Origin of the sequence: Aminobacter carboxidus, assembly GCF_014863355.1 — a bacterium.
GTDB classification, from domain to species: domain Bacteria; phylum Pseudomonadota; class Alphaproteobacteria; order Rhizobiales; family Rhizobiaceae; genus Aminobacter; species Aminobacter carboxidus.
Genome location: NZ_JACZEP010000001.1, coordinates 1313157 through 1423872 on the forward strand (window position 1 = coordinate 1313157; position 110716 = coordinate 1423872).

117 protein-coding genes, 5 tRNA genes and 1 pseudogene (2 of these 123 only partly in view) are annotated in these 110716 nt (G+C 61.6%); 90 read left to right on the forward strand and 33 right to left on the reverse strand.

Annotation, left to right across the window (positions count from 1 at the left end):
- Positions 1-657, reverse strand: partial view of an SDR family NAD(P)-dependent oxidoreductase gene (locus tag IHE39_RS06200; RefSeq protein ID WP_192565837.1) — the 5' portion only. It extends 165 nt beyond the left edge of the window; only the first 657 of its 822 coding nucleotides appear in the window; it begins with the start codon at positions 655-657; the stop codon falls past the left edge of the window.
- Positions 658-851: 194 nt separating this feature from the next.
- Here IHE39_RS06200 and IHE39_RS06205 point away from each other — a divergent pair, with 194 nt between their 5' ends.
- The 7 genes from IHE39_RS06205 (at position 852) to IHE39_RS06235 (ending at position 6235) form a co-directional block, all read left to right on the forward strand.
- A complete protein-coding gene (locus IHE39_RS06205; protein ID WP_192565838.1) occupies positions 852-1883 on the forward strand; it encodes a cysteine synthase A in 1032 nt (343 codons plus the stop codon).
- A complete protein-coding gene (locus tag IHE39_RS06210) occupies positions 1883-2626 on the forward strand; it encodes an alanyl-tRNA editing protein (protein ID WP_192566065.1) in 744 nt (247 codons plus the stop codon). Before IHE39_RS06205 ends, IHE39_RS06210 begins: the two co-directional genes overlap by 1 nt.
- 16 nt (positions 2627-2642) lie before the next feature.
- A complete protein-coding gene (gene sseA, locus IHE39_RS06215) occupies positions 2643-3494 on the forward strand; it encodes a 3-mercaptopyruvate sulfurtransferase (RefSeq protein ID WP_192565839.1) in 852 nt (283 codons plus the stop codon).
- A gap of 2 nt (positions 3495-3496) precedes the next feature.
- Positions 3497-4060, forward strand: a complete 564-nt coding sequence (locus IHE39_RS06220; protein ID WP_192565840.1) for a GNAT family N-acetyltransferase — start codon at positions 3497-3499, stop codon at positions 4058-4060.
- A gap of 110 nt (positions 4061-4170) precedes the next feature.
- Positions 4171-4728, forward strand: coding sequence for an OmpA family protein (locus tag IHE39_RS06225; RefSeq protein ID WP_184774267.1), 558 nt, complete (start codon positions 4171-4173; stop codon positions 4726-4728).
- A 101-nt stretch (positions 4729-4829) separates the two neighbouring features.
- Positions 4830-5651 (forward strand): 4-hydroxy-tetrahydrodipicolinate reductase, encoded by an 822-nt coding sequence (dapB, locus tag IHE39_RS06230; protein WP_184774270.1) that lies wholly within the window; start codon positions 4830-4832, stop codon positions 5649-5651.
- 83 nt (positions 5652-5734) lie between these two features.
- Positions 5735-6235 (forward strand): DUF1203 domain-containing protein, encoded by a 501-nt coding sequence (locus IHE39_RS06235; protein ID WP_192565841.1) that lies wholly within the window; start codon positions 5735-5737, stop codon positions 6233-6235.
- A gap of 65 nt (positions 6236-6300) precedes the next feature.
- On the opposite strand, the gene IHE39_RS06240 is transcribed toward IHE39_RS06235, so the two are convergent.
- Positions 6301-7602 carry an outer membrane protein gene (locus tag IHE39_RS06240; RefSeq protein WP_192565842.1) on the reverse strand — a complete coding sequence of 434 codons (1302 nt, stop codon included), beginning with the start codon at positions 7600-7602 and terminating at the stop codon, positions 6301-6303.
- A gap of 122 nt (positions 7603-7724) precedes the next feature.
- Between IHE39_RS06240 and IHE39_RS06245 the strand changes: the two genes are divergently transcribed.
- Positions 7725-8027 carry a hypothetical protein gene (locus IHE39_RS06245; protein WP_192565843.1) on the forward strand — a complete coding sequence of 101 codons (303 nt, stop codon included), beginning with the start codon at positions 7725-7727 and terminating at the stop codon, positions 8025-8027.
- A 17-nt stretch (positions 8028-8044) separates the two neighbouring features.
- On the opposite strand, the gene ald is transcribed toward IHE39_RS06245, so the two are convergent.
- Positions 8045-9160, reverse strand: coding sequence for an alanine dehydrogenase (gene ald, locus IHE39_RS06250; protein ID WP_192565844.1), 1116 nt, complete (start codon positions 9158-9160; stop codon positions 8045-8047).
- 153 nt (positions 9161-9313) lie between these two features.
- On the opposite strand from ald, the gene IHE39_RS06255 reads away from it, so the two are divergent.
- Positions 9314-9787: an Lrp/AsnC family transcriptional regulator gene (locus tag IHE39_RS06255; protein WP_184774278.1), complete on the forward strand. Its 474-nt coding sequence runs from the start codon at positions 9314-9316 to the stop codon at positions 9785-9787.
- A gap of 171 nt (positions 9788-9958) precedes the next feature.
- The gene (locus IHE39_RS06260; protein WP_192565845.1) at positions 9959-11935 is read left to right on the forward strand and encodes a bifunctional 2',3'-cyclic-nucleotide 2'-phosphodiesterase/3'-nucleotidase; all 1977 of its coding nucleotides are present in this window, start codon (positions 9959-9961) and stop codon (positions 11933-11935) included.
- A 66-nt stretch (positions 11936-12001) separates the two neighbouring features.
- Here IHE39_RS06260 and IHE39_RS06265 read toward each other — a convergent pair whose 3' ends face one another.
- On the reverse strand, positions 12002-12982 hold the full coding sequence (locus IHE39_RS06265) for a glycerophosphodiester phosphodiesterase family protein (protein ID WP_192565846.1): 981 nt from the start codon (positions 12980-12982) through the stop codon (positions 12002-12004).
- A gap of 139 nt (positions 12983-13121) precedes the next feature.
- The gene (locus tag IHE39_RS06270; RefSeq protein ID WP_184774283.1) at positions 13122-14378 is read right to left on the reverse strand and encodes an SAM-dependent methyltransferase; all 1257 of its coding nucleotides are present in this window, start codon (positions 14376-14378) and stop codon (positions 13122-13124) included.
- A gap of 602 nt (positions 14379-14980) precedes the next feature.
- On the opposite strand from IHE39_RS06270, the gene IHE39_RS06275 reads away from it, so the two are divergent.
- The gene (locus IHE39_RS06275; protein ID WP_184774285.1) at positions 14981-15268 is read left to right on the forward strand and encodes a Dabb family protein; all 288 of its coding nucleotides are present in this window, start codon (positions 14981-14983) and stop codon (positions 15266-15268) included.
- A gap of 55 nt (positions 15269-15323) precedes the next feature.
- On the opposite strand, the gene IHE39_RS06280 is transcribed toward IHE39_RS06275, so the two are convergent.
- Positions 15324-15785 (reverse strand): Ros/MucR family transcriptional regulator, encoded by a 462-nt coding sequence (locus tag IHE39_RS06280; RefSeq protein ID WP_184774287.1) that lies wholly within the window; start codon positions 15783-15785, stop codon positions 15324-15326.
- A gap of 165 nt (positions 15786-15950) precedes the next feature.
- Positions 15951-18824 carry an Rne/Rng family ribonuclease gene (locus IHE39_RS06285; RefSeq protein ID WP_192565847.1) on the reverse strand — a complete coding sequence of 958 codons (2874 nt, stop codon included), beginning with the start codon at positions 18822-18824 and terminating at the stop codon, positions 15951-15953.
- Between the two features lie 726 nt (positions 18825-19550).
- Between IHE39_RS06285 and IHE39_RS06290 the strand changes: the two genes are divergently transcribed.
- The 7 genes and pseudogenes from IHE39_RS06290 to IHE39_RS06320 all read left to right on the forward strand — a co-directional run bounded on the left by IHE39_RS06290 (position 19551) and on the right by IHE39_RS06320 (position 27155).
- Positions 19551-20741: an N-acetylmuramoyl-L-alanine amidase gene (locus IHE39_RS06290; protein ID WP_246485385.1), complete on the forward strand. Its 1191-nt coding sequence runs from the start codon at positions 19551-19553 to the stop codon at positions 20739-20741.
- 218 nt (positions 20742-20959) lie between these two features.
- The gene (locus IHE39_RS06295) at positions 20960-23410 is read left to right on the forward strand and encodes a penicillin-binding protein 1A (protein WP_192565848.1); all 2451 of its coding nucleotides are present in this window, start codon (positions 20960-20962) and stop codon (positions 23408-23410) included.
- Positions 23411-23668: 258 nt separating this feature from the next.
- Positions 23669-24139, forward strand: coding sequence for a VOC family protein (locus tag IHE39_RS06300; protein WP_192565849.1), 471 nt, complete (start codon positions 23669-23671; stop codon positions 24137-24139).
- 143 nt (positions 24140-24282) lie between these two features.
- Positions 24283-25414, forward strand: a protein-coding gene (gene prfB / locus IHE39_RS06305; protein ID WP_184774295.1) for a peptide chain release factor 2 whose coding sequence is annotated in 2 segments (ribosomal slippage) — positions 24283-24348 and positions 24350-25414 — 1131 coding nt in all. Because the reading frame shifts where the segments join, the coding sequence is not laid out codon by codon here.
- A 136-nt stretch (positions 25415-25550) separates the two neighbouring features.
- Positions 25551-25886: a cupin domain-containing protein gene (locus tag IHE39_RS06310; protein WP_246471479.1), complete on the forward strand. Its 336-nt coding sequence runs from the start codon at positions 25551-25553 to the stop codon at positions 25884-25886.
- A 102-nt stretch (positions 25887-25988) separates the two neighbouring features.
- Positions 25989-26358 (forward strand): annotated as a pseudogene (locus IHE39_RS06315) (GFA family protein).
- Positions 26359-26507: 149 nt separating this feature from the next.
- Positions 26508-27155, forward strand: coding sequence for a YiaD family glycine zipper/OmpA-like lipoprotein (locus IHE39_RS06320; RefSeq protein WP_184774299.1), 648 nt, complete (start codon positions 26508-26510; stop codon positions 27153-27155).
- Positions 27156-27349: 194 nt separating this feature from the next.
- Here IHE39_RS06320 and IHE39_RS06325 read toward each other — a convergent pair whose 3' ends face one another.
- The 3 genes from IHE39_RS06325 to IHE39_RS06335 all read right to left on the reverse strand — a co-directional run bounded on the left by IHE39_RS06325 (position 27350) and on the right by IHE39_RS06335 (position 30368).
- Positions 27350-28894, reverse strand: a complete 1545-nt coding sequence (locus IHE39_RS06325; protein WP_192565851.1) for a DEAD/DEAH box helicase — start codon at positions 28892-28894, stop codon at positions 27350-27352.
- A gap of 167 nt (positions 28895-29061) precedes the next feature.
- The gene (locus IHE39_RS06330) at positions 29062-29835 is read right to left on the reverse strand and encodes an NAD kinase (protein WP_192565852.1); all 774 of its coding nucleotides are present in this window, start codon (positions 29833-29835) and stop codon (positions 29062-29064) included.
- Between the two features lie 116 nt (positions 29836-29951).
- A complete protein-coding gene (locus tag IHE39_RS06335; RefSeq protein WP_192565853.1) occupies positions 29952-30368 on the reverse strand; it encodes a hypothetical protein in 417 nt (138 codons plus the stop codon).
- Between the two features lie 228 nt (positions 30369-30596).
- On the opposite strand from IHE39_RS06335, the gene IHE39_RS06340 reads away from it, so the two are divergent.
- Entirely contained in the window at positions 30597-31334 is a 738-nt protein-coding gene (locus IHE39_RS06340) for a diguanylate cyclase (protein WP_192565854.1), read from the forward strand.
- Between the two features lie 18 nt (positions 31335-31352).
- Here the strand turns inward: IHE39_RS06340 and IHE39_RS06345 are convergent, their stop codons facing one another.
- A complete protein-coding gene (locus tag IHE39_RS06345; protein WP_192565855.1) occupies positions 31353-31520 on the reverse strand; it encodes a hypothetical protein in 168 nt (55 codons plus the stop codon).
- A 162-nt stretch (positions 31521-31682) separates the two neighbouring features.
- On the opposite strand from IHE39_RS06345, the gene IHE39_RS06350 reads away from it, so the two are divergent.
- Positions 31683-31758, forward strand: a tRNA-Thr gene (locus IHE39_RS06350).
- Between the two features lie 161 nt (positions 31759-31919).
- Entirely contained in the window at positions 31920-32159 is a 240-nt protein-coding gene (locus IHE39_RS06355; RefSeq protein WP_246485387.1) for a hypothetical protein, read from the forward strand.
- A 175-nt stretch (positions 32160-32334) separates the two neighbouring features.
- Here IHE39_RS06355 and IHE39_RS06360 read toward each other — a convergent pair whose 3' ends face one another.
- Positions 32335-32829 carry a YbaK/EbsC family protein gene (locus IHE39_RS06360; protein WP_184774312.1) on the reverse strand — a complete coding sequence of 165 codons (495 nt, stop codon included), beginning with the start codon at positions 32827-32829 and terminating at the stop codon, positions 32335-32337.
- A gap of 207 nt (positions 32830-33036) precedes the next feature.
- Between IHE39_RS06360 and IHE39_RS06365 the strand changes: the two genes are divergently transcribed.
- The gene (locus IHE39_RS06365; RefSeq protein ID WP_184774314.1) at positions 33037-33360 is read left to right on the forward strand and encodes a BA14K family protein; all 324 of its coding nucleotides are present in this window, start codon (positions 33037-33039) and stop codon (positions 33358-33360) included.
- Between the two features lie 54 nt (positions 33361-33414).
- Here the strand turns inward: IHE39_RS06365 and bhcR are convergent, their stop codons facing one another.
- Positions 33415-34251 (reverse strand): HTH-type transcriptional regulator BhcR, encoded by an 837-nt coding sequence (bhcR, locus tag IHE39_RS06370; protein WP_184774316.1) that lies wholly within the window; start codon positions 34249-34251, stop codon positions 33415-33417.
- A gap of 195 nt (positions 34252-34446) precedes the next feature.
- Here bhcR and gcl point away from each other — a divergent pair, with 195 nt between their 5' ends.
- From gcl to IHE39_RS06385, 3 genes are read left to right on the forward strand one after another with little or no spacing between them, the layout of a single operon-like run.
- Entirely contained in the window at positions 34447-36228 is a 1782-nt protein-coding gene (gcl, locus tag IHE39_RS06375) for a glyoxylate carboligase (protein WP_184774318.1), read from the forward strand.
- Between the two features lie 18 nt (positions 36229-36246).
- Positions 36247-37044, forward strand: coding sequence for a 2-oxo-tetronate isomerase (gene otnI, locus IHE39_RS06380; protein WP_192565856.1), 798 nt, complete (start codon positions 36247-36249; stop codon positions 37042-37044).
- 36 nt (positions 37045-37080) lie between these two features.
- The gene (locus IHE39_RS06385; protein ID WP_192565857.1) at positions 37081-37998 is read left to right on the forward strand and encodes a 2-hydroxy-3-oxopropionate reductase; all 918 of its coding nucleotides are present in this window, start codon (positions 37081-37083) and stop codon (positions 37996-37998) included.
- A gap of 128 nt (positions 37999-38126) precedes the next feature.
- Here the strand turns inward: IHE39_RS06385 and IHE39_RS06390 are convergent, their stop codons facing one another.
- Both IHE39_RS06390 and rlmB read right to left on the reverse strand, forming a co-directional pair.
- Complete coding sequence (locus tag IHE39_RS06390; protein WP_192565858.1) at positions 38127-39002, reverse strand: WD40/YVTN/BNR-like repeat-containing protein; 876 nt, start codon at positions 39000-39002, stop codon at positions 38127-38129.
- A gap of 116 nt (positions 39003-39118) precedes the next feature.
- Entirely contained in the window at positions 39119-39967 is an 849-nt protein-coding gene (rlmB, locus tag IHE39_RS06395; RefSeq protein WP_184774326.1) for a 23S rRNA (guanosine(2251)-2'-O)-methyltransferase RlmB, read from the reverse strand.
- Positions 39968-40165: 198 nt separating this feature from the next.
- Between rlmB and IHE39_RS06400 the strand changes: the two genes are divergently transcribed.
- The 7 genes from IHE39_RS06400 to IHE39_RS06430 all read left to right on the forward strand — a co-directional run bounded on the left by IHE39_RS06400 (position 40166) and on the right by IHE39_RS06430 (position 44971).
- Positions 40166-40250, forward strand: a tRNA-Tyr gene (locus IHE39_RS06400).
- A 120-nt stretch (positions 40251-40370) separates the two neighbouring features.
- Positions 40371-40444, forward strand: a tRNA-Gly gene (locus tag IHE39_RS06405).
- A 196-nt stretch (positions 40445-40640) separates the two neighbouring features.
- The gene (gene tuf, locus IHE39_RS06410) at positions 40641-41816 is read left to right on the forward strand and encodes an elongation factor Tu (RefSeq protein ID WP_115732107.1); all 1176 of its coding nucleotides are present in this window, start codon (positions 40641-40643) and stop codon (positions 41814-41816) included.
- Positions 41817-41946: 130 nt separating this feature from the next.
- The gene (locus IHE39_RS06415) at positions 41947-43566 is read left to right on the forward strand and encodes a hypothetical protein (protein ID WP_192565859.1); all 1620 of its coding nucleotides are present in this window, start codon (positions 41947-41949) and stop codon (positions 43564-43566) included.
- 119 nt (positions 43567-43685) lie between these two features.
- Positions 43686-44126: a group II truncated hemoglobin gene (locus IHE39_RS06420; protein WP_192565860.1), complete on the forward strand. Its 441-nt coding sequence runs from the start codon at positions 43686-43688 to the stop codon at positions 44124-44126.
- A gap of 80 nt (positions 44127-44206) precedes the next feature.
- On the forward strand, positions 44207-44713 hold the full coding sequence (locus tag IHE39_RS06425; protein WP_192565861.1) for a metal-dependent hydrolase: 507 nt from the start codon (positions 44207-44209) through the stop codon (positions 44711-44713).
- A gap of 182 nt (positions 44714-44895) precedes the next feature.
- Positions 44896-44971: transfer RNA gene (locus IHE39_RS06430), tRNA-Trp, on the forward strand.
- Positions 44972-44992: 21 nt separating this feature from the next.
- On the opposite strand, the gene IHE39_RS06435 is transcribed toward IHE39_RS06430, so the two are convergent.
- Complete coding sequence (locus IHE39_RS06435; RefSeq protein ID WP_184774694.1) at positions 44993-45205, reverse strand: hypothetical protein; 213 nt, start codon at positions 45203-45205, stop codon at positions 44993-44995.
- A 69-nt stretch (positions 45206-45274) separates the two neighbouring features.
- Here IHE39_RS06435 and secE point away from each other — a divergent pair, with 69 nt between their 5' ends.
- The 10 genes from secE (at position 45275) to IHE39_RS06485 (ending at position 60237) form a co-directional block, all read left to right on the forward strand.
- On the forward strand, positions 45275-45475 hold the full coding sequence (gene secE, locus IHE39_RS06440; RefSeq protein ID WP_184774692.1) for a preprotein translocase subunit SecE: 201 nt from the start codon (positions 45275-45277) through the stop codon (positions 45473-45475).
- 26 nt (positions 45476-45501) lie between these two features.
- The gene (gene nusG, locus IHE39_RS06445) at positions 45502-46029 is read left to right on the forward strand and encodes a transcription termination/antitermination protein NusG (protein ID WP_115732114.1); all 528 of its coding nucleotides are present in this window, start codon (positions 45502-45504) and stop codon (positions 46027-46029) included.
- A 155-nt stretch (positions 46030-46184) separates the two neighbouring features.
- The gene (gene rplK, locus IHE39_RS06450; protein WP_055973823.1) at positions 46185-46613 is read left to right on the forward strand and encodes a 50S ribosomal protein L11; all 429 of its coding nucleotides are present in this window, start codon (positions 46185-46187) and stop codon (positions 46611-46613) included.
- A 4-nt stretch (positions 46614-46617) separates the two neighbouring features.
- Complete coding sequence (rplA, locus tag IHE39_RS06455; RefSeq protein ID WP_184774690.1) at positions 46618-47316, forward strand: 50S ribosomal protein L1; 699 nt, start codon at positions 46618-46620, stop codon at positions 47314-47316.
- A gap of 388 nt (positions 47317-47704) precedes the next feature.
- Positions 47705-48223 (forward strand): 50S ribosomal protein L10, encoded by a 519-nt coding sequence (rplJ, locus tag IHE39_RS06460; RefSeq protein WP_184774688.1) that lies wholly within the window; start codon positions 47705-47707, stop codon positions 48221-48223.
- A gap of 54 nt (positions 48224-48277) precedes the next feature.
- Positions 48278-48652, forward strand: a complete 375-nt coding sequence (rplL, locus tag IHE39_RS06465) for a 50S ribosomal protein L7/L12 (RefSeq protein WP_184774686.1) — start codon at positions 48278-48280, stop codon at positions 48650-48652.
- A gap of 203 nt (positions 48653-48855) precedes the next feature.
- Positions 48856-52989 (forward strand): DNA-directed RNA polymerase subunit beta, encoded by a 4134-nt coding sequence (gene rpoB, locus IHE39_RS06470; RefSeq protein WP_184774684.1) that lies wholly within the window; start codon positions 48856-48858, stop codon positions 52987-52989.
- Positions 52990-53169: 180 nt separating this feature from the next.
- Positions 53170-57366: a DNA-directed RNA polymerase subunit beta' gene (gene rpoC, locus IHE39_RS06475; RefSeq protein WP_192565862.1), complete on the forward strand. Its 4197-nt coding sequence runs from the start codon at positions 53170-53172 to the stop codon at positions 57364-57366.
- Between the two features lie 133 nt (positions 57367-57499).
- Positions 57500-58594 (forward strand): esterase-like activity of phytase family protein, encoded by a 1095-nt coding sequence (locus tag IHE39_RS06480; protein WP_192565863.1) that lies wholly within the window; start codon positions 57500-57502, stop codon positions 58592-58594.
- Between the two features lie 221 nt (positions 58595-58815).
- Positions 58816-60237 (forward strand): APC family permease, encoded by a 1422-nt coding sequence (locus tag IHE39_RS06485; RefSeq protein ID WP_192565864.1) that lies wholly within the window; start codon positions 58816-58818, stop codon positions 60235-60237.
- A 28-nt stretch (positions 60238-60265) separates the two neighbouring features.
- On the opposite strand, the gene IHE39_RS06490 is transcribed toward IHE39_RS06485, so the two are convergent.
- Entirely contained in the window at positions 60266-60547 is a 282-nt protein-coding gene (locus IHE39_RS06490; protein ID WP_184774675.1) for a transcriptional regulator, read from the reverse strand.
- 475 nt (positions 60548-61022) lie between these two features.
- On the opposite strand from IHE39_RS06490, the gene rpsL reads away from it, so the two are divergent.
- The 36 genes from rpsL to IHE39_RS06670 all read left to right on the forward strand — a co-directional run bounded on the left by rpsL (position 61023) and on the right by IHE39_RS06670 (position 84289).
- Positions 61023-61394: a 30S ribosomal protein S12 gene (rpsL, locus tag IHE39_RS06495; protein ID WP_008837709.1), complete on the forward strand. Its 372-nt coding sequence runs from the start codon at positions 61023-61025 to the stop codon at positions 61392-61394.
- A gap of 77 nt (positions 61395-61471) precedes the next feature.
- Positions 61472-61942, forward strand: a complete 471-nt coding sequence (gene rpsG / locus IHE39_RS06500) for a 30S ribosomal protein S7 (protein ID WP_067961877.1) — start codon at positions 61472-61474, stop codon at positions 61940-61942.
- A gap of 32 nt (positions 61943-61974) precedes the next feature.
- A complete protein-coding gene (gene fusA, locus IHE39_RS06505; RefSeq protein ID WP_184774674.1) occupies positions 61975-64065 on the forward strand; it encodes an elongation factor G in 2091 nt (696 codons plus the stop codon).
- A gap of 67 nt (positions 64066-64132) precedes the next feature.
- On the forward strand, positions 64133-65308 hold the full coding sequence (tuf, locus tag IHE39_RS06510) for an elongation factor Tu (protein ID WP_115732107.1): 1176 nt from the start codon (positions 64133-64135) through the stop codon (positions 65306-65308).
- 64 nt (positions 65309-65372) lie between these two features.
- Positions 65373-65681: a 30S ribosomal protein S10 gene (rpsJ, locus tag IHE39_RS06515; RefSeq protein WP_006205468.1), complete on the forward strand. Its 309-nt coding sequence runs from the start codon at positions 65373-65375 to the stop codon at positions 65679-65681.
- Between the two features lie 58 nt (positions 65682-65739).
- Positions 65740-66450: a 50S ribosomal protein L3 gene (gene rplC, locus IHE39_RS06520; RefSeq protein ID WP_184774737.1), complete on the forward strand. Its 711-nt coding sequence runs from the start codon at positions 65740-65742 to the stop codon at positions 66448-66450.
- Complete coding sequence (gene rplD / locus IHE39_RS06525; RefSeq protein ID WP_115732105.1) at positions 66450-67070, forward strand: 50S ribosomal protein L4; 621 nt, start codon at positions 66450-66452, stop codon at positions 67068-67070. The genes rplC and rplD overlap by 1 nt, the downstream gene beginning before the upstream one ends.
- On the forward strand, positions 67067-67360 hold the full coding sequence (locus IHE39_RS06530; RefSeq protein WP_184774736.1) for a 50S ribosomal protein L23: 294 nt from the start codon (positions 67067-67069) through the stop codon (positions 67358-67360). The genes rplD and IHE39_RS06530 overlap by 4 nt, the downstream gene beginning before the upstream one ends.
- A gap of 22 nt (positions 67361-67382) precedes the next feature.
- Complete coding sequence (rplB, locus tag IHE39_RS06535) at positions 67383-68216, forward strand: 50S ribosomal protein L2 (RefSeq protein WP_184774735.1); 834 nt, start codon at positions 67383-67385, stop codon at positions 68214-68216.
- Positions 68217-68231: 15 nt separating this feature from the next.
- Positions 68232-68510: a 30S ribosomal protein S19 gene (gene rpsS / locus IHE39_RS06540; protein WP_055976414.1), complete on the forward strand. Its 279-nt coding sequence runs from the start codon at positions 68232-68234 to the stop codon at positions 68508-68510.
- Between the two features lies 1 nt (position 68511).
- Positions 68512-68901 (forward strand): 50S ribosomal protein L22, encoded by a 390-nt coding sequence (rplV, locus tag IHE39_RS06545; RefSeq protein ID WP_055976417.1) that lies wholly within the window; start codon positions 68512-68514, stop codon positions 68899-68901.
- Entirely contained in the window at positions 68901-69620 is a 720-nt protein-coding gene (rpsC, locus tag IHE39_RS06550; RefSeq protein ID WP_067961888.1) for a 30S ribosomal protein S3, read from the forward strand. The genes rplV and rpsC overlap by 1 nt, the downstream gene beginning before the upstream one ends.
- 27 nt (positions 69621-69647) lie before the next feature.
- The gene (gene rplP / locus IHE39_RS06555; protein ID WP_055976423.1) at positions 69648-70061 is read left to right on the forward strand and encodes a 50S ribosomal protein L16; all 414 of its coding nucleotides are present in this window, start codon (positions 69648-69650) and stop codon (positions 70059-70061) included.
- Between the two features lie 13 nt (positions 70062-70074).
- Positions 70075-70275, forward strand: coding sequence for a 50S ribosomal protein L29 (gene rpmC, locus IHE39_RS06560; protein WP_018427849.1), 201 nt, complete (start codon positions 70075-70077; stop codon positions 70273-70275).
- 11 nt (positions 70276-70286) lie between these two features.
- Positions 70287-70526 (forward strand): 30S ribosomal protein S17, encoded by a 240-nt coding sequence (gene rpsQ, locus IHE39_RS06565; protein ID WP_115732103.1) that lies wholly within the window; start codon positions 70287-70289, stop codon positions 70524-70526.
- A 68-nt stretch (positions 70527-70594) separates the two neighbouring features.
- On the forward strand, positions 70595-70963 hold the full coding sequence (rplN, locus tag IHE39_RS06570; RefSeq protein ID WP_006205457.1) for a 50S ribosomal protein L14: 369 nt from the start codon (positions 70595-70597) through the stop codon (positions 70961-70963).
- 12 nt (positions 70964-70975) lie between these two features.
- Positions 70976-71290: a 50S ribosomal protein L24 gene (rplX, locus tag IHE39_RS06575; RefSeq protein ID WP_184774731.1), complete on the forward strand. Its 315-nt coding sequence runs from the start codon at positions 70976-70978 to the stop codon at positions 71288-71290.
- Positions 71283-71840 carry a 50S ribosomal protein L5 gene (gene rplE, locus IHE39_RS06580; RefSeq protein ID WP_184774729.1) on the forward strand — a complete coding sequence of 186 codons (558 nt, stop codon included), beginning with the start codon at positions 71283-71285 and terminating at the stop codon, positions 71838-71840. Before rplX ends, rplE begins: the two co-directional genes overlap by 8 nt.
- 27 nt (positions 71841-71867) lie before the next feature.
- Complete coding sequence (gene rpsN / locus IHE39_RS06585) at positions 71868-72173, forward strand: 30S ribosomal protein S14 (protein ID WP_184774727.1); 306 nt, start codon at positions 71868-71870, stop codon at positions 72171-72173.
- Between the two features lie 12 nt (positions 72174-72185).
- On the forward strand, positions 72186-72584 hold the full coding sequence (gene rpsH / locus IHE39_RS06590; protein ID WP_067961896.1) for a 30S ribosomal protein S8: 399 nt from the start codon (positions 72186-72188) through the stop codon (positions 72582-72584).
- Between the two features lie 35 nt (positions 72585-72619).
- Positions 72620-73153 (forward strand): 50S ribosomal protein L6, encoded by a 534-nt coding sequence (gene rplF, locus IHE39_RS06595; protein ID WP_184774725.1) that lies wholly within the window; start codon positions 72620-72622, stop codon positions 73151-73153.
- 87 nt (positions 73154-73240) lie between these two features.
- Complete coding sequence (gene rplR, locus IHE39_RS06600) at positions 73241-73600, forward strand: 50S ribosomal protein L18 (protein ID WP_055976445.1); 360 nt, start codon at positions 73241-73243, stop codon at positions 73598-73600.
- A gap of 128 nt (positions 73601-73728) precedes the next feature.
- Positions 73729-74298, forward strand: a complete 570-nt coding sequence (gene rpsE / locus IHE39_RS06605; protein WP_067961902.1) for a 30S ribosomal protein S5 — start codon at positions 73729-73731, stop codon at positions 74296-74298.
- 28 nt (positions 74299-74326) lie between these two features.
- Complete coding sequence (rpmD, locus tag IHE39_RS06610) at positions 74327-74524, forward strand: 50S ribosomal protein L30 (RefSeq protein WP_109577106.1); 198 nt, start codon at positions 74327-74329, stop codon at positions 74522-74524.
- Between the two features lie 21 nt (positions 74525-74545).
- A complete protein-coding gene (gene rplO / locus IHE39_RS06615) occupies positions 74546-75019 on the forward strand; it encodes a 50S ribosomal protein L15 (RefSeq protein ID WP_184774723.1) in 474 nt (157 codons plus the stop codon).
- A 133-nt stretch (positions 75020-75152) separates the two neighbouring features.
- Complete coding sequence (gene secY, locus IHE39_RS06620) at positions 75153-76493, forward strand: preprotein translocase subunit SecY (RefSeq protein WP_184774722.1); 1341 nt, start codon at positions 75153-75155, stop codon at positions 76491-76493.
- Positions 76490-77080, forward strand: coding sequence for an adenylate kinase (locus tag IHE39_RS06625; RefSeq protein ID WP_184774720.1), 591 nt, complete (start codon positions 76490-76492; stop codon positions 77078-77080). The genes secY and IHE39_RS06625 overlap by 4 nt, the downstream gene beginning before the upstream one ends.
- Before the next feature lie 188 nt (positions 77081-77268).
- On the forward strand, positions 77269-77637 hold the full coding sequence (gene rpsM / locus IHE39_RS06630; RefSeq protein ID WP_115732096.1) for a 30S ribosomal protein S13: 369 nt from the start codon (positions 77269-77271) through the stop codon (positions 77635-77637).
- Positions 77638-77767: 130 nt separating this feature from the next.
- A complete protein-coding gene (rpsK, locus tag IHE39_RS06635; protein WP_184774718.1) occupies positions 77768-78157 on the forward strand; it encodes a 30S ribosomal protein S11 in 390 nt (129 codons plus the stop codon).
- 95 nt (positions 78158-78252) lie between these two features.
- The gene (locus IHE39_RS06640; protein ID WP_055976463.1) at positions 78253-79263 is read left to right on the forward strand and encodes a DNA-directed RNA polymerase subunit alpha; all 1011 of its coding nucleotides are present in this window, start codon (positions 78253-78255) and stop codon (positions 79261-79263) included.
- Positions 79264-79372: 109 nt separating this feature from the next.
- Complete coding sequence (gene rplQ / locus IHE39_RS06645) at positions 79373-79801, forward strand: 50S ribosomal protein L17 (protein WP_115732095.1); 429 nt, start codon at positions 79373-79375, stop codon at positions 79799-79801.
- A gap of 195 nt (positions 79802-79996) precedes the next feature.
- Positions 79997-81478: a DegQ family serine endoprotease gene (locus tag IHE39_RS06650; protein WP_192565865.1), complete on the forward strand. Its 1482-nt coding sequence runs from the start codon at positions 79997-79999 to the stop codon at positions 81476-81478.
- Positions 81479-81536: 58 nt separating this feature from the next.
- Positions 81537-82847, forward strand: coding sequence for a replication-associated recombination protein A (locus IHE39_RS06655; protein ID WP_192565866.1), 1311 nt, complete (start codon positions 81537-81539; stop codon positions 82845-82847).
- A 236-nt stretch (positions 82848-83083) separates the two neighbouring features.
- A complete protein-coding gene (locus IHE39_RS06660) occupies positions 83084-83437 on the forward strand; it encodes an ArsR/SmtB family transcription factor (RefSeq protein ID WP_343070062.1) in 354 nt (117 codons plus the stop codon).
- Positions 83430-83858: a YeeE/YedE family protein gene (locus IHE39_RS06665; RefSeq protein ID WP_192566068.1), complete on the forward strand. Its 429-nt coding sequence runs from the start codon at positions 83430-83432 to the stop codon at positions 83856-83858. Before IHE39_RS06660 ends, IHE39_RS06665 begins: the two co-directional genes overlap by 8 nt.
- A gap of 2 nt (positions 83859-83860) precedes the next feature.
- Positions 83861-84289: a DUF6691 family protein gene (locus tag IHE39_RS06670; RefSeq protein ID WP_192565867.1), complete on the forward strand. Its 429-nt coding sequence runs from the start codon at positions 83861-83863 to the stop codon at positions 84287-84289.
- A gap of 51 nt (positions 84290-84340) precedes the next feature.
- Here the strand turns inward: IHE39_RS06670 and IHE39_RS06675 are convergent, their stop codons facing one another.
- The 8 genes from IHE39_RS06675 to IHE39_RS06710 form a co-directional block, all read right to left on the reverse strand.
- On the reverse strand, positions 84341-84961 hold the full coding sequence (locus IHE39_RS06675) for a class I SAM-dependent methyltransferase (RefSeq protein ID WP_192565868.1): 621 nt from the start codon (positions 84959-84961) through the stop codon (positions 84341-84343).
- A 328-nt stretch (positions 84962-85289) separates the two neighbouring features.
- The gene (locus IHE39_RS06680; protein ID WP_192565869.1) at positions 85290-86105 is read right to left on the reverse strand and encodes an MBL fold metallo-hydrolase; all 816 of its coding nucleotides are present in this window, start codon (positions 86103-86105) and stop codon (positions 85290-85292) included.
- Between the two features lie 4 nt (positions 86106-86109).
- Complete coding sequence (locus IHE39_RS06685; protein ID WP_192565870.1) at positions 86110-86892, reverse strand: TatD family hydrolase; 783 nt, start codon at positions 86890-86892, stop codon at positions 86110-86112.
- 11 nt (positions 86893-86903) lie between these two features.
- Entirely contained in the window at positions 86904-88445 is a 1542-nt protein-coding gene (gene metG, locus IHE39_RS06690; protein ID WP_192565871.1) for a methionine--tRNA ligase, read from the reverse strand.
- An 86-nt stretch (positions 88446-88531) separates the two neighbouring features.
- Complete coding sequence (locus IHE39_RS06695; RefSeq protein WP_192566069.1) at positions 88532-89587, reverse strand: DNA polymerase III subunit delta'; 1056 nt, start codon at positions 89585-89587, stop codon at positions 88532-88534.
- A complete protein-coding gene (gene tmk / locus IHE39_RS06700; RefSeq protein ID WP_192566070.1) occupies positions 89584-90255 on the reverse strand; it encodes a dTMP kinase in 672 nt (223 codons plus the stop codon). The genes IHE39_RS06695 and tmk overlap by 4 nt, the downstream gene beginning before the upstream one ends.
- Positions 90256-90368: 113 nt before the next feature.
- Positions 90369-91535, reverse strand: a complete 1167-nt coding sequence (locus IHE39_RS06705) for a D-alanyl-D-alanine carboxypeptidase family protein (protein WP_192565872.1) — start codon at positions 91533-91535, stop codon at positions 90369-90371.
- A gap of 121 nt (positions 91536-91656) precedes the next feature.
- Entirely contained in the window at positions 91657-92952 is a 1296-nt protein-coding gene (locus IHE39_RS06710; protein ID WP_192565873.1) for a septal ring lytic transglycosylase RlpA family protein, read from the reverse strand.
- A 422-nt stretch (positions 92953-93374) separates the two neighbouring features.
- Here IHE39_RS06710 and IHE39_RS06715 point away from each other — a divergent pair.
- The 4 genes from IHE39_RS06715 to IHE39_RS06725 all read left to right on the forward strand — a co-directional run bounded on the left by IHE39_RS06715 (position 93375) and on the right by IHE39_RS06725 (position 94853).
- Positions 93375-93462: transfer RNA gene (locus tag IHE39_RS06715), tRNA-Ser, on the forward strand.
- A 279-nt stretch (positions 93463-93741) separates the two neighbouring features.
- A complete protein-coding gene (locus tag IHE39_RS30400; RefSeq protein WP_210327471.1) occupies positions 93742-93978 on the forward strand; it encodes a hypothetical protein in 237 nt (78 codons plus the stop codon).
- Between the two features lie 84 nt (positions 93979-94062).
- Positions 94063-94431: a site-specific integrase gene (locus IHE39_RS30405; protein WP_210327472.1), complete on the forward strand. Its 369-nt coding sequence runs from the start codon at positions 94063-94065 to the stop codon at positions 94429-94431.
- Positions 94413-94853, forward strand: coding sequence for a hypothetical protein (locus IHE39_RS06725; RefSeq protein WP_192565874.1), 441 nt, complete (start codon positions 94413-94415; stop codon positions 94851-94853). Before IHE39_RS30405 ends, IHE39_RS06725 begins: the two co-directional genes overlap by 19 nt.
- Positions 94854-94860: 7 nt before the next feature.
- Here IHE39_RS06725 and IHE39_RS06730 read toward each other — a convergent pair whose 3' ends face one another.
- On the reverse strand, positions 94861-95076 hold the full coding sequence (locus tag IHE39_RS06730; protein ID WP_192565875.1) for a hypothetical protein: 216 nt from the start codon (positions 95074-95076) through the stop codon (positions 94861-94863).
- Positions 95077-95190: 114 nt separating this feature from the next.
- Between IHE39_RS06730 and IHE39_RS06735 the strand changes: the two genes are divergently transcribed.
- On the forward strand, positions 95191-96078 hold the full coding sequence (locus IHE39_RS06735; RefSeq protein ID WP_184767819.1) for a GGDEF domain-containing protein: 888 nt from the start codon (positions 95191-95193) through the stop codon (positions 96076-96078).
- A gap of 224 nt (positions 96079-96302) precedes the next feature.
- Entirely contained in the window at positions 96303-96581 is a 279-nt protein-coding gene (locus tag IHE39_RS06740; RefSeq protein WP_192565876.1) for a DUF2218 domain-containing protein, read from the forward strand.
- 74 nt (positions 96582-96655) lie between these two features.
- On the opposite strand, the gene xth is transcribed toward IHE39_RS06740, so the two are convergent.
- The 7 genes from xth to IHE39_RS06775 all read right to left on the reverse strand — a co-directional run bounded on the left by xth (position 96656) and on the right by IHE39_RS06775 (position 103790).
- The gene (xth, locus tag IHE39_RS06745) at positions 96656-97426 is read right to left on the reverse strand and encodes an exodeoxyribonuclease III (protein ID WP_192565877.1); all 771 of its coding nucleotides are present in this window, start codon (positions 97424-97426) and stop codon (positions 96656-96658) included.
- A 9-nt stretch (positions 97427-97435) separates the two neighbouring features.
- On the reverse strand, positions 97436-98074 hold the full coding sequence (locus IHE39_RS06750; RefSeq protein WP_192565878.1) for an alpha/beta hydrolase family protein: 639 nt from the start codon (positions 98072-98074) through the stop codon (positions 97436-97438).
- Positions 98075-99163 carry a tetratricopeptide repeat protein gene (locus tag IHE39_RS06755; RefSeq protein ID WP_192565879.1) on the reverse strand — a complete coding sequence of 363 codons (1089 nt, stop codon included), beginning with the start codon at positions 99161-99163 and terminating at the stop codon, positions 98075-98077.
- Positions 99160-100032: a non-homologous end joining protein Ku gene (gene ku, locus IHE39_RS06760; protein WP_184767814.1), complete on the reverse strand. Its 873-nt coding sequence runs from the start codon at positions 100030-100032 to the stop codon at positions 99160-99162. The genes IHE39_RS06755 and ku overlap by 4 nt, the downstream gene beginning before the upstream one ends.
- A gap of 40 nt (positions 100033-100072) precedes the next feature.
- Positions 100073-102532: a DNA ligase D gene (gene ligD, locus IHE39_RS06765; protein ID WP_192565880.1), complete on the reverse strand. Its 2460-nt coding sequence runs from the start codon at positions 102530-102532 to the stop codon at positions 100073-100075.
- Positions 102533-102537: 5 nt separating this feature from the next.
- Entirely contained in the window at positions 102538-102774 is a 237-nt protein-coding gene (locus IHE39_RS06770) for a hypothetical protein (protein ID WP_184767812.1), read from the reverse strand.
- Positions 102775-102878: 104 nt separating this feature from the next.
- Positions 102879-103790 (reverse strand): LysR family transcriptional regulator, encoded by a 912-nt coding sequence (locus IHE39_RS06775; protein WP_184767811.1) that lies wholly within the window; start codon positions 103788-103790, stop codon positions 102879-102881.
- A 199-nt stretch (positions 103791-103989) separates the two neighbouring features.
- Between IHE39_RS06775 and IHE39_RS06780 the strand changes: the two genes are divergently transcribed.
- The 6 genes in view from IHE39_RS06780 to IHE39_RS06805 are tightly spaced (at most 20 nt apart) and all read left to right on the forward strand, a layout consistent with a single transcriptional unit that may run on beyond the window.
- Positions 103990-104964 (forward strand): ABC transporter permease, encoded by a 975-nt coding sequence (locus tag IHE39_RS06780; protein WP_192565881.1) that lies wholly within the window; start codon positions 103990-103992, stop codon positions 104962-104964.
- Positions 104961-105866, forward strand: coding sequence for an ABC transporter permease (locus tag IHE39_RS06785; RefSeq protein WP_115732049.1), 906 nt, complete (start codon positions 104961-104963; stop codon positions 105864-105866). Before IHE39_RS06780 ends, IHE39_RS06785 begins: the two co-directional genes overlap by 4 nt.
- A 1-nt stretch (position 105867) precedes the next feature.
- Positions 105868-106833, forward strand: coding sequence for an ABC transporter ATP-binding protein (locus IHE39_RS06790; protein ID WP_192565882.1), 966 nt, complete (start codon positions 105868-105870; stop codon positions 106831-106833).
- Positions 106830-107867: an ABC transporter ATP-binding protein gene (locus IHE39_RS06795; RefSeq protein ID WP_192565883.1), complete on the forward strand. Its 1038-nt coding sequence runs from the start codon at positions 106830-106832 to the stop codon at positions 107865-107867. Before IHE39_RS06790 ends, IHE39_RS06795 begins: the two co-directional genes overlap by 4 nt.
- Positions 107868-107887: 20 nt before the next feature.
- A complete protein-coding gene (locus tag IHE39_RS06800) occupies positions 107888-109462 on the forward strand; it encodes an ABC transporter substrate-binding protein (RefSeq protein ID WP_192565884.1) in 1575 nt (524 codons plus the stop codon).
- A gap of 7 nt (positions 109463-109469) precedes the next feature.
- On the forward strand, positions 109470-110716 hold the 5' portion of the coding sequence (locus IHE39_RS06805; RefSeq protein WP_192565885.1) for a CocE/NonD family hydrolase. Its footprint extends 691 nt past the window's final position; only the first 1247 of its 1938 coding nucleotides appear in the window; its start codon is at positions 109470-109472; its stop codon lies beyond the right edge, outside the window.

Genomic DNA, 110716 nt, shown 5'->3' on the forward strand with positions numbered 1-110716 from the left:
CTTGCAGATACGCTCTGCGGCGGCTTCGACAGGCATCATCGCCGGCATGTAGTAGGCGCTTTTTTCGGTCAGCGGCGTGTCGATGAAGCCGGGGTTCATCACCTGGGTACGGATGTTCATCTTGTCGAAGTCGAACTTCAGCGCTTCGGCGATGATGTTGACCGCAGCCTTGGTGGCGCCATAGGCCGCCGTCGTCGGCCAGCCGAAATAGCAGCTGATCGAGCCCATGAACACGATATGTCCGCGACCGCGGTTGCGCATGCGTTCTGTCACCGGCACCAGGCCGTTGATGACGCCGAAGACATTGACGGCAAAACTCTGGCGGAAGGCCTCGATGCGCAGGTTTTCGCCTGTTACGGGCATGTAGGCGCCGGCATTGAAGATCGCGAGCACGATCGGGCCGGCCTGGGATTCGATGGCAGCGACGACGGCCGCCATGCCGACCTCGTCAGTCACGTCGCTCGGGAACGACAGTACCTTGCCAGCCATGCCACGGGTTTCTTCGATCAGCGTGTCGATCGGGTCATTTGGCCGGACAGTGACGGCAACGGTGTAGCCTTCGCTTGCCAGCAATCGGGCAACGCAACGTCCGATACCGGTGCTGCCGCCGGTAATCCACGCGACCCCGTGTTCCGGGTCGGCCCGGTATGTGCTCACTTAAAACCTCTGGGCAGTAGTTTCTCGCGTAGCTCTAGCGGGGTGGCATGCATATGGAAAGGCTGTTTTAGGGCGTGGTCTAGGACGAGAGCGCGCGCGTTGACGCGCAGATGCGACTGGTCCAGAGAATTTCATCCCTTGAAAGCGCGGGCTCACATTTCTAGGGTTCTCCGGCGAATTAGGAAGGAATCTTCATGCGCTCGGTGATCGATGCCATCGGCAATACGCCTCTCATCCGGCTCAAGCGGGCCTCGGAGGAAACCGGCTGCGAGATACTCGGCAAAGCCGAGTTCATGAACCCGGGGCAATCGGTCAAGGATCGCGCCGGTCTGTTCATCATCCGCGATGCCGAAAAGCGCGGGCTGCTGCGGCCCGGCGGGGTCATCGTCGAGGGCACGGCCGGCAACACCGGCATCGGCCTGACGGTTGTCGCCAAGGCGCTCGGCTACCGCACCGTGATCGTCATTCCCGACACGCAGAGCCAGGAGAAGAAAGACGCGCTTCGACTGCTTGGCGCCGAACTGATCGAGGTTCCGGCCGTTCCCTACAAAAACCCGAACAACTACGTGAAGGTTTCCGGTCGCCTGGCCGAGCAACTGGCGAAGTCCGAACCGAACGGTGCCATCTGGGCCAACCAGTTCGACAACGTTGCCAACCGCGAAGGCCATATCCGCACCACGGCCGCGGAAATCTGGCAGCAGACCGGAGGCAAGGTCGATGGCTTCGTCTCGGCGGTCGGCACCGGCGGAACGCTTGCCGGCGTGGCCATTGGATTGAAGGCGAAGAGCCCTGCGGTGAAGATCGCAATCGCCGATCCGCTGGGTGCTGCCCTCTACAGCTACTACACCTCAGGTGAATTGAAGGCCGAAGGCAGCTCGATCACCGAAGGTATCGGCCAAGGCCGCATCACCGCCAATCTGGAAGATTTCACCCCCGATTTTTCCTACCAGATCCCCGACGAGGAGGCGCTGCCGATCGTCTTCGGGCTGATCCAGGAAGAGGGCATCTGCGTCGGCGGCTCCACTGGCATCAACATCGCCGGCGCTATCCGGCTTGCGCGCCAGCTTGGCCCGGGCCATACGATCGTGACCGTGCTTGCCGATTTCGGCACGCGCTACCAGTCCAAGCTGTTCAATCCTGATTTCCTGCGCAGCAAGAGCCTGCCGGTACCCGACTGGATGGAGACCGAACCGAGCATTTCGGTGCCGTTCGAGCAGGTGGCATGATGGCATTTTCGACCGAGGCGGTGTTTCGCGAGGACTCCTATCTGCGCGAGACCGAGGCCAGCGTCGTGGGTATCAACGACCGCGGCGGCATTATCTTCGACCGGACCATTTTCTATGCCACGTCGGGCGGCCAGCCTGGCGACACCGGCATCTTGATCCGTGAAGACGGCAGCCGGATTGCGATTGCGGCCACGATAACCGGCGAGAGCAAGGACGAGATCATCCATGTGCCGGCGCCGGAGCAGGCAATTGCCGAGGTCGGCGAGCGGTTGAAGCTTGTGATCGACTGGCCACGGCGGCTTTTGTTGATGCGCATGCATGCGGCCTGCCATCTTCTGACGGTGGTTTGTCCGTACCCGATCACCGGAGCGTCAGTGAGCGAAGAGGATTCGCGCGTCGATTTCGACATTCCAGACACCGGCTTCAGCAAGGAAGATGTGACGGCCCAGCTGATGGAACTCGTCCGCGCCGACCATCCGATTTACACCAGATGGATCTCCGATGCCGAGCTGGCAGCCAATCCGACGCTGGTGAAGTCGAAAAACGTGCGCCCGCCATCCGGCACCGGTAAGATCAGGCTCGTCTGCATCGGCGACAATGCCTCGATCGACAGCCAGCCTTGTGGCGGGACCCACGTCGCCAGCACCGCCGAAATCGGCGAAATCCACATCGGCAAGATCGAAAAAAAGGGGCGCGAGAACCGCCGCTTCCGCATCCGCTTCGGCGCGATGCCCGCCAACTGAACCTGGAGAAATAGCCATGGGCGACAAGAGCGCTTTCGTCATCGACGCGGATTGGCTGGAAAAGCGGCTGGGTACGCCTGGTCTCTCGCTCGTCGATGCCTCCTGGTACATGCCGGCGCAGAATCGCGACCCGCGTGCGGAGCACGATGCCGCCCACATTCCCGGTGCGGTGTTCTTCGACCAGGATCTGATCGTCGACCCTGATTCAGCCTTGCCGCACACGCTGCCTTCGCCGTCGCTGTTTGCCCGTTTCGTCGGGTCGATGGGCATTTCGGCCGACGACACCATCGTCATCTATGACGGCCCGGGTTTCCAGACCGCACCGCGCGTCTGGTGGATGTTCCGCATCATGGGCGTGTTTCAGGTCTACATTCTCGACGGCGGCTTCGACCGCTGGAAGGCCGCCGGGCGCCCGGTGACCGCCGAGCCAACCAAGACCGCACCCGGTGTGTTCCACGTCGACTATGACGCCTCCAAAGTCGTTTCGCTCGCCGAGATGCGCAAGATCGTTGCATCAGGCAGCGCGCAGGTTGCCGACGCACGTTCTGCCGGGCGCTTCGAGGGCACCGATCCCGAGCCGCGTGCCGGCCTGCGTTCAGGCCACATGCCTGGCGCGCGCAGCGTGCCTTCGGTGACGCTGTCGGAGAATGGTGAGCTTCTGCCGCTCGACCGGCTGAAGGCAACGCTCGAGGCGTCAGGGCTCGATCTGTCAAAACCCATCGTCACCTCCTGCGGCTCGGGCGTCACCGCAGCTGTCATCACGCTCGCGCTGCAGTCGCTTGGCCATGGCGACGTCAGGCTCTACGACGGCTCCTGGACCGAATGGGGCGGGATGTCCGACACGCCTGTCGTGACGGGGAAAGCCTGAACATGGCCGTCGACCGCAGCGAAAACATCGAGGTGACGGTCACCTTTCTGGAAATGCACACCCCACCGGCCTACACGCCGCCGCTGCCGGTCAACCGTCAGATCGCGCTTCTCAGGACGCGCGAGATTCCGCTGCATTATTATCGCTATCTCGCCGACCGGGTCGGTCGCAAATGGCATTGGGTCAACAGTCTCAGGCTCAATGACGACGAACTGGCCGCAGGTCTGCACCGCGAGGATCGCGACATCAGGGTGCTCTATCTCGATGGCGCACCGGCGGGCTTCATGGACATCAAGCCGCATTTGCCCGACGAAGTCGAACTCGCCTATTTCGGCATGATGGAGCACGCAACGGGGCAGGGTATCGGCCGCTGGTTCCTGGGCGCGGCTATCGCTGCCGCGTGGTCCTACAGGCCGCACAAGGTGACGGTGCAGACCTGCACGCTAGACCATCCGGCGGCACTGCCGCTGTACCAGAAGATGGGCTTTTCGCCGGTCGCGCAGAAGACCGAGACCGTGCGCACGATGACCTTCGCTGAGCGCTCGGCAAGCGTGATGCGGCCATGATGGCGCACAACCCCGGCTGAACCACCCGTTCATCGCTTCTTCAGGTTGGTTCTGGCATTTTCCACGCATCAGATCCGGCCTGACGGTCGAATTATGCAAGGAGAATGAAGATGTTGAACCGCCGTACGCTTGCTGCCGCGCTGATCGCCGTGCTTGCCGCGCCTTCTCTCGCTGCCGCGCAGGCGACGACGCCTTCGGCGTCGCAGATCGAGCGTCAGCTTCAGGCCGCGCCGACGACCAAACTCAAGCCCAACCAGCGCGTCACCGTCCGCGAATTCAAGCGCCGGCCCGACCTGCGCCGGATGGCGCCGTCGATCGACATCCAGTCGATCAACTTCGCCTTCGGTTCGGCCGAGGTGCCCTATTCGCAGTATGGCAAGGTCGAAAACATCGCCAACGCCCTTGACCGCATCCTGCGCCGCGATCCCGATGCGCGTGTGCTGATTGAAGGTCATACCGATGCGGTCGGCTCGTTCGGGTCGAACCAGGCGCTGTCCGAGCGCCGCGCCGCTTCGCTGAAGCAGACCCTGGTGCGCGAGTTCGGCATCCCGCGTTATGCCCTGGAAACCGTAGGTTACGGCGAAGAGTTCCTGTTGGTGCCGACCCAGAACGAGAACTGGCGCAACCGTCGCGTCACGCTGCGCCGCTACGACGCCTTCATCCGCTAACCCCAAGCGCAAAACGAATTCCAGAAGCCCGGCTTGCGAGAGCCGGGCTTTATTTGCGTTCCTCCATGTAGTATACAGTATACCGAATGGGAGAATGAAAAATGACGATCAGAGTGGTGATGGCCGGCGCCACCGGCTGGGTTGGCAAGGCACTCATCCCCGCCATATTGGCGCAAGGCGACATGCAACTGGTCGGCGCGGTCGCACGCAGGGCAGCAGGTCACGACATCGGTGTCGCCACGGGAGGCCAGCCAACCGGCCAGGCGATCAGTGGCAAGCTGTCCGAGGCACTGGCCGCACCCTGCGACGTTGTCGTCGACTACACCAAGCCGGTTGCGGTGAGGGACCACGCGATGCTCGCAATCTCGCGCGGCCGTCACGTCGTCATCGGTACCTCGGGCCTGCGGGCTGCCGACTATCGCGAGATCAATGCGGCCGCCCGCGCCAACGGGGTCGGCGTCGTTGCCGCCGGCAATTATTCGATCACCGCAACCTTGATGAAGAAGTTCGCGCTGATGGCGGCGCAGTACGTGCCCGACGTCGAGATCATCGATTATGCCAGCGCGAGGAAGCCGGATGCGCCTTCGGGCACAGCACTCGAGCTGGCCGAGACGCTGTCGGAGATTCGCGGCGCGCCGACGGCATTGCCGACCTCCGAAATCTTTGGCCACCCGGAAGCCCGCGGCGCGACGATGGGCGAGGGAACCGCGGTGCAGGTCCATTCCTTGCGCTTGCCGTCCTATCAACTGTCCTGCGAGGCGGTCTTTGGCCTGCCTGAAGAGCGCCTGACCATCCGCCACGATGCCGGCACTTCGGCCGTGCCTTATGTCGCCGGCACCCTGCTCGCCATTCGCCGGGTCCGTGAATTCACCGGCCTTGTCCGGGTGCTCGATGCGCTGATGGACGAAACGCTTTCTGTTTAAGGAAATGGGCGGTGTAGGAAATCGGGTGGCGCGCATCTGCGAACGCCATAGCTTGCGGGAGTCGATCAACGAGGATTGTCGCGATGAGCATCATATTCCAGGCATTGCCAACCGAGGCGGTAAGGGTACTCCAGCAGGGCGGAGCCGACGCTTATGGCATGAAGCCGGAGCGCAGGATCTCCGATGGCGACGGTGTGCCGTGCCGCCATTGCCTGACAAATGTCGCGGCCGGCGAGGGCTATCTCATCCTTGCCTACCGTCCATTTCCAGAACTGCAGCCTTATGCCGAAACCGGGCCGATCTTCCTGCATGCCGAGGAATGCTCCCGTGCGCAGGAGACCGGCGAATTGCCCGTATTGTTCACCAGGACCAGGGACTACATCCTGCGCGGTTATGGTGCGGACGATCGGATCGTCTACGGCACCGGGGCGGTGACGCCGACAGCAGAGATCCCAGGTCGCGCTGCCGAGCTGCTGGAGCGCGCCGATGTCGCCTATGTGCACATGCGTTCGGCGAAGAACAATTGCTACCAGTGCCGTATCGAGCTCGACGAGCCGGTCAGATCAAGCGGCGCCAGTATCTAGCTGAACTGCAAACAAAAAACCCGCCGCATCGCTGCGGCGGGTGGGGCCGTTTGCCTGAAACGGTCTCAGTTGAACTTGTATTTCGCGCCGACGCGGACGGTGTGTGACGACGGCGTGACTTCAAAGATGCCGCTGCTGTCGAAATCCTCCGACTGGTACTGCGCGTAGCGGTATTCGAGGTTGACCGTCATGTTGTTGGTGACGGCTGCTTCGAGACCGCCTCCGACGGAAAAGCCGCCTGCATTCCAGTCGATCAGCGACTGGCTGCTGCCGCCGCCGCTGGCAACGAGATCGAAATGCTGCCAGCTGTAGCCGCCAAGTACGTAGGCCAGCGTCGATTCATTGAGCTTCATGCCGACCCGGGCAAGAAGATCGAAACCGTAGTCGGCATCGAGGTTCAGCTTGCCAGGACCGAAGTTGATTTCGCTGGTTACACCTGAGTAGCGACCTCCGAGCTGTACGCCCGCAACCCAATTGCCGCCGAATTCATGGTCGTAGCCGACATTGAGTTCGCCGAAGGCACCTTCGCCGCCGATGCCGTTGAAGGAGGCTGCGCCGCCGAGACCCAGTTCGTGAACGGCCGCACCGGCACCGACATTGCCGCCGACGTAGAAGCCGGTCCAGCTATAGGCAGGCGACTCGAATGCAGCCGTGCCGCCGTTCTGGGCACCGAAGCGATAGTTGGCCGCGACGCTAAAGGTGTGCCGCGACGTATCCGTGTCCAGCACGCCGTCGGGTGCGCCGAATTCGCTCAGGATGTTTGCGGTGCTGAAACGCGTGTAGCGATACTCGGTCTTGAGCGTCCAGTTGCTGGCGACCACTGTTTCGACGCCAACTCCCAGGAAGTAGCCGTCCTTGTCCCAGTCAAAGCTGAAGTCGCCTCCGCCGCCGCTCGCTTCGAGTTCAGATTTCTGCCAAGCGTAACCGCCTAGGACATAACCCAGTGTGCTGGGCGTTACGAGATACCCGGCGCGAAGACCGACATCAAAGCCGTACTTCTCGGTGATCGAAACATCGGCGAAAGGCGCGGCGTCAATCTTGGTCGAGATGTTGCCGAAATGCGCGTCGACCAGGCCGCCAATCAGGAAACGTGGCGAGATCATATAGTCATAGCCAAGCGTCACTTCGCCGAAAACGCCTTCGCCGCCGATACCATTGAAGGAGAATCCCGGTGCAGTTAGCGGCGAACTCACTTCATGGACGTTTGCCCCGACGCCACCGCCGAAGCCGACATAGACACCGCTCCAGTTGAAGCCTGCTGCTGCCGGTGCTTCCGTTACTGAATCCGCGGCAAAGGATGCCGAGTTGATCGCAACAGCCGACACAGCGCCAAGCAACAGCGCCTGCCAAGTCTTACCAAATGTCATAATATACTACCCCAACCTTACCCAATGTCGCTTTTCTAGCACGCCTAGGTTGCTTGCGGTGCAACTAAAATGTCACACCCACAGGCAATTTGGATTCCCAGCATGAACGCCGCGACCAGGAAATGTCTTCCAGCGCCAATGGCTTGGCAGCAAAACCTGCTGTTCCACAGCGGCTTTTGCCGACGAAAGCAATTGCCGCTACCCGGCTTGCCCAGGAGAAGCATTTCGAAAGTCTTGCGAACGCCCATTGTCACGACCCCAGGCAGTCATGGCACGCCTGCGCTGCGTTTGATGCAGCTAAGATGTCACGTGCGGGCAAATCCGTGCCGAAGCGCAAACTATTTTTGGTAGTATTTTTGGGAAGCGGCGCGAGAGAGCGATCAACCGACGACAAAGCCCGCCGCATCGCTGCAGCGGGCTCCTGATCGCATCCCGAAAGGAATCAGGCAGCCAATGCGGACTTCGCTTCCGTCATTTCGTAGCCGAGCGCTTCGGCTACCGCGCGATTGGTAATGCGTCCGCGATGGACGTTGAGGCCGTTGCGCAGATGCGGTTCGTCGGCCAATGCCTTGAGGCCGCGGTCGGCGAGCGCCAGACCGTAGTGCAGCGTGGCGTTGTTGAGCGCGTGCGCCGAGGTGACCGGCACAGCCCCCGGCATGTTGGCGACGCAATAATGGATGATGCCGTCGACCTCGTAGGTCGGATCGGCATGGGTGGTGGCATGCGAAGTCTCAAAGCAGCCGCCCTGGTCGATGGCGACATCGACAAGCACCGCACCCTTTTTCATGCCCGACAGCATTTCGCGGCTGACCAGCTTTGGTGCGGCGGCACCGGGGATGAGCACTGCGCCGATGATGAGGTCAGCCGAGAAGCATTCTTCCTCAAGTGCCTCGACCGTCGAGTAACGCGTGTGGACGCGGCCGGCGAACAGATCGTCGAGCTGACGCAGGCGCGGGATCGAGCGGTCGATGATGCTGACGTCGGCGCCGAGCCCGGCTGCCATGCGAGCCGCATGCAGGCCAACCACGCCGCCGCCGATGACCGCGACCTTGCCAGGCAGCACGCCCGGCACCCCGCCGAGCAGCACACCGCGGCCGCCATAGGCCTTCTGCAGTGCTGTCGCACCTGCCTGGATCGCCAGGCGGCCGGCGACTTCCGACATCGGTGCCAGAAGCGGCAGGCCGCCGCGATCGTCCGTAACGGTCTCATAGGCGACGGCGGTAACGCCCGAGCCAAGCAGCCCCTTGGTCTGTTCCGGATCCGGCGCGAGATGGAGATAAGTGTAGAGGATCTGGCCGTCGCGCAGCTGAGCCCACTCCTTGGGCTGCGGCTCCTTGACCTTCACGATCATGTCGGAGCGTGTGAACACCTCTTCGGCGGTCTTGGCGATTTGGGCGCCGGCCGCGCGATAGGCATTGTCGTCAGCGCCGATGCCGGAGCCGGCACCTGCTTCGACCAGGACCTCGTGGCCGTGGGCGACATATTCGCGAACCGAACCGGGCGTCAGACCGACACGGTATTCATGGTTCTTGATTTCCTTGGGGCAACCTACGCGCATCTTCCTGCTCCTCCGCAGCCATTTTGGCTTTCTCCCTGATGACGAAGTCAATCACGAATCGTTCCGAATATGTTTGCGAAAACGGTTGCGCTACCATGGGTTGTTCGTTAATTTTTGCGCACTTCCCCTGTATCGTCGAAGGAAATTCGAAGAATGCCGTTGGACAGGATCGATATCGCCATTCTGGACGCGCTGCAGAAGGATGGGCGGATGCCCAATGCGGCACTGGCCGAAAAAGTCGGGCTGTCGCAATCGGCCTGCTCGCGACGTCTCGACAACCTCGAGAAGTCAGGCATCATCAGTGGCTATCACGCCCGCCTGTCGAATGTCGCGCTCGGTCACCAGATGACGGTGATCGTGCATATTTCGCTGTCGGGGCAGTTCGAAAAGACGCTTTCGGATTTCGAGGTCGCGGTAAAGCGCTGCCCCAACATCCTGTCCTGCCATTTGATGTCGGGTGAATACGACTACATCCTGCGCATCGCTGCCCGCGATCTGCCCGACTATGAGCGCATCCACAAGGAATGGCTGTCGGCGATGCCGCATGTCACCAAGATCAATTCGTCCTTCGCCTTGCGCGAGATCGTCGATCGCACGGTGATGGGGATAAGGCCGGAGCTGCTCTGAGGCGGGAACAAAGCAGGCTGAAATCGGCAGCATCGCGCTGGACCAATCCATTCCCCACAGAATGTCGCGAGGCTGTCATACGAGTCGGCTGGACTCGGATGAATTTTGGCGCAACATTTGATCTTTGGGACACCGGCTAAATACTGTCAGTTCATTTCCTGGAGAATGAAGATGTCCAACGTGATTCAACCTGTTTCTCGCCGTTCTTTCCTTGCGGGATCAGCTGCAGCGGGTGCACTTGTGATGCTCCACCCATTTTCGGCGCGCGCACAGGCTAACCAGGCGCACCTTCGCATCATGGAAACCACGGATCTGCACGTCCATGTGTTTCCCTACGACTACTATGCCGACAAGCCCAACGACACGATGGGCGTTGCCCGCACCGCCTCGATCATCGACGCCATCCGCACTGAAGCCACCAACTCGATCCTCGTCGACAATGGTGACTTCCTTCAGGGCAATCCGATGGGCGACTACATGGCCTATCAGCGCGGCATGAAGGATGGTGACGTCCATCCGATCATCAAGGCGATGAACACGCTGGGCTATGATTGCTCGACGCTGGGCAACCACGAATTCAACTACGGCCTCGACTACATGTTCAAGGTGCTGGCCGGCGCGAACTTCCCCGTCGTCTGCTCCAACCTGACCAAGGGCGAACTGGCCGCCGACGCAACCAAGGACGAGCTGTTTCTCAAGCCTTATGTGATCCTCGACAGGAAGGTGAAGGATGGCTCGGGCGCCGAGCATCCGATCCGCATCGGCCTGATCGGCTTTGTGCCGCCCCAGGTGATGACCTGGGATTCGCGCCATCTGCATGGCAAGGCAATGACCCGCGACATCGTCAAGGCAGCCCAGGCCTGGGTGCCGGAGATCCGCGAGCAGGGTACCGACATCGTCATTGCTCTCTCGCACTCCGGTATGGGTACGCCGCAGGCTGCGGAAAATCTCGAAAACGCCTCGATCCTGCTTGCCGGCGTCGAGGGCATCGACGCGATCGTCACCGGCCACAGCCACCTCGATTTCCCCGGGCCGAAGTTCGACAAGGTCGAGGGTCTCGACAACACCAAGGGCACGATCAACGGCAAGCCGGGCGTGATGGGCGGCTTCTGGGGCTCGCATCTCGGCCTGATCGACCTGCTGCTCGAGCGCGACGGCAATGCCTGGAAGGTGGTCAGCTCTACCAGCGAGGCGCGGCCGATCTCCAAGCGCGTCGACAAGAAGGTGGTGCCGACAGTCGAGAGCAAGGCAGCGGTCGAAGCTGCTGCCAAGGAAGAGCATGAAGCAACACTCGCTTATGTGCGCACACCTGTCGGCAAGACCTCGGCACCGCTCTACTCCTACTTTGCTCTCGTCGCCGACGACCCCTCGGTCCAGATCGTGAGCCAGGCGCAGATCTGGTACATCAAGGACATGCTCAAGGACACCGAGCACAAGGACCTTCCGGTGCTTTCAGCCGCAGCACCCTTCAAGTCGGGTGGCCGTGGCGGGCCCGATTACTACACCGACGTTCCCGCCGGCGCTGTCGCGATCAAGAACGTTGCCGACCTCTATCTTTACCCCAACACCGTGCAGGCCGTGGCGGTCACCGGCGCCCAGGTCAAGGAGTGGCTCGAGATGTCGGCCGGCATCTTCAACAAGATTGAAGCAGGCAAGGCAGACCAGGTGCTGATCAATCCCGAGTTTCCCTCCTACAATTTCGACGTCATCGACGGCGTAACCTACAAGATCGACCTGGCGCAGCCGCCGAAATACGATCCCAAGGGGGCGGTGCTGGATGCTGCTTCGAACCGCATCGTCGACCTGATGTTCGAGGGCAAGCCGATCGATCCGGCAGCGAAATTCGTTGTCGCGTCGAACAATTACCGCGCCGGCGGGGGTGGCAATTTCCCCGAGATCAATGCCTCGAAGCTTGTCTTCGAAGCCCCTGATACCAACCGCGACGTGATCGTGCGCTACATCGTCGATCAGGGCACCATCAACCCATCGGCCGACTCCAACTGGTCGTTCGCCCCGGTTGCGGGCGCCTCGGTGATTTTCGAAACCGGCCCCAAGGCCAAGGACCACATCGCGGAGGTCAAGGCGGTCAAGATCGAGCCGGCGGGCGATGGTGCCGAAGGCTTTGCCAAGTATCGCATCACGCTTTGATATCTGGCGGATCGGCAGGGCGGCTGGAGAGATCCAGCCGCCCCTTCATTTTCGCACGAGGCTCGATCAGTTGGCACGGCGTTCGATGACCGGGATGACCAGATCGAGCGCGTCAGTGGAAATGCCGCCCGAATAGCCGGCCGGCAGTGATTCGATTATGGCGGGATCGTCGATGCCGTCGGAAAATCCGCCGCCGTGATAGGGTCCGAGCAGATAGACATTGGTGCCGGCGCTTTCCATCCGGTCGAGAAAGCGGTTCGGCCAGCCCCACAACCAGGGCGCAATGTTGATTGGCACGAACAGCGTGCCGCCACGGCAGTCTTCCGGCACATAGCTGCTCCAGCCGAGCCCTGCATAGCGCAACAGGCAGCGCGTCAGCGATTTCTTGCTGAGAGTGCGCATATCGGGCAGGGCGGCCTTGATGGACTGCAAGGGCCTGTCGCCGCCAACGACAGTGAGGGCGGCGCGGCGTTCCGGGGGCAGGGCTGCAAGGAAGGCCGCCAAAGCTTCGCCCTCCTTGGCGTCGTTGCTTTTGACGTTGATGTGGAAACGACGATCGGGGTACCGATCCATCACCTCGTCGAGCGACGGCATCAGCCCGACGCCCTGGCCGCGAAACGGGAACGTCTTGCCGCCGTCGGCGGTGTAGCCGTAGCCGACGTCGAGCTTCTTGAGGTCCGCCATAGAATGGCCGCGCGTCTCGCCACTGCTTTCGGTGCGGCAATCCACCGTCCAGTCGTGGAAGACCGCGAACCTGTCGTCGGTGGTCGGATGCACGTCGAGTTCCAGCACGTCGGCACCACGCGCGAAGGCGGCGTCCATCGAGCGTATGGTATTTTCGAGATAGTCGTGCCGCGGAGGCAGCATGCGTTCGGCGGTGCAGGTGTCGCCGGTCAACCCGGTGCGGTCATATTCCTGGGCCAAGCCGCGATGAGCGAGGACGACAGGTCTGCCGTCCGGGCGGTTGGAAAGCAGCGACGTGTTGTTGAGATAGATCGCTCCGGCCGCCGCCACAGCAACGAGAAGGAAGATGTTTCGCTTGCGCATGTCTTGATTCGCTCCGAGGCCAGCCCGAGAAACGAGACTGCCCAAGGATTCGGCGTTTTGAAGACAAAACCGTGACGCAACGGCGCCATTGCTGGCAACGCACCAGTTGTTTCGTTCATTGCAGTTTGAATAGTGCCGGTCAGGCCTTGTAGACCACTTGCCTGACGTCGATGTATTCGGCGCGAAAACCTGCTTCGCAATAATGCAGGTAAAACTCCCAGAGCTTCTTGAAACGGTCGTCGAAGCCGAGTGGCACGATACGCTCCCAGGACGACCAGAAGCGGGTGCGCCATTCGGCCAGCGTGCGGGCATAGTCCTGCGGAAAGACACGCTCGCGCAGATAGTCGAGCCCGTGTTCGGCACCGAGCGACTTGAGCAAGGTCGGCGTCGGCAGCATGCCGCCGGGAAAGACGTAACGCTGGATGAAGTCCGGCCGCTTGCGGTACAGCGGGTAGGCCGCCTCGTTGATGGTGATGATCTGCAGGCCCGCAGTGCCGCCCGAGGGCAGGCACTGTTTCATCTTGGCGAAGAACGCCGGCCAGTACTTTTCGCCCACCGCTTCGAACATCTCGATCGAGGCAATGCGGTCGTAGCGGCCGGTCTCGTCGCGATAGTCCTGCAGCTTGAGCTCGACTTTGTCGGAAAGCCCGGCGTTGTGGATGCGCTTCTGCGCAAAATCGAACTGCTCGCGGCTGATCGTCAGCCCGGTCACCTTGCAGCCGATCTCGCGGGCCGCAAACTCCGCGAAACCGCCCCAGCCACAGCCGATCTCCAGCACATGATCGTTAGGTCCGATGCCGGTATCGCGCGCCAGCGCCCGGTATTTTTCGGTCTGCGCGCCTGCGAGGTCGTTGGCGCCGGTTGCGAAAAGCCCGGACGAGTATGTCATGCTCGGGTCGAGCCACTGGCTGTAGAAGGCGTTGCCGAGATCGTAATGGGCAGAAATGTTGCGCTTCGAGCCGGTGCGAGTGTTGTCGTTGAGCCAGTGGCGAATGCGCTGGATGGTGGCGAGCAACCAGCTGGCGCCGCCTGCGACACCTTCACCGGCTTCGCTGTTGACCACGAACAGTTCGAGGAAGCTGGTGACGTCAGGACTGTCCCAATCGCCGTCGATGTAGGATTCGGCGACCCCGATTGTGCCGCCGCTGAAGGCGCGCGAGGGCAGCTTCCAGTTGTGCAGGACGATTTCGGCCTCGGGTCCCGGGGCCTTGCCGCCGACCAGAATGCTGCGCCCGTCTGGCATCTTCACCTTGAGCGAACCGCGCGGTAGGTGCAATGCTGCCGACAGCGTCATACGCACACGCGCCGGCAAACCTCTGGCAAAGTCCGCGACGTTGCCCTCGTGAAGCCTCGTCACGCCGTGATTTGTGAAACCGTCCGAGTTCCGCTGGGCCATCTCGACGTCCCAATGTTGCTGCCCGGTACGGCGTGTCGGGCCCGTTGCTCCAAACCTTGCACCGCTGTCTTCGTCTGGCCAGAGGCGCGCCGCCGGACGCATCTCCGGTCAGCTCGCGATGGACTTGGCTTTCGCCGCCAAGACTTCCGCGTGCTGCGGTGAATCTGTCGTGATCTTCACCGCCAAAATCTCGAACTTCAAGTGACATCTGGCAAGCGCTGATATGCCAGATGCGGGTCCTGCCGCCGGGTCGAAGCCAATCCGTCATCAGAGCGAATTTCTTTGTTATTAGAAAGCTCTAATGCTCTAAGGTGAGGCCAGTGGCTCGCGCCATGTCTCCAGCTTCCGGCGTCACCAAGGGGAGGGCATCAAATTCGCTACGTCATCGCGATCATGTGCGTCGCCTTGTTCCTCATCTGGGACATCTTGTACAACCACGGCGACGCCACCGCCAAGGCGGTGCGGGAGGTGCATCGCGTCGTCAGGATGGTCACGGATTGACGGATCTGCCGCGCGATCCGTGCTGCTGCCTTTTGCCCGATTGACGCCGGCCGAAAGCCGACCCAAAAGGCGCCAGCGAAAGCAGCAGAAGGAATCGCGGCTTGATCCGGCACATCGTGTTTTTCAGCGCGCGGCAGAAACAGGACGTCGAGATGATCCGTGAGGAATTGTCGGCGCTTGGCAACATTCCGCATTCCACGGTCTTCGAAGTGACCGTCAACACCAAGGTCGACCCGTACTCGGATGAGATCGACATTGTCGTCTATGCCGAGTTCGCCGACCAGGCTGCGCTTGCCGCCTACAAGGCCCATCCGCTTTATGACAGGACGACGCAGCGCGTGCGTCCGATGCGTGAACTGCGCTTTTCGGCAGACGTGGTCGCTGCTTAACAAGAAAACGCGCTCCGGGGAGCGCCCGAAGCGCGTTTATTTGAAACCCCGGAAATTATGCCTTTTTGGCGCGACCGCGTGGCTTGGCGGGTGCAGCCGCTGCCTTTGAAGACGCGGCTGCAGCCTTGCGGCCGAGGCCAAGCGATTTGGCCAGCTGCGAGCGCGCCGCGGCATAGTTCGGCGCGACCATCGGATAGTCGGCCGGCAAGCCCCACTTGGCGCGGTATTCTTCAGGCGTCAGGCCGAAATGCACCGACAGGTGGCGCTTCAGCGACTTGAATTTCTTCCCGTCTTCCAGGCAGACGATGTAGTCGGGATGGACCGAACGCTTCGGGTTCACTGCCGGCTGCTGGGCTTCGGCGGGCTCTTCGGCCGGCTGGTCGAGCGACAAGATCGATGCGTTGATGCTGGCGATCAACTCTGGCAGGCCAGTTGCAGGAACCTTGTTGTTCTCTACATAGGCGCTGACGATATGGGCAGTCAGTCCTAGGATGTCGATCTTGCTATCACTCGTCATCGGCCGTCTCTCCGGGCAGTATTAAAAGCAAACTATGAGTCTAACCATTTGCCGAGCCGTATATCGGTGCAAATGGTGTCGGACGGCAAGCAAAATAATCTCACAAATTGAAGACCCCGGCCAGCGAATGCTGGCCGGGGTCTTTCATATTAGAATAAATGAAGATTAGAAAAAGCCCTTGCGCTGCCACCAGCCGCCCTTTTTGGGCTTGGCTTCGCTGGACGCGACTTCTTTGGCCTCGACGACCGAAGTGACAACCGGTGTCGCGGGTGCGGCCGGGGCTGCTGCAGCAGCTTCGGAGACGACGTCGTCTTCGGCCGGAGCGGCGGCTGCCTTGCGGCGCGGCGCACGCGGCTTTGCCGCCTTCTTCTCGGGCTTGGCTTCGGCTTCAGGCGCGTCGGCTTCAGCAACGACCTCGGCGACCGGAGCTTCCGCGGCTGCTTCAGCTTCGACTTCCGCCTTCTTGGCCTTGGCCGAGCGGCGCGGCGCCTTTTTCGGCTTGGCTTCGACGACGGCCTCCGGCTCATCAGCGGCAACTTCGACCGCTACCGCTTCGGCGGCCACGATTTCGCTTGCAACGGTCTCGGCGACGGGAGCCTCTTCGGATGCAACCTGCTCGGTGCCTTCCGCCGACTGCTCATCGTCTTCCTTGCGGTTGCGCTTGCCGCCACGCTTGCCGCGACGCCGCTTCTTGGCCGCTGCATCTTCGGCTGCCATCGCGTCGACGGCGGCGACTTCACCGGCGTCCTCGGAAACGGCTGCTTCGGCGGCGACGTCTTCTTCGCCGTCCTCAGACTCGGTTGCCTCGCCAGCGACGACGGCACCATCCTGCGGAGCGCCATGCTCGCGGTCGCGATCGCGGCCGCCACGGCGACGCCGGCGCTTGCGGCGCTTGCGGTCGTGCTGATCGCCACCTTCGGCAGCAGCAGCAGCAGCAGCAGGCTGCTGCGTCGCGCGGGCAGGCTGTGCCTCGACCACGACGGCCTCTTCTTCCTCTTCGACGATCTCGTCTTCGATTTCCTCGGGCTCTTCATAGGCCGGGGCGGCGACGGGCAGGGCGAAGTTCGCCGGCTTCTCGGCAATGGCGCCGCGGAAGATGGCGTGGTTCTGCGAACCGACGCTGTCGTCGGCCTCGATCGTGATCGTCACCCCGAAGCGGTTTTCGAGATCCACCAAGGTGGTGCGCTTGTGGTTGAGCACGTAGAGCGCTGTCGCCACCGGCGTCTTGACGGTGATGTGGCTGCGCGAGTCCTTGAGCAGGAACTCTTCGATGGCGCGCACGACCTGCAGCGCAACCGACGAGTCCGAACGCACATGGCCGGTGCCGCCGCAATGCGGGCAGGGCTTCATCGTCGATTCGAGCACGCTGGCGCGGATGCGCTGGCGCGACATCTCCATCAAGCCGAAATGCGAGATGCGGCCGACCTGGATGCGGGCGCGGTCGTTTTTCAGGCAATCCTTGAGCTTCTTTTCGACCGCACGGTTGTTGCGGTTCTCCTCCATGTCAATGAAGTCGATGACGATCAGGCCGGCAAGGTCGCGCAGCCTGAGCTGGCGGGCGACTTCCTCGGCGGCTTCAAGGTTGGTGTGAAGTGCGGTCTCTTCGATCGAGTGCTCCTTGGTGGAGCGCCCGGAGTTGACGTCGATGGCAACCAGCGCTTCGGTCTGGTTGATGATGATGTAGCCACCGGACTTCAGCGTCACCTGCGGCTGGACCATCCGCTCGAGCTGCGATTCGATGCCGCTGCGCACGAAGATCGGGGTGATGTCGCGATAGGGTTGGACCACCTTGGCATGGCTGGGCATCAGCATGCGCATGAAGTCCTTGGCCTCGCGATAGCCGTCTTCGCCGGCGACAAGAACCTCGTCGATATCCTTGTTGTAGAGGTCGCGCACCGATCGCTTGATAAGGCTGCCTTCCTCATAGACCAGTGCCGGTGCCGTCGATTGCAGCGTCAGGCTGCGGACGTTCTCCCACAGGCGCATCAGGTACTCGTAGTCGCGCTTGATCTCGGCCTTGGTGCGGCTTTCACCTGCGGTGCGCAGGATGACGCCCATGCCCTTCGGCACTTCGAGGTCGGCAACAACCTCCTTCAGGCGCTTGCGGTCCTGGGCGTTGGTGATCTTGCGCGAAATGCCGCCGCCACGTGCGGTGTTGGGCATCAGCACCGAATAGCGGCCGGCAAGCGACAGATAGGTCGTCAGCGCAGCGCCCTTGTTGCCGCGCTCTTCCTTGACCACCTGGACCAGAAGGATCTGGCGACGCTTGATCACTTCCTGGATCTTGTAGTGGCGGCGAACCGGCTTGCGGCGGTTGCGCACCTCTTCAAGCGCGTCTTCGGCGCCGACCGACTCGATCTCGTGGTCGTCGTGGTTAGCCGAGTGCACTTCCTCGATGACGCCGCCGTTTTCGTTTTCGGTAACCGTCGGCTCGGGTGCCCGTTCGGACACAACGTCGGCATCGACGGATGCGGCAATCGATGTCGGCTCACGCTCGTCGGAACCGCCATTGTCGTCATCTGCCGATTCTACGGCAGCCGACTCATCGGCGCTGGCATCGGAGGCATCGCTTGCGGCAATCGATTCGCCGTCGTCCTCGGAGGATGCGCTGTCGTCGTCGCCCGAGCCCTCAGGCTTGTTCTCGTCATTGCGGCCGCGGTTCTTACCGCCGCGCCGCCTGCGGCGTCCGCGGTTGCGATCCTGGCTCTTGCTCTCGTCGCCTTCGCTGTCTTCGTCGTCCTCGTTCTCGGCTTCTTCCGCCTCGGCGCGCAGCAGCGCCTGCCGATCGGCAACCGGGATCTGGTAGTAGTCGGGATGGATTTCGCTGAAGGCGAGGAAACCGTGACGGTTCCCGCCATACTCGACAAAGGCAGCCTGAAGAGACGGCTCAACCCGCGTCACGCGGGCGAGGTAGATGTTTCCTTTGAGCTGCTTCTTGTCCTGTGATTCGAAATCGAATTCTTCGATACGGTTACCGCGAACTACGACAACCCGTGTTTCCTCCGGGTGGGAGGCGTCTATCAGCATCTTGTTGGGCATTATTTGTCCTCCCGGCAGCCGTCAGCTGTGGCCTGCGGGAAATCGTCCGCCGCCGTGGGTTCGCTGATGAGGGAGTGCCGGATGATTTTGCGTCCGCCGGTCGCAGCCAAAACGCCATGGCGGTACCGCCCGCTGCCGTGATGGCGCGGTTACCTGCGGACCTGTCCATGATTGCGTCTGTGGCCAATGCGTGACCTTGCGGAACCTTGTTTCAAATCTAAGCCCGGGAATCCGGACCAGCTACTTTGCTCTTACAGAGCCGGCGCGGAATAGTGTCCGGCCGTTTTTCTCACGCAGTCGCTACCCCGCCACGGGCCGCGCCTGCGAATCTCGTCGCGATCACTGAAATCTATCTCTATTGCGAGGCGGGCCATCGCTCGTCGCGTGGTTCCCTAGCGGAAGGCGCTGAGGGCGCGGGCCCTGGATTGCAGTGATCCAATGTCGCTTTTATGATTTGGCGAGGTTGAGCGCAACCCCGATTTCCGACGCCGGCAAAGGCGGGTGCGACAACCCAAGGGGGAGCATTCCGACAAAGACTCGGTTAACCTTCTCTGGTTACCAGTTGTTAATCGAGGGGCCGCGTATTCGGCCAGCGATTGGTAACGGTGTGCAATGACTGCACGCCTGCTTTTTTGGAGCGGCAAGACTGAGATGGGGCCTGCGGCATTGACTGGCAAGAGCTTCCCGTTCGGGAGCATCCAGCCCGGCGGCGCGGTACGTCGCGCAATGTTTGTGCTCTTGACGTGCCTCGTCGTGTTTGCCGGCATCAACTGCCAGCCCGTTTGCGCCGCCGAAACGATCAAGACGCTCGACTACAAGATGGCCGGCGATGCGACTCATATGCGCATCGTGATGAACTTCGACCGGGAGCCGGAGCCGAAATGGCTGTTGCTGCGCAACCCGCATCGTCTGGTCATCGATCTGCCTGGTGCAACACTCGCGCTCGACGCCAAGGACCTCAAGCCACGGGGGCTGATCAAGAGCGTACGTTATGGCCTGTCGGGCGAGGGCGCCTCGCGGCTGATCGTGACGTCGAAGGGGCCTTTCAACGTCGAGAAGGTCGATATCCTCAAGAATGAAGGCGGGTCAGGTTATCGCCTGGTTGCCGACATCGCCGCCGCATCGGAGCGGGAGTTCGATGCGGCACTCGCGGTCCAGGCCGAAACGACGGGCTCGACAACACCCAAGACCGACAGGCTCGGCAAGATCGCGCATCGCGGCGACCGCCCGTTCACGATCGTGCTCGATCCAGGCCATGGCGGCATCGACGGTGGCGCCGAGGGCCTGAACGGAACTGTCGAAAAGACCGTCACGCTCGCCTTCGCCAAGGAGTTGCAGGCCAAGCTTGCCTCTAACAGTGCCTACAAGGTCGTCCTGACCCGTGAGGGCGACGAGTTTCTGCGCCTGGACGACCGCGTGCGTATCGCTCGCCAGCAAGAGGCCGACCTGTTCATTTCGATCCATGCCGACACCATCCGCCTCAAAGGTATCCGCGGTGCGACCGTCTATACTGTGTCGGACAAGGCTTCAGACGCTGACGCGCAGGCACTGGCCGATCGCGAAAATCTGTCCGACCAGCTTTCTGGCGTCGACGTTGCCGAAGAAGATCATGCTGTATCGGATATTCTTGTCGATCTGATCCGACGCGAGACACACGGCTTTTCGACCCGGTTCGCGCGCTCACTGGTCGGCGAGCTGTCGCCGACGGTCGGCATGATCAACAATCCGCATCGCTCGGCCGGTTTCCGCGTGCTCAAGGCACCAGACGTGCCGTCGGTCCTTGTCGAACTCGGCTACCTCTCCAATCCCCAGGACGAAGAGCAGCTTCGCAGCGCCGACTGGCGCGAGAAGGCCGCGACAAGCATTTCCAAGGCAGTGGCCGCCTTTGTCGCCGAAAGGGGCGCTCCCGGCGGCTGAAAGGGACTACTCTGTGTTCTTGCCTGGCATTGCCGGCAGGTCGCGGAACAGGCATTTGTGGTATTTTCGGCCAGAATCTTTGGCGCGTTCGGGCTGTTGCCGTATTTTGTCCACAACCGCGCGACATGGGTGGCCGTTAGCGGATCGGGACAGTACCTGCAGCTTGCGATGATGGCGGGTTGGTTTAGGGAATCCCCGGACCTTGTACTGGAGCGGGCATGATTCGTCTTATCGGCTATTTCTTCGGCATCGGCACGACGCTTGCGCTCGTCGTTGCAGCTGGCGTGGCGCTCTATCTCGGCCAACTCACCAAGGAACTGCCCGACTACGAGGTGCTCGCCAAGTATGAGCCGCCGGTCACAACGCGCGTCCATGCCTCCGACGGCGCGCTGATGGGCGAATTCGCGCGCGAGCGCCGGCTCTACCTGCCGATCCAGGCGGTCCCCGATCGCGTCAAGGCGGCGTTCCTGTCGGCTGAGGACAAGAACTTCTACAATCACCCCGGCATCGACGTGACTGGCCTTGGTCGCGCCGTGCTGACCAATTTCCAGAATTTCGGCTCCGGCCGCCGCCAGGTCGGTGCGTCGACGATCACCCAGCAAGTCGCCAAGAACTTCCTTTTGAGCTCCGACCAGACCTACGAGCGCAAAATCAAGGAAATGGTGCTGGCCTTCCGCATCGAGCAGGCCTACTCGAAGGACCGTATTCTCGAGCTCTACGTCAACGAGATCTTCTTCGGGCTCGGAGCCTACGGCATCGCCGGTGCTGCGCTGACCTATTTCGACAAGTCGGTCAACGAACTGACAGTGGCTGAAGCCGCCTATCTCGCCGCGCTGCCAAAAGGCCCGTCGAACTATCATCCGTTCAAATATGCCGACCGTGCCATCGAGCGCCGCAACTGGGTGGTCGACCAGATGGTCACCAACGGCTACGTATCGCGCGAAGAAGGCGACAAGGCCAAGGCTTCGCCGCTCGGCGTGACGCCACGCCGGACCGGCACCTATGTCTTCGCTGGCGAGTACTTCACCGAGGAAGTGCGCCGCGAGTTGATCGCACGCTACGGCCAGGACGCGCTCTACGAAGGCGGCTTGTCGGTGCGCACCACGCTCGATCCGAAACTTCAGGCCATGGCGCGCAGGGCAATGCAGTCGGGTCTGGAGAAGTACGATCGCCTGCGCGGCTATCGCGGTCCGGTCAAGAATATCGACATCTCGGGCGACTGGGGCACCGCACTTGGCGAGGTCAAGGCGCTGGACGACATCCCCGAATGGCGTCTGGCAGTCGTGCTCGACAGCTCGAAGACCGGCCTCGAAATCGGACTGCAGCCCAAACGCGAGATCTCCGGCGCGCTGTCCAAGGACCGCGAGACGAGCACGGTGTCGAAGGAAGACATGAGCTTTGCCATGCGCTACGTCGCCGATGGCAAGCGCGTGAAGGCCAATTCGCCCTCCGAAGTGCTGAAGTCCGGCGATGTGATCTATGTCGAGAAGAATGAAGGCGACAGCTACGCGCTGCGCCAGGTGCCTGAGGTGTCGGGCGGCCTTGTCGCCATGGATCCTCATACCGGCCGCGTGCTGGCCATGGTCGGCGGCTTCTCTTACTCGCAGTCCGAGTTCAATCGTGCGACGCAGGCGATGCGCCAGCCAGGCTCGGCCTTCAAGCCCTTCGTCTATGCAGCAGCACTCGACAATGGCTACACGCCGGCATCGGTGATCATGGACGGCCCGATTACCATCCAGTCGGGCAATGTAAGCTGGTCGCCCAAGAATTATGACGGCAAGGCTGCTGGTCCTTCGACCCTGCGCGCCGGCATCGAACGCTCGCGCAACCTGATGACCGTGCGCCTGGCCAACGACATGGGCATGAAGACGGTTGCGGAATATGCCGAGCGCTTCGGCGTCTACGACAAGCTCGCACCCTATCTGCCGATGGCGCTGGGCGCGGGCGAGACCACTGTCATGCGCATGGTCTCGGCTTATGCCGTGATGGCCAATGGCGGCCGCCAGATCAAGCCGTCGCTGATCGACCGCATCCAGGACCGCTACGGCAAAACGGTGTTCAAGCATGACGAGCGTGGCTGCGAAGGCTGCGTTGCCACCGAGTGGGCAAATCAGCCCGAGCCGGAGCTGGTCGACAATTCCGAGCAGGTGCTCGACCCGATGACCGCCTACCAGATCACGTCGATGCTGGAAGGCGTCGTCCTGCGCGGTACGGCAACGACGCTGCTGTCGCTCAATCGTCCCATCGCCGGCAAGACCGGAACGACCAACGACGAAAAGGACGCCTGGTTCGTCGGCTATACGCCCAACCTCGTCGTCGGATTGTACATGGGCTACGACAAGCCGCAGGGGCTCGGCAAGGGCACCACCGGTGGCGGCCTCGCCGCACCGGTGTTCAAGGACTTCATGACGGTGGCACTTGAAGGCACGCCCAAGAGCGACTTCGTCGTGCCCGCAGGCATGAAGCTGATTTCGATCGACCGCAAGACTGGCATGCAGGCGGGTGAGGGCGCGCCAGGCACCATCATGGAAGCCTTCAAGCCCGGCACCGGACCTGCCGACAGCTACTGGGTCATCGGCATGGGCGAAGATGGCACCAATGGCTACGGCGAAGCGCTGTCGCCACAGGCCAGCAAGGCCATCAGCGAAGGCGGCGGCGGCCTCTACTAGCACATCATCCGGCATTCGCCGGCGTCTCGATGAACTGACAATGCGCGCGGCCTCGCCGCGCGCATTTTTGTTTGCGCTGATGTCACTTGCAAATATCCAAAGAGTTATATAGCCTTTTGGTTATTGATGATTGTTGCATGGCAACGACGGGTGATGGCGCGGAAAATCCGAAGCTGTGTCGAAACCGCTGCCAAGGCATCCTTGGCGCAGCAGCCAGTCGATGACGGCGACAGTTGAGGTTTCAGCGAGGAGAAGATGATGCAGAAGATCAGCCCGTTCCTGTGGTTCGACAACCAGGCCGAAGAGGCGGTGACATTCTACACGTCGGTGTTCAACAATTCCAAGATTGGCAAGACGACCCGCTATGGCGAGGCGGGACCCGGGCCTGCGGGTACCGTGATGGTGGCCGAATTCGAGCTTGAGGGGTTGCATTTCACCGCCTTGAACGGCGGCCCGATGTTCAAGTTCACCGAAGCGATTTCGATGAGCATCGATTGCAAGGACCAGGCTGAGGTCGACTATTTCTGGAACAGGCTCTCGGAAGGCGGCCAGACCAGCCAGTGCGGTTGGCTCAAGGACAAGTTCGGGCTTTCATGGCAGGTCATCCCTGAGGCCTTGCCTCGGCTGCTCGGCGATGCCGATGCGGCAAAGGCCGCCCGGGTCATGCTGGCGATGCTGCAGATGACCAAGATCGATGTCGCAATGCTTGAAGCCGCGCACGCCGGCTAGGCAGTCGACGCCGTCGTAAGGCTGATGGGCAGGGCTGATCGCGCCTGCCCATTTTGCTTTACAGGGGGCGACCTCATCCCTATGTTCCGCGCGGATTCAACAGCCGCCTTCGGGCGCGAAACAAGCAAAAAGAAGCAATCTCCATGCGCGCGGAAACGCAGAACATCGTCGACGAAATCAGGCAGGCCATAAGCCTGCTGAGGAGGCATCTTTGACTGGGATCAGGCGATAAAGCGGCTTGATTACCTGAACATGCGGGCAGAGGACGGCAATCTCTGGAACGACCCGCAGGAAGCCCAGAAGCTGATGCGCGAGCGCCAGTCGCTCGACGACAGCATCAAGGCCATCAAGGGGCTGAGCCAGGCGCTGGACGACAATATCGGCCTGATCGAAATGGGCGAGGAAGAAGGCGACGCTGACATCATCAGTGAGGCCGAAACCGCCATTCGTTCGCTGGCCGGCGAGATCCGGGCGCGCCAGATCGAGTCGCTGCTGTCGGGCGAAGCCGACCAGAACGACACCTATCTCGAAGTGCATGCCGGCGCTGGCGGCACCGAGAGCCAGGACTGGGCCAATATGCTGCTGCGCATGTACACGCGCTGGGCCGAACGCCGCCGCTTCAAGGTCGAGGTGCTGGAAGTCCATGACGGCGAAGAGGCAGGCATCAAATCGGCTACGCTGCTGATCAAGGGCCACAATGCCTATGGTTGGCTGAAGACGGAATCGGGCGTCCATCGCCTGGTCCGCATTTCGCCTTATGACAGCAACGCGCGTCGCCATACCTCGTTCTCGAGCATCTGGGTCTATCCGGTGGTCGACGATTCGATCGAGATCGATGTCTCGGAATCGGATGTCCGCATCGATACCTACCGTTCGTCGGGTGCCGGCGGCCAGCACGTCAACACCACCGACTCGGCGGTGCGCATCACGCACATCGCCACCGGCATCGCTGTTGCCTGTCAGGCCGAGCGTTCGCAGCACAAGAACAAGGCCAAGGCCTGGGAAATGCTGCGCTCGCGCCTCTACGAGGAAGAGCTGAAGAAGCGCGAAGCCATCGCCAACGCGACGGAATCGGCCAAGACCGACATCGGCTGGGGGCACCAGATCCGCTCCTACGTGCTCCAGCCCTATCAGCTGGTGAAGGATCTTCGCACCGGCGTCGAAAGCACCAGCCCGTCCGACGTTCTCGACGGCGACCTCGACGACTTCATGGAAGCGTCGCTGTCGCAGCGTATCGAAGGCGGGGCAGGTCAGGCAGTCGCCGACCTCGATTAGCCTTCTATGGCATCCAGCCCCGGCCATCCGCAAAGCGCGATGGCCGGGTTGCCTGCCGCTGGAACATTTCGGGTAACATTGCGTTAAGCATGCGGGAGCAGGGTTCGCTTGGGAGGTAATCTCAGGGGATGACGCCATGCGTCCAGGAAACCTCCGCTTGCGCCGATATGCCCTCGCAGTGTCAGCGCTCGTGCTGATCTCGCTCATCACGCCACCTGCCTTTTCGCACGATGCCCCGAAAGGCTGGAGCTATCCTTTCGCCTGCTGCTCTGGCTACGACTGCCGTGAAGTGCCGAAGAAAGCGATTAGCGAACGCCCGCAAGGCTATGTCATCGAAGGCACGGGCGAAGTCGTCACCTATCAGGACGCGCGCATCCATGCTTCGCCCGACGGCCAGTACCATTGGTGCTCCATAGCAGGCGCCGACGACAGCCGGACGATCTGCTTGTTCGTGCCGCCGAAGTCGTACTGAACGCCCCCTTGCTGACGAGGCTCCTGACGCCAGCTTGTCAGGAGCACTTGGATATTGTGTGCTGTCGCCGCAGGGGCGGCGCAGGCATATGAGGGATTTGTCATGGTCATCAAAGGCAGCTGCCACTTGTAAGGCAACGACGTTCGAAGTGACGGAGGCGCCGGAAAATGTGACGTCGTGCACGTGTTCATTCTGTTCCAAGCGCGGCTCGTTGTGGGCCTATTACACACCATCGCAGTTCAAGCTCACCAGCCCGCCGGAAAACGTTTCGGTCTATGAGTGGGGATCAAAGACGGTGAAGCATGGCTTCTGCGCCATCTGCGGCTGCGGCACCTTCACCAAGACGCCCGACTGGTCGACCGGCGAGCCGGATTTCGAAAATCCCAAGGTCAGTGTCAATTCGCGCCTGTTTGACGACTTCGACCTCGACAAGATCGAGGTTGTGGTGATCGACGGCAAGAACCTCTGGTAACGTGCAAAAAATGTCATGCAGGCGCGTGGTAGTTTGCGCGCTTGGCACTGCTTTCGTTCCGTTTTTCGCCGTATTTCATGCTACAAGGCCGGTGAAGGGCTTTGCGCGGAGCGCCGTTGCGTTCCGCGGTACGGAGAGGGACATTCCTTATGAAGAAGACAGTGATTTTCGCGCTGGCGGGCAGCATGTTTGTCGGCGCCTGCACGACCGATCCTTACACCGGTCAGCAGAAGGTTTCGAACGCCGCAGCAGGTGCTGGCATCGGCGCGCTTGCCGGTGCGGGCCTCGGCCTGCTCGCCGGCGGCAATGATCGCCGCAACGCGCTGATCGGCGCCGGTGTCGGCGCACTCGCAGGCGGTCTCGCCGGCGGCTACATGGACAGGCAGGAATCCGAATTGCGCGCCCAGCTCCAGGGTAGCGGCGTCAGCGTCACCCGGGCTGGTGACCAGATCATTCTGAACATGCCGTCCAACATCACCTTCGCCACCGACCAGGACGCGGTGAAGTCGGGCTTCTACGACACGCTCAACTCGGTGGCGCTGGTGTTGAAGAAGTTCAACCAGACCACAGTCGACGTTTTCGGCCACACCGATTCGACCGGTGGCGACCAGCACAATTTCGACCTGTCGCAGCGTCGCGCGTTGTCGGTGGCCAACTACCTCGGCGCCCAGGGCGTCGATTCGCGTCGCTTTGCCGTCACCGGTTTTGGCGCAACCCGTCCGATCGCGTCCAACGCCAGCTCGGATGGCCGGGCGCAGAACCGCCGCGTCGAGATCCAGCTGTCGCCGCTCACCTGAGTGGCTGGCAGCCAGCCAGACTGATGGAACGGCCCCTTGCGGGGCCGTTTTTCATTTGGAGCGTTCGGTGCCCCCGGCAGGTACAGGGTGCTGGGCGCCATGAAACAGCGCGGTCTCGGTGAAGCGAGAGGCCGCGCGGACACCAACAGAAAATGGCCCCGAAAGGGGCCATTTTTCGTTGAGGCATAGCGCGCTCAGACGTTGGTGGTGATCAGCATGAACGCCGGCATGTCATCGCCGAAGCCGATCGTGCGATCGTCGTCTTCTTCGCGCTGATGACGGCGGTTGCCGCGATTGTCGTCACGACGTGGCTTGTCGTCATGCTCGCGCGGTTTGCGGTCGGCATTGCCGTTCCTGATCGCTTCCTTGCGCACACGGCGCTCGTCGATGTCGGACACGACGTTGTCGACCGGGGCTGGGCTTGCAGGTGCCGCCACTGCCACTGCCTGTGCAACTGGCGTTTCTTCGCGCGGCTTGCGGTCGCGCTCGCGGCCATGCTTTTCCTTGCCGGCGCGGCGCGGCGCGCCACGGCCACGGCGCGGAGCCTCATCGTCGCCTTCGCTGGCAACGACCGTCGACAGGTCGCCATCGTGCCATTCGACTGGCAGACCGGTCAGCCGCTCGATCGCATCGACATATTTGGTGTCGGACTTGGTGACGATGGTGAAAGCCTTGCCAAGGCGTCCGGCGCGTCCGGTGCGGCCGATGCGGTGGACATAGTCCTCGGCGTGGATCGGTACGTCATAATTGAAGACGTGACTGACTTCGGGGATGTCGAGGCCGCGGGCGGCGACGTCGGAGGCGACCAGCAGCTTCAGCTTACCGTCACGGAAGCCGGCGAGCATCGCCATGCGGGCGCGCTGGTCCATGTCGCCATGCAGCGCACCGGCGTCGTAGTCGTGCTTGACCAGCGAGCGGAACAATTCCGACACATCGACCTTGCGATTGCAGAAGATGATCGCGTTCTTGATCGCATCGCCTTCGGCATCGATCAGTTTGCGCAACGTTTCGCGCTTGTCCCACGGCTTGGGGCCGGACTTGACGAGGCGCTGCGTGATGTTGGTGCTGGTCGATGCAGCCTTGGAGACCTCGACGCGAATCGGCGCGTGCAGGAACTGCTCGGTCAGCTTGGTGATTTCGGGTGGCATCGTTGCCGAGAAGAACAGCGTCTGCCTGGTGAACGGGATCAGCTTGCAGATGCGCTCGATGTCGGGGATGAAGCCCATGTCGAGCATGCGGTCGGCTTCGTCGATGACCAGGATTTCGACGCCGGTCAGCAAAAGCTTGCCGCGTTCGAAATGGTCGAGCATGCGGCCGGGCGTTGCGATCAGAACATCGGCGCCACGCTCGAGCTTCTTTTCCTGTTCGTCGAACGACACGCCGCCGATCAGCAGCGCGATGTTGAGCCGGTGGTTCTTGCCGTACTTGACGAAGTTCTCTTCGACCTGAGCCGCGAGTTCACGCGTCGGTTCGAGGATCAGCGTGCGCGGCATGCGTGCTCGGGCACGGCCTTTTTCAAGACGCGTCAGCATCGGCAGCACGAAGGATGCCGTCTTGCCGGTACCCGTCTGGGCGATGCCAAGCACGTCCTTGCCCTGCAGTGCGTGCGGGATCGCACCTGCCTGGATCGGCGTGGGCTGGGTGTAGCCCGCGTCGGTGACTGCGGAAAGGACCTTCGGCGAAAGGCCGAGGTCTGCGAAGGTCAACGCTTCTGGAGCGGTCTGAGTGTCTTCGGACAAGTTTGTTGGCTGTCTTTGCTCGTTCAAGGGCGCGGCACGCTGGCCACGACAGGCGCAAACCGCCTGCAATATGCCGCAACGCGATAGGCGTAAGTGCGCGATTTGTCAACTCAAACTGGCACACACGCGGCGATTGTAGCCGATTACTTCCAGCTGTGGCCCAATGTTCAGTACTTGAATTGCTCGGCAAGGATGCGTTCGCTCCAGGAATGACCGGGATCGAACAGCAGGGTTGCGGTGTGGCTTGCCGATTCCCGGACCTCGACTGACACCACCGACTTGACTTCGGTATGGTCGGCCACCGCGTTCACCGGGCGCTTTTGCTCTTCCAGGACGTCGAAGCGAACCACCGCCGTCTTAGGCAGCAGCGCGCCGCGCCAACGCCGCGGCCGGAACGGGCTGACCGGGGTCAGGGCCAGAAGCGGCGCATCGAGCGGCAGGATCGGGCCATGGGCAGACAGATTGTAGGCCGTGGATCCGGCAGGCGTCGCAACCATGACACCGTCGCAGATCAGTTCGTCGAGCCGGACCTTGCCGTCGACTGAAATGCGCAGCCGAGCCGCCTGATAGGATTGGCGCAGCAACGACACTTCGTTGATCGCCAGCGCTTCCCTTGATGTGCCGGTATCGTCAACGGTCACCATTTCCAGCGGCCGGATGGTTTCGGCCACTGCAGCGGCAAGACGCTCGGGCAGGGCGCCTTCGCGGTATTCGTTCATCAGGAAGCCGACCGTACCACGGTTCATGCCGTAGACGCGCTTGCCGGTGCTCATCGTCTCACGAAGCGTCTGCAGAAGAAAACCGTCGCCGCCAAGTGCGACGACAATGTCGGCCTGCTCGTACGGCATCTGGCCATAGCGCTGGGAAAGCCGCTTGGCCGCGGCATCCGCCTCCACTGTTCCGGAGGATGCGAACGAAAATGTCAGCGTCTTGGCGTCCATGTGCTCCCTGCCGGCGGTCCAAACGCCAGTGCCGGCCGCCGGCAACGGGGTAGCATGAGGTTTTGCTGAAGCAAAGGGAGCGGCATGGCCAGCACGCGTTGCCCGCACGGGATGCCTCAGCCAGCAGCTGCGCGAATGATCGTGCATATACCGCTGCGCACGACCTCGTTGGTCGTCACTTGCCCTGGTTGGATGTTGAACACGGCATTGACCAGCGTGCCGCCACCCTGGCTTCGGGCAACAACCCGCAGTGTTTGCGGCCGCCCGCTGCCGGACGTTTCCTGGTGGGCGTCGATGGCACCGAGATTCTTGTCGACGGTGATGCCGGAAAAGCCTTCGGCGGCGACGGCCTGCGCCAGGCGCTTCAGCGCCTCGGCCTGCTTGACCTTGGGAAACGACTGCGAGCTCTTGTAAGATACCGCCGTGACCAGCGGAATGCCGCTGACCTTGAAGTTTTTCTCGCAGGTTTGCGCCTGGGCAAGCGAAATGCCGGCCAATGTGAAGATCGACGCCAGCAAGGTGTTTTTTAGCATTTGCTACTCCAACGCAGCCCGTTTCTGTTCGAGCGCATACTCGGATGTCGGAGTTGCTGAGGTCAAGTATGCAGCTTCAGGAGTGAAACAGGGGCCTTGGCCGGCGTTATATTAGCGAATGATCATGATAATGCGCGCTGACGGCAAGATACTCGGGTTGGAAACATTAAGCTTCAAACACTATGCATCCTTTGCAAGAGCCGGATCGAATGAGCAAGGGGCGTCGCTGTGTGGAAGATCGCGTTCAAGGCTGGCCTAGTCACCATCGCCGTTATCCTCGTGACCCAGGTGGTTTCGTTTTCGATCCGTCATTCGGCCGGCCAGTCTTTCACGGCATTCGTCTTCGCGATGAACTCTATCCTGCCGTTGATGACGGCGTTTCCTGCGGCCTTCCTGATTTTCTGGCAGAACGAAAAACTCAGCCGCGCGCTGGCCGAACTGTCGGAAGCCCACATCCAGCTGAAGGCAAAAGCGACGCACGACCAGATGACCGGGCTGCTGAACCGCGAGGCATTCTTCGAGAAATCGAAGCAGGCCAGGCGAAAATGCGATTCCGGCGCGCTGCTTTTGATCGATGCGGACAACTTCAAGAGCATCAACGACACCTTTGGCCATCTTGTCGGCGACGAGGCACTCAAGCTGATCTCGAACGCGCTACGTGCAGCGATCCGCGAGCATGACCTAGTCGGGCGTGTCGGCGGCGAGGAGTTTTGCGTCTTCCTGCCAACCACAAGTCAGGATGAGGCGGCCGCTGTCGCCGAACGGATTCGCGTCGAGGTCGAACGGCTTGCATTCTATCCGGAAGAGAGACATCGGCATCGCCTGACGGTCAGCATCGGTGCGATCGTATCGGCCGGCCAGCCGACATCGCAACTCATGCGCCTCGCCGACCGCTGCCTCTATGAGGCGAAGGAGCAGGGCCGCAATCGCGTGGTGTTCGCCGCACCGGTGATGCCGGCTGATTAGCGATCTCAATGCTTGATGTCAGCCGATGCCGGTGACGTAGTGCAGGTAGATGGCGAGCACGATGAAGCCAATGATCGTGGCGATGCCGGTCCAGTCGACCCGCGCCTCTTTCATCTGCCGGAAAAGCTTGAGCAACAGCAGCCACGCGATAATCACCACCACGGCAATAATCACGAACCTGATCATCCATCACCTCCAGCGCGGCCGTTCATGCGGGCCTGCGATCCGGATATAGTAGGCACATGGCTTGAGTTTTAGGGCATGGGGGCTATGCGCATCTGGGGAAGCCGCGAAGCTCGCCCGAAATTGTCTTTACTGCGCCGCAAAATATGCTAACCGGAGCAAATTGCCCTTGTAGCTCAGCTGGTAGAGCAGCGGTTTTGTAAACCGAAGGTCGCGGGTTCGATTCCTGCCGGGGGCACCATATCATCCTATGAGAAAATCCAGAGGCGTCCCCAGATCGGCGGATATCTGCGGTTGCTTGGGGGTCGCTAGTCCATAGCGGTCCAAGCGTCCTGCCGACAGGTGGCCAACGCGCTCAGGCATTGCTTGAACGCAGCGGCAAGGTGTGCTCGCAAAAAGTGGATGAAGGAGGTCATGATGTCCCGATCCCGCCGCAAGACCCCGATCGTCGGCATGACCACGGCAGAGAGCGACAAGCCTTTCAAACAGGCCGAGCATCGGCGCGAGCGCCGCGCCGTGAAGGCTGTCGTCAAAGCTGGCGAGGAACCGCCGGCGCCCAAGGAGTTCGGTAATCCGTGGGCCGGGGAGAAGGATGGCAAACAGTGGCTAGGCGATAGCGTACCGGAACTCTTGCGAAAATAGGTACTTTCGCGGCTGAATATGGCCGCCGGCGAAGAGCCATTCGCGTGCAATATGCTCGAAAGACCAGTCCTCATCCCCAAACAACTGATAGAGCACCGCGATCAGTTCGACTTCTGGCGGGATGCTTTGCCATAGGGGACGCTAAGCTGGATGCCCAATGGGGCGCCAGCTATTTCTATTCAGCCGCTTCCGCGTCCGTCTTGCCAATGGCGGCTTGGCATATGTCGCACCATTCCGCGCCGACGAGAGCTGCCATCCGTTCAACCCCGATTCGCACTGCGGCGTTGGTGGCACCTGCTGCCGGCACGACTTCGTCATAGGCGCGCAGCGACACGTCGCAATAGATCTTGAGCGGCGTTGCAAGGCCGAAGGGGCAGACGCCGCCGACGGGATGGCTGGTCAGTTCGGCCACCTGTTCGACGTCGAGCATGCGTGGCTTGGCGCCGAAGGCATCGCGGCTTTTGCGGTTGTCGATGCGTGCATCGCCGCGCGCGACAACCAGGATCACCCGCTCGCCGACACGCATGCAGATGGTCTTGGCGATCTGGGCGGGCTCGACGCCGTGCGCCTCGGCGGCGAGCGCCACCGTTGCCGAGCTTGACGTTGTCTCGATGACGTCGATGTCAGGGGCGTGTTCGGCGAAGAAGGCTTTGACTGATTGCAGGCTCATAATCGTTCCAGCGATGGTCATTGCGATGAGACTTTTGACTTCAGCCGCTGTCAAGCCGCTGTCAAGCGCAGGCGCTGGCACACGCGGAACGGCCTATTGAACCTCCGATGAGAATTTTCTCCAGTGGCGTGAACCTTTTGGAGGCTGGCCGCGACTGACTGGTATGAGGCGGATGGACGCCTCCCAGATCAACCGAAGGAGAGCACCATGTCTTTCAAGAGCAAGATGATTTCGGGCCTTATCGCAGCAACCGTTGTCGCAACCGGCCTCATCGGCACCGTCCAGCAGTCTTCTGCCAGCGGCCTGACCAGGGCAGAGGCTGCAGCGCTTGCCGGTGCCGGTGGCTTCATTGCTGGCGCAATCATCGCCGGCGGTCATCGCCCGGCGCCCGCACCTTACTATGACGCCTATTACCCGGCCGATCCCTATGACAGCCATGTCCAGCGCTGCTTCGCCCGCTACCGCAGCTATGATCCGCGTACCGACACCTATGTCGGCTATGACGGCCGCCTGCGCTACTGTCGCCTGTAGTCCGAACGAAACCACCAAGTGGGAGAGGGGGAAACCCTTCTCCCACTTGCATTTTCAGAGGCCAGGCAAAGTGCCGTCAGGCGAGCCACCGATCATCCTCGTCAGTTCAGCTGCGGCATCCCTGACGATCGGGCCGATTTCGCCGAGCCTTTCAGGTGTCACGCGCACCGTCGGTCCGGAAACCGAAACGCCGCCAATGGGTTCGCCGAATTCGTTGAATACGGCGGCGGCAATGCAGCGCATGCCGGGGTAGCGTTCTTCATCGTCGACAGACCAGCCGCGGTTGCGGATCTGCTCGAGGTCGCGGGCAAGCAGCGCCGGTTCCGACAGCGTTCTTTCCGTGTAGACGTCAAGGCCTGCCTTGCGGACGATGGCGTTGACCCGCTCGCGGTCGAGATGGGCAAGCACTGCCTTGCCAATGCCCGATGCATGGAAGGGGCTGCGTGTGCCCGGCCGGAAGAAGGCCCGGATTGCCTGATGTGTCTCGACCTGGCTGACGAAGACCACGCAATCGTCCTCGGCGACACCGAGATTGGCCGTCTCTCCGGTTTTCTCCATCAACTCCTGCATCACCGTCCTGGCGCGGTCGACGAGCTTGCGTCGCCGCAGGAAGGCAGCGCCCATGCGATAGGTTTCGACGCCGATCGACCACAGCTGTCCATCAGGATCGAACTCGACCATGCCGTGGTTCTGCAAGGTGGTAAGCATGCGGTAGGCGGTTGCGGCGGCAAGCTCGGAGGCGGCCGAAATCTCGCTCAGCGACAGGCCGTCGCTATGCGCGACAATGGCGAGGATGCGCAGTGCCCGGTCGAGCGACTGTACCGAACCAGCGTCGGGTGCGGGTTGGAATGCGCGAGGCCGCCCCCGCTGCCGTTTTTCCATTGTTGCCATGCCATCGCTCCAGATTGCTTTTAAAAAACTTTTTCATCCATATTGGGCGCCGCTGCAACGAAAAATGAAAAGCATCATAAAATCAGTTGCTAAGCGTGCATGGCAACTAATGAAAAAATATTTTGAAAAAATTGCAAAATGCGATCCGAGGTGACACGATCTGCCCAACATTAGTTTCCAGTTGGAGGTAAGATCATGGCCAGGATGCGCGCTGTCGATGCAGCGGTCCTCGTTCTCGAGAAGGAAGGCATTTCGTGTGCTTTCGGTGTGCCGGGTGCGGCCATCAACCCGCTCTACTCAGCTTTGAAGGCACGCGGTTCGATCCGTCACGTGCTTGCCCGCCACGTCGAGGGCGCATCGCACATGGCCGAGGGTTACACTCGCACCAAGGCCGGCAACATCGGCCTATGCATCGGTACATCAGGCCCGGCCGGCACCGACATGATCACCGGGCTGTATTCGGCATCGGCCGACTCGATCCCGATCCTGTGCATCACTGGCCAGGCGCCGCGCGCCCGCCTGAACAAGGAGGACTTCCAGGCCGTCGACATCGCGGCGATCGCAGCCCCCGTCACCAAGTGGGCCGTCACCGTCATGGAGCCATATCTGGTTCCGATGACGCTGCAGAAGGCGTTCCACTTGATGCGCTCGGGCCGTCCCGGGCCGGTGCTTGTCGATCTGCCGGTCGACGTCCAGCTTGCCGAGATTGAGTTCGACATCGACGCTTATGAGCCGCTCGCGGTCCACAAGCCGGCAATGACGCGCGCCCAGGCTGAAAAGGCACTGGCGATGCTCAACGAGGCGGAGAAGCCGCTGATCGTTGCCGGCGGTGGCATCATCAATGCCGATGCCTCGGACCTGCTCATCGAATTCGCCGAAATAACAGGTGTTCCCGTCATCCCGACCCTGATGGGTTGGGGCTCGATCCCCGATGACCATCGCCTGATGGCCGGCATGTGCGGCCTGCAGACCTCGCACCGCTACGGCAATGCGACCATGCTGGCCTCGGACTTCGTTCTCGGCGTCGGCAACCGCTGGGCCAATCGCCACACCGGCTCGGTCGACAAATACACGGCAGGCCGTAAATTCATCCACATCGACATCGAACCGACCCAGATCGGCCGCGTCTTTGCGCCCGATCTCGGCGTGACCTCGGATGCCGGTGCGGCGCTGAAGATGCTGCTCGACGTCGCCACCGAGTGGAAGACGGCAGGCAAGCTGCGCGACTGGTCCGGCTGGGCCAAGGAGTGCCAGGCCCGCAAGAAGACGATGAAGCGCAAGACGCACTTCGAGCAGGTTCCGCTCAAGCCGCAGCGCGTCTATGAGGAGATGAACAAGGCGTTCGGCCGTGACACCACCTATGTCACCACCATCGGCCTGTCGCAGATCGCCGGCGCTCAGTTCCTGCACGTCTACAAGCCGCGCAACTGGATCAATTGCGGCCAGGCCGGCCCGCTCGGCTGGACGTTGCCGGCAGCGCTTGGTGTTCGTGCCGCCGATCCGGATCGCGACATCGTTGCTCTTTCGGGCGACTATGACTTCCAGTTCATGATCGAGGAACTGGCGGTCGGCGCCCAGCACAAGCTGCCCTACATCCACGTCGTCGTGAACAACGCCTATCTTGGCCTGATCCGCCAGGCGCAGCGCGGCTTCACCATGGATTTCGAAGTCAGCCTGTCGTTCGAAAACATCAATCGAACCGGTGACCCGGAAGCGGGTTATGGTGTCGACCATGTCGCGGTTGCCGAGGCCATGGGCTGCAAGGCGGTTCGAGTTCGCAAGCCGGAGGAGTTTGCCGCTGCCTTCAAGCAGGCCAAGCAGCTCATGAAGGAGCATCAGGTGCCGGTCGTCCTCGAGTTCATTCTCGAGCGCGTCACCAATATCTCCATGGGCGTCGAGATCGACAACGTCGTCGAGTTCGAAGAGCTTGCCGAAAGCAACGAAGACGCGCCCACCGCAATCATGCTGCTCGACTGATTTTCCGAGGAAACACCAATGCCAAAGTTCTCAGCCAATCTTTCGATGCTTTTTGGCGAGCATGACTTTCTCGACCGCTTCGATGCCGCTGCCCGTGCTGGCTTCAAGGGTGTCGAGTACATCGCGCCCTACGACCATGCCCCCGATGCCGTCGCCGCGCGCCTCAAGAAGAACGGCCTGACCCAAGCCCTCTTCAACCTGCCGCCCGGTGACTGGGCGGCAGGCGAGCGCGGCATCGCGGTGCTGCCCGATCGCATCCACGAGTTTCGCCAGGGCGTCGCCAAGGCGATTACCTATGCCCATGCGCTTGGCTGCGAGCAGGTCAATTGCCTGGCCGGCATCGCGCCTGCCGGCAACGCCCGTGACGTGCTGGAAAACGTGTTGGTCGAGAATCTCGCCTTCGCTGCGGAGAAGCTCAAGACTGCCGGCATCCGCCTGCTGATCGAGCCGATCAACACCCGCGACATTCCAGGCTTCTTCCTGACCAACACCAAGCAGGCGCTTGGCATCATCGACAGGGTCGGCTCTGACAATCTCTACCTGCAGTACGACATCTACCACATGCAGGTCATGGAGGGCGATCTAGCCCGCACCATCGAGGCCAACCTCAACCGCATCGCGCATGTGCAACTGGCGGACAATCCCGGGCGTCACGAGCCCGGAACGGGCGAGATCAACTACCCGTTCCTCTACGAGCACCTCGACCGCATCGGCTACACCGGATGGGTCGGCGCCGAATACAAGCCCAAGGCCGGTACGGTCGAAGGCCTTGGATGGTTCGCGGGTTTTGCCGACAAGGGCAGCGCCGCCGCCTGAGCGCGCGCCCACCTCTGGAATTGAAGGAACATTGAAATGGAAAAGATCGGATTTGTCGGCCTGGGCATCATGGGCGCGCCGATGGCGGGTCACCTGCTCGACGCTGGATACGAGGTTGTCGCCAGCGACCATCGCGGCGCGCTGCCCGCGGAACTCGTGGGCAAGGGGTTGAAGTCTGTCGCCGGACATCAGGCACTGGCAAAGGCTTGTGACATCATCATCCTGATGGTGCCCGACACGCCGCAGGTGGCTGACGTTCTCTTTGGCGACAATAGCGTTGCGTCAGGGCTTTCCAAGGGAAAGCTCGTGATCGACATGAGCTCGATCTCGCCGATCGAGACCAAGGTGTTCGCCAGCAAGATCAATGGACTGGGCTGCGACTATCTCGATGCGCCGGTGTCGGGCGGCGAGGTCGGGGCCAAGGCGGCTTCGTTGACGATCATGGTCGGTGGCGAGGAAAAGCCATTCGAGCGCGCTCGCCCGGTGTTCGAGAAGATGGGCAAGAACATTACGCTCGTCGGCCCTAATGGCGTCGGCCAGACCACCAAGGTCGCCAACCAGATCGTCGTCGCTCTCACCATCGAGGCGGTCGCCGAAGCACTGGTGTTTGCCTCCAAGGCAGGTGCCGATCCAGCCAAGGTCCGTCAGGCGCTGATGGGCGGCCTGGCCGCTTCGCGCATCCTCGAGGTGCATGGAGAGCGGATGTACAAGCGCACCTTCGCGCCAGGCTTCCGCATCGAACTGCACCAGAAGGACCTCAACCTCGCGCTGCAGGGCGCCAAGGCGCTCGGCGTTTCCTTGCCCAACACCTCGATGACCCAGGAGTTGTTCAACTCCTGTGCCGCTAATGGCGGGGCCAAGGAAGACCACTCGGCGCTGGTGCGCGCGCTGGAGCGCATGGCCAATTTCGAGGTCGGCGTCGACGTGGCTGAAACAAAGGGCAAGGCGGCATAGGCAGGGAAGGGCGCGGCGGAAGTTCCCAACGCCGCAGCTTTCTCATCACTGTCGATGAACGGGCTCCTGCGCCAGCGCAGCGAGCCCGTTCAACGTTAGGCTAGCGTCGTGCGGGTCAGTCGTGCAGATCAATTGCCGCCAAGCACCGTCCAGTTGGCGCCGCCATCGTTGGATACGACGATGGCACTGGTGCCTGTGACGGCGACCATCCTCGCGGGCGCCAGGCGATCCAGCGCCAGGTGAAGAATGTAGCCTGCCGGATCAGGTCCTTCGGCCAGCTTCTCGAAGGCCGGATTCGCTTCCGTCGCCCGTAACAGCCCACGCCCCGGCACAAAGGCATAGATGGTGCCGTCGGAGGTCAATTCCACCGTGGTGACCGCTACGCCAGTCAGAATGGGTGGCAGCCAGCTTCCGGCGCCGTCATGGCTCACCATCAACCCGTCTTCGGTTGCGGCATAGACGATGTCAGGGTCTGACGACGAGACGGCAAGGTCGATCAGCTTGGCCGGTGCTGCGCCTGCGATCGCCCAACTCTTGCCGCCATCGCGGCTGCTCTGGATCGCGCCATATGCGCCGTAGAGCACGTCGGGGTTCGAGGGGCTGACCGCAAGTTGGTGGAAATCGACAGGACCATCGACGCCGGGCGCGATCTTGGCCCAGCTCTTTCCCGAATCCGTCGACTTGATGAAGCCGAGATTGCCGCCGCCCTGGGGATGGCCGCTGGCGAACAATATCTCGGAATCGGTCGGATGAGACGTGAAACCCATGAAGTCGTCGCGGCTGTCTGAAACCGGCGCCACGCTGCCGTCAGGCGCTGCTTTCATCAGCCCGTGATGGGTGGCGATCAGGACGGTGGAAGGGTCGGCACGGTCAAAGGCGAGCCCGTGGATGTGCGTCTTGCCCGTGAGTTCGGCCACGCTGGTTGCTTGCGCGAATGCAGCGGAGACAGCAACGAGCGCAATGCTGGCTGAGAAGAGGGCGAAAAGCGTGAGCTGGCGCGTCATGACAAGGTTCCGTTGTGCCGAAAGGCTACGGCTTCCGTCAGGTGGAAGGTCAAGAGGCGCGACGTTGTTTTCGTTGCAGTGCAGGGTGGCTGGCCCTATCGGCCAGCCAGGGAGCGTTAGCGCAGGAATTTCCGCGCCGCATACAGCGATACAGCCGCTGCATTCGACACGTTGAGCGAGTGGATCGCACCCGGCATGTCGAGGCGTGCCAGTGCCGTCACCGTCTCGCGCGTCTTCTGGCGCAGGCCCTTGCCTTCGGCGCCGAGCACCAGTGCGACCTTGTCGCCGGCAAAGGTCTTTTCAAGTTCCGCCGGGCCCTCCGAATCAAGACCGATGGTCTGGAAGCCCGCCTCGTGCAGCTCGCCGAGCGCGTCGGAGAGGTTGCGCACCTCGATCATGTCGATGTGTTCGAGCGCACCTGATGCCGATTTGGCCAGCACGCCGCTTTCGTGCGGGCTGTGGCGCTGCGTGGTGACGAGCGCGCCGGCGCCGAAAGCCACGGCTGAGCGGATGATCGCACCGACATTATGCGGGTCGGTTACCTGGTCTAGCACCAGAATCAGTGGCGAATCGCCGAGCGCCGACAGTGCCTTGGCCTTCAGCGGCTCGGCCTCGATCAACACGCCCTGGTGAACGGCGTCGGTGCCGGTGATCTTGTCGATGTCTTTGGGCTCGACCATCTCGGTGGCAAAGGCCAGGGCGCCGATGTCGGCGATCTCCAGTCGCTCAAGCGCATTGCGGGTGACCCACATCTGGCGGATCTTGCGCCGTGGATTGTCGAGTGCTGCGCGCACCGTATGCAGGCCATAAAGCCGCACCAGGCCGTCGGGCGCGTTCTCACCCGGAGGCAAATGGCGCTTGGGTCGGAATTCAGGCGCACCGCCGCTTTTCTGGTCGCGAAAGGTCCGCCTCAGCTTGGCGTAGTGGCTGTCTTTGGGCGTTCCGGGCTTTTTGGTATCGTTCATGCGCCTGCTATAGCGGCCCCACCTGGCTTTGGATACCGCCCGTTGCCAGGCGCTTTGAATAATCCGCATGAAAACGCACGCTGTCCGGTTGACAGGCCAAATCCTTGTCGCCATAAGCCCACGCAGATTTCGGGGCAGGGCGCTTCGCCCAGAACCGGGATCGAAAAAGCCTCGTAGCATGGCTCCGGCAAAGCAGTTGGAGGAGTGCCCGAGTGGTTAAAGGGGACGGACTGTAAATCCGTTAGCTCAGCTTACGTTGGTTCGAATCCAACCTCCTCCACCACTGCCGGCCCGGAAGCCATAACGCTGGCCTCGAAAGGTGATTTCATCTTTCAGAGGTCTGTGTGACAAGGTAGATACCAGAGCGTGCTTCGCTCCTGATAAGGCGCGCGGCGCTCAGGGCGCGGGTATAGCTCAATGGTAGAGCAGCAGCCTTCCAAGCTGAATACGCGGGTTCGATTCCCGCTACCCGCTCCAAGGCTTTTCTCCGAGGCAAGAAGCCTTTTATTTGCATCCCTTTGCCCCCATATGTGCGTCCAGCACTGAAAGAGCAGCACAGCTTTTGGCCTCGACGTGGTCGTTTGGGCAAAAGGCGCTTGTCTTTTTCGGCCTTTATCGGTAATCGCCCCGCATCCGACCGGAACCAAGGTCCCGATGCTCAAGGAAAGAGACAATGGCAAAAGGTAAATTCGAGCGTAATAAGCCTCATGTGAACATCGGCACGATTGGTCACGTTGACCACGGCAAGACGTCGCTGACGGCGGCGATCACGAAGTATTTCGGCGAGTTCAAGGCCTACGACCAGATCGACGCAGCGCCTGAAGAAAAGGCCCGCGGCATCACCATTTCGACGGCGCACGTCGAATACGAGACGCCGGCCCGCCACTACGCCCACGTCGACTGCCCCGGCCACGCCGACTATGTGAAGAACATGATCACCGGTGCTGCCCAGATGGACGGCGCGATCCTGGTCGTGTCGGCTGCCGACGGCCCGATGCCGCAGACCCGCGAGCACATCCTGCTTGCCCGTCAGGTCGGCGTTCCGGCCCTGGTGGTGTTCCTCAACAAGGTCGACCTAGTCGACGACGCCGAACTGCTCGAACTGGTCGAGCTCGAAGTTCGCGAGCTGCTGTCGAAGTACGAATATCCGGGCGACGACATTCCGATGATCAAGGGTTCGGCTGTTGCTGCGCTCAACGATTCGGACAAGAAGATCGGTGAAGACGCGATCCGCGAGCTGATGGCTGCCGTCGACGCCTACATCCCGACGCCTGAGCGTCCGATCGACCGTCCGTTCCTGATGCCGATCGAAGACGTGTTCTCGATCTCGGGTCGCGGCACTGTGGTCACCGGTCGCGTCGAGCGCGGCATCGTCAAGGTTGGCGAAGAAGTCGAGATCGTCGGCATCAAGGCAACCTCAAAGACGACGGTCACCGGCGTTGAAATGTTCCGCAAGCTGCTCGATCAGGGCCAGGCTGGCGACAACATCGGCGCGCTGATCCGTGGCGTTGGCCGTGAAGACGTCGAGCGCGGCCAGGTGCTGTGCAAGCCGGGTTCGGTCAAGCCGCACAAGAAGTTCGTGGCTGAAGCCTACATCCTGACCAAGGAAGAGGGTGGCCGTCACACGCCGTTCTTCACCAACTACCGTCCGCAGTTCTACTTCCGCACGACGGACGTGACCGGCATCGTGTCGCTGCCGGAAGGCACCGAGATGGTCATGCCCGGCGACAACATCACCGTCGACGTCGAGCTGATCGTGCCGATCGCCATGGAAGAGAAGCTCCGCTTCGCTATCCGTGAAGGTGGCCGTACCGTCGGCGCCGGCATCGTCGCTTCGATCAAAGAATAATCGACGCTTCGGCGTCGAGTGCATCAAGGGCGTCCTCCGGGGCGCCCTTTTTTGTTTGCGCGATACGTTGCAAGTCCCCGTTCCGACAGTACTATCGCGCTGGGTAGCGGCTGGTTTGGGGGAATCCGCCATGGGCAAGGGTGCGCGGACGGTCTGGCAGGCCCTTGTCCTGTCTTTTGCTCTTGTCATTGCTGCCGCGTTGTTGCTTCCCGCCTCGGCGGAGGCTGCCAAGAGCAAACCTCCGGAGAATGACGGTCCACCCATGCGCTTCGTCGTGGTGCGCAGCTCCTCGCTGGGATGTGAGCCCTTGTGTCCGGAATGGATTTCAGCCGAGGGCGCGATCACGCCGGCGACGCCTGCCGCGTTCAAGAAGTTTCTCAAGAAGCTCGGCGACAAGCGGCTGCCGGTCATCGTGACGTCGCCCGGCGGCCGGGTCGAGGCAGCCTTGGAGTTGGGCCGCATCCTGCGTGCCCGAAAACTCGACATCGGCGTCGGGCTGACGCGCTTTGTCGAATGCGCCCCTGAGCAGAAGGGTTGCCAGCTCGATCCGGCCAGAAGGGGTATCTATCGGGGCGCGCTGTACTCGGCTGGAGCCTATTGTGCTTCCGCCTGTTCGATGATGTTCGCCGGCGGCGTGCGCAGGCACGTCGGGCAATGGGCCTATATGGGAGTCCATCAGGTGACGTCTTACGTGACGCAGCAGAAGATCACCTATCGCGAGACCTATCGGGTCGTCAAAGGCAAGAGAAAGACCCTGAGCCGCAAGGTCGTCCGGCGCAAGACGGTGGGTAGCTACACCACCACCAAGATGGGAAAGGCGTTCAACGCCAGGATGGTGGCCTATCTCAAGGAGATGGGGGTCAAGCAGACAATGTACGATGTCGGGCAAAGCACGCCCGTCTCCGAGATGCGCCAGCTGACACCCGTCGAGATGCTCAATATGAACCTGATAACCAGCCTAGATGCGACCGACGTCCTGGTCAGCATCGAGGTCTGCAAGAGCGCCACTCCTGCCGGCAATTGCTCCCTGGCGCCTGACATCAAGCCGCAGCCGGGCTCATATCCCAAGCATGTCGTGCCCGAAGATGGCGGCATGTGGTTCGTGGTCGTTCGCTCCAGCGAAGCTGGTTGCGAACCGAATTGTCCCGAATGGATTTCGGCTGAAGGCGACATTGATGCCAAAGCGCTGTCGCGGCTTGAGGCGACGCTCAAGGCGCTGGGCGGGCGAAAGCTTCCCTTGGTGGTGTCCTCCAGAGGCGGTGACGTCGAGACGGCGATGGCAATGGGCAGGATGATCCGTAAGGCGCGTTTGGACGTTGCTGTTGGGGGCACGATATTTGGCGGCTGCCGGCCGCGCGATGAGGGCTGCAAGGCTCCAGCCAAGTCGCCGTTATTCGGCAATGCAGTTTCTTACGAAGGGCTGTGCTTGAACGATTGCACCCTTCTGCTGGCGGCGGGTAAGACGAGGCTGGTTGGCTATGGTGCTCGATTTGGCTGGTATCTGAGAGCCAAGCCGCCCGCATCCGTACTTGCGGCGTATCTTGACGAAATGGGGGTGCAAGCTCATTCGTTCGACGACGCCGCCCCCATCAAGGTCGTCTATACCGATCAGACAAGGCTCAAGGCGGCTGGCCTTCTGACCCGGAATGGTTCGGTGGATCTGCTGATAGATGGCGGTGTTTGCCGGCTGATCCCCATTCCCGCCAATTGCAGGCTGGCCATTCAAGGTGAGTTTGCGCGGAAACAGTAAGGCGTTCCCGCGCCCAACCGCCGTTTCATCGCCAGCACCAGGCCAAGGCTTGGCAATTGCAGGCTTCCATGCCGTGGTCGCGCTCCCCATATGCCATTCAACGCGAATGGAGGAAGACGATGCAAAAAGACGTGCCGACATTGTTCGACTGGGCTGGCGGAGCTGCGGCGCTCAATCGGCTGACGGAGGTGTTTTACGACAAGGTTCTCGCGGATCCGCTGCTCGAGCCGGTATTCCGCAACATGTCCGCTGATCATCCCGCACATGTCGCTGCATTCATTGGCGAAGTGTTCGGCGGGCCGAAGGACTACAGCGAGATCCATGGCGGCCATCCCGCCATGATCAGCCACCACCTCAACAAACATCTCGACGCCGCTGATGAGGTGAAGCTGCCCGACGATCCCGAATTCCGTTCGGCGTTCGTCGCCTATCTCGAATGGGGCACACGCCTGGCCAAGCTGAACTCGCAGGACGGTGCCGCGCCCGCACTGCACGAGCCGATGCCCCGCTGGGGCTGGGGTGTTCCGGGCGGGCCTTACGTGCCGCCGGCCAAATCTTGACCTGAAGCCTGGACCTCGATGCCCCGGCCCTAAGGCCGCCGCAATGTCGCGGGACGTGTCCGTGGAACAGGAAGCGTTGCATGCTGATCGCGCATTTGCCGGCCGGTTTCGTCTTGGGAACGCTGGTCCGGGACCTGGGACGTGGTGCCCGCACGATCATGCCGGCTGCACTCCTGGGCAGCGTCGCCCCCGATCTCGACATGTTCTACTTCTATCTGATCGACGGCCAGCAGACGCACCACCACAGCTACTTCACGCACTGGCCGCTGTTTTGGACCGGGCTTGGCGTTGTCGCACTGCCACTTGTCAAATGGTTATGGCCGCAGCTCTTTGCGGCTGCCATGGTCTTCTTCACCGCCGTCATGACCCACATGGTGCTCGATTCGATCGCTACCCCGATGCAGTGGCTGATGCCTTTCAGTGACGTCACGGTAGAGCTTGTCACCATACCGGCCCGATATTCGCACTGGGTACTGAGCTTCATCCTGCACTGGACCTTCGCGCTTGAGCTTGTCATTTGCGCCTGGGCGGCGTTGCTGGCCGTCAGGCAGCTGAGGCAACGCAAGCTGCGCGAAAGCCGCGCTTGAGACCCTGCACATTGAGCGCCGTCAGGTGCAGGCAACGAGCCAAAGTGCGTCACTAGGCAGGCGAGGGCGCCTGACCAAAATTCCGCCTGTGAATGTTCGCAACATCACGCATTGCGCTCTTTACAGACGCCGTGGAAATCCTTAGGAAGCCCGTGCTGCGCAGATGATGCGCGGCGAGATGCACGGGCATAGCTCAGTTGGTAGAGCGGCGGTCTCCAAAACCGCAGGTCGTAGGTTCGAGCCCTGCTGCCCGTGCCAGTCTTGCCAGAATTCGCTAATTCAGGCATAAGGACTTCTATAGCCGGAACGGAACGACTGGATGGTTCCGACGCGGCGTTTAAACGTAAAGCTTGTTCCTGCCACTTGCGTGGAGAGAGAATCGGTTTTATGTAAGCGAAACAGACACGCGGCGCGTGGAGCTGGGGATCCGGCTTTACGCGTCCGAATTGCATGGGCGAAATGTTGCGCTGATTCGGCGTCGATATCGTTCATGTGATGGCATCTCCCGGTCACGGGATCATCCAGAAGTCCGGTCAACGGACGTTGAGAGCAGAGCGGCACATGGCGAAAACCACGAACCCCTTCACCTTTCTGCAGCAGGTAAGGTCGGAAACGGCGAAGGTGACGTGGCCATCACGGCGCGAGACGATGATCTCCACGGTCATGGTTCTTGGCTTTGCGATTATTGCGATGATTTTCTTTTTTGCCGCTGACCAGCTGATGGCATTCGCCGTCGAGCAGATCTTGGGCATTGGCCGCTAAGGCTGCGAATACGGAGAATTCCTGAGATGACTGCGCGCTGGTATATCGTCCACGCCTATTCGAACTTCGAAAAGAAGGTCGCCGAGGACATTGAGCACAAGGCCAAGCAGAAGGGCCTGAGCGAGCAGATCGAGCAGATCGTTGTTCCGACCGAGAAGGTTGTTGAGGTTCGCCGCGGCCGCAAGGTCGATGCTGAGCGCAAGTTCTTCCCGGGCTATGTGTTGCTGAAGGCCCATTTGACCGACGCCGTCTTCTCGCTCGTGAAGAACACGCCGAAGGTCACTGGTTTCCTTGGTGATTCCAAGCCGGTGCCGATCACGGAAGCTGAGGCCCAGCGCATCCTGAACCAGGTCCAGGAGGGCGTCGAGCGTCCCAAGCCGTCCGTCACGTTCGAGATCGGTGAAGCGGTTCGCGTTTCCGACGGTCCGTTCGCGTCGTTCAACGGCTTCGTCCAGGAAGTGGACGAGGAGCGGGCGCGCCTCAAGGTGGAAGTGTCGATCTTCGGGCGCGCTGTGCCTGTCGATCTCGAATTCGGTCAGGTCGAAAAGGGCTGATCGAGACGCCCGTCACCGGTTTCGGTGGTGGGCAGTGCCGGGCGCAGGCCTGGCGCAAGCATGGTGGGAGAAGAGGCAGCTTAGCCGGTTGTCTTTTTCGCACCACCAAACTGCAACCGCCGGGTCATCCGGCATAAAACGAAAGCAGGAAAGAGATGGCTAAGAAAGTTGCGGGCCAGCTCAAGCTCCAGGTTTCCGCGGGTTCGGCGACGCCGTCGCCCCCGATCGGTCCGGCGCTTGGTCAGCGTGGCATCAACATCATGGAGTTCTGCAAGGCGTTCAACGCGCAGACCCAGGAGCTCGAGAAGGGGTCCCCGATCCCGGTCGTGATCACCTATTACCAGGACAAGTCGTTCACCTTCGTCATGAAGACGCCGCCGGTGGCCTACTTCCTGAAGAAGGCTGCCAACCTCAAGTCGGGTTCCAAGGAGCCGGGCAAGATCAAGGCTGGCGAGATCAGCAGCGCCAAGGTGCGCGAGATCGCCGAAGTCAAGATGAAGGACTTGAACGCGAACGACATCGAAGCCGCCATCAAGATGGTCGAAGGCTCGGCTCGTTCGATGGGCCTGGAAGTGGTGGGCTGAGATCATGGCTAAGATTGCAAAGCGCGTTTCCAAGTCCCGCGAAGGCATCGACGTGAACAAGGCTTACGGCCTTGGCGAAGCGATCGAGCTTTTGAAGGCTCGCTCGTCGGTCAAGTTCGACGAGACCATCGAAGTCGCCATGAACCTCGGCGTCGACCCGCGCCACGCTGACCAGATGGTCCGCGGCGTGGTCAATCTGCCGAACGGCACGGGCCGCACGGTCCGCGTGGCGGTGTTCGCACGTGATGCAAAGGCTGACGAAGCCCGCGCCGCCGGCGCTGACATCGTTGGTGCCGAAGATCTCGTCGATATCGTCCAGAAGGGCCAGATCGACTTCGATCGCTGCATTGCCACTCCCGACATGATGCCGCTGGTCGGTCGTCTCGGTAAGGTGCTCGGCCCGCGCGGCATGATGCCGAACCCGAAGGTCGGCACCGTGACCACCGACATCGCCGGAGCCGTCAAGGCTTCGAAGGGCGGCGCCGTTGAGTTCCGCGTCGAGAAGGCAGGCATCATCCACGCTGGCGTCGGCAAGGTCTCCTTCGACGTCAAGGCGCTGGAAGAAAACGTCCGCGCCTTTGCTGACGCGGTCAACAAGGCCAAGCCGGCAGGCGCCAAGGGCGTCTACGTCAAGAAGGTGTCCGTCACCTCGACGATGGGCCCAGGCCTCAAGGTCGACCTCGGCACGCTCGCAGCGTCCTGATGATTTGAATTGGGATCGGCCGGCAACGGCTGGATCCTGAGAAGTATTCCGGGCCTCCGGGCCCGGATTTTCGGAAGCTGGAAACAGCTTTCGAAAATCCTGTCCGAGATTGCAGGCGGTCCAGGCGACCCTTGGTCCTTAATTCGAATGGGCCTGCATGAGACGGGTGAAGACCAGACAAAGGAGCCTTTGCTCCAATGAAAGGTTCGAACCGTGTTTGCCTTTTGTCTGCGCATCGCGCCGGGCCACAAGCCCGTCAGGTGTGGCGAAAGGGGGCAGGATCCTCGAGCGCCGTTCGGGTGATCTGGAATTTCTGGATTGGCCGCCCGGCAAAAGGCAACCCGACCGCACATCCCGCAAATGGGAAGCGGTCAACTGGAGATAGGCAGTGGACAGAGCGGAAAAACGCGAACTCGTCACGGGCCTGAATGACGCGTTCTCGAACGCAGGTTCAGTGGTCGTGGCCCACTATGCCGGTATCACCGTCGCGCAAATGAACGATCTTCGCGTGAAGATGCGTCAGGCCGGCGGCACCGTCAAAGTCGCGAAGAACCGTCTCGCCAAAATCGCTCTTCAGGGCACGGAATCCGAAAGCATCATCGATCTGTTCAAGGGACAGACGCTGGTTGCCTATTCGGAGGATCCGATTGCAGCGCCGAAGGTCGCGTCCGACTTCGCCAAGACCAATGACAAGCTTGTCATCCTTGGTGGTTCGATGGGCACGACCTCGCTCAACGCCGACGGAGTCAAGGCTTTGGCCGCGCTCCCGTCGCTCGACGAGCTGCGTGCAAGGCTGGTTGGCATGATCGCCACCCCGGCTACCCGGATCGCCCAGATCGTCAATGCGCCGGCGGCTTCGGTCGCGCGCGTCATTGGCGCTTATGCCCGGAAGGACGAGGCGGCATGAGGCCGTTCCTCGCTATCATCAACACACGTTCGAACTGATTGAAGGAATAGAAAAATGGCTGATCTCGCAAAGATCGTTGACGACCTGTCGGCCCTGACCGTCCTCGAGGCGGCTGAGCTGTCGAAGCTCCTCGAAGAGAAGTGGGGCGTTTCGGCTGCAGCTCCTGTGGCTGTTGCTGCTGCTGGCGGCGGCGCTGCTGCTGCTCCGGCTGAAGAGAAGACCGAGTTCGATGTCATCCTGGCAGCTGCCGGCGACAAGAAGATCGAAGTCATCAAGGAAGTCCGCGCCATCACCGGCCTGGGCCTCAAGGAAGCCAAGGACCTCGTCGAAGGCGCTCCGAAGCCGGTCAAGGAAGGCGTTTCCAAGGCCGACGCAGAGAAGCTCAAGGCTCAGCTGGAAGCAGCTGGCGCCAAGATCGAGCTTAAGTAAGCACGGTTTCGGTGGGCAGCTTAACGGCCGCCCACCGGCTCCCGTGACCCGGGGGATTGTGGGGAACCTATTTCCTGATGGCCGCAAGCGGCTTTCAGGAAACGGGTTTTCGCCCGTTTTGGATAGGCCGCCGCCGAGGCGGCGCGAAAATGCAAGGTGAGCATTAGCGACGCTCACCCCAAGAAAGGCAGCAAGGAGCGACGATGGCCCAGATCCAGACTTTCAATGGCCGCAGACGCGTACGCAAGTTCTTCGGAAAGATCCCGGAAGTTGCGGAGATGCCGAACCTCATCGAGGTTCAAAAGGCATCCTACGATCAGTTCCTGATGGTGGACGAGCCCAAGGGCGGCCGTCCCGATGAAGGACTGCAGGCCGTTTTCAAGTCGGTCTTCCCGATCTCTGACTTCTCCGGCGCGTCGATGCTGGAATTCGTCAAGTATGAGTTCGAAGCACCGAAATTCGACGTCGACGAGTGCCGTCAGCGCGATCTGACCTTTGCTGCGCCGCTCAAGGTGACGCTGCGCCTCATCGTGTTCGATATTGACGAGGATACCGGCGCGAAGTCTATCAAGGACATCAAGGAGCAGGACGTCTATATGGGCGACATGCCGCTCATGACGTCCAACGGCACCTTCATCGTCAACGGCACCGAGCGCGTCATCGTCTCGCAGATGCACCGTTCGCCGGGCGTCTTCTTCGATCACGACAAGGGCAAGTCGCACTCTTCGGGCAAGCTTCTGTTTGCCGCGCGCGTCATCCCTTATCGCGGTTCCTGGCTCGACATCGAATTCGACTCCAAGGACATCGTCCACGCCCGTATCGACCGCCGCCGCAAGATCCCGGTGACGTCGCTGCTGATGGCGCTCGGCATGGACGGCGAAGAGATCCTGTCGACCTTCTACAACAAGATCACCTACAAGAAGTCGGGCGATCACTGGCGCATCCCGTTCTCGGTCGACCGTTTCCGCGGCCTTAAGGCTGTCGGCGACCTGGTTGATGCCGACACCGGCGAAGTCGTCGTCGAAGGCGGCAAGAAGATTACTGCTCGCCAGGCCAAGCAGCTTGCCGAGAAGGGCCTCAAGGCGATCAAGGCGACCGAAGACGATCTGTTCGGCAGCTACCTCGCTGAGGACATCGTCAACTACGCCACCGGCGAGATTTTCCTCGAAGCCGGCGACGAGATCGACGAAAAGACCCTGAAGGTCCTGCTTGCCGCTGGCGAGGAAGAGATCAAGATCCTCGACATCGATCACATCAATGTCGGCGGCTACATTCGCAACACGCTGACCGTCGATAAGAACGAGAGCCGCCAGGACGCGCTGTTCGACATCTACCGCGTCATGCGTCCGGGCGAGCCGCCCACCATCGACACCGCCGAAGCGATGTTCAACTCGCTGTTCTTCGATAGCGAGCGCTACGACCTGTCGGCCGTCGGCCGCGTCAAGATGAACATGCGTCTCGAGCTCGACGCTGAAGACACCGTCCGTGTCCTGCGCAAGGATGACATCCTTGCCGTGGTCAAGACGCTTGTCGAACTGCGCGACGGCAAGGGCGAAATCGACGACATCGACAACCTCGGCAACCGCCGTGTCCGTTCGGTCGGCGAGCTGATGGAAAATCAGTACCGCGTCGGTCTGCTCCGCATGGAGCGCGCGATCAAGGAACGTATGTCCTCGATCGAGATCGACACGGTCATGCCGCAGGACCTGATCAACGCCAAGCCGGCGGCAGCCGCCGTGCGCGAGTTCTTCGGTTCCTCGCAGCTGTCGCAGTTCATGGACCAGACCAACCCGCTCAGCGAAATCACCCACAAGCGTCGTCTTTCGGCGCTTGGACCCGGTGGTCTGACCCGTGAGCGCGCTGGCTTCGAAGTCCGCGACGTGCACCCAACCCACTACGGCCGTATCTGCCCGATTGAGACGCCGGAAGGCCCGAATATCGGTCTGATCAACTCGCTGGCTACCTTCGCACGCGTCAACAAGTACGGCTTCATCGAGAGCCCGTACCGCAAGATCGTCGACGGCACGCTGACCAACGAGGTTGTCTACCTGTCGGCTATGGAAGAGGCCAAGCACTTCGTTGCCCAGGCCAATGCCGAGCTCGACAAGGATGGCCACTTCGTCGACGAGTTCGTCATTTGCCGTAACGCCGGCGAAGTGATGATGGCGCCGCGCGAAAACGTCGACCTTATGGACGTTTCGCCCAAGCAGATGGTGTCAGTCGCAGCCGCGCTGATCCCGTTCCTGGAAAACGACGACGCCAACCGCGCTCTGATGGGCTCGAACATGCAGCGTCAGGCTGTGCCGCTGGTGCGTGCCGAGGCTCCGTTCGTCGGTACCGGCATGGAACCGATCGTTGCCCGTGACTCTGGTGCAGCCATCGGCGCTCGCCGCGGCGGTATCGTCGACCAGGTCGACGCGACCCGTATCGTTATCCGTGCGACCGAAGACCTCGATCCGGGTAAGTCTGGCGTCGACATCTACCGTCTGATGAAGTTCCAGCGTTCGAACCAGAACACCTGCATCAACCAGCGTCCGCTGGTTCGCATGGGTGACCGGGTCAACAAGGGCGACATCATCGCTGACGGTCCGTCGACCGAGCTTGGCGATCTGGCTCTCGGCCGTAACGTGCTCGTCGCGTTCATGCCGTGGAACGGCTACAACTACGAGGACTCGATCCTGCTCTCCGAGCGCATCGTGGCCGATGACGTTTTCACCTCGATCCACATCGAGGAATTCGAGGTCATGGCGCGCGATACGAAGCTCGGGCCTGAGGAAATTACCCGCGACATTCCGAACGTTTCGGAAGAAGCGCTGAAGAACCTCGACGAAGCCGGTATCGTCTACATCGGTGCGGAAGTTGCACCGGGCGACATCCTGGTCGGCAAGATCACGCCGAAGGGCGAAAGCCCGATGACGCCGGAAGAGAAGCTTCTGCGCGCCATCTTCGGTGAAAAGGCGTCCGACGTCCGTGACACCTCCATGCGCATGCCGCCCGGAACCTTCGGCACAGTCGTCGAAGTTCGCGTCTTCAACCGCCACGGCGTGGAGAAGGACGAACGCGCCATGGCGATCGAGCGCGAGGAAATCGAGCGTCTCGCCAAGGACCGTGACGACGAGCAGGCGATCCTCGATCGCAACGTCTACAGCCGCTTGAGCGACATGCTCGTCGGCAAGGACGCGATCGCTGGACCGAAGGGCTTCAAGAAGGGCTCGACCGTCGCCAAGGAGACGCTGGACGACTATCCGCGTTCGCAGTGGTGGCAGTTCGCCGTCGAAGACGAGAAGATGCAGGGCGAGCTCGAAGCTCTCCGCGGCCAGTACGACGACTCCAAGAAGCAGCTCGAGCAGCGCTTCATGGACAAGGTCGAAAAGGTGCAGCGCGGCGACGAGATGCCGCCCGGCGTGATGAAGATGGTCAAGGTCTTCGTTGCGGTGAAGCGCAAGATGCAGCCCGGCGACAAGATGGCCGGCCGTCACGGCAACAAGGGTGTCGTGTCGCGTATCGTTCCGGTCGAGGACATGCCGTTCCTCGAAGATGGCACGCATGCTGACATCGTGCTCAACCCGCTCGGCGTGCCTTCGCGCATGAATGTCGGCCAGATTCTGGAAACGCATCTGGGCTGGGCATGCGCAGGCATGGGCAAGAAGATCGGGGAGTTGATCGAAGCGTACAAGTCTGGTGGCGATATCAAGCCGCTGCGCGAGACGCTCGAGAGCTTCATTCCGGCCAACGACCGCAACGAGCCGGTCCGTGATTATGACGACGAAAGCATCGTTCGCCTCAGCGAGCAGATGAAGCGTGGCGTCTCGATCGCGACCCCGGTGTTCGACGGTGCGCATGAAGCCGACATCAACATCATGTTGGAGCAGGCGGGTCTTCACACCTCCGGTCAGTCGCAGTTGTACGATGGCCGTACGGGTGAGCCGTTCGACCGCAAGGTGACCATGGGCTACATCTACATGCTCAAGCTTCACCACCTGGTCGACGACAAGATCCACGCTCGTTCGATCGGACCGTACTCGCTCGTGACCCAGCAGCCGCTGGGCGGCAAGGCGCAGTTCGGTGGCCAGCGCTTCGGTGAGATGGAGGTCTGGGCACTCGAAGCCTACGGTGCCGCCTACACGCTGCAGGAAATGCTGACCGTGAAGTCGGACGACGTGGCCGGCCGTACCAAGGTCTACGAGGCGATCGTGCGCGGTGACGACACGTTCGAAGCGGGCATCCCGGAGAGCTTCAACGTTCTCGTCAAGGAAATGCGTTCGCTGGGCCTCAATGTCGAGCTTGAGAACACCAAGGTCGACGAAAACCACCGGCTGCCAAACGCTGCCGAGTAAGCACTAAAGGCGCGCCGCGGGATTTTCCCGCGGCGTCGCCGCTGAGCACGATCCCCAGGCTTGGGTACTGATCGTGCTCGTTCGATGAGAATTTTTCGGCGACGGCCGACACAGCAGGCGGGCGCTCTGGCCCGCACAAGATGAAAAGGGGCTTTCGTGGGCCCCGAAAAGGAGAACGGCATGAACCAAGAGGTCATGAATCTCTTCAACCCCCAGGCGCCTGCGCAGGTGTTCGATTCCATCCGGATTTCGCTCGCCAGCCCTGAGAAGATTCTGTCCTGGTCGTTCGGCGAAATCAAAAAGCCGGAGACGATCAACTACCTCACCTTCAAGCCGGAGCGTGACGGGCTGTTCTGCGCCCGTATCTTTGGCCCGATCAAGGACTACGAGTGCCTGTGCGGCAAGTACAAGCGCATGAAGTACAAGGGCGTCATCTGCGAAAAGTGCGGCGTGGAAGTGACGCTGTCGCGCGTTCGCCGCGAGCGCATGGGTCACATTGAACTCGCAGCGCCTGTTGCCCACATCTGGTTCCTGAAGTCGTTGCCGAGCCGCATCGGCACGCTGCTCGACATGACGCTCAAGGATATCGAGCGCGTCCTGTACTTCGAGAACTACATCGTTACCGAGCCGGGCCTGACCGCTCTCAAGGAGCACCAGCTCCTCGGCGAGGAAGAGTACCAGATCGCAGTTGACGAGTATGGCGAGGATTCCTTCACCGCCATGATCGGTGCTGAGGCCATCCACGACCTGCTCGCCTCTATGGATCTCGAAAAGATCGCTGGCGACCTGCGTTCCGAGCTGGCGACGACGACGTCCGAGCTGAAGCAGAAGAAGTATCTCAAGCGCCTCAAGGTCGTTGAGAACTTCATGGAATCGGGCAACCGTCCCGAGTGGATGATCATGAAGGTCGTGCCGGTGATCCCGCCGGACCTGCGTCCGCTGGTCCCGCTGGATGGCGGCCGCTTTGCGACTTCCGATCTGAACGATCTCTATCGCCGCGTCATCAACCGTAACAACCGCTTGAAGCGGCTGATCGAACTGCGGGCTCCGGGCATCATCATCCGCAACGAGAAGCGCATGCTGCAGGAGGCTGTCGACGCACTGTTCGACAACGGCCGCCGTGGCCGCGTCATCACCGGTGCCAACAAGCGTCCGCTGAAGTCGCTGTCCGACATGCTCAAGGGCAAGCAGGGTCGCTTCCGTCAGAACCTGCTCGGCAAGCGCGTCGACTACTCCGGCCGTTCGGTCATCGTGACCGGCCCGGAGCTCAAGCTTCACCAGTGCGGCCTGCCGAAGAAGATGGCGCTCGAGCTGTTCAAGCCGTTCATCTACGCCCGTCTCGACGCCAAGGGTTACTCCTCGACCGTCAAGCAGGCCAAGAAGCTGGTCGAGAAGGAAAAGCCGGAAGTCTGGGATATCCTCGACGAGGTCATCCGCGAGCATCCGGTTCTGCTCAACCGCGCCCCGACGCTGCACCGCCTGGGCATCCAGGCCTTCGAACCCATTCTGATCGAAGGCAAGGCCATCCAGTTGCACCCGCTCGTCTGCACGGCCTTCAACGCCGACTTCGACGGCGACCAGATGGCTGTCCACGTTCCGCTGTCGCTCGAGGCTCAGCTCGAAGCACGTGTGCTGATGATGTCGACCAACAACATCCTGCATCCGGCCTCCGGCGCGCCGATCATCGTGCCGTCGCAGGACATGGTTCTCGGTCTCTACTACCTTTCGATCGTCAACCAGAATGAGCCGGGCGAGGGCATGGTGTTTGCCGACATGGGCGAACTCCAGCATGCGCTTGAGACCAAGGCTGTCACGCTGCACGCCAAGATCAAGGGTCGTTTCCGCACGGTCGACGCCGAAGGCAATGTCGTGTCCAAGATCCACGACACGACGCCTGGCCGCATGATCATCGGCGAGCTGCTGCCGAAGAACGTCAACGTGCCTTACGACACGGCCAACCAGGAGATGACCAAGAAGAACATCTCCAAGATGATCGACACCGTCTACCGCCACTGCGGTCAGAAAGAGACGGTCATCTTCTGCGATCGCATCATGGCTCTCGGCTTCGCTCACGCCTGCCGCGCCGGCATTTCGTTCGGCAAGGACGACATGCTGATCCCCGATACCAAGGAGAAGCTGGTCGCCGATACCGAAGCTTTGGCCAAGGAATACGAGCAGCAGTACAATGACGGCCTGATCACACAGGGCGAGAAGTACAACAAGGTCGTCGACGCCTGGGCCAAGTGCTCGGAAAAGGTCGCCGACGAGATGATGGCCCGCATCAAGGCGGTGGAGTTCGAAGACAACGGCCGTCAGAAGCCGATGAACTCGATCTACATGATGTCGCACTCCGGTGCGCGTGGTTCGCCCACCCAGATGCGCCAGCTCGCCGGCATGCGCGGCCTGATGGCCAAGCCGTCGGGTGAAATCATCGAGACGCCGATCATTTCCAACTTCAAGGAAGGTCTGACGGTTCTCGAGTACTTCAACTCGACCCACGGCGCCCGTAAGGGTCTCGCGGATACCGCTCTGAAGACGGCTAACTCCGGCTACCTGACGCGTCGTCTCGTCGACGTGGCCCAGGATTGCATCGTCAACTCGGTTGATTGCGGCACCGACAAGGGCCTCACCATGCAGCCGATCGTCGATGCCGGCCAGGTGGTCGCTTCGCTCGGCCTGCGTATCCTCGGCCGTACGTCGCTCGACGACATCAACCATCCGGTTACTGGCGATCTGCTGGTCAAGGGTGGCACGCTGATGGACGAGCGCGACATCGAGGTCATCGAGAAGGCTGGCGTCCAGTCGGTCCGCATCCGTTCGGCCCTGACCTGCGAAGTCAAGGTTGGCGTCTGCGCTGTCTGCTACGGTCGCGACCTGGCACGCGGTACCCCTGTCAACCAGGGCGAAGCTGTCGGCGTCATTGCCGCTCAGTCGATCGGCGAGCCGGGCACGCAGCTCACCATGCGTACCTTCCACATGGGCGGTACCGCGCAGGTGGTGGACAGCTCGTTCCTTGAAGCTTCGTATGAAGGCAAGGTCGAGATCCGCAACCGCAACGTGGTTCGCAACTCCGATGGCAACCTCGTCGTGATGGGCCGCAACATGGCGATCCTGATCCTCGACGAAGCCGGCAAGGAGCGTGCCACGCACCGCGTCACCTATGGTTCGCGTATCTTCGTGGACGATGGCGACAAGGTGAAGCGCGGCCAGCGTGTCGCCGAGTGGGATCCCTACACCCGTCCGATCCTCACCGAAATCGAAGGCCGTGTGGCATTCGAGGATCTGGTCGACGGCATTTCCGTTCAGGAAACGGCCGACGAGTCGACCGGCATCACCAAGCGTGAGGTCATCGACTGGCGTTCGACCCCGCGCGGCAACGACCTGAAGCCTGCGATGGTCGTGCAGGACTCCAAGGGCAAGGTCGGCAAGCTGTCGAAGGGCGGCGATGCTCGCTTCCTGCTCTCGGTCGAGGCCATTCTTTCGGTCGAGCCGGGTGCCCAGGTTCGTCCTGGCGACGTTCTGGCGCGTATCCCGATGGAAAGCGCGAAGACCAAGGACATCACCGGCGGTCTGCCGCGTGTTGCCGAGCTCTTCGAAGCCCGCCGTCCGAAGGATCACGCCATCATCGCCGAGATCGATGGTACGGTCCGCTTCGGCCGCGACTACAAGAACAAGCGCCGCATCATCATCGAGCCGCATGACTCGACGCTTGAACCGGTCGAATACCTGATCCCGAAGGGCAAGCCGTTCCATCTTCAGGACGGCGACGCCATTGAAAAGGGCGACTACATCCTCGACGGCAATCCTGCGCCGCACGACATCCTGGCCATCAAGGGCGTGGAAGCTCTCGCTTCCTACCTCGTCAACGAAATCCAGGAAGTCTACCGACTGCAGGGCGTGTCGATCAACGACAAGCACATCGAGGTCATCGTTCGTCAGATGCTGCAGAAGGTCGAGATCACCGCACAGGGCGACTCGATCTACATCCCGGGCGATCATGTCGACGTCATCGAGTTCGACGAGATCAACGATCGCCTGATCGAGGAAGGCAAGAAGCCTGCCGAAGGTCAGCCGGTTCTGCTCGGTATCACCAAGGCATCGCTGCAGACGCCGTCCTTCATCTCGGCCGCTTCCTTCCAGGAAACGACCAGGGTGCTGACGGAAGCTGCGGTCGCCGGCAAGACCGACATGCTGCAGGGCCTCAAGGAAAACGTCATCGTCGGCCGTCTTATCCCGGCCGGCACGGGCGGCATGATGAGCCAGATCCGGCGCATCGCCACCTCGCGCGACGAACTGATCCTCGACGAGCGCCGGAAGCTCTCGGGTGCCGAGGTCGCCGAGCCGATCCTGACTGACATGGTCAACGCCGCTCAGTAAGGGCGTCGTACGAAAGAACTGGGAAAGGGGGCTTCGGCCCCCTTTTTCATTTGGGTGACACTTCGGCTTCATGTCGCTGTCAAATGCCGACGCTAGCAATACGGGTTCAACACGCATTGCAGGTGACCGCACCATGAAGTTTGTTCTCTCCACTATCGCTGCAGGTCTGGCTTCGTCGGTGATCAGCGCCCATGCGCAGGATCCCGCGCCGTTCAAGGCGACGCTGCTCGGCCAGGTCGTCTTGCCGACCGGACTGAAGATTGCGGGAACCGAGTTCGGCGGCATCTCCGGCCTCGACTTTGATGCGGCCAGCGGGCTGTTCTACGCCATTTCGGATGACCGCTCGGAACGTGCGCCGGCGCGGCTTTACACGCTCAAGCTCGCGATCGACGGCAAGGGCGTTCACGGCGTCGACATCGTTTCGAGCGCAGAATTGCGCAACGCCGAAGGTGCTGCCTTCGCCAAGAAGGACATCGACCCGGAGTCGATCCGTTTCGACTCTGCGGCAAACCGCATCTTTTGGTCGAGCGAGGGTGATGCTGCTGGCCGGCCGGCGATCTATGAAGCCAAACCCGACGGCAGCCACGTCAGGAGCTTCGCCATTCCCGAGGCCTATCTGCCCAATGCCGACAAGACGCGCGGTGTGCGCGGCAACCTGTCGTTCGAAAGCCTCGACATTTCACCCGACGGCAAGACCCTTTGGGCGGGAACCGAAAACGCGCTGGCGCAGGACGGCGACAAGGCGACGCTGGAGGCTGGCAGCCCATCGCGCGTCATTGGCTTCGACATCGCCAGCGGCACTGTCGCTGCCGAACACGTCTATGACAACGGGCCGATCTTCACCAAGGCGACCCAGGACCCGTATTACAATGACAACGGCCTCTCCGAATTCCTGCTCTTTGGCCCCGACGAGCTTCTGACGATCGAACGTGCTTTCGCGCTTGGCATCGGCAGCGAGATCAACTTCTATCTGGCCAGTTTCTCCGGTGCGACCGACGTCAAGGATGTTGCCTCGATCAAGGACGTTACGGCAAAGCCGATGTCGAAGCGCAAGGTGCTGAAGATCGGCGAGGGTGATTTCGGGCTCGACATTGACAACATCGAGTCGGTGACGTGGGGCCCCGAAATAGACGGCCGGCGCACGTTGGTCATTGCCTCCGACAACAACTTCAACCCGGAGCAGTTCACGCAATTCGTCGTGCTGAAACTTGACGCCGCCACGAATTGATCTGGCCGCGGCGCTGTTGGCCGCAAAATGCATGGTCCCATGTAGCAAAGCCGCCGGAGCGATCCGGCGGCATTTCTTTGCGATGCCGTGGCCTGGCGCGGGTTTGGCGGGTCTGCACCGCTTTCCGCAAGGTAAGTCTAATGTATTTGCGCCGTTTGACATCGTGAACTTACGAAAATAGCCTTCTGCTTGAAGTGCATCAGCCTTGAGAGGAGTGCCCGATGACCGACGTCCCCTCCGATGCGAAAGGACAGGGGGTATCGGTAGAGCCGAGCCTCCATCGCGTGATGGGCCCCTGGCTGCTTTTGCTCTTCATCGTCGGTGATATTCTCGGCACCGGCATCTACGCGCTGACGGGTCAAGTGGCCAAGCAGGTCGGCGGCGTGGTCTGGCTACCGTTTCTCGTCGCCTTCATCGTCGCTGTCATCACCGCCTTCAGCTATCTCGAACTGGTCACCAAATATCCAAAGGCCGCCGGTGCCGCCCTTTACGCTCACAAGGCGTTCGGCATCCATTTCATCACCTTCATCGTCGCTTTCGCAGTGATGTGCTCGGGCATCACCTCGGCGTCGACGGCCTCGCGCGCCTTTGCCGCCAATCTGTCGGGCGCGTTCGATCTCGGCCTCAGCGGGACCTACGGCATCACGCTCATCGGCCTGGCGTTCATGGCGGTTGTCGCTGCAGTGAACTTCCGCGGTGTCGGCGAAAGCGTCAAAGCCAATGTCGTACTGACCTGCGTCGAGTTCACCGGCCTGATGATCATCATTGTCATCGGTCTGTGGGCTATTGGAGCAGGTGAGGGCGATGTCTCCAGGGTGATGGAGTTCCACTCGGCGCCGGACCGCAGCGCCTTCTGGTCGGTGATCGCGGCAACCACGCTTGCGTTCTTCGCCATGGTCGGCTTCGAGGATTCGGTCAACATGGCCGAGGAGTGCAAGGACCCGACGCGCATCTTCCCGAAAGTGCTGCTGACCGGCTTGCTGATCACCGGCGTCATCTATGTGCTGGTGTCGATCTCTGCGATCACACTGGTGCCACCGGAACAGCTGGGCGAGGGCGAGACGCCGCTGCTCAAGGTGGTCCAGGCCGGCGCTCCCAACTTCCCGGTCGAGATCTTCGGTTTCATCACCATGTTCGCGGTCGCCAACAGCGCGCTCATCAACATGTTGATGGCGAGCCGGCTGGTCTATGGCATGAGCCGCGAACGCGTGTTGCCGGAAGTGCTCGGCAAGGTTCACGCCTCGCGTCGCACGCCCTACATCGCGATCGGCTTCACCACCTTGCTCGCTTTCGCGCTGATCAGCTTCGTTGGCGAGGTTCCGGCACTGGGAGGCACAACGGCGCTGCTGCTGCTGTGCGTGTTCACCGTGGTCAACATTGCCGTGCTGGTGTTGCGCAAGGATACTGTCGGCCACGGTCACTTCCGGACGCCGACGCTGCTGCCGATCGTGGGGGCCGTGGCTTGCGCCTTCTTCGCCGGACCGTGGACCGGGCGCGATCCTGTTCAATACAAGATCGCCGGTATCCTGATCGGCATCGGGGTGCTGTTGTGGTTCGTGACCGTGCTGGTCAACCGCGCCACCGGGCAGAAGCCCGCCGAACCTGAGATGGCTGACATTGGCGGGGCAGGGCCGGTGAACTGAACGCAGTGCATCCGGATGGGATGCGGGGTCAGAACGGCTCGTTGAAGGTAACGATCGAGACTTCGCCTTCGAGCGCACCTTGGTAGGCGGAGATGTGCGGCTCGTCGTCAGGTTCGCCCTGCATGTCGCCGATCTGGTCGAGCTCGGCTTCGGCGTAACCTTCCTTGGCCAGCGCGTCGAGCGCCATGCGAACGGCGGTATCGTCGTCTGGTGCGACGAGCATGATATGCGCGCCTTCGGGCTTGCCGCCCTTCTTGCGCCAGACTCGGCCGGTGATGATCGTCACTGGCCGTTCGTCGTTGTCGTTCATGATGATTCCCTGCAGTTAGATTCGTTTGAGGGGGGATTCGCCCCGGTTTCAACGATTTTCGCATGAAGAGCGGATGCGAGACAGGCCAAACAGTGTCACAAATCGGCGTTGGTACTATGTTGCGGCGCAATAAAGTTGCTCTAAGCCTCTTAGACCGCCCGAAGCCCCGGTTTCGTTAAGGTTTTTAAGGGGACGGGCTTGACGGTTCGCGGTCATGCGAGTAGATACCGCCTCGTCTGAGCCGATGTGAGGTTGGCTTTTCCGAAGCGACATGCTTTGGAGTTCACCTCAAACAGGGTTCGTTTTTTACGAGCGAGAAGACATTTCCGGCGTGCATGAAGCGGATTCGCTTCCTCTGCCTTTGTTCGGGCAAGACCGCAAGTCGCGGTTTGGGGCCCGAATTCGCGTATGGATTTTGCGCTTGAAGCCGCCCCGAACGGGCTTGAGACACGGAATTGAGAGACAAGAGGGTTTAATGCCTACCGTCAACCAGCTGATCCGCAAGCCGCGCATTGCGCCGGTGAAGCGCAACAAGGTTCCGGCCATGCAGGCCAACCCGCAGAAGCGGGGCGTTTGCACGCGCGTCTACACGACGACGCCGAAGAAGCCGAACTCGGCTCTGCGTAAGGTCGCGAAGATCCGCCTGACCAACGGTTTTGAAGTCATCGGTTACATCCCCGGCGAAGGTCACAACCTTCAGGAGCACTCCGTGGTTATGATCCGCGGCGGCCGTGTGAAGGATCTTCCGGGTGTGCGTTATCACATCATCCGCGGCGTGCTCGACACGCAGGGCGTGAAGAACCGCAAGCAGCGCCGTTCGAAGTACGGTGCGAAGCGTCCGAAGTAATTCGGGTTCTGCAATTTAGGCGCTGCGCGAGGTTCTCCGCGTAATAGAGCGTCGGCCAAGTTTGAGAGACAAGAACCATGTCACGTCGTCACAGTGCAGATAAGCGCGAAATCAACCCGGATCCCAAGTTTGGCGATCTGGTTGTCACCAAGTTCATGAATGCCGTCATGTATGACGGCAAGAAGTCGATCGCCGAAACGATCGTCTACGGTGCGCTTGATCAGGTTCAGGCCAAGACCAAGCAGGAGCCGGTCACCGTCTTCCATCAGGCGCTCGACAATGTCGCGCCGCATGTGGAAGTCCGTTCGCGCCGTGTTGGTGGTGCGACCTACCAGGTTCCGGTCGATGTGCGCCCAGAGCGCCGTCAGGCTCTCGCCATTCGCTGGCTGATCACTGCCGCCCGCAACCGTAACGAGACCACCATGGTCGACCGCCTCTCGGGCGAGCTGATGGATGCGGCTAACAACCGCGGCACCGCTGTCAAGAAGCGTGAAGACACCCACAAGATGGCGGAAGCCAACCGCGCCTTCGCGCACTACCGCTGGTAATAGCGCGACCGAACGACTGAGAGGCACCTCCCATGGCCCGCGAATACAAGATCGAAGACTACCGCAATTTCGGTATCATGGCGCATATCGACGCCGGCAAGACCACGACCACCGAGCGCATCCTTTATTACACGGGCAAGTCGCACAAGATCGGCGAAGTCCATGACGGCGCTGCCACCATGGACTGGATGGAGCAGGAGCAGGAACGCGGCATCACGATCACGTCCGCTGCGACCACGACTTTCTGGAAGGGCCGTGACGGCCAGCAGCGCCGCTTCAACATCATCGACACCCCCGGCCACGTCGACTTCACCATTGAAGTCGAGCGTTCGCTGCGCGTTCTCGACGGCGCCATCGCGCTGCTCGATGCCAACGCCGGTGTCGAACCGCAGACCGAGACCGTGTGGCGTCAGGCGGACAAGTATCATGTCCCGCGCATGATCTTCTGCAACAAGATGGACAAGATCGGGGCCGACTTCTATCGCTCGTACGATATGATCAAGTCGCGCCTCGGCGCCACTGCCGTTGCCGTCCAGCTGCCGATTGGCGCTGAATCGGAGTTCAAGGGCGTTGTCGATCTGATCGAGATGAACGCGCTGGTTTGGCGCGACGAGAGCCTGGGCGCTGCCTGGGACGTCGTCGAGATCCCGGACGACCTCAAGGAAAAGGCCGCCGAGTTCCGCGACAAGATGATCGAGTCCGCCGTCGAAATGGACGAGACGGCTCTTGAGAACTACCTCGAAGGCAAGATGCCGACGAACGACGAACTGCGTGCGCTGATCCGCAAGGGCACCATCGCCGTCAAGTTCTTCCCGATGTTCTGTGGCTCGGCCTTCAAGAACAAGGGCGTGCAGCCGCTTCTCGACGGCGTCGTTGAGTTCCTGCCGTCGCCGCTCGATGTTCCTGCGATCAAGGGCATCGATGCCAAGACCGAAGCCGAGATCGAGCGTCATGCCGACGACAGCGAACCGCTGTCGATGCTGGCCTTCAAGATCATGAACGATCCGTTTGTCGGTTCGCTGACCTTCTGCCGCATCTACTCGGGCAAGGTGGTCAAGGGCGCTTCGCTCGAAAACACCGTCAAGGGCAAGAAAGAGCGTCTCGGCCGTATGCTGCAGATGCACTCGAACTCGCGCTCCGACATCGAAGAGGCTTTCGCTGGCGACATCGTCGCTCTGGCCGGCCTCAAGGAAACGACCACCGGCGACACGCTCTGCGATCCGCTGCACCCGGTCATCCTCGAGCGCATGGAATTCCCCGAGCCGGTCATCCAGATCGCCATCGAGCCGAAGACCAAGGGCGACCAGGAAAAGATGGGCCTCGCGCTCAACCGCCTGGCTGCTGAAGATCCTTCGTTCCGCGTCAAGTCGGATGAAGAGTCGGGTCAGACCATCATCTCCGGCATGGGCGAGCTGCATCTCGACATCATCGTCGACCGCATGCGTCGCGAGTTCAAGGTCGAGGCGAACGTCGGCGCTCCGCAGGTTGCGTATCGCGAGACGATCACCCGCACCCACGAGCAGGACTACACCCATAAGAAGCAGTCGGGTGGTACCGGTCAGTTCGCACGCATCAAGATCGTGTTCGAACCGAACCCCGAGGGCGAAGAGTTCGTGTTCGAATCGAAGATCGTTGGTGGCGCGGTTCCGAAGGAATACATCCCCGGCGTCGACAAGGGTCTCCGCAGCGTTCTGTCTTCGGGTCCGTTCGCGGGCTTCCCGATGATCGGCGTCAAGGCGACGCTGATCGACGGCGCTTACCACGATGTCGACTCCTCGGTACTGGCCTTCGAAATCGCCGGTCGCGCCGCCCTTCGCGAAGCCGCTCCGAAGCTGGGTGTCCAGCTGCTCGAGCCGATCATGAAGGTCGAAGTCGTGACGCCGGAAGACTATGTCGGCAACGTCATTGGCGACTTGAACAGCCGTCGTGGCCAGATCCAGGGCCAGGAAAGCCGCGGTATTGCCGTCGTCGTCAACGCGATGGTGCCGCTGGCCAACATGTTCAAGTACGTGGACAGCTTGCGCTCGATGTCACAGGGCCGCGCCCAGTACACGATGCAGTTCGACCACTACGAGGCGGTCCCGACCGCGGTTGCTCAGGAAGTTCAAAAGAAATACGCGTAATTCCAACGAATTGCAGCGTTTTATTAATTCAACGCCCTTATCGGGCTAGCAAGAATGGAGACCTCACATGGCAAAAGGTAAATTCGAGCGTAATAAGCCTCATGTGAACATCGGCACGATTGGTCACGTTGACCACGGCAAGACGTCGCTGACGGCGGCGATCACGAAGTATTTCGGCGAGTTCAAGGCCTACGACCAGATCGACGCAGCGCCTGAAGAAAAGGCCCGCGGCATCACCATTTCGACGGCGCACGTCGAATACGAGACGCCGGCCCGCCACTACGCCCACGTCGACTGCCCCGGCCACGCTGACTATGTGAAGAACATGATCACCGGTGCTGCCCAGATGGACGGCGCGATCCTGGTCGTGTCGGCTGCCGATGGCCCGATGCCGCAGACCCGCGAGCACATCCTGCTCGCCCGTCAGGTCGGCGTTCCGGCCCTGGTGGTGTTCCTCAACAAGGTCGACCTGGTCGACGACGCCGAGCTGCTCGAACTGGTCGAGCTCGAAGTTCGCGAGCTGCTGTCGAAGTACGAATATCCGGGCGACGACATTCCGATGATCAAGGGTTCGGCTGTTGCTGCGCTCAACGATTCGGACAAGAAGATCGGTGAAGACGCGATCCGCGAGCTGATGGCTGCCGTCGACGCCTACATCCCGACGCCTGAGCGTCCGATCGACCGTCCGTTCCTGATGCCGATCGAAGACGTGTTCTCGATCTCGGGTCGCGGCACTGTGGTCACCGGTCGTGTCGAGCGCGGCATCGTCAAGGTTGGCGAAGAAGTCGAGATCGTCGGCATCAAGGCAACCTCGAAGACGACGGTCACCGGCGTTGAAATGTTCCGCAAGCTGCTCGATCAGGGCCAGGCTGGCGACAACATCGGCGCGCTGATCCGTGGCGTTGGCCGTGAAGACGTCGAGCGCGGCCAGGTGCTGTGCAAGCCGGGTTCGGTCAAGCCGCACAAGAAGTTCGTGGCTGAAGCCTACATCCTGACCAAGGAAGAAGGTGGCCGTCACACGCCGTTCTTCACCAACTACCGTCCGCAGTTCTACTTCCGCACGACGGACGTGACCGGCATCGTGTCGCTGCCGGAAGGCACCGAGATGGTCATGCCCGGCGACAACATCACCGTCGACGTCGAGCTGATCGTGCCGATCGCCATGGAAGAGAAGCTCCGCTTCGCTATCCGTGAAGGTGGCCGTACCGTCGGCGCCGGCATCGTCGCTTCGATCAAAGAATAATCCGAATTAACGATCTGTCGCGGGCGGGAATACGCCCGCGCCGCGCCAGAACAAGGAAGTGACCATGAACGGACAGAATATCCGCATCCGCCTCAAGGCGTTTGACCACCGGGTTCTCGACGCTTCGACGCGTGAGATCGTGTCGACCGCGAAGCGCACCGGCGCCAATGTTCGCGGCCCGATCCCGCTGCCGACGCGGATCGAGAAGTTCACGGTGAACCGCTCGCCGCACGTCGACAAGAAGAGCCGCGAGCAGTTCGAAATGCGCACGCACAAGCGTCTGCTGGACATCGTCGACCCGACCCCGCAGACCGTTGATGCGCTGATGAAGCTCGACCTCGCAGCAGGCGTCGACGTCGAAATCAAGCTCTAAGAGCTAACATGAGCCGCGCGAGCAGATCCAAACGGCTCCTCTGAAGGAAAACGAACCGATGCGTTCAGGTGTAATTGCACAGAAGGTGGGAATGACCCGCGTCTATAATGACGCTGGCGAACACGTTCCCGTCACCGTTCTCCGCATGGAGAACTGCCAGGTGGTGGCACAGCTGACCAAAGAGAAGAATGGCTACACCGCCGTTCAGCTCGGCGTTGGCCTGGCCAAGGTCAAGAATACGACGAAGGCGTTGCGCGGTCACTTCGCTGCCGCTTCCGTCGAGCCGAAGTCGAAGGTTGCTGAGTTCCGCGTCTCCGCCGACAACATGCTGGATGTCGGCTCCGAGATCACCGTCGAGCATTTCGTCCCCGGCCAGAAGGTCGACGTGACGGGCACGACGATCGGTAAGGGCTTCCAGGGCGTCATCAAGCGTCACCACTTCGGTGGTGGTCGTGCGACCCACGGTAACTCGGTTTCGCACCGTACCCACGGTTCGACTGGTCAGCGCCAGGATCCGGGCAAGGTGTTCAAGGGCAAGAAGATGGCCGGACACATGGGCGACGTTCGCGTCACGACCCAGAATGTCGAGGTTGTTTCGACCGACACCGATCGTGGTCTCATCCTGATCCGCGGTGCGGTTCCGGGTTCGAAGGGTGCATGGATCCTGGTTCGCGACGCCGCAAAGGTTGCGCTTCCTGAGAACGCGCCGAAGCCGGCCGCGATCCGCGCTGCCAGCAACAAGGCTGCGGCCAATGAGGGAGCGGAATAATGGACCTCAAGATTACAACCCTCGCAGGCAAAGATGCCGGCAAGGTTGAGCTCTCGGAAGAGATTTTCGGCCTGGACCCGCGCGAAGACGTTCTCCAGCGCGTCGTGCGCTGGCAGCTCGCCAAGAAGCAGCAGGGCACGCACAAGGCCAAGGGTCGCGCAGAAATCGCACGCACCGGCGCCAAGATGTACAAGCAGAAGGGGACGGGCCGCGCTCGTCACCATTCGGCACGCGCTCCGCAGTTCCGCGGCGGCGGCAAGGCCCACGGCCCGGTCGTTCGCAGCCACGAGCATGATCTTCCTAAGAAGGTCCGCGCTCTCGGTCTGAAGCACGCCCTGTCGGCCAAGGCCAAGGCATCGAACCTGATCATCGTCGACGAGCTGACGCTCGCCGAGGGCAAGACCAAGGCGTTGCTCGCGAATTTCGCGACGCTGGGCCTGACCAACGCCCTGGTGATCGGCGGCGCCGAGCTTGACGTCAACTTCAAGCGCGCAGCGACCAACATCCCGAACATCGATGTCCTGCCGATCCAGGGCATCAACGTTTACGACATTCTGCGCCGCGGCACGCTGGTCCTTTCGAAGGCCGCCGTCGAGGCTCTCGAGGAGCGCTTCAAATGATGGATCTCCGCCACTATGACGTGATCGTCTCGCCGGCGATCACCGAAAAGTCGACCATGGCTTCTGAAAATAACCAGGTCGTCTTCAATGTCGCCAAGAAGGCGAGCAAGCCCGAGATCAAGGCTGCCGTCGAAGCGCTGTTCGGCGTGAAGGTGACTGCTGTGAACACCCTGGTCCGCAAGGGCAAGGTGAAGCGCTTCCGCGGCACGATCGGCCGCCAGAGCGACGTCAAGAAGGCGGTAGTGACGCTGGCCGACGGCCAGTCGATCGACGTCGCGACGGGTCTCTGAGCTAGGCTGAGAGGACAGGACAATGGCACTTAAGAAATTCAAGCCAGTAACGCCGAGCACGCGCCAGCTGGTCATCGTCGACCGCTCGGGTCTGCACAAGGGCAAGCCCGTCAAGGGTCTGACCGAAGGCCTGACCAAGTCGGGCGGCCGTAACAACTACGGTCGTATCACGGCTCGCTTCATCGGCGGCGGTCACAAGCGTTCGTACCGCATCATCGACTTCAAGCGTCGTAAGTTCGACGTCGTCGGTACGGTCGAGCGTCTGGAATACGATCCGAACCGCACCGCCTTCATCGCGCTGATCAAGTACGACGACGGCGAGCTGAGCTACATCATTGCTCCGCAGCGTCTGCAGGCTGGCGACAAAATCATCGCTGGTGAGCAGGTCGACGTGAAGCCAGGCAATGCAATGCCGCTCGCTTCGATGCCGGTCGGCACGATCGTGCACAACATCGAGCTGAAGCCCGGCAAGGGCGGCCAGGTCGCTCGTTCGGCTGGTGCTTACGCCCAGCTCGTCGGCCGCGACCAGGGCATGGCGATCCTTCGCCTCAACTCGGGTGAACAGCGCGTCGTCAGCGGTCTCTGCATCGCCACCGTCGGTGCCGTGTCCAACCCGGACCACGGCAACATCAACGACGGCAAGGCAGGCCGCACGGTCTGGCGTGGCAAGCGCCCGCACAACCGCGGCGTGACCATGAACCCGGTCGACCATCCGCACGGCGGTGGTGAAGGCCGCACCTCGGGCGGACGCCATCCGGTGAGTCCGTGGGGCAAGCCCACCAAGGGCAAGAAGACGCGGTCCAACAAGGCGACCGACAAGTTCATCCTGCGCTCGCGCCATCAGCGCAAGAGCTAAGAAGAGGTAACGCCAGTGACTCGTTCAGTCTGGAAAGGCCCGTTCATTGACGGCTATCTGCTCAAGAAGGCAGAGAAGGTTCGTGAAGGTGGTCGCAATGAGGTGATCAAGATGTGGAGCCGTCGCTCCACCGTCCTGCCGCAGTTTGTCGGCCTCACCTTCGGTGTCTACAACGGCCAGAAGCACGTCCCGGTCTCGGTGAACGAGGACATGGTCGGCCACAAGTTCGGTGAGTTCGCTCCCACCAGGACCTACTACGGTCACGGCGCGGACAAGAAGGCAAAGAGGAAGTAACATGGGCAAGGCCAAAGCTCCGCGCAGGCTTGCTGACAACGAGGCACGTGCGGTCCTCCGCACGATCCGGGTCAGCCCGCAGAAGCTCAACCTCGTTGCCGCGCTTATCCGCGGCAAGAAGGTAGCGACCGCGCTTTCGGATCTGGAATTTTCGCGCAAGCGCATCGCCGGAACGGTTAAAAAGACCCTCGAATCGGCTATCGCCAACGCGGAAAACAATCACGACCTCGATGTCGATGCACTGGTGGTGGCGGAAGCCTTTGTCGGTAAGTCGATCGTCATGAAGCGTTTCCACGCTCGTGGCCGTGGTCGCGCCAGCCGCATTGAGAAGCCGTTTTCGCACCTCACGATCGTCGTTCGTGAAGTCGAAGAGAAAGGGGAGGCCGCATAATGGGCCAGAAAATCAATCCTATTGGTCTCCGCCTCGGCATCAACCGCACCTGGGACTCGCGCTGGTATGCAAACACCGGCGAGTACGGCCAGCTGCTTCACGAAGACATCAAGATCCGCAAGTATCTTGAAGCCGAACTGAAGCAGGCCGCGATCTCCAAGGTCGTGATCGAGCGTCCGCACAAGAAGTGCCGCGTGACCATTCACGCTGCACGTCCGGGCCTGATCATCGGCAAGAAGGGCGCCGACATCGAAAAGCTTCGCAAGAAGCTGATGGAGATGACGAAGTCCGAGACGCACCTCAACATCGTCGAGGTCCGCAAGCCGGAGACCGACGCTACGCTGGTCGCTCAGTCGATCGCGCAGCAGCTCGAGCGCCGCATCGCCTTCCGTCGCGCCATGAAGCGCGCGGTGCAGTCGGCCATGCGCCTCGGCGCAGAGGGCATTCGTATCAACTGCTCGGGCCGTCTCGGCGGCGCCGAAATCGCTCGTATGGAGTGGTATCGCGAAGGTCGCGTTCCGCTGCACACCCTGCGCGCTGACGTCGACTACGGCACTGCCGAGGCAAAGACCGCCTACGGCATCTGCGGCGTCAAGGTCTGGGTGTTCAAGGGCGAGATCCTCGAGCACGATCCGATGGCTTCCGAGCGTCGCGCAACCGAAGGCGAGCATTCGCATGCTGGCGAGCGCCCTGAGCGCCGCCGTCGCGAAAACGCCTGACACGCATAGGAATTTGGAGTTAGAACGATGCTGCAGCCAAAGCGCACAAAGTTCCGTAAGCAGTTCAAGGGCCGCATCCACGGTACCGCGAAGGGTGGCACCAACCTGGATTTCGGCGGCTTCGGACTGAAGGCGCTTGAGCCAAACCGCGTCACCGCGCGTGAGATCGAGGCGGCTCGCCGCGCGATCACCCGCGAAATGAAACGTCAGGGCCGCGTCTGGATCCGTATTTTCCCAGACGTTCCGGTCACGTCGAAGCCGACCGAAGTCCGCATGGGTAAGGGCAAGGGCGCCGTCGACTACTGGGCATGCCGCATTAAGCCAGGTCGCGTGATGTTCGAGATCGATGGCGTCTCCGAGGAAGTGGCGCGTGAAGCGCTGCGTCTCGGCGCTGCCAAGCTCTCGGTCAGGACGCGCTTCGTTCAGCGCATCGCAGAATAAGGAAGGGCTGATCATGAAAGCCTCGGACATCAGGACGAAGACCCAGGACCAGCTCACCGACGAGCTCGCCAGCCTCAAGAAGGAGCAGTTCAACCTGCGCTTCCAGAAGGCGACTGGTCAGCTGGAAAAGACGGCGCGCGTTAAGCAAGTTCGTAAGGACATCGCGCGTATCAAGACCATCGCCGCCGAAAAATCGGCCGGCAAGAAGGCTTAAGGACGAAAACCATGCCAAAGCGCATCCTGCAGGGTACGGTCGTCAGCGACAAGAACGAGAAGACGGTCGTCGTCAAGGTCGAGCGTCGCTTCACGCACCCGGTGATGAAGAAGACCGTGCGTATGTCGAAGAACTACAAGGCGCATGACGAAAACAACGCCCACAAGGTAGGCGATCAGGTGGCTATCCAGGAATCGAAGCCGATTTCCAAGGATAAGCGCTGGGTCGTCATTACCCCGGACCAGGCGTAACAACGAATTTTGGACAAGCCGGGGAGGGCGGTAGCCCATCCCGTTAGAGAAGAAGAAGGCGGCCAGTCATGATTCAGATGCAAACAAACCTCGACGTCGCGGATAATTCCGGCGCCCGTCGTGTCATGTGCATCAAGGTGCTGGGCGGCTCGAAGCGGAAGTATGCTTCTGTTGGCGACATCATCGTGGTGTCGATCAAGGAAGCCATTCCGCGCGGCCGCGTAAAGAAGGGTGATGTGATGAAGGCGGTCGTCGTTCGTACGGCCAAGGACATTCGTCGCCCGGACGGCAGCGTGATCCGTTTCGACAAGAACGCGGCCGTTCTTGTCGATAACAAGAAAGAACCTATCGGCACGCGTATCTTCGGGCCGGTTCCGCGCGAGCTTCGCGCCAAGAACCACATGAAGATCATCTCGCTCGCGCCCGAAGTGCTGTAAGGAGCCGGAACAATGCAGAAGATCCGTAAAGGCGACAAGGTTGTCGTTCTGGCCGGCAAGGACAAGGGCCGCACCGGCGAGGTGCTGTCTGTCCAGCCGAAGGAAGACAAGGCACTTGTCCGCGGCGTGAACATGATCCGCCGCCACCAGAAGCAGTCCCAGACCCAAGAGGGCGGGATCATTACCAAGGAAGCGCCGATCCATCTGTCGAACCTCGCGCTTGCCGACCCCAAGGACGGAAAGGCGACCCGCGTCGGCTTCCAGATCCAGAAGGACGGCACGAAGGTCCGTGTCGCGAAGCGCTCGGGAGAAGTCATCAATGGCTAACGCAACCAACGCTCCGCGTCTGAAGACGGTCTACAACGAGACCATCCGCCAGGCGATGCAGGAACAGTTCAAGTACGACAACGTCATGCAGATTCCGCGCATCGACAAGATCGTGCTCAACATGGGTGTCGGCGAAGCCACTGCGGACTCGAAGAAGCCCGCCGTTGCCGCTGAAGACCTGGCAATGATCGCCGGCCAGAAGCCGGTCATCACTCGTGCCCGCAAGTCGATCGCCGGCTTCAAGGTTCGCGAGCAGATGCCGATCGGCGCAAAGGTCACGCTTCGCCAGGAGCGCATGTACGAGTTTCTGGACCGTCTCGTGAACATCGCACTGCCGCGCGTTCGCGATTTTCGTGGCCTGAACCCGAAAAGCTTTGACGGCCGCGGAAATTACGCTATGGGCCTCAAGGAACACATCGTGTTCCCCGAGATCAACTACGACAAGGTTGATCAGATGTGGGGCATGGACATCATCGTTTGCACGACCGCCAAGACGGACGAAGAGGCCCGGGCTCTGCTCAAGGCTTTCAACTTCCCCTTCCGGCAGTAACGGCAGCGAGAAAAGGAAAAATCTGAAATGGCAAAGACCAGCTCAGTCGAGAAGAACAATCGGCGCCGCAAGCTTGTGGACCAGTACGCTGCCAAGCGTAAGGCCCTCAAGGACGTCGTCATGGATCAGTCCAAGCCGATCGAGGAACGCTTCCGCGCGCAGCTCAAGCTCGCCGCGCTTCCGCGCAACTCGGCCAAGATCCGTATCCGTAATCGTTGCGAAGTGACCGGCCGCCCGCGCGCCTACTATCGCAAGCTTAAGATGTCGCGTATCGCGCTTCGCGACCTGGGCTCGATCGGGGCGATCCCCGGTCTGGTCAAGTCGAGCTGGTAAGGAGCATTTGACATGTCTTTGAGTGATCCTCTCGGCGATATGCTGACCCGCATCCGCAATGCCTATGGCCGCAAGAAGTCGACAGTGTCGACCCCTGCGTCCAGGCTGCGCGCCCGTGTTCTCGACGTGCTGAAGGCGGAAGGCTATATCCGCGACTACAGCCAGACCGACTTCGAAAACGGCAAGTCCGAGATTGAAATCGAGCTGAAGTACTTCGACGGCCAGCCGGTTATCCGCGAAATCGCCCGCGTCTCCAAGCCGGGCCGCCGCGTCTACGTCTCGTCCAAGTCGATTCCGCCTGTTGCCAATGGCCTCGGCATCTCGATCCTTTCGACCCCGAAGGGCGTGATGGCCGACCACGAAGCGCGCGAACAGAACGTCGGCGGGGAAATCCTCTGCCAGATCTTCTGATCTGCGTAGGCTGAAACAAGAAAGGCACGAGGACTATGTCTCGTATTGGCAAGAAACCCGTTCAGCTTCCGCAGGGCGTAACCGCCGCCGTTGATGGTCAGACCGTCACGGCGAAGGGCCCCAAGGGCGAGCTGAAGTTCGTGGTCAACAACGAAGTTCTGGTCACGATGGAAAATGGCGAGATCGCTGTTCAGCCGCGCGACCAGTCGAAGGACTCCCGCTCCAAGTGGGGCATGTCGCGGACGCAGATCGTCAACATCCTGACGGGTGTTAAGGACGGCTTCGAAAAGAAGCTCGAGATCACCGGCGTCGGTTACCGTGCAGCGCTCCAGGGCAAGAACCTGCAGCTCGCACTCGGCTTCAGCCATGACGTCGTCTACCAGACGCCGGAAGGCATCACCATCACGGTGCCGAAGCCGACCGAAATCGTGATCAACGGCATCAACAAGCAGCAGGTCGGCCAGGTTGCCGCCGAGATCCGCGAATATCGTGGTCCCGAGCCCTACAAGGGCAAGGGCGTGCGCTATGCAGGCGAGAAGATCGTCCGCAAAGAAGGCAAGAAGAAGTAACAACAACGCCGCGGTGCGCGGTCGCGGGAAGCATTTTGGCTTACCGCAGATGGCCGCGCCCGTTTCAGAAGGCAAGGAACCACTATTATGGCTTCGAAAGAAACCACTCTGCGCCGTTCGGCGCGCATCCGCCGCCAGATCAAGAAGGTCGCCAACGGCCGTCCGCGCCTGTCGGTTCACCGTACGTCGAAGAACATCTACGTCCAGGTCATCGACGACGCCAACGGCCGTACGCTCGCTGCCGCTTCGACCCTCGAGAAGGATCTCAAGGGCTCGCTGAAGACCGGCGCTGACACTGCTGCTGCGACCGCGGTTGGCAAGCTGATCGCCGAGCGCGCTTCGAAGGCTGGCGTCAAGGACGTCGTTTTCGACCGTGGCGCCTACATCTATCACGGCCGCATCAAGGCACTTGCCGAAGCTGCGCGTGAAGGTGGCCTCAACTTCTGATGCAGTTTACGGCGTAGCGCGCGGCGCTGCGCCGCATCACTGATCAGTTGCAATAAATCCGGCGACGCAATAGACGCCGGATTTGGTTTTTAACCCCCGTGCTTCCGGAAAAAAATAAGGATAGGAATATGGCACAAGAACGTAGGGAAGGTGGTCGCGACCGTAGCCGTGACCGCGAAGAGCGCGACAGCGAATTCGTCGATAAGCTCGTACACATCAACCGCGTTGCCAAGGTCGTCAAAGGCGGCCGGCGTTTCGGTTTTGCAGCACTCGTCGTAGTCGGCGACCAGAAGGGCCGCGTTGGCTTTGGTCACGGCAAGGCGCGCGAAGTGCCGGAAGCGATCCGCAAGGCAACCGAATCGGCCAAGCGCGACATGATTTTCGTGCCGCTCCGCTCGGGCCGTACGCTGCACCACGATGTTGAAGGCCGTTGGGGCGCTGGTCGCGTTCTGCTGCGCTCTGCCAAGCAGGGTACCGGCATCATCGCCGGCGGTCCTATGCGCGCTGTCTTCGAGACGCTCGGCATGCACGACGTCGTCGCCAAGTCGATGGGTTCGTCGAACCCATACAACATGGTTCGCGCGACCTTCGATGCGTTGAAGAGCCAGATGCATCCCAAGGATGTGGCTGCACAGCGCGGCATCAAGTATTCGACGCTTCAAGCCCGCCGCGGCACCGCCGTAGCGGCTGAAGAATAGTCGCTCGAGCTGACCAGGGACAATGACCATGGCCAAGAAAGTAACCAAGACTGTCACCGTCGAGCAGATCGGTAGCCCGATCCGCCGGCCGAAGGAGCAGCGTGCCACGCTGGTCGGCCTCGGCCTCAACAAGATGCATCGCAAGCGCACCCTGGAAGATACGCCTTCCGTGCGCGGCATGATCGCAGCTGTCCAGCATCTCGTCCGCGTTGTGGACGAGGCGTAGGCCGATCGCAGGAGATAGAAGATGAAACTCAACGATCTGCGTGACAACGCCGGCGCGACCCACTCCAAGAAGCGTCTTGGCCGTGGCATCGGTTCCGGCACCGGCAAGACCGGCGGCCGCGGCGTCAAGGGCCAGAAGGCTCGTTCGGGCGTCGCGATCAACGGCTTCGAGGGTGGCCAGATGCCGCTCTATCGTCGCCTGCCGAAGCGCGGCTTCACCAACATTTTCGCCAAGAGCTACAACACCGTTTCGCTGGCCCGTATCCAGGTCGCGATCGATGCCAAGAAGCTCGACGCGAAAGAGACCGTGACGGCGGAAGCCCTCGTCAAGGCCGGCGTGATTCGCCGCGTCAAGGACGGCGTCCGCATCCTCGGCGACGGCGAACTCAAGGCCAAGGTGGCCTTCGACGTTGCCGGCGCTTCCAAGCCGGCGATCGAGAAGATCGAAAAGGCTGGAGGATCGGTGAAGCTGCCTGAAGTGGCAGCCGCCGAGTAAAAGGCTTTGCAAAGTAAGCGGCGGTAGAGATACCGCCGCTTGCATGTTTGCCGTCCGGAGCCTATCTCGTGGCTTCGGTGACACGCGCCGCGCCCATCGCGGCATTTCGGCGTGACCAAGCGGAGTACCCTGAATGGCATCGGCTGCTGAACAACTAGCATCCAATCTGAATTTCGCAGCCTTCGCCAAGGCCGAAGATCTCAAGAAGCGTATCTGGTTCACGCTTGGCGCGCTTTTGGTCTACCGCCTCGGTACCTACATCCCACTCCCTGGCATCAATCCCGACGCATTCGCGCAGGCTTTCACCCAGCAGAGCCGCGGCGTCCTCGGCATCTTCAACATGTTTGCCGGTGGTGCGGTCGAGCGCATGGCGCTTTTTGCGCTCGGCATCATGCCCTACATCTCCGCCTCCATCATCATGCAGCTCATGACGTCGGTCGTTCCGTCGCTTGAAGCGCTGAAGAAGGAAGGCGAGCAGGGCCGCAAGGTCATCAACCAGTACACCCGCTATGGCACCGTGCTTCTTGCGGTCGTCCAGGCCTACGGCATCTCGGCCGGTCTTGAGGGCGGCAACGGTATCGTCACCGATCCGGGCATGTTCTTCCGCGCCTCGACGGTTATTACGCTTGTCGGCGGCACCATGTTCCTGATGTGGCTTGGCGAGCAGATCACCGCCCGCGGCATCGGCAACGGCATTTCGCTGATCATCTTCGCCGGCATCGTCGCAGGCCTTCCAAGTGCCATCAGCGGCACGCTGGAACTCGGCCGTACCGGCGCTCTGTCGACTGGCCTGATTCTCGCGATCATCGTGCTTGCGGTCGTCGTCATCGCCCTGATCGTCTTCTTCGAGCGTGCCCAGCGCCGCCTTCTGATCCAGTATCCGAAGCGCCAGGTAGGCAACCGCATGTTCCAGGGCGATACGTCGCACCTGCCGCTGAAGCTCAACACCGCCGGCGTCATTCCTCCGATCTTCGCGTCGTCGCTGCTGCTGCTGCCGGCAACCGTCGCGGGCTTCTCGAATACCGCCACGCTGCCCGGATGGGTCAGCACCATGATGGCAGCTCTCGGCCATGGCCAACCGCTGTACATGCTGCTCTACGCCGCGATGATCGTCTTCTTCGCCTTCTTCTACACGGCGATCGTGTTCAATCCGAAGGACACTGCCGACCAGCTGAAGAAGCATTCGGGCTTCATCCCTGGCTATCGTCCCGGCGAGCGCACGGCGGAATATATCGACTACGTGCTGACGCGCGTCACGGTCATCGGCGCTGCCTATCTCGTCTTTGTCTGCTTGATGCCCGAGTTCCTGATTTCGGCAACCGGCGTTCCGTTCTACCTTGGTGGTACTTCGCTTCTGATCGTGGTCAATGTAACCCTTGATACCGTGGCGCAGATTCAGGGGCACCTGATCGCCCACCAGTATGAGGGGCTGATCAAGAAGTCGAAGCTCCGTGGAGGTAAGAGGGGAAGATGAAGCTGATTTTGCTTGGGCCGCCTGGAGCGGGCAAGGGGACGCAAGCGCAACGACTGGTCGAAAAGCACGGCATCCCGCAATTGTCGACTGGCGACATGCTGCGGGCCGCGGTGAAGGCCGAGACGGATGTCGGCAAGCGCGCCAAGGCCGTCATGGACGCTGGTGAGCTGGTTTCGGACGAGATCGTCAATGCGATCGTTGCCGAACGAATCGACCAGGACGACTGCGCCAAGGGGTTCATCCTCGACGGTTACCCACGCACTCTGGCGCAGGCCGACGCGGTTGCCGACATGCTGGCCGAACGCGGTTTGCACCTCGACGTCGTTATCGAACTCGTCGTCGACGACAAGGCACTTGTTGGCCGCATCCTGAAGCGGGCCGAGGAAGCCCATGCTGCTGGCCAGCCGGTTCGCAAGGACGACAACGCCGAGGTGTTCGAGGAACGGCTGCGCGAGTACTACAAGAAGACCGCGCCGCTGATCGGCTACTACTACGCCAACGACCTGCTCAAGCAGGTCGACGGCATGGCCGATATGGACGACGTTACCGCGCAGATCGAAGCTGTTGTCGCTGAGGTCACGCACTAAAAATAGCTGCCATGCTTGACTGACGGGCCGTACTGGAGTATGGCGGCCCGTCTTCCATTCAGACATGATGTTGTGTGCCCACTAGGGTACAAAGTCATATTGATACGGAAAACCCGCATGGGCCGGCCTCCACCGGACGCGGGGCAACTTGAAGCGCCGGCATTGTCCGGCCCAAATGGAGTGAAGAGATGGCTCGTATAGCCGGCGTTAATATTCCGACCAACAAGCGCGTTGTGATTGCGCTTCAGTACATTCATGGCATTGGCAAGAAGTTCGCAGCTGAGATCGTCGAGAAGGTCGGCATCCCGGCCGAGCGTCGCGTCAACCAGTTGACCGATGCTGAAGTTCTGGCGATCCGCGAAACCATCGACCGCGACTATCAGGTCGAAGGCGATCTGCGCCGCGAAGTTTCGATCAACATCAAGCGCCTGATGGACCTCGGCTGCTACCGCGGCCTGCGTCACCGTCGTTCGCTTCCGGTTCGTGGCCAGCGCACGCATACCAATGCGCGCACCCGTAAGGGTCCGGCCAAGGCAATTGCCGGCAAGAAGAAGTAATTTCATTCCCGGCGGGTTTCGGCCCGCCGGTTTCGCCTTTTATGGGCGGGTGTTCGGCCTGACACCTTAAACGCAGGCTGGTGTAGCCGCTGGTATTACGGCGGTGAAGAGATCAACTGAAAGGACTACCATGGCTAAGGAAGCCGGCCGCGTTCGCCGTCGCGAACGTAAGAACATCTCGTCGGGCGTTGCCCACGTGAATTCGACCTTCAACAACACCATGATCACCATCTCCGATGCACAGGGCAACACGATTGCCTGGTCGTCGGCTGGTGCGCAGGGCTTCAAGGGTTCGCGTAAGTCGACTCCGTTCGCTGCCCAGATGGCTGCTGAAGACGTTGCCAAGAAGGCACAGGAACACGGCATGCGTATGCTGGAAGTCGAAGTTTGCGGTCCCGGTTCGGGTCGCGAGTCGGCTCTGCGCGCGCTTCAGGCTGCGGGCTTCACCATCACGTCGATCCGCGACGTGACGCCGATCCCGCACAACGGCTGCCGCCCGCGCAAGAAGCGCCGCGTCTAATATTTCACCCCGCGCGAGCGCCTTGGGCGCTCGTTTGCGGTTTCCAGGTCGCCCGTCACGATTGGATGGTGGCGGGGCTACGGAAGGAAGCGAATATGATCCAGAAAAACTGGCAGGAACTGATCAAGCCAAACAAGATCGAGTTCTCGTCCAAGAAGAAGACGCTGACCACGCTCGTCGCCGAGCCGCTCGAGCGTGGCTTCGGCCTGACGCTCGGCAACGCGCTTCGCCGCGTGCTGCTGTCGTCGCTTCGCGGCGCTGCCGTCACTGCCGTGCAGATCGACGGCGTGCTGCATGAGTTCTCGTCCATCGGCGGCGTTCGTGAGGACGTTACCGACATCGTGCTCAACATCAAGGAAATCGCCATCCGCATGGAAGGCGACGGCCCGAAGCGCATGGTCGTTCGCAAGCAGGGCCCCGGTGCCGTGCTCGCCGGCGACATCCAGACTGTTGGCGACGTCGAGATCCTGAACCCCGATCACGTCATCTGCACGCTCGACGAGGGCGCGGAGATTCGTATGGAGTTCACGGTCGACACCGGCAAGGGTTACGTGCCGGCTGAACGCAACCGTGCTGAAGACGCTCCGATCGGCCTCATTCCGGTCGACAGCCTCTACTCCCCGGTCAAGAAGGTTTCGTACAAGGTCGAGAACACCCGCGAGGGTCAGGTTCTGGACTACGACAAGCTGACCATGACCATCGAGACCGACGGTTCGATCACCGGTGAGGACGCAGTGGCATTTGCTGCTCGCATCCTGCAGGACCAGCTTGCACTGTTCGTCAACTTCGACGAGCCGCAGAAGGAAGTTGCAGCCGAGGCCGTTACCGAGCTCGCCTTCAACCCGGCGCTGCTCAAGAAGGTCGACGAGCTGGAGCTTTCGGTCCGTTCGGCCAACTGCCTCAAGAACGACAACATCGTTTACATCGGCGACCTGATCCAGAAGACGGAAGCCGAGATGCTGCGGACCCCGAATTTTGGCCGCAAGTCGCTCAACGAGATCAAGGAAGTTCTGGCCGCGATGGGTCTGCACCTCGGTATGGAAGTGCAGGACTGGCCGCCGGAAAACATCGAAGACCTCGCCAAGCGATACGAAGACCAGTACTAAGAAGACCTAGTCGAGCATGGTTCCGAGGACCGGATATTCCGGTCCGACGGCCTTGCGGAAAACCATCAGAGGCCGTGGCCTCTTGAACAAATGAAGAAGGAAAAGAGTCATGCGCCACGGTTTCAAAGGCCGTCGCTTCGCCCGCAGCGTAAGCCACCGCAAGTCCATGTTCGCCAACCTCTCCGTCTCGCTGCTCGAACACGAGCAGATCGTGACCACGCTCGAAAAGGCAAAGGACCTGCGTCCGATCGTCGAGAAGCTGGTGACGCTCGGCAAGCGCGGCGACCTGCATGCCCGCCGCCAGGTGATCGCTCAAATCGGCAACGAGAACGTCGTGAAGCGGCTGTTCGACGTCGTTGCGCCGCGTTACGCCACCCGCAACGGCGGCTACCTGCGCATCATGAAGGCTGGCTTCCGCCGCGGTGACAACGCCGCGATGGCTGTCATCGAGTTCGTCGATCGCGACACCTCGGCCAAGGGCGCAGGCGATCGCGTTCGCCTCGAAGCCGAAGCCGCCAACGAAGCTGACGCTGCATAAGCTGTCTGCACCGTTGTTTTGAACCGAAGGGGCCCTCGTGGCCCCTTTTGTTTTGGGCGATTGCCTCAAGGCTGCAGCGGTTCTTGCGCATCTCGCGCCAACTATGCGGAAATAACCGCTTTCGCGCGTATACAGCCTTTCAATTTGCACAATCGTCACGACAATGGCGCCGACTTAGACGTTGGAGGATTCGCAATGCGTGCGAAACGATATTTGCTGCTTGCGCTGGGCGCCTGGATGGCTGTTGCAGGTGGTGTCGCGGCCCAGGAAGCGACCAAGCCCGCTGAGGATCCCGGCCTGTCGGATGTGCTGACCGATCTGCTGAATGGCGGCAAGGACGGCACTGCGACGGCAGGCCCCGACCGTCGCGTGCCCTTCGGCCGCGAGGAGATGCAGCTATCGTTCGCACCACTGGTCAAGGATACGGCCGCTGCGGTGGTCAACGTCTATGCCTCCAAGCAGGTCAAGGCGCGTTCGCCTTTTGAAGGCGACCCGTTCTTCGAACAGTTTTTCGGTCGTGGTGCGCCACGCAACCGCTCTTCGCTCGGTTCCGGGGTGCTGGTCGATGCAAGCGGCATCGTCGTCACCAATAATCACGTCGTCCAGGACGCCGATCAGGTGAAGGTCGCGCTCTCGGATGGCCGCGAATTCACCTCCAAGGTCCTGCTCAAGGACGACACGCTTGATCTGGCGGTGCTGAAGATCGACGCCGACAAGCCGTTTCCGACGATCGCCATCGGCGATTCCGATGCGCTGCAGGTCGGCGATCTTGTGCTCGCCATCGGCAATCCTTTCGGCGTCGGCCAGACCACGACCAGCGGCATCGTCTCCGCACTGGCCCGCACCCATATCGGCGTGTCCGACTCTGGCTTCTTCATCCAGACCGACGCCGCCATCAATCCGGGCAATTCGGGTGGTGCGCTGATCAACATGGGCGGACAGCTCATCGGCATCAACACGGCGATCTTCAGTCGCACCGGCGGTTCGATCGGCATCGGCTTCGCCATTCCCTCCAATATGGTGCGTGCGTTCACCGAAGCCGCCAAGGGCGGTGCCGAGTTCTTCGAGCGGCCGTTCATCGGTGCCTCCTTCGAGCCGGTAACTCCACAGATCGCCGAGTCGCTAGGCATGGAACATCCTTCGGGCGCGCTGATCTCATCGATTGACGAGAATGGTCCGGCGGCACGCGCGGGCCTCAAGCCTGGCGACGTCGTGTTGTCGTTCAACGGTGCCGCGATCGAGCACATGGAAGCGCTCGACTATCGCCTGGCAACCCAGCCGATCGGTGGCAAGGCGACATTGCAGGTGCTGACCAAGGGTGAGGAAAAGGCCGTCGAGGTGGCGCTTGAGCGTGCGCCCGAAGGCGCCAGCACCAACGAGGTCCTGCTGGGCGGCCGCAGCCCGTTTGCCGGCGCCAAGGTCGCCGTGCTGTCGCCGCGGCTGGCCCAGCGCCTGCGCGTTGCGACCGACACCAAAGGTGTGGTGATCGTCGGCGTCGATGGCGGCTCGGCTGCTGCAGGTTTCGGTTTCCAGGCGGGTGACATCGTGCGCGAGCTCAACGGCGAAACCATCGACACCGCCGAAAAGCTGAAGCAGCTTGCCGAGGAGGATACGCGCTGGTGGCGGTTCACCGTCGAACGCGACGGTCGCATCATGCGGCAGATGCTGCGCTACTGAGCACCGGCACGATGCTGAAAGTCGCGGCATGTAACTGGATCGCGGGGAGGGCCATTCCTTGAGCTCTCTTTTCGACGAGGTCGTTCCGCGCCCGCTGGCCGAGACATTGCGCCCGCAAAGCCTGAGCGAGGTCATCGGGCAGGACCATATTCTCGGGCCTGACGGGCCGATCGGGCGTATGGTCAAGTCCAAGAAGGCTTCGTCGTTCATCCTGTGGGGGCCACCAGGCGTCGGCAAGACGACGATTGCCCGGCTGGTGGCCAGGGAAATCGGCCTCGATTTCGTCCAGCTCTCGGCTGTCCTCTCCGGCGTTGCTGATCTGCGGAAGGTCGTCGAAGCCGCCAAACAGCTCCGCAGCGGAGCAGGGCGGCAGACCGTGGTGTTCGTCGACGAACTCCACCGCTTCAACAGGACCACCCAGGACGCGCTGCTGCCCCATGTCGAGGACGGCACCATCGTCCTGATAGGTGCCACGACGGAGAATCCGAGCTTCAGCCTGGTCGCGGCACTGCTGTCACGTGCCAAGGTCTACACGCTCAAGCGCTTCGAAAAACCTGATCTTGCCGTCCTCGCCGAGCGCGCGGAAGCGCATGCCGGCAGGAAGCTGCCGCTGGACGCCGACGCGCGCGACGCGCTCTTGACCATGGCGGATGGCGACGGACGTTATCTGATCGGCCTCTGCGAGGAGTTGCTGGCGCTGCCTTCCGGCGAGGTGCTCGACGTCGCCGGCCTTGCCGAAACGGTGCAGAAGCGTGCACCGGTCTACGACAAGGGACAGGAGGAGCACTACAACCTGCTCAGCTGCTTCCATAAGAGCCTGCGTGGCAGCGACGTGCAGGCAGCGCTCTACTGGGCAGCGCGCATGGTTGTCGGCGGCGAATCTCCTGCCACGATCTTCCGCCGCCTGGCTTGCGCGGCGTCCGAAGACGTCGGCATGGCCGATCCGCAGGCGATGCCGCAGGTCATTGCAGCCTGGACGGCATTCGAGCGGGTAGGGTGGCCGGAAGGGCGTCTGTTCATGGCCCAGGCGATTACCTATGTGGCGACGGCGCCAAAGTCGAACGCCTCCTATATGGGTTTCAACCAGGCGATAGCTCTGGCCCAGCAGACCGGCTCGCTGGCGCCGCCCAAGCACATCCTCAACGCGCCGACAAAGCTGATGAAAGAACTCGGCTACCACGAGGGCTACCGCTACGACCACGACTATCCCGATGCGTTTTCGGGGCAGGAATTCATGCCGGATGAACTTGCGGGCTCCAATCGTCCGGAGTTTTATGCGCCGAACGAGCGCGGCTTCGAGCGCGACATCAAGAAACGGCTTGAGTTCTGGGCGCGCAACAAGGCCAACCGCGGCCAGCCCGGCGACTAACTCTCGGCAATCTGTCCGCCGATTATTCTCGACCACCGATCAATTTCTGACGTGACAAACGTACTGTCGCACAGTCGCTTCGACAGCGTTAATCAACTGCGGATTATCGATTGCAAAAAAACGCAATCATATATACGTAACTATTGAAACTACCGCGTTTGCGGTGAGTGTCGTGAAGCCACGCGCCTGACCTGGTGGGATCCGGACAGGCGTGCTCCCGAACCAAGGTTGACGTCGTGAATCTCGAACCCGACAGGGCGCTGTCTGAACTGCTTGAACGGGCAGGGGAAGCATCCGAGCTTCTGAAGAAACTCGCCAATCCCAACCGTCTGATGATCGTCTGTGCCCTTGTCGACGGCGAACGTTCGGTGCGCAACCTCGAAGACAGTCTCGGCATCCGCCAGCCGGGCCTGTCGCAGCAGATCGCCGAGTTGCGCGACGCCGGATTGATCGCCGGGCGCAAGGAATCGAAGTCGGTCTTCTATCGCCTTGCAGACGAGCGGGTCGCTGCGATCGTTGCGCTGCTCTACCGCATGTTCTGCGCGCCGAAGGCTGTGGCAATTCCAAACGAAAGCAGGAATGATGACTGAATTCACGTCCATCGCCTCCACAGTAGGTGGCATCCTGATCGGCCTCTCGGCCGTGCTGCTGATGGCCTGGGAAGGGCGCATTGCCGGTATCAGCGGCATCGCCAGCCGCCTGTTGCCGCCTTATGGCGATCATGCCTTACAGTCGCGCCTCGGCTTCGTTCTTGGCCTGGTCGCAGCACCGCTGATCTATCTGCTGGTGACCGGCAACGAGGTGCTTCAGACCGTTTCATCCAATCTGCCGCTGATGGCGATGGCCGGTTTGCTCGTCGGATTCGGCTCGGTCTACGGCAATGGCTGCACAAGCGGCCACGGTGTCTGCGGCCTGTCCAGGCTGTCTGTCCGCTCGCTGGCGGCGACGCTCATCTTCATGACCACGGCCTTCACCACTGTTTTCATCGTTCGGCATGTGTGGGGAAGCTGACCATGTCATTTGCAGTCAATCTCGCGCTTGGCCTGCTGTTCGGGGTCGGCCTCATCGTTTCAGGCATGTCCGATCCGGCCAAGGTATTGAATTTCCTTGATCTTTTCGGCAATTGGGATCCGTCGTTGGCCTTCGTTATGGGCGGAGCCGTCATCGCGGCGTTTTTCGGCTACCGACTTGTGCTCAAGCGTGAAAACCCGGTCGCTGCCGCCTCGTTCCAACTGCCCGCCAGCAAGGCGATCGATAGCCGGGTCTTGATCGGCCCGGCCATTTTCGGCGTCGGCTGGGGCCTTGGTGGTTTTTGCCCAGGGCCGGCACTGACGGCAGCCATGCTGGGATCGGCCGGCACCTATGCCTTCCTGCCGATGATGTTTGTCGGCATGTGGTTGGCCAGGACACTTGCAGCCAGGCGCGTTGCGGCGCCAGCGTGATGCAGCACATCAGGCGCTCCAGAGGCAGCTAATATACGGGTAGGGTGGTCGTCAGCCCCGTTTGCGTAACGTGCTGAACTGGAACAGCTGCACACTGTCCCACGGCGTCTTGTGTTCGTGACGGCGCGTGTCGGCCAACTCGAAGCCGTCGCCTAGCAGCTTGCCGATGCTGTCGGCATCGTGCCTGACGATCGGCAGACCGCTGCATTTCTCAGGCCCTTCAGGCGCGAATGTACCGATGATCGCATGGCCGCCTGGCTTGAGCGCCCGCGTCAAGACCGTGGCATAGGCGGCCTGGTCGGCAGCGTCGGTCAGGAAGTGGAACGCAGCGCGGTCATGCCAGATGTCATAGCTGCGGCTTGGCTGCCAGGCTGTCACGTCGCTGCAGACCCAGCGGATGCGATTTGCTTCCGCTCCGAGACGCGTGCGGTCGGCCTCGAGTGCTGCCTGCGAGATATCGAGCACGGTGACGTCGACAAAACCTTGGCCAATCAATGCGTCGACGAGATGCGAGGCGCCGGCGCCGATGTCGACGATTGCCGTGTCAGGCGTGGCACCGGCAAGGCCGAGCAGCATCAACGACGGTTCGGGTGTCTGCTGGAACCAACTGACCTGATCTGCCGCTTTGGTCTGGTAGATGGATTCCCAATGCGCGGTCCGGTCGTTGCTCATGACAAAGCTCCAATCATCCTTGCACGTCCAACGGTTACGGCTCGGACGCGTCAAAGGGGACATGGTTTTGTGTCCGCTGGCAAGCACGCCCATAAGTCGCATAAGATAGATTATGGAACTTGCACGATGTGCCACAGAGCTGTTTGGCTGCAGTTCTTCTGCTCTGGCCGTCGGCAAGCTGGCCAACGGCCCATTTGCCTGTGCTTCTATGGCATCTGCACGGTTGAAGCCAGCATGGCACGAGCTGGCGGCCACAAGACACGACACAAACCCGTCAGCGCCGCGGAGACGAGAATTGACGCCTGACTTGCATCAAGCAGCTTCCTTATCAGTCTGACGGATAAGACATTTCGATGATCATGCCGTCATAGGCTGGTTCGACATGCGCCGGCGTGGCGTCCATCACGGCGGCATAGTCCAGCGGCACATGCATATGCGTCAGCACGGCCTTGATCGGTTTCAGCCTGTCGATCCAGTCCAGGGCTTCCGGCAGCGACAGATGGCTGACATGCGGCCTGTGCTGCAGCGCGTCGACGACCAGCAGCTCAAGGCCGGTCATCAGTGCCGCCGTAGCTTCAGGAAAGTCGCTGACATCGGAACAATAGGCCAGCGGACCGACGCGGAAGCCGAGCGAAATGATGTCGCCATGGATCTGCGGCAGCGGCAGAAAGGTGAGGGCACCCCCCTCTCCCGTTATGACAAACGGCTGATCGTGCTCGATGATGTGTGGCCGCACGATCGGCGGATACGAGCTTCCCGGCGGCGTTTCGATGCAATAGCCGAAGGCCTGCGTCAGGCGTCCCAGCGTGAACTGGTCGGCGTGGATGCCGATCAGGCTGCCGCGCTCGAGCACATAGCCCCTGAGGTCGTCGATGCCGTGGATATGGTCGGCGTGAGGGTGCGTGTAGACAACCGCGTCGATGTGCCGGACGCCCGCAGTCAGCATCTGGGTGCGAAAATCCGGACCCGTGTCGATGATGACGCGCGTGACGCCGTTATTGGAAATGCGCTCGACCATGGCGGCCGCGCGGGTGCGCCTGTTCCTCGGATTCTCGGGGTCACAAGCACCCCAGTCGCCGGTAATGCGCGGTGTGCCTGGCGACGAACCGCAGCCCAGAATGGTGAGGCGCAGCACATCGGCCATGGCGTCAGGCTGGCCTCGGCATCTTGGTGAACAGCCGGAAGAAGTTGGCCGTGGTGATCTCGGCGATTTCGGCAGCACTTACGCCGATCGTTTCGGCAAGCACGGCAGCGGTGTGCGCCACGAAAGCCGGTTCGTTGCGCTGGCCGCGATGCGGCGGCGGCGCAAGGTACGGCGCATCTGTTTCGACCAGCAGCCGGTCACGCGGCACATCCTTGGCGACCTCGCGCAGCTCGGCCGAGTTCTTGAACGTCAAAATGCCTGAGAATGAGACATAGCCGCCAAGCTCGACGCCGATGCGTGCCAGCTCGGCCCCTGACGAGAAGCAGTGCAGGATGAAGGGGAATGCGCCCTTCCCCATTTCGTCCCTGAGGATAGCAGCCATGTCATCGTCGGCGTTGCGGGCGTGGATGACCAGCGGCAATCCGGTTTCTCGGGACGCTGCGATATGGACGCGCAGGCCCTGCGCCTGTGCGTCACGCGGCGCCTTGTCGTAGAAATAGTCGAGGCCGGCCTCGCCGATCGCCACCACTTTCGGATGCGCTGACAGCTTGACCAGATCCGCCGTGGTGACGTCCAGCTCTTCGGCGGCGTTGTGCGGATGCGTGCCGACGGAGCAATAGACTTCGTCGTATTCCTCAGCAATCGCAAGGATTTGCTCGAAGCGCTTCACGCGCGTCGAGATCGTGACCATGCGCTCGACCCCTGCCGCCTTGGCGCGCGCGATGATATCAGCGCGCTCCTCAGTGAAGTCAGGAAAGTCGAGATGGCAATGACTGTCGACCAACATTTCTGCCGGCCTCAGCTTTCTGTCGCCTGTTCGACATAGCGTGGGAACACCGGCTGGGGAGCCGGCAGAGTAGCACCCGGCACCAGTGCATGCGCGGCATCGACATGAACGAAGTCCCGGTCGGTGATGCCAAGCAGGTCGAGCAGCTTCGCCGCCGAGGCCGGAATGAATGGCTGGCACAGGATGCCGACACGGCGGATCACCTCTGCCGTGGTCCACAGCACCGTTTCCATACGTGCCGGATCGGTCTTCTTCAGCGCCCAGGGCTCCTGTGCGGCGAAGTAGCGGTTGGCCTCGGCAACAACGGCGAAGATCGCGGTAAGGGCGTGATGGATACCCTGCTCCGCCATCGCCTTGCGCGCCGTTGCCAGTGCGGCCACGGCCTGGTCGAGGATCGCCTTGTCGGCATCAGCCAGTTCGCCGCGCTGCGGCACCATGCCATTGCAGTTCTTGGCGATCATTGACAGCGAACGCTGCGCCAGGTTGCCGAGATCGTTGGCGAGGTCGGCATTGGTGCGGTTGACGATCGCCTCATGGCTGTAGCTGCCGTCCTGGCCGAACGGCACCTCGCGCAGCAGGAAATAGCGCACCTGGTCGAGGCCGTAATGCTCGACCATGGTGAAGGGATCGACCACATTGCCGAGCGACTTCGACATCTTCTCGCCGCGGTTGAACAGGAAGCCGTGGCCGAACACCCGCTTCGGCAATTCGATGCCGGCGGACATCAGGAACGCCGGCCAGTAGACCGCGTGGAAGCGCACGATGTCCTTGCCGATGATGTGCACGGCAGGCCAGTAGGCCCATTTCTCGGCGCTTGTATCGGGATAGCCGAGTGCGGTGATGTAGTTGGTCAGCGCGTCGACCCAGACATACATCACGTGTTTGTCGTCGCCGGGCACCGGCACGCCCCAGTCAAAGGTCGTGCGCGAGATCGACAGGTCCTTCAGGCCCGAGCGAACGAAGCTCGCAACCTCGTTGCGTCGCTCGTTGGGGCCGATGAAGTCGGGCTGGTTGTCATACAGCGCCAGCAGCTTGTCCTGATAGGCTGACAGGCGGAAGAAATAGCTCTCTTCCTCGACCCATTCGACTGGCGTGCCCTGTGGGCCGTAGCGAATGTTGTCGGGACGGACCTCGGTTTCTTCCTCACCATAATAGGCTTCGTCGCGCACCGAGTACCAGCCGGCATAGCTGCTCTTGTAGATGTCGCCCTTCTCCGCCATCGCCTTCCAGATCGCCTGGGAGGCGGCGTAGTGGCGCTCTTCGGTGGTGCGGATGAAATCGTCATTCGACGCATTCAGAAGCGTCGCCATCTTCTTGAATTCATTCGAATTGCGGTCAGCCAGTTCGCGCGCGGAAATGCCTTCGCGGTTGGCCGTCTGCAGCATCTTGATGCCGTGCTCGTCGGTGCCGGTAAGGAAAAACACATCCCTGCCGTCATGGCGCTGGAAGCGGGCGAGCGCGTCGGTGGCGATCAGCTCGTAGGCATGGCCGATATGCGGCTTGCCGTTCGGATAAGAGATCGCGGTCGTGATGTAGAATTTTTCGCGGGACATGGATGGGCCGTCATGAATGTCGGATTGAAAGGGTCGCGGTCAGATAACGCATCGGCATGGCGATAGCCATCCGGTTCGGACGAGCGTCACATTCGCAATGCGGCATTCAAGCGGTCGATCATGGCCAGGACGTGTTGTTTCTTGTCGAGATTGTAGGTCTCGGTCTCGGATATCGCGTTTTGCGCGTCGTGCCAAGCATCGGACAGGACGTTGGCCCGCGAAAGATCCGAGTTGCGTGCGGCCTCCGTTGCCGTATCCGACAGCAGGTCGAGCGCGCGGCGGTTGAAGACGTCGAACTGGATCGCGCTGTCCCTGCCCGCCACCGCATCGGCAAGCTTGTACGCGGCGGCAATGTCGTTGCGTCCCGACTGCACGATCTTGTCCAGCGCTTCGGCGATCTCCAGCCCGCCATACTGGGTAAGCAGGATCGCGGCACGTGCGCTTCCCCCTGCCCGCTGTACCAGCGCCGCACGCGCCTCAGGCTCATCGGGCGCCGGCTGATCGGTGCCGGCAAGGGCAGCCAGCAACGCGTCGTCGTCGAGTGGCGTCAACCGGATCGTCTGGCAGCGCGAACGGATCGTCGGCAGCAGACTGCCTGGCGCATGCACGATCAGGATGAACAGCGTGCGCGCCGGCGGCTCCTCGAGATTCTTGAGCAGCGCATTGGCCGCGTTGGTGTTCATGTCGTCGGCCGGATCGACGATGACGACACGGTAGGCGCCATCATGCGAGGTCATCGACAGAAAACGCGATACCTTACGGATCTCGTCGACGGTGACGACAGACTTGAAGCCCTTGGTCTTGTCGTTCTGTGGCCGCGTCAGATGCAGCACCGAAGGGTGCGCGCCGGTGGCGACCTGGCGGAACAGGCCAGACTTCGGATCCGGATCGGCCAGTTCTTCGGGTGCGTTGCGATGGTCGGGATAACGCAAGAGATGATGGGCGAGATGGAAGGCGAGCGTCGCCTTGCCGATGCCGACCGGTCCGGCGAGGATCAAAGCGTGCGGCAGCTTGCCCGAGCGATAGGCTGCGGTCAGCATCACGATCGCCTGTTCGTGGCCAAACAGGCGCGGATTTTCGGCCGGCTCAGGCACGCCGTCGAGCGTATCGTGCTGTTCGGGGGCGAGGCGTTCGAACATCAGGCGTCGGCCCTCGCCCGGCTGCCCGCCGTGGCGCGCGCTTCAAGGGCTGCGAACACAGCGTCGGTGATGGAATGCTCGACCTCTTCGGGGGCCTTCGACGCGTCGATCAGCACGCAGCGGTCGGGCTCGTTCTCGGCGATCGCCAGATAAGCCTCGCGTCGGCGCTGGTGGATGTCGACCGTCTCCTTTTCGAAGCGGTCGGCGACATCCTGTCCGCGCCTGGCGGTGGCGCGCCGCAAGCCTTCGGTCGGATCGAGATCGAGGATCAGCGTCATGTCAGGCATCATGCCATTGATCGCCACGCGCTCGACCGCCGCCATGAAGTCGGGATCGAGATCGCCTGTAACCCCTTGGTAGACGCGCGACGAATCAAGAAAGCGATCGCACAAAACGATGGCGCCGCGTTCGACAGCCGGTCGGATCACTTGTTCGACATGGTCGGAACGTGCGGCGGCAAACAGCAACGCTTCCATTTCTGGCCCGAAAGGCTCGGCTGCGCCCGACAACAGCACATGCCGCACCGCTTCCGCACCGGGCGATCCGCCGGGTTCGCGCGTCACGACGATGTCGTAGCGCTTGTCGCGAAGCTTGCTGGCCAGGCGCTCGATCTGTGTCGACTTGCCTGCCCCCTCGCCGCCTTCGAATGTGATGAAGAAGCCGCGCGCCAATCCAATGCCTTTCTGTCCGTGCATCGCAAGTTACGCCGTCCGAACGGCCTCACGGCATATCTTTATGTAGGTGCCGAAGCTCTAGCGTCGAGAGCCGCAAAGGTCCACCTGAACTATCTGAGCCAGCCGACCGCGAGTTCCTTGACCGCGTCGAGGGCGCGGCTTTGCAGTGAACCGACTTCGATAGACTCTGCGGCATAGAGCGGGGTTTCCTGGCTCAGCGTGTCGCCGATCCAGACTTTGAGCGAGCCGATCGGCGTTCCCTTGGCAATCGGTGCTGCCACCGGGCCGTCATAGACGATGCGTGCCACGAGCCGCTCGCGATTGGTCATCGGCAAAAACAGCGAGATCGGCTTCTGGGCCACCAGGGCGACATGCGACTTGGTGCCGCCGAACACCTGCGCCTCGCCCACCGGCTCGTTGGCGGTGAAGATCTCCGACTTTTCGAAGGAGCGCATGCCCCAGTCAAGCAGCTTGCGTGCTTCTTCCGAGCGCTCGCGGTCACTGGCAAGCCCCGCCATCGCGGCAAACAGCCGCCTGCCCTCGCGGTTGACCGAGCCGACGATGGCAAAGCCTTCGCCTTCGGTGAAGCCGGCAGCCATGCCGTCGGCGCCGATGTCCATGGTGATGAGCGGGTTGCGGTTGCGCTGCAGGATCTTGTTCCAGTTGAACTCCGGCAGGCTGTAGTAGCGGTAGAACTCGGGATAGGTGCGCCAGATGTGCAGGCCGAGCGTGGCGAGCTCACGCACAGTGGTGGTCTGGCCAGGCGCCGGCAAACCGGTCGAATTGACGAATGTCGACTTCTCCAGGCCGATCTCGCGGGCGCGTTCGGTCATCTGCAGGGCGAAATTGGCCTCGGAGCCGGCCATGCCTTCGGCAAGCACGATGCAGCCGTCATTGGCCAACTGTACGGTGACGCCCTGGATCAGGTCTTCGATGCGGATCTGCGACTTGACCGCGGCAAACATCGTTGACGCCCGCGATGCCGCACCACCGGTGCGCCAGGCGTTTTCACTCACCGCGAAGGTGTCGTCGAGCTTGTAGCGGCCGGACTTGATGGCGTTGAACACCACCTCCATGGTCATCAGCTTGGCCAGCGAGGCCGGCGCCATTGCCTTGTCGGGCTCTTTCGAAAACAGCACCGTGCCGGTTTCGGCATCGATCATGTAGGCTTGTGTTGCCTTGGTTTCGAACAGCTGCGCCTCAGCCTGCCCGACAAAGGCAAGCGCCGCTAGCAGTCCGATCAAGAGCTTGAGCGGTGTCGATAGTCTGGAAATCATGGAAAGCACTGCCCCGTTCGGCCCCGTTCCGGTCGAGCGTCTTGAACCTATCAGTCTTCAAGCGACCGGATCAACCGTGGCCGGGCAGATAGCCACAGCTCCTCGTTCGCGAAATCGTGCTTCAGTCGTGAACCGCAAAGGCGTCGGGCGCACCATGCGACCATGCTGCCTTCAGCATGGCGTCGATCGAAGTCTTGCCGTCCGGGTAGAGGTCGACCGAATACCAGGTCTTGCCTTCGATATCGGACTGCTCGACCAGGGTGCGGCCATAGGCAGAAAGCGCCTTGGCGACGCGCTGGGCTTCCGCGCCGTCCTCGAAAGTGCCGGCGGCGACATAGGTGTCGAGCTTCTGTTCGGCGCGCGGGCCCGGATTGAGGCGCTTCCAGGAATCGACGATGTCGCTTGACGTCATCGCCTTGCGTTCCAGTGCGGCGAAAGCCCTGGTCGCTCCGCTTGCGGTCTCGCTGGCGTAACCCATGGTGGCAAGCGCCACGCGGGTCTGCGGAACCATCATGCCGTCAGGACGTTCCGGCGCGATCGGCCCGAAATCCGGCAGCACCACGTCTATCATTCCCTGTCCCTGTGCCGCCATGGCTGGCTGCTCGAACTGGACCGCCTGAGCCGCAAGGCTGTTGGCCGGAGCACTGGCCAGTTGGACAGCGGCCGGTGCTGTATCGGTCATCGTGCCTGGAAACGCCGCCGCCTGCCCGACGCCAATGTTCGGCGTCGGTCCGTTCATGGCAATCATCACGCCTGCTGGCAGGCCGTCATTGCTCGGATCGGCCATGCCCTTGCCCGGGCGGTAGGATGCAAGCAGGTACCGGTCGTCGCGGCCGTCGAGCGGTGCACGGCCGACATATTCGACCTTCACCTTGGCCGTGCCGCTATGGGCATAGTCGAGCATCTCGGCGGCGCGCTTGGACAGGTCGATGACACGGTCGTTCGAATAAGGCCCGCGATCGTTGATGCGCACGATCACCGAACTGCCGTTCTTGGTGTTGGTGACGCGGGCATAGCTCGGCAGCGGCATCGTCGGGTGCGCTGCGGTCAGATGCGTCATGTCGTAGATTTCGCCATTGGCGGTCAGCCGGCCATGGAAGGCGTCACCGTACCATGAGGCTCGACCCATTGCGGCGTAGTTCTTGTCTTCCTTGGGATAGTACCACTTGCCGCGCACCTTGTAGGGCTTGCCGGTCTGGTCGCGGCCGCCGCCGCGCGGCAGGTTCGACATCGCCGTCGTCACGCGCGGACTTGCCTTCACGCCATATTCGGACTCGGCGAAATATTCCTTGGAGCGCTTCTTGCTGGCGACGGAAGTCGGCTTCTGGGAGGCGCAGCCGGCAATGAACACAGCGGTCGCTGCGAGAATGCTGATCGTGGCTGCGCGCCCAAGGCGCGTCCGCGTCGAGTTCTGCATTGTCGTGAAGTCCCCTGCCAGTCTACTCCGGCACCGCCAAACGATCGCAGTGCCGTCACGCATAAAATGGAGTTAGCTCGCGCACCTATCCCCAGTCCCCTATCTGCGCAGCTAATGCTTGCCAGCCTATTAATCGACTGTGGTCCGAAACAGGCAGGATTATGGCGTAATTGAGGCAAAGACCACCGCGCCTGGCCCGCAGCCCCCCCCTCGGCTTTCGATAGGTGGACGCGGCTGCTTTCAATCAGCCTGTTGCTCGGCGCCAGCGGCGTCGATTGCGCGGAAAGATGTCTCGGGCGCCGTTGACGCCGCGCCAAGGACAGCTATAAACGCGGCACTCGTGACCAGATGGTTGCAAGCCCCGTGCGCCTGCCGTCCCGACCATGTCGGCGCAGGCAAATGGCGAAGGGGTGCAATGGTTTGGAGGGATGGCCGAGCGGTTTAAGGCACCGGTCTTGAAAACCGGCGTGGGGCAACTCACCGTGGGTTCGAATCCCACTCCCTCCGCCACCTCTCACTCTGCCAAAGATTACCGAAGGCATTGGAAAATATGCAGTAAATGGCCGAGTACGCCCGGCCATCCAGTCGCCGCGCCCTTCTTTTGCTAACATTTTGCTCTGTATTTTGCTTACATTCGCCGCCTCTTTGATGGAGTAGTCGCGCCGTCAACGGGGTAGCGTCATGGGTAAGGCAATCACCATTCGGAAGCGCCGCGACACGTATCACATCGCCAAGCGCGTTCCGGTTCGTTACGCCGAGGTCGAGCCGAAGGCGTAAGTATGGATCAGCTTGAAGACCGACTGTGCCGAGATCGCGCAACAGAAGGCGGCTCGGGTCTGGAACGATCTCATCAACGCATGGGACGCCAAGCTGGCCGAGGACGCCGAGAGGGCATTCGCAGCGGCGTATAATTTGGCTCAGGCCCGTGGCTTCCGGTGGCTCTCCGCCGAGAAGGTCGCCACCCTGCCCCGCGCCGAGCTTCTGGAACGCATAGAAGCTGTCACCAAGCGCGAACGGCACTCCTGACCTGAAAGAGGCCGCTGCCACCCTCGGCGGGGCCGTGCAGCCCGCCATCCCAAGACACGGAATTCGAAGCGGGACATTCCATTGGTGGGGATCAGTCTGGAGGCGTTCAGGGCGTTCCCGGAAGGCTTCCCGACCTATCGGTTTAAGGACAAGATCAGCGACACCGTGAACAAGTTCCTGCGCGAGAACGGCCTTCTGGAGACCCAGCGACATACCCTTTACGGCCTACGTCATTCATTCGAGGACCGGATGTTAAAGGCCGGGATTGATGAGCGAGTGCGCCGCGATCTCATGGGCCATGGCATTGGAGGACGGCAACGGTATGGCGACGGTGCCTCACTGGAGACCGCCAGCGAACTTCTGGCCGCAATTGCCCCATTGATTGTGCTTGTGCGGTCACGCAGTAATGGGAGCGGTGGAGAATCGCAGCGATCATGGAGCGCAGCACTTTAACAGCTTGGTCTCTTCGGATTGCCGGTTTCATCGTCGGGGCCGGGATAGTCGTCGCACTTGAATTCGTGCTCGTAATGATTGCTCACAACATGGGCTACCGGCTCGTGCCTCGTGGTCTGGGCTGGATCGCGCTTCCAATTGGCGTCGGTGTTCTCGTTAGCCAGATTGCAGCCTCAATGAAGGCCATTGATGTGGATCGTATTTTCGGCGGATCGATCATCGTCAAGCAATGCGTTGCTGTCGCGGTTGGCTGGCAGCTAGTTGTCTTTGCCTACATATTTATGGCCGACCCGTTTGGCGGGTATATCTCTAGCAGAGAGTGGCCGACAATCTACAAGTGGATGCTTATGCCTCCAGCGGTCGCAGTCGTCTTGCTATTGCTGTACCAATGGGCCTTTCGAAAGCCGCCAAGCCGCACCTGAGAACTGGTTAGAGTGGCCGGACAGCCTTCCGCGCCGCCACGATCGCCCTCGCGCAGGCGACAGGATCATTGACGATCAGTTTGGTTTCCTCGGTTGCAATCTCGGATTCCAGTCTGTCGAAGATCGGCGCATATACATCGTCGTGGATGACCAGCAAGGCCACGGTGGCATGGGTCGAAAACAGCCGGTCAAGTGTCCGCGTGTTGACAGCTCTATCCGCCACTTCCCGTAGTGCCCGTAGTATCCGGAATGCTGCTGTTGGGTCAGGTGCCTGAAACGCATTGACGATTTTGCGCCAGCCCCATTAGCGCTCCCTTAACCATAACACTTCGTAACTGTGGGTGCGCAGTCGCAACTCCTGTCTCCGCACACCTCGCTCAGATATGCCGGAGGTAATCGGATTCTTGAGGCAGACTCTCGGCTGCGGGGGCGAATGTTAAGCAAGCTTAGTGCATTGAAAAACGGCAAATGGGTTCAGGTTGCGCTTCTGACTCTGGCCGGTACTTTTGCCTTCGTACTCATTTCGCTCGGCTTGCAATTTCCGATCTTCGAACAAGTGGACGCCGGAATGTTTTGGCGCGAGGCGTTCGGCACTCTCGTTGTTTCGATCATATTTGTCGCGCCGCTGCTTGTCTTGCTCGGCTCGAAACTGATCGAAAATACCTCGCTGAAACAGAAATATGCCCAGGAACTGGCTCATGACAGCCTGACGTCATGCCTGACCGGCCCGCTGTATACGGCGGCGATCGACGTCATCGCCACTGCCTCGGTGTCCGGGCGGAGAACGGGCGCGCTGCTGGTGATCGACATCGATCATCTCAGGCGGCTCAACGAGCAAATCGGGTACGGCGCGGGCAACCAGGCGCTCAGCGCCATTGCCGAAATCATACGCGCCTCGGTGCGAAGCGGCGATCTGGTCGGGCGCATCGGCGGCGACGTCTTTTCCGTCTACCTGCCCGGGGCGACCAAGGCGAATGCCGAGAAGGTTGCCGAGCGCATCCGGCATGCGGTTGCCGAAGCGAGCTTCGAACCCGTCGCAGGCGGATTGACCTGGCCTTTGACCGTCAGTGTCGGTGCCGTCCTGTTTGAAACGGAAGCGAGCGCCGACGATCTCCTTGTCGCCGCCGACCACCAGATGCGGGCAGCCAAGGAAAACGGGCGTAATCGCATTGAATACACCCATCTCCGGCAAGGGCCCTCGCCGTCCCATCCCTCGCTGCATTGAGCACGGTGCGATCTCGCCTGAGGCCAACTCTGGCTCAGGGTCCGTCGCCGTCGATTGCGAGCGTCAGCTCGCCGGTTTTCGCCTCGTCCACCACCAGCAGGTCCTTGCGGCGGGTCTGAATGCTCACTTGCCAGCAGCATCATCTCGGCCTCGCATTTTTGACGGAATCGCGAGACTACTTCTGCTTTGTCGCGCATAGGGCGACAAGCAATCCGAGGACAACCATGCCGAAATCAACCGCAGCAGTCGAAACCGAACACGCCAGCCGCTACCTGCAGCAGTTGTGCAAGCACTGGAGCCACAAGTTCGCTGTCGATTTTTCACCCACTGAAGGACGCATCGACCTCGGCGAGGGCCGCGTCGTCGATCTGCGCGCCAACGACCGCACCCTGACCGTCGATGTCGAGGCCGATGACCTGCCACGCATGGAACAGGTCGTGGTCGATCATATCGTGCGTTTCGCCTTCCGCGAGGAGCTGAAATTCGACTGGCACAAAGTCTGAGCGGTCCGGCGCCGGTTCACTTCACCGGACGCGGTGTAAGCGCATGGGACTCGTCGTGAGCAGCTGCGAGCCGCCTATTTCGTGCTGATCCACACCGGTGCGTGGTCGCTTGCCTCGTCGCGGCCGCGTACGTCGCGATCCACACCCGCACCAGTCAGGCGCCTGGCCATCTTCTTGCTGAGCAAAAGATGGTCGAGACGCATGCCGGCGTCGCGTGGCCAGCGGTTTCGCCGATAGTCCCAGAAGCTGTAGACGGTGTCGGTGGGGAGTTTCTTGCGGATGGCGTCGGTCCAGCCCTGTTCGAGCAATTGCCGGAAGGCATCGCGGCTCGCCGGCTGGACGAGTGCATTGTCGTCGTAGGACTTCGTGGCGTAGACATCACGAGCTTCGGGCGCGACGTTGAAGTCGCCCGCAAGGACAGCCGGAACATCAGCGGCGATCAGCGCTGCCGCATGTGTGTTGAGCCGTGCGTGCCAGTCGAGCTTGTAGTCGAACTTCGGCCCGGGCTGCGGATTGCCGTTCGGTGCATAGAGCGAGGCGATCAGCACGCCATTCACCGCCGCCTCGACATAGCGGCTCTGGCCGTCGTCGGGATCGCCGGGCAGCTCCCATCGTGTCACCATCGGCTCGGCATCGCGGGCGAGGATCGCCACGCCGTTCCAGGTCGACTGGCCGCGCCAGACCGCGCCATAGCCGGCCTGCTCGATCGCCGAGCGCGGCAGCTGCGTGTCAGCCGCCTTCAGCTCCTGCAGGCACACAACGTCGGGTTTTGCCTCCTTCAGCCACGCCAGCAGGTTTTCGAGCCGGCGGTTGACGTTATTGACGTTGAAGGTGGCGATCTTCATGCGACGCTGTCAGGTGAGCCGGGCCGACCAGGCCGCGACCGCGTCGCCCAACGTTTTCAGGTGGGCGGCGGCGGAGAAGCCGGAAATGCTCTTGCGCGGCTTGAGATCATGATCGCCATCTTCGAGCCACAGGACTTCAATGCGGTCCGACAGTTCGTAGTTGGGCACCTCCTCGACAGTGCCGAACTCGTCGCGCGTACCTTGCACGATCAGAGTTGGCGTCCTGAGCGCGGCAAGATGTTTGGTGCGTAGCTGTGTCGGCTTGGCTGGTGGGTGAAAGGGATAGCCGAGGCACAAAAGGCCGACGATCGTTCCTGACCCATACAACTCGTCAGCGATCATGCTGGCGACACGCCCGCCCATCGACTTGCCGCCAATGATCAGGGGGCCTTTTGCGCCAAGCTGCGCGACGGCGGCCTTGTACTCCGGGTTCAGCGTTTCCGCCCTTGGCGGCGGCTTGCGCCCGGCTTCGCCGCGCCGCCCCGCCATGTAGCCGAATTCGAACCGCGCGACGCGAAGACCGGCCAAGGCAAGCGCGTTCGCCGCCCCCGTCATCGAGGCCGAATCCATCGGCGCGCCCGCGCCATGGGCCAAAAGCACGGTGATGTCAGCATCTTCCGGCCCATCGAAAAGGAAGTTCACCGCCATCTAGCTTGCCGTCCGTTCCCTGAGATGCAGATCGACATACTGGATGCCCTTGGCCGCGGTCCTGGCCCATTCGGACGTGCCGTCGAGTTTGAGATAGAGCGACCACCAGCGCCTGGCTTCGGCCAGCTCGCCGGCCTCATATTCGAGGTTTGCGAGGTTGAATATCGCGTCGGCATAGGATGGGTCGAGCGCCACCGCCTTCTTGAGGTGGCGCCGTGCCGTATGCACCTTGCCTTCGGCGGCAGACAAGCCGGCGAGGTTGAACCAGGCTTCGACGAATTTCGGGTCGAGCTTGATCGCCCTGAGATAGGTCTGCATCGCCTCCTGGCTGTGGCCGGCGGCGCGCAGGCTGTTCGCCCGGTTGAATGCGGCAACGCTGTCGTTCGGGTCGGCCGCCAGGCAGCGCGCGTAAAGCGTTGCCGCCTCGGTGAAGCGGCCGCCCTCCTCCGCCTCCTCTGCGCGGCCGAACATATCCTCCAACTCGGCATCGCTGGTTCGTTCGAGCGGCAACAGCCGCTGGCCGTCAAGCTCGGCGAAATCAGCGCCAAGGCGGGCGTAGATCGCATCCTTGCCGTCGGCATGAAGCGACATCGCGCTCAGCGACGCCACCGCGCCCGATCGGCGAACCGACCTGGCAATGGCGCTCCAGGTCGCGCCGCCGGCCAAAAGGCCGGCATACTTCCTGGCCAGGATCAGGTCGCGGAACGCATAAGGCTCGCTATCGCTTTCGAAGGCGTCGAACAGCGACAGGAAGTCGAAGGCCATGGGAGCAATACGTGACTGCTCGACCAGCGACTGCCGGGTCATTTCCGCGCCATCGACCCGGTCCAGCAGGCCGAGCGCTCGGAGAAACCCGTTCTCGCTGAGCACCGGACGGCCCGAGGCAAGCACCACGTTGAGCCGCGCTTCCAGTTGCGCCTCGTCGAGCTTGGAGAACAACATCCGCCCGACCACGACGTCAGTCGTTCGCCGCGTCACGCCATGCTGCAGTTCGCCGCCCTGGCGCGCGACCTCGCGCACGGCGAGCCGCCTGGGAAACGCGGCAAGCGCTCCGACCAGGCCGAATATCCTGCCCGAAAGTGCAGTCACTTCTTGCCTTTCGTCGCCTTGCCACCGCCAACTGCCGCCACCTTGGCCGCTGGCTTCTCGGCCGGTTCGGCCTTGGTTTTGCTCTTGGCCGGCGGTTTGGCCTGGCCGAGGCTGGCCTTCAGCGCATCCATCAGGTTGATCACGTTGCCGCGCTCGGGAGCGGCAGCGATGATCGGCTTGTGGCCCTTCAGCTTCTCCTTGATCATCTTCATCAAGGCGATCTCGTAGCGATCCTCGTAGTTCTTCGGATCAAACGTCGTCAGCTTCTGCTTGATCAGCGCTTCGGCAAGTTCAAGCATTTCGGGATCGGGATTGCCGGCAGGGATATTGCCGAAATATTCCGATGTTCCGCGCACTTCGCTCGGATTGCGCAAGGTACACACGAACATGCCGTTCTCGCGCGAGCCAATGGTCACGACGCGTTCGCGGCTTGACAGCACGAGGCGGGCAATGGCGAGCTTACCCGACTTGCGCAGCGCCTCGCGCAGCACGGCGAAGGTTTCCTCGGCCATTGCGCCATCGGGCGCCAGATAATAGGGCGCATCCTGGTAGATCACATCGACGGAATCTTCGTCGACGAAGGCCTCGATGTTCATCGTGTGGTTGGATTCGATCTTGACGCTGTCGATGTCGGCTTCGTCGATGACGACATATCTTTTGTCTTCGTACTCGTAGCCTTTGACGAGGTCGGAGCGCTCGACAAGGCCGAGTTCCGGATCGACTGGTTTCATGTTGATCCGGTTATGCGTGTCCTTGTGCAGCTGATTGAAGCTGATGCGCTCGCTCGTGCTGGTCGCCGGGTACAGACGTACCGGGCAGCTGACCAGGCTGAGTTTCAGATACCCCTTCCAACTTGCCCTTGGTGCCATGCTTGTCTCCTACACGATACAATTCAAGACATACTCTTGGTCAAGACTTACTCTTGGCGATGACCTCGGCCGGCAAGTCCTTGGCATGATCTGATATCTCAGCCCAAGGATCGCCCGACCTGGCCACAAGTCCGGGAAGCGAAGAATAGTTCAAATCGGCGGGAGCGTCGATGGACTCGAGATCCGGCCAACTAAGCGGGGTCGACGCCGGCATGTTGGTGCGGGCGCGAAGACTGTAAGGGGCGGCCGCAGTGGCGCTGCGCGCGTTGCGGTGGAAGTCGATGAAGATGCGCTTCTTGCGGTTGTCCTTGCCCATCACAGTCGTGAATGTGTCGGGCGCGGTCCTGGCGATCCGCGACGAGATTTCGCTGCTTGCCTGATGGAACTGCTTCCAGCCGAGCTTTCCGGTCGTTGGCACGACGACGTGGATGCCGCTGCCGCCCGAGGTCTTTACGAAAGGCACGAGTCCCATCTTCGTTAGCTCGTCGCGGACATGCACGGCCGCCTCGACGACCTCGCGCCAAGCGATGCCCTCGCCTGGATCGAGGTCGAAGACGACACGGTCGGGCTTGTCCAGACGCTTGCGTTGCGCGCCCCAGACGTGGAACTCGACGACGCCGAACTGCGCCAGCGCGAGATAGCCCTTGGCGTCCTCGACCGAAATGTAGGTCTTGCTCTCGTCCTCGGAGTTCTTGGTCTCGAAGGACGCGATCGTCGCCGGCATTCCGGTAAAGGCGTGACGTTGGAAGAAGCAATCCTTGTGCTGGCCGGTCGGACACCTGAACAGCGACACCGGCCGCCCCATGATGTGCGGCAGCATGAAATCGCCGACGGCCGCGTAATAGACGGCGATGTCGAGCTTGGTTGGACCGGACTTGCCGAGCATCCGGCGTTCCGGGTTGGTGATCGTGACGGCGGCAAGATCGGCGTCGTTGATCAGCCTTTTGCGAGGCGCCTGGGGAGTTTCAGACAGCTCCGCCTCGCGTAGCCCCTTGAACACCGCGTGACGCAACGCATTGTCGGTGGTGCGATTGGCAAAGTGGATATGGGCTTTGAGCACGGGTCGCACTGAGATGATCTCCTTCGGCGCGCCGTCGAGCTTCACCGCACCCTCGCGCAGGCTTTCCAGCCGGTGCAGCAAAGACTGCAACGTCTCGGCGTCGAAGCCGGTTCCAACCTTGCCGCGATACTGCAACTCGCCATCGACCCATTCGCCGAGCGCTAGGGCGGCCAGCCCCTCGGCAGCTTGCGAAGTTGTGTAGCCGGCGATGTAGAAATCGCCCTTCTTCTGCGCCTTGGTCTTGGACCAGCTGTGCGAACGCCCGGAGTTGTAGTGCGCCGTGGCCCGTTTCGACACCACGCCCTCGAGCCCCATCTCGGTCGCCTGTTCGTACAGCGCCTGCCCGTCGCCCTCGACGTGCCCACTGAGCTGAAGCGCCGACTGGGCGTGGACATGGCCGGCAAGCAGCGTCTCCAGCAGGCCCTTGCGCTTCGCAAGCGCCGTACCCGTCAGGTCCCAGCCGTTGAGATGGACAAGGTCGAAGGCATAAAACACCAGAAGCTCGTCGTGTCTGCTGGCCAGCGCGTCCTGCAGTGCGGCGAACCGGCTGATGCCCTTGTCGTCGAGCACGACGATCTCGCCGTCGATGACGGCGTCGCTGCATGGCAGGTCGCGAAAGGCCGAAGCCAGCTTGCCATAGCGTTTTGTCCAGTCGATGCCGCTGCGGGTGATCAACTTCGCAGTGCCGCCCTCGAGATGCACCATGGTGCGGTAGCCGTCGAACTTGATCTCGTGCAGCCATCCGTCGCCCGACGGCGGCTTCGGCGCAGGGCTCGCCAACTGCGGTTCGATCCGTGCCGGCATCGGCGCCTTCACCGCGCCTGAAATCTTGCCGGGCTTGAGGTCACCGGGTTTCGATGGCGAGGTCTTCGGCGGCCCGGCCAGTTCCTCGATGCGCCGCCCCGACTTCACGCTTTCGGGCCGGGTTTCGAGAATGTCCGTCGTCTCGTCGACCGCCGGATCGTGTTCCTTGAACAGCAGCCAGTTGCGCTTGTCTTCGCCTGACTTCGGCTTCAGCCGCGCCAGCATCCAGCCGCCTTTGAGCTTTTCGCCCCACAGCCGGAACTTGAACGCGCCTTTCTCAAGCGACGTCCGTGCATCCTCCATCGGTGCCCACACGCCCGCGTCCCAGACGATCATCGGCCCGCCGCCATACTCGCCTTCCGGGATCAGTCCTTCGAAGTCGATGTAGTCGAGCGGGTGGTCCTCGGTCTCCACCGCAAGGCGCTTGTCGGCCGGATTGAGCGAGGGACCACGCGGCACGGCCCAGCTCTTGAGCACGCCGTCGAGTTCGAGGCGAAGATCGTAGTGGTCGGCGGTGGCATGATGCTTGTGCACGACAAAGCGGTTGCCCTCGCTCGCCTGCTCGACGCCGCGCGGCTCGCGCGTCTTCGAGAAATCGCGCTTTTGCCGGTAGGTGCGAAGCTTTTCCGCTGCCATCCGGCCTAGCGCGCCGCGTCTTCCGGGGCGGGTTCCAGTTCCAGCTCCCTGGGGGTGGCACCCGCCATCAGCCGGCCGAGCAAGGCGTCGTTGACGTCATAATACTGGCCCGAAACCAGCACCCGCGAAACGGTCTGACCATCACCGCGGAACAGTCTGGAACTGACGAATACCTTGTGGCGGCCGAGCGCGTCGGAGACGGCCCTGCGCTTCCTGATCTGGCTGGCAACCGGTGTACGCATACGCCCAAGGCTCCTGAACCAACGGGCCGACTATCTCTTAAAGTCGATCCTTGATCAATGCGGGCGTTGTTGGTCCACCACGAGGCATGTTGTTATGGCCCAACTCAGATCGGTTTGGTAAGCACGCCGTCACCGACAAGTCGCTCTTTCAACATGGCGATGAACATCAATATCGGCCTGGAAAGCGGCGCTTCGCGAAGCGTGGCGATACCGTAGTCGCTCCACAGCGGCGGCGCGAATGGCCGCATGACAACGCGATCGGACTTCAGCAGGCTGCCGATCAGCGCCGGGATGATCGAAACGCCGATGCCCTCGGCTACGAGAGCGACACTTGCCTCCACCGAATGCGCTTCGACCCGGCAACGGACCGCGCCCTGGGCACGCCGCAGCCGCTCTTCGATGTCCTCGCGGCTCGATCTCAGTCGCCCGAGCAGCACCAGATCGGTGCCTGCAAGATCGTCGGCGCTGATGGTTTCGCGCGCAGCCAGCGGATGACCGGCCGGCAAAACACACAGCTGCCCGCTCGACACCAGCGGCATCGTCACGAGGCCACGATCTTCGGTCGGCAGCCGGACAAAGCCGAAATCGACGCTGCGGCCCATGACCGCGCGTTCGATCATATCGTAGGGGCCGGCCACCAGCTCGATACTGACCTGATCCTGCGTCGCCAGAAAATCGGCGACAAGCTTCGGCAACAGCGTCGTGGTCAGCGAGTGCGGAAACCCCATCTTGATCAGCGTCCGGCCCGAGCGCCCGGCACTGAGTTCGTCGGTCCGGCGCTTCAGCCGTGCCAAGACGTCCGAGAGTTCGCCGACCTCCTGGAGCAGTGCGGTTGCCTCAGGCTTTGGAACCAGCCTGCCCTTCTCACGACGAAACAGCTCAAAACCGATCTCTTCCTCCAGGCTCGTGAGCTGGCGGCTGATTGCCGACTGTGACAAGGCGAGCACGCCCGATGCGCCGATCGTCGATCCGGTCTGCATCACCGCGCGAAACACGTCCAACTGCTTCAGGTTCATTCAGCTTTCAGTTCCCCACGCTGCTGCACGGCCCTTTTCGCATCGAGTAATGCACAAAACTCATAAGATTGCGCGCCTGCCGCCCTCGCTGTTACGTCGCACGACAACAGGCAGTCGGCAACCGACGCCGGGAGGAGAGCATTCACGTGATGACCGGGTGCAGCCCATTCAGGCAAGTCATGCAAGGAGCGCAACCGCGATGACGATTTTCATCATCCGCCGCTTCAGCCAGAGCCTGTTTGTCGTATTCCTGACGTCGCTTCTGGTTTTTGTCGGCGTCTACGCCATCGGCAATCCAGTCGACATCCTGATCCCCGCTGACGCCAGCTTCGCCGAGCGCGAGGCGGCGATCCGCGCGCTTGGGCTCGACCGCTCGCTGGTCGCGCAATACGGCACCTTCCTCGTCAACGCGCTGCACGGTGATTTCGGCCGCTCCTTCGTCTTCAACCAGCCGGCCATCAGCCTCATCTTTCAGCGGCTGCCGGCCACACTCGAACTCGCTTTCGTAGCACTCACCATCGCGCTCATGCTCGGCATTCCCCTCGGCCTGATCGCGGGGCTCAAGCCGCGTTCGGTGACGGACGAAACCATCATGACCGGTTCGATTCTCGGTTTCAGCCTGCCAAATTTCTGGCAGGGTATGATGCTGATCATGATTTTTTCGGTCTGGCTCGGTTGGCTGCCGTCATCCGGGCGCGGCGAAACCGGCGAGATCTTCGGCATCGCAACGTCCCTGGCTAGCTGGGACGGGCTTGCTCATCTCATCTTGCCGGCGACCAACCTTGCGTTGTTCCAGCTGTCGCTTGTCATCCGGCTGACCCGCACCGGCGTGCGCGAAACGATGCCGCTCGACTTCATCAAGTTCGCCCGTGCCAAGGGCCTGTCCGAACGCCGCATCATTTCCGTCCATGTGATGAAGAACATCCTGATCCCGATCGTCACCGTGGTCGGCATGGAATTCGGTTCGCTGATCGCCTTTGCGGTGGTGACCGAGACCATCTTCGCGTGGCCCGGCATCGGCAAGCTCCTGATCGATTCCATCACCGTGCTCGACCGGCCCGTGGTCGTTGCCTACCTGCTGGTCGTCGTCACCATGTTCATCTTCATCAATCTTGCCGTCGACATCGTCTACTCGATGCTCGATCCGCGCATCCGGCTGAGTGAAACGCAATGACAGCGCTCACCCACCGTTTCCAGGAAAGCCAGTCGTTCTGGGCGCGTTCGCTGCGCGGCATTCTCGGCAGCCCCAAGGCGACGATCGCGCTCGCGATCTGCCTGATCTTGATCGCCACGGCCATTTTCGGCCCCTCGCTGGTGCCGCAGAACCCGTATGATCTCGCAGCGATCGACTTCTTCGACGCGCGCCTGCCACCGATGTCCAACAGCATGTCGGGCACGACCTATTGGCTCGGAACCGACGGCCAGGGCCGCGACATGTTCTCGGCGATGGTCTACGGCCTGCGGACCTCGATGGGCGTCGGCCTGTTCTCCGGAGTCATCGCTCTTGCTGTCGGCACGGCACTTGGCCTCACCGCAGCCTATTATGGCGGTCGCATCGACACGCTGATCATGCGCCTTGTCGACCTGATGCTCGGCTTCCCCACCATCCTGGTGGCATTGATGCTGTTGGCGTTGCTTGGCCAGGGCGTGTGGAAGGTGGTGCTGGCATTGGTCATCGTACAGTGGGCGCAGTTTGCCCGCGCGGTGCGTGCAGCAGCTCTGATCGAGCGCGGCAAGGAGTATGTCGAAGCCGCCGCATCGCTGGGGCTTTCCAAGCCGCGCATCCTGTTCGGCCACATGCTGCCCAACTGTCTGCCGCCGATCATCGTCATCGGAACGCTTCAGGTGGCCAACGCCATTTCAGCCGAAGCAACGCTGTCCTTCCTTGGTATCGGGCTGCCGATCACCGAGCCGTCGCTCGGCCTGTTGATCGCCAATGGTTACCAGACGCTGTTGTCGGGCCAATACTGGATATCGGTCTATCCCGGCCTTCTGCTGCTGGCGCTGGTCTTCAGCATCAACATCGTCGGCGACCGTCTCCGTGAAGTGCTCAACCCCCGACTTTCGGAGCGATGAGATGACGCTGAAGGTCGAAAATCTCTGCACCTATTTCTTCACCCGAGCCGGCGTGGCCAAGGCGGTGGACGGCGTGTCGTTCGAGGTTGGCCGTGGCGAAATCCTCGGCCTGGTCGGCGAGTCCGGTTCCGGCAAATCGATCACCGGCTTTTCAGTTCTGGGCCTTGTCGATCCGCCGGGACGTATCGCCGGCGGCAGAATCCTGTTTCACGGCGAAGACCTTGTCGGCCGCTCGCAGGGCGAGATGCGGTCACTCAGGGGCAAGAAGATCGCCATGATCTTCCAGGACCCGATGATGACACTCAACCCGGTGCTGTCGATCGAGACCCAGATGGTCGAGACGGTGCGCGCCCATGACCGCGTCTCCAAGGCCGAGGCGCGGGCTCGCGCCGTCGAAGCGCTCGGTCTCGTCGGCATCCCCTCGCCCGATGAACGGCTTGCCGCCTATCCGCATCAGTTTTCCGGCGGCATGCGCCAGCGTGTCGCCATCGCCATGGCACTGCTACACCGACCGGAGCTCATCATCGCCGATGAGCCGACGACAGCGCTCGACGTCACCATCCAGTCGCAGATCCTGGCGGTAATCCAGGGACTGAGCCGCGACTTCGGCATGTCGCTGATCTGGATCAGCCATGATCTTGGCGTTGTCGCCGGCCTCGCCCACCGGATTGCGGTGATGTATGCCGGCAGGATCGTCGAGACCGGCGAAACCGACACCGTGCTCGACAATCCGGTCCATCCCTACACGATCGGCCTGATGCGTTCGGTTCCAGCCAATCTCGAACGGGGCGAACCGCTGACGCCCATCCCCGGCATGGCGCCGCCACCGCTTGGGCGACCTGCGGGCTGTCCGTTCCGCCTGCGCTGCTTTGCGGCCACAGCAGCCTGCAAAACCGAACCAGAAGAAACCGCAGCCGACGGCCACCGCTGGCGCTGCTTCCACCCGCAGATCGCGAGGGCAGCATGACGCCTCTTGTCGAAGCCACATCGATCTCTCGACGCTTCACGCGCGGGCTCGATTACGCCGAACGCCTTGCGCGCTTTCTTGGCGCCAATATAGAGGAGCGCGTCGTTCATGCCGTCGACGGCGTCTCGCTAACGATCAACCCCGGCGAAGTCGTCGGGCTCGTCGGCGAGTCCGGCTGCGGCAAATCCACGCTCGGCCGCATCATGGCTGGCATCCTGCCCCAGTCCGATGGCGTGATGAATTGGCAAGGCAAGGATATGTCGGCGCTGCCCCGTGCCGAGGCAAAGGCTGCGCGGCTTGCCTCGCAGATGATCTTCCAGGACCCGATGTCTTCGCTCAATCCGCGCAAGACGATACGCGACATCATCGGCGAAGCGCCAGTCGCCCATGGCATGGTGGCGCGGCGTGATGCTGCCGAAATGGTGACCGCGCTGATGCAGCGTGTCGGCCTCGACCCGTCCTATCTCAACCGTTACCCGCATCAGTTCTCTGGTGGCCAGCGCCAGCGCATCGGCATCGCGCGTGCGCTGGCAGTGAATCCACGCTTCATAATCTGCGATGAATCGGTGTCGGCGCTCGACGTCTCGATCCAGGCGCAGATCCTCAACCTGTTCATGGAGCTCAGGCAGGAACTTGGCCTGACCTACCTGTTCATCAGCCACGACCTTGGCGTGGTCAAGCATATCTCCGACCGTGTTGCGATCATGTATCTCGGCCGCATCGTCGAAAGCGCTCCGGCGGACGCCTTCTTCGCCGCGCCCAATCATCCCTACACGATCGCACTCCTTTCCGAAGTGCCGACGATCAAGCAGCGCAAACGCCAGTTCAATCCGGTGAAAGGCGAGATTCCCTCGCCGCTTCATCCGCCTTCGGGCTGCCATTTCCATCCGCGCTGCCCGCACGCCTTCGACCGTTGCCGCATCGAGCGGCCGATCTTGCGTGAGATCGCGGCGGGCCACGTCAGCGCCTGCCATCTCAACGAGATGCCGGGCAAGGCGGCCTCGCCCGCCATCCCCACAACCGCAATTGCATGAACAGAAAAGGGAACACGACCATGCAGATCATCCGTTCGTCTTTCGCAGCTTTGCTTTTGGCCAGCAGCTTTTCCATGGCGGCATCTGCCGCCGACCTTACCGTGGGCATTTCCGCCGAACCTTCGGCGATCGACCCGCAATTCTCGCGCACCGGCAACAACCAGAATGCCGCCCAGCATATTTTCGGGCGGCTGGTTGAGCAGGACGAAAACCTTCAGATCAAACCGAACCTGGCCGAATCCTGGAAGAATACCGATCCGCTTACCTGGGAAGTGAAGCTGCGCCAGGGCGTCAAGTTCCACGACGGATCACCGCTGAGCGCTGAGGACGTCGTCTATTCGCTCGAACGCGTGTCGACGATCGAAAACAGCCCGGCACCGTTCACTGCCAATGTCGGCTCCATCGCAAAGATGGAGATCGTCGATCCTGCTACCATCCGCTTCACCACCAAGAAGCCGACGCCGCAGTTCATGGAACTGGCCGGCATGGTCTACATCGTTTCCAGGAAGGCCTCCGAAGGCAAAGGTATCGCGGACTTCAACAGTGGCGCGGCGACCATCGGCACCGGCCCCTACAAATTTGTCGAATGGGTGCCGGGCGACCGCCTCGTGCTTCAGCGCAACGACGATTTCTGGGGCGACAAGCCGGAATTCGAAAAGGTCACTTTCCGCACGATCTCCAACAACGCCGCGCGCGTGGCGGCGCTTCGTTCCGGCGCTGTCGATCTGATCGACGCCGTGCCGCCGGCAGATGTTGCAACCCTGAAGAGCGTCGAGGGCATCGCACTGCATTCCACGCCCTCGGCACGGATTATCTATCTGGCACTCGACAGCGCGCGCGACGAGAGCCCGTTCGTCACCGACAAGGCGGGCGCCAAGCTGGCGCCGAGCCCGCTCAAGGACGTTCGCGTGCGCCAGGCGATGTCGAAGATGGTCGATCGCCAGCTTCTGATCGACCGCATCCTGTCGGGGGCAGGTGCGGCCGCCGGCCAACTCGTGCCTGAAGGCATCGGCGGCCACTCGGCCAATCTCAAGCCGGAAGCGATCGATCTCGCCGGCGCCAAGGCTTTGCTTGCCGAGGCGGGTTATCCCGACGGTTTCGGCATCACAGTGCATTCGTCCAACGACCGCTTTGCCGGCGACGCCGATGTCGGCCAGGCACTCGGCCAGTTGTTTGCGCGTGGTGGACTCAAGGTCAACGGTGTCGTCACCCAGCCCTACAGCGTCTATGTCGCGGCGGCCGGCAAGCAGGAATTCTCGGCCTTCGTATTCTCCTTCGGCACAACCACCCCGTCTGCGGCGCCTGGCATGACCAACGTGCTGATGACGTTCGACAAGGAAGCTGGCACCGGCTCCTTCAATCGGGCGCGTTATTCCAATCCCGCCTACGATGCCAAGATGAAGGAGGCGCTGGCCGAATTCGACGTCGACAAGCGCAACGCGCTGTTGGCCGAAGCTGCCGAGATCGCCTTCGGCGACGTCGCCATCATGCCGCTCTACTGGCCGGTGGTCACCTGGGCGAGCCGCGACAGCATCGCCTTCACCCCTTCCAAGGGCGAAGACACGCTCGCCACCTTTGCCCATACGACGAAGTAAGGCAGTCATGAAAGCAGTAGCCGAAACGATGGGCGTCGCGTCCTTGCCCGCACTCGAGCCGGTGAGCCCCGGCGTCATGGTCCACCGTGATGTGATGGTGGCGATGCGCGACGGTGTCCGGCTCGCGGCCGACATCTATCGTCCGGCAAATGACGGCAGGGTGTTGGAAGACGCCCTGCCCGTCATCGTGGAACGTACCGCCTACGGCAAGGATGAGCGCTCGCGCTCGGAAATCGAACTCGGCATGACAAGGCCGATGACGCGGGCCGAAGTCGCAAGCCACTTCGTCGGCCACGGCTATATCGTGATCTATCAGGATTGCCGCGGTCGACATGGTTCGGAAGGCGCGTTCACCAAGTACCTCGCCGAAGGCCCTGACGGTTACGACACGCTTGCCTGGATCGTCGAGCAACCCTGGTCGAATGGCAAGATCGGCACGATGGGGCTTTCATATGCCGCGCATACCCAGATGGCGCTGGCCTGTCTAAACCCGCCCGGTCTTGCTGCGATGGTCATGGACTCCGGTGGGTTCTCGAATGCCTTTACCTGCGGCATTCGCCAGGGCGGCGCGTTTGAATTGAAGCAGGCAACCTGGGCGTACAACAATGCCCGCGAGAGCACCGCGGCCAAACACGACCCCAACCTGCTGCGCGCACTGGAAGCGGAGGATGTCAAAAGCTGGTTCAACGCCATGCCCTGGTCCGAGGGGCGCTCACCGGTGCGTTGGGTCCCCGAATACGAGGACTATCTGCTCGAACAGTGGCGTCACGGCACCTTCGACGACTACTGGAAGCAGCCCGGCATCTATGCTGCCGAAAGCTACGATACCTTCCCGAACGTGCCGGTCGCGCTGTTGTCGAGCTGGTACGATGCCTATGTGAAAACCACCTTCGAGAATTACGAAGGACTGGCGCGTGACCGGGATCGTCCGATGGCGCTCATCATGGGCCCCAATCTGCACGGCAACCGCAACGCCACCTTCGCTGGCGATGTCGAGTTCGGTGCTGCCGCCCCCTTGGGCGGCAATGTCAGCGAAAGCTGGCTGGAGTTTCGCCGCCGCTGGTTCGACCGCTGGATGAAGAACGCAGACAATGACGTCGACAAAGAACCCCGCGCGCGGCTGTTCGTCATGGGCGGTGGGTCGGGCCGCAAGACTCCACAAGGCCGCCTCGACCATGGTGGGCGCTGGATCGCCGCGCCCGATTGGCCGGTACCGACCGCCGAGGAAACGGTGCTGCACCTCCACGAAGACGG

Bases quoted from the DNA above. Each gene is read 5' to 3' on its own strand.
- IHE39_RS06205 (WP_192565838.1), top strand. From the start codon at position 852: ATGCGCTCGGTGATCGATGCCATCGGCAATACGCCTCTCATCCGGCTC.
- IHE39_RS06210 (WP_192566065.1), top strand. From the start codon at position 1,883: ATGGCATTTTCGACCGAGGCGGTGTTTCGCGAGGACTCCTATCTGCGC.
- sseA (WP_192565839.1), top strand. From the start codon at position 2,643: ATGGGCGACAAGAGCGCTTTCGTCATCGACGCGGATTGGCTGGAAAAG.
- IHE39_RS06220 (WP_192565840.1), top strand. From the start codon at position 3,497: ATGGCCGTCGACCGCAGCGAAAACATCGAGGTGACGGTCACCTTTCTG.
- IHE39_RS06225 (WP_184774267.1), top strand. From the start codon at position 4,171: ATGTTGAACCGCCGTACGCTTGCTGCCGCGCTGATCGCCGTGCTTGCC.
- dapB (WP_184774270.1), top strand. From the start codon at position 4,830: ATGACGATCAGAGTGGTGATGGCCGGCGCCACCGGCTGGGTTGGCAAG.
- IHE39_RS06235 (WP_192565841.1), top strand. From the start codon at position 5,735: ATGAGCATCATATTCCAGGCATTGCCAACCGAGGCGGTAAGGGTACTC.
- IHE39_RS06240 (WP_192565842.1), bottom strand. From the start codon at position 7,602: ATGACATTTGGTAAGACTTGGCAGGCGCTGTTGCTTGGCGCTGTGTCG.
- IHE39_RS06245 (WP_192565843.1), top strand. From the start codon at position 7,725: ATGTCTTCCAGCGCCAATGGCTTGGCAGCAAAACCTGCTGTTCCACAG.
- ald (WP_192565844.1), bottom strand. From the start codon at position 9,160: ATGCGCGTAGGTTGCCCCAAGGAAATCAAGAACCATGAATACCGTGTC.
- IHE39_RS06255 (WP_184774278.1), top strand. From the start codon at position 9,314: ATGCCGTTGGACAGGATCGATATCGCCATTCTGGACGCGCTGCAGAAG.
- IHE39_RS06260 (WP_192565845.1), top strand. From the start codon at position 9,959: ATGTCCAACGTGATTCAACCTGTTTCTCGCCGTTCTTTCCTTGCGGGA.
- IHE39_RS06265 (WP_192565846.1), bottom strand. From the start codon at position 12,982: ATGCGCAAGCGAAACATCTTCCTTCTCGTTGCTGTGGCGGCGGCCGGA.
- IHE39_RS06270 (WP_184774283.1), bottom strand. From the start codon at position 14,378: ATGGCCCAGCGGAACTCGGACGGTTTCACAAATCACGGCGTGACGAGG.
- IHE39_RS06280 (WP_184774287.1), bottom strand. From the start codon at position 15,785: ATGACGAGTGATAGCAAGATCGACATCCTAGGACTGACTGCCCATATC.
- IHE39_RS06285 (WP_192565847.1), bottom strand. From the start codon at position 18,824: ATGCCCAACAAGATGCTGATAGACGCCTCCCACCCGGAGGAAACACGG.
- IHE39_RS06290 (WP_246485385.1), top strand. From the start codon at position 19,551: ATGTTTGTGCTCTTGACGTGCCTCGTCGTGTTTGCCGGCATCAACTGC.
- IHE39_RS06295 (WP_192565848.1), top strand. From the start codon at position 20,960: ATGATTCGTCTTATCGGCTATTTCTTCGGCATCGGCACGACGCTTGCG.
- IHE39_RS06300 (WP_192565849.1), top strand. From the start codon at position 23,669: ATGCAGAAGATCAGCCCGTTCCTGTGGTTCGACAACCAGGCCGAAGAG.
- IHE39_RS06310 (WP_246471479.1), top strand. From the start codon at position 25,551: ATGCGTCCAGGAAACCTCCGCTTGCGCCGATATGCCCTCGCAGTGTCA.
- IHE39_RS06320 (WP_184774299.1), top strand. From the start codon at position 26,508: ATGAAGAAGACAGTGATTTTCGCGCTGGCGGGCAGCATGTTTGTCGGC.
- IHE39_RS06330 (WP_192565852.1), bottom strand. From the start codon at position 29,835: ATGGACGCCAAGACGCTGACATTTTCGTTCGCATCCTCCGGAACAGTG.
- IHE39_RS06335 (WP_192565853.1), bottom strand. From the start codon at position 30,368: ATGCTAAAAAACACCTTGCTGGCGTCGATCTTCACATTGGCCGGCATT.
- IHE39_RS06345 (WP_192565855.1), bottom strand. From the start codon at position 31,520: ATGATCAGGTTCGTGATTATTGCCGTGGTGGTGATTATCGCGTGGCTG.
- IHE39_RS06355 (WP_246485387.1), top strand. From the start codon at position 31,920: ATGAAGGAGGTCATGATGTCCCGATCCCGCCGCAAGACCCCGATCGTC.
- IHE39_RS06360 (WP_184774312.1), bottom strand. From the start codon at position 32,829: ATGAGCCTGCAATCAGTCAAAGCCTTCTTCGCCGAACACGCCCCTGAC.
- IHE39_RS06365 (WP_184774314.1), top strand. From the start codon at position 33,037: ATGTCTTTCAAGAGCAAGATGATTTCGGGCCTTATCGCAGCAACCGTT.
- bhcR (WP_184774316.1), bottom strand. From the start codon at position 34,251: ATGGCAACAATGGAAAAACGGCAGCGGGGGCGGCCTCGCGCATTCCAA.
- gcl (WP_184774318.1), top strand. From the start codon at position 34,447: ATGGCCAGGATGCGCGCTGTCGATGCAGCGGTCCTCGTTCTCGAGAAG.
- otnI (WP_192565856.1), top strand. From the start codon at position 36,247: ATGCCAAAGTTCTCAGCCAATCTTTCGATGCTTTTTGGCGAGCATGAC.
- IHE39_RS06385 (WP_192565857.1), top strand. From the start codon at position 37,081: ATGGAAAAGATCGGATTTGTCGGCCTGGGCATCATGGGCGCGCCGATG.
- IHE39_RS06390 (WP_192565858.1), bottom strand. From the start codon at position 39,002: ATGACGCGCCAGCTCACGCTTTTCGCCCTCTTCTCAGCCAGCATTGCG.
- rlmB (WP_184774326.1), bottom strand. From the start codon at position 39,967: ATGAACGATACCAAAAAGCCCGGAACGCCCAAAGACAGCCACTACGCC.
- tuf (WP_115732107.1), top strand. From the start codon at position 40,641: ATGGCAAAAGGTAAATTCGAGCGTAATAAGCCTCATGTGAACATCGGC.
- IHE39_RS06415 (WP_192565859.1), top strand. From the start codon at position 41,947: ATGGGCAAGGGTGCGCGGACGGTCTGGCAGGCCCTTGTCCTGTCTTTT.
- IHE39_RS06420 (WP_192565860.1), top strand. From the start codon at position 43,686: ATGCAAAAAGACGTGCCGACATTGTTCGACTGGGCTGGCGGAGCTGCG.
- IHE39_RS06425 (WP_192565861.1), top strand. From the start codon at position 44,207: ATGCTGATCGCGCATTTGCCGGCCGGTTTCGTCTTGGGAACGCTGGTC.
- IHE39_RS06435 (WP_184774694.1), bottom strand. From the start codon at position 45,205: ATGAACGATATCGACGCCGAATCAGCGCAACATTTCGCCCATGCAATT.
- secE (WP_184774692.1), top strand. From the start codon at position 45,275: ATGGCGAAAACCACGAACCCCTTCACCTTTCTGCAGCAGGTAAGGTCG.
- nusG (WP_115732114.1), top strand. From the start codon at position 45,502: ATGACTGCGCGCTGGTATATCGTCCACGCCTATTCGAACTTCGAAAAG.
- rplK (WP_055973823.1), top strand. From the start codon at position 46,185: ATGGCTAAGAAAGTTGCGGGCCAGCTCAAGCTCCAGGTTTCCGCGGGT.
- rplA (WP_184774690.1), top strand. From the start codon at position 46,618: ATGGCTAAGATTGCAAAGCGCGTTTCCAAGTCCCGCGAAGGCATCGAC.
- rplL (WP_184774686.1), top strand. From the start codon at position 48,278: ATGGCTGATCTCGCAAAGATCGTTGACGACCTGTCGGCCCTGACCGTC.
- rpoB (WP_184774684.1), top strand. From the start codon at position 48,856: ATGGCCCAGATCCAGACTTTCAATGGCCGCAGACGCGTACGCAAGTTC.
- rpoC (WP_192565862.1), top strand. From the start codon at position 53,170: ATGAACCAAGAGGTCATGAATCTCTTCAACCCCCAGGCGCCTGCGCAG.
- IHE39_RS06480 (WP_192565863.1), top strand. From the start codon at position 57,500: ATGAAGTTTGTTCTCTCCACTATCGCTGCAGGTCTGGCTTCGTCGGTG.
- IHE39_RS06485 (WP_192565864.1), top strand. From the start codon at position 58,816: ATGACCGACGTCCCCTCCGATGCGAAAGGACAGGGGGTATCGGTAGAG.
- IHE39_RS06490 (WP_184774675.1), bottom strand. From the start codon at position 60,547: ATGAACGACAACGACGAACGGCCAGTGACGATCATCACCGGCCGAGTC.
- rpsL (WP_008837709.1), top strand. From the start codon at position 61,023: ATGCCTACCGTCAACCAGCTGATCCGCAAGCCGCGCATTGCGCCGGTG.
- rpsG (WP_067961877.1), top strand. From the start codon at position 61,472: ATGTCACGTCGTCACAGTGCAGATAAGCGCGAAATCAACCCGGATCCC.
- fusA (WP_184774674.1), top strand. From the start codon at position 61,975: ATGGCCCGCGAATACAAGATCGAAGACTACCGCAATTTCGGTATCATG.
- tuf (WP_115732107.1), top strand. From the start codon at position 64,133: ATGGCAAAAGGTAAATTCGAGCGTAATAAGCCTCATGTGAACATCGGC.
- rpsJ (WP_006205468.1), top strand. From the start codon at position 65,373: ATGAACGGACAGAATATCCGCATCCGCCTCAAGGCGTTTGACCACCGG.
- rplC (WP_184774737.1), top strand. From the start codon at position 65,740: ATGCGTTCAGGTGTAATTGCACAGAAGGTGGGAATGACCCGCGTCTAT.
- rplD (WP_115732105.1), top strand. From the start codon at position 66,450: ATGGACCTCAAGATTACAACCCTCGCAGGCAAAGATGCCGGCAAGGTT.
- IHE39_RS06530 (WP_184774736.1), top strand. From the start codon at position 67,067: ATGATGGATCTCCGCCACTATGACGTGATCGTCTCGCCGGCGATCACC.
- rplB (WP_184774735.1), top strand. From the start codon at position 67,383: ATGGCACTTAAGAAATTCAAGCCAGTAACGCCGAGCACGCGCCAGCTG.
- rplV (WP_055976417.1), top strand. From the start codon at position 68,512: ATGGGCAAGGCCAAAGCTCCGCGCAGGCTTGCTGACAACGAGGCACGT.
- rpsC (WP_067961888.1), top strand. From the start codon at position 68,901: ATGGGCCAGAAAATCAATCCTATTGGTCTCCGCCTCGGCATCAACCGC.
- rplP (WP_055976423.1), top strand. From the start codon at position 69,648: ATGCTGCAGCCAAAGCGCACAAAGTTCCGTAAGCAGTTCAAGGGCCGC.
- rpmC (WP_018427849.1), top strand. From the start codon at position 70,075: ATGAAAGCCTCGGACATCAGGACGAAGACCCAGGACCAGCTCACCGAC.
- rpsQ (WP_115732103.1), top strand. From the start codon at position 70,287: ATGCCAAAGCGCATCCTGCAGGGTACGGTCGTCAGCGACAAGAACGAG.
- rplN (WP_006205457.1), top strand. From the start codon at position 70,595: ATGATTCAGATGCAAACAAACCTCGACGTCGCGGATAATTCCGGCGCC.
- rplX (WP_184774731.1), top strand. From the start codon at position 70,976: ATGCAGAAGATCCGTAAAGGCGACAAGGTTGTCGTTCTGGCCGGCAAG.
- rplE (WP_184774729.1), top strand. From the start codon at position 71,283: ATGGCTAACGCAACCAACGCTCCGCGTCTGAAGACGGTCTACAACGAG.
- rpsN (WP_184774727.1), top strand. From the start codon at position 71,868: ATGGCAAAGACCAGCTCAGTCGAGAAGAACAATCGGCGCCGCAAGCTT.
- rpsH (WP_067961896.1), top strand. From the start codon at position 72,186: ATGTCTTTGAGTGATCCTCTCGGCGATATGCTGACCCGCATCCGCAAT.
- rplF (WP_184774725.1), top strand. From the start codon at position 72,620: ATGTCTCGTATTGGCAAGAAACCCGTTCAGCTTCCGCAGGGCGTAACC.
- rplR (WP_055976445.1), top strand. From the start codon at position 73,241: ATGGCTTCGAAAGAAACCACTCTGCGCCGTTCGGCGCGCATCCGCCGC.
- rpsE (WP_067961902.1), top strand. From the start codon at position 73,729: ATGGCACAAGAACGTAGGGAAGGTGGTCGCGACCGTAGCCGTGACCGC.
- rpmD (WP_109577106.1), top strand. From the start codon at position 74,327: ATGGCCAAGAAAGTAACCAAGACTGTCACCGTCGAGCAGATCGGTAGC.
- rplO (WP_184774723.1), top strand. From the start codon at position 74,546: ATGAAACTCAACGATCTGCGTGACAACGCCGGCGCGACCCACTCCAAG.
- secY (WP_184774722.1), top strand. From the start codon at position 75,153: ATGGCATCGGCTGCTGAACAACTAGCATCCAATCTGAATTTCGCAGCC.
- IHE39_RS06625 (WP_184774720.1), top strand. From the start codon at position 76,490: ATGAAGCTGATTTTGCTTGGGCCGCCTGGAGCGGGCAAGGGGACGCAA.
- rpsM (WP_115732096.1), top strand. From the start codon at position 77,269: ATGGCTCGTATAGCCGGCGTTAATATTCCGACCAACAAGCGCGTTGTG.
- rpsK (WP_184774718.1), top strand. From the start codon at position 77,768: ATGGCTAAGGAAGCCGGCCGCGTTCGCCGTCGCGAACGTAAGAACATC.
- IHE39_RS06640 (WP_055976463.1), top strand. From the start codon at position 78,253: ATGATCCAGAAAAACTGGCAGGAACTGATCAAGCCAAACAAGATCGAG.
- rplQ (WP_115732095.1), top strand. From the start codon at position 79,373: ATGCGCCACGGTTTCAAAGGCCGTCGCTTCGCCCGCAGCGTAAGCCAC.
- IHE39_RS06650 (WP_192565865.1), top strand. From the start codon at position 79,997: ATGCGTGCGAAACGATATTTGCTGCTTGCGCTGGGCGCCTGGATGGCT.
- IHE39_RS06665 (WP_192566068.1), top strand. From the start codon at position 83,430: ATGACTGAATTCACGTCCATCGCCTCCACAGTAGGTGGCATCCTGATC.
- IHE39_RS06670 (WP_192565867.1), top strand. From the start codon at position 83,861: ATGTCATTTGCAGTCAATCTCGCGCTTGGCCTGCTGTTCGGGGTCGGC.
- IHE39_RS06675 (WP_192565868.1), bottom strand. From the start codon at position 84,961: ATGAGCAACGACCGGACCGCGCATTGGGAATCCATCTACCAGACCAAA.
- IHE39_RS06680 (WP_192565869.1), bottom strand. From the start codon at position 86,105: ATGGCCGATGTGCTGCGCCTCACCATTCTGGGCTGCGGTTCGTCGCCA.
- IHE39_RS06685 (WP_192565870.1), bottom strand. From the start codon at position 86,892: ATGTTGGTCGACAGTCATTGCCATCTCGACTTTCCTGACTTCACTGAG.
- metG (WP_192565871.1), bottom strand. From the start codon at position 88,445: ATGTCCCGCGAAAAATTCTACATCACGACCGCGATCTCTTATCCGAAC.
- IHE39_RS06705 (WP_192565872.1), bottom strand. From the start codon at position 91,535: ATGATTTCCAGACTATCGACACCGCTCAAGCTCTTGATCGGACTGCTA.
- IHE39_RS06710 (WP_192565873.1), bottom strand. From the start codon at position 92,952: ATGCAGAACTCGACGCGGACGCGCCTTGGGCGCGCAGCCACGATCAGC.
- IHE39_RS06725 (WP_192565874.1), top strand. From the start codon at position 94,413: ATGGAGCGCAGCACTTTAACAGCTTGGTCTCTTCGGATTGCCGGTTTC.
- IHE39_RS06740 (WP_192565876.1), top strand. From the start codon at position 96,303: ATGCCGAAATCAACCGCAGCAGTCGAAACCGAACACGCCAGCCGCTAC.
- xth (WP_192565877.1), bottom strand. From the start codon at position 97,426: ATGAAGATCGCCACCTTCAACGTCAATAACGTCAACCGCCGGCTCGAA.
- IHE39_RS06750 (WP_192565878.1), bottom strand. From the start codon at position 98,074: ATGGCGGTGAACTTCCTTTTCGATGGGCCGGAAGATGCTGACATCACC.
- ku (WP_184767814.1), bottom strand. From the start codon at position 100,032: ATGGCACCAAGGGCAAGTTGGAAGGGGTATCTGAAACTCAGCCTGGTC.
- ligD (WP_192565880.1), bottom strand. From the start codon at position 102,532: ATGGCAGCGGAAAAGCTTCGCACCTACCGGCAAAAGCGCGATTTCTCG.
- IHE39_RS06770 (WP_184767812.1), bottom strand. From the start codon at position 102,774: ATGCGTACACCGGTTGCCAGCCAGATCAGGAAGCGCAGGGCCGTCTCC.
- IHE39_RS06775 (WP_184767811.1), bottom strand. From the start codon at position 103,790: ATGAACCTGAAGCAGTTGGACGTGTTTCGCGCGGTGATGCAGACCGGA.
- IHE39_RS06780 (WP_192565881.1), top strand. From the start codon at position 103,990: ATGACGATTTTCATCATCCGCCGCTTCAGCCAGAGCCTGTTTGTCGTA.
- IHE39_RS06785 (WP_115732049.1), top strand. From the start codon at position 104,961: ATGACAGCGCTCACCCACCGTTTCCAGGAAAGCCAGTCGTTCTGGGCG.
- IHE39_RS06790 (WP_192565882.1), top strand. From the start codon at position 105,868: ATGACGCTGAAGGTCGAAAATCTCTGCACCTATTTCTTCACCCGAGCC.
- IHE39_RS06795 (WP_192565883.1), top strand. From the start codon at position 106,830: ATGACGCCTCTTGTCGAAGCCACATCGATCTCTCGACGCTTCACGCGC.
- IHE39_RS06800 (WP_192565884.1), top strand. From the start codon at position 107,888: ATGCAGATCATCCGTTCGTCTTTCGCAGCTTTGCTTTTGGCCAGCAGC.